Origin of the sequence: Embleya scabrispora DSM 41855 (assembly GCF_000372745.1) — a bacterium.
GTDB classification, from domain to species: domain Bacteria; phylum Actinomycetota; class Actinomycetes; order Streptomycetales; family Streptomycetaceae; genus Embleya; species Embleya scabrispora.
In genome coordinates, this window is record NZ_KB889719.1 from 170,450 (window position 1) to 270,246 (window position 99,797).

The 99,797-nt window shown below is 70.6% G+C and carries 83 protein-coding genes and 1 pseudogene (1 of these 84 cut by a window edge); 45 read left to right on the forward strand and 39 right to left on the reverse strand.

Annotated elements, in window-relative coordinates; translation table 11 throughout:
• From dapC to A3IC_RS0145015, 4 genes are all read left to right on the forward strand, one after another.
• On the forward strand, positions 1-866 hold the 3' portion of the coding sequence (dapC, locus tag A3IC_RS0145000) for a succinyldiaminopimelate transaminase (protein WP_026219469.1). The gene continues 217 nt to the left of window position 1, outside the view; the window shows 866 of its 1,083 coding nt (coding positions 218-1,083); its start codon lies beyond the left edge, outside the window; the stop codon is at positions 864-866.
• A gap of 84 nt (positions 867-950) precedes the next feature.
• Positions 951-2,012 (forward strand): succinyl-diaminopimelate desuccinylase, encoded by a 1,062-nt coding sequence (gene dapE, locus A3IC_RS0145005; protein ID WP_020556630.1) that lies wholly within the window; start codon positions 951-953, stop codon positions 2,010-2,012.
• A 74-nt stretch (positions 2,013-2,086) separates the two neighbouring features.
• Positions 2,087-2,869: an LOG family protein gene (locus A3IC_RS0145010; protein WP_020556631.1), complete on the forward strand. Its 783-nt coding sequence runs from the start codon at positions 2,087-2,089 to the stop codon at positions 2,867-2,869.
• Positions 2,870-2,967: 98 nt separating this feature from the next.
• Positions 2,968-4,377, forward strand: coding sequence for an alkaline phosphatase PhoX (locus A3IC_RS0145015; protein WP_020556632.1), 1,410 nt, complete (start codon positions 2,968-2,970; stop codon positions 4,375-4,377).
• Positions 4,378-4,495: 118 nt separating this feature from the next.
• Here A3IC_RS0145015 and folP read toward each other — a convergent pair whose 3' ends face one another.
• Positions 4,496-5,308, reverse strand: a complete 813-nt coding sequence (gene folP / locus A3IC_RS0145020; RefSeq protein WP_052174093.1) for a dihydropteroate synthase — start codon at positions 5,306-5,308, stop codon at positions 4,496-4,498.
• Between the two features lie 122 nt (positions 5,309-5,430).
• Here folP and A3IC_RS72005 point away from each other — a divergent pair, with 122 nt between their 5' ends.
• Positions 5,431-6,264 carry a DivIVA domain-containing protein gene (locus A3IC_RS72005; protein ID WP_052174077.1) on the forward strand — a complete coding sequence of 278 codons (834 nt, stop codon included), beginning with the start codon at positions 5,431-5,433 and terminating at the stop codon, positions 6,262-6,264.
• Positions 6,261-6,839: a DNA-3-methyladenine glycosylase I gene (locus tag A3IC_RS0145030; protein ID WP_020556635.1), complete on the forward strand. Its 579-nt coding sequence runs from the start codon at positions 6,261-6,263 to the stop codon at positions 6,837-6,839. The genes A3IC_RS72005 and A3IC_RS0145030 overlap by 4 nt, the downstream gene beginning before the upstream one ends.
• Positions 6,840-6,929: 90 nt before the next feature.
• Here A3IC_RS0145030 and A3IC_RS0145035 read toward each other — a convergent pair whose 3' ends face one another.
• Positions 6,930-7,727 carry an enoyl-CoA hydratase/isomerase family protein gene (locus A3IC_RS0145035; protein WP_020556636.1) on the reverse strand — a complete coding sequence of 266 codons (798 nt, stop codon included), beginning with the start codon at positions 7,725-7,727 and terminating at the stop codon, positions 6,930-6,932.
• A gap of 294 nt (positions 7,728-8,021) precedes the next feature.
• On the opposite strand from A3IC_RS0145035, the gene A3IC_RS66225 reads away from it, so the two are divergent.
• Positions 8,022-8,189 (forward strand): DUF3117 domain-containing protein, encoded by a 168-nt coding sequence (locus A3IC_RS66225; protein WP_078976897.1) that lies wholly within the window; start codon positions 8,022-8,024, stop codon positions 8,187-8,189.
• A gap of 139 nt (positions 8,190-8,328) precedes the next feature.
• Here the strand turns inward: A3IC_RS66225 and A3IC_RS0145050 are convergent, their stop codons facing one another.
• Positions 8,329-9,015, reverse strand: a complete 687-nt coding sequence (locus A3IC_RS0145050; protein ID WP_020556638.1) for an O-methyltransferase — start codon at positions 9,013-9,015, stop codon at positions 8,329-8,331.
• 325 nt (positions 9,016-9,340) lie between these two features.
• Here A3IC_RS0145050 and sigE point away from each other — a divergent pair, with 325 nt between their 5' ends.
• From sigE to A3IC_RS0145075, 5 genes are all read left to right on the forward strand, one after another.
• Positions 9,341-9,958 (forward strand): RNA polymerase sigma factor SigE, encoded by a 618-nt coding sequence (gene sigE / locus A3IC_RS60240; protein ID WP_052174094.1) that lies wholly within the window; start codon positions 9,341-9,343, stop codon positions 9,956-9,958.
• Between the two features lie 104 nt (positions 9,959-10,062).
• On the forward strand, positions 10,063-10,680 hold the full coding sequence (locus tag A3IC_RS60245) for an anti-sigma factor (protein WP_020556640.1): 618 nt from the start codon (positions 10,063-10,065) through the stop codon (positions 10,678-10,680).
• A 287-nt stretch (positions 10,681-10,967) separates the two neighbouring features.
• Positions 10,968-12,812, forward strand: coding sequence for a S1C family serine protease (locus tag A3IC_RS72010; protein WP_052174078.1), 1,845 nt, complete (start codon positions 10,968-10,970; stop codon positions 12,810-12,812).
• Between the two features lie 165 nt (positions 12,813-12,977).
• Positions 12,978-13,415: a sec-independent translocase gene (locus A3IC_RS0145070; protein ID WP_020556642.1), complete on the forward strand. Its 438-nt coding sequence runs from the start codon at positions 12,978-12,980 to the stop codon at positions 13,413-13,415.
• Positions 13,416-13,699: 284 nt separating this feature from the next.
• A complete protein-coding gene (locus A3IC_RS0145075; RefSeq protein WP_020556643.1) occupies positions 13,700-14,344 on the forward strand; it encodes a hypothetical protein in 645 nt (214 codons plus the stop codon).
• 124 nt (positions 14,345-14,468) lie between these two features.
• Here A3IC_RS0145075 and A3IC_RS0145080 read toward each other — a convergent pair whose 3' ends face one another.
• Positions 14,469-15,617: an Mrp/NBP35 family ATP-binding protein gene (locus tag A3IC_RS0145080; protein WP_020556644.1), complete on the reverse strand. Its 1,149-nt coding sequence runs from the start codon at positions 15,615-15,617 to the stop codon at positions 14,469-14,471.
• Positions 15,618-15,691: 74 nt separating this feature from the next.
• Here A3IC_RS0145080 and A3IC_RS0145085 point away from each other — a divergent pair, with 74 nt between their 5' ends.
• From A3IC_RS0145085 to A3IC_RS0145095, 3 genes are all read left to right on the forward strand, one after another.
• Positions 15,692-16,576 carry an amidohydrolase family protein gene (locus A3IC_RS0145085; protein WP_020556645.1) on the forward strand — a complete coding sequence of 295 codons (885 nt, stop codon included), beginning with the start codon at positions 15,692-15,694 and terminating at the stop codon, positions 16,574-16,576.
• Between the two features lie 62 nt (positions 16,577-16,638).
• Positions 16,639-17,115 carry a macro domain-containing protein gene (locus A3IC_RS0145090; protein WP_020556646.1) on the forward strand — a complete coding sequence of 159 codons (477 nt, stop codon included), beginning with the start codon at positions 16,639-16,641 and terminating at the stop codon, positions 17,113-17,115.
• Between the two features lie 19 nt (positions 17,116-17,134).
• Positions 17,135-18,373 carry a benzoate/H(+) symporter BenE family transporter gene (locus A3IC_RS0145095; protein ID WP_020556647.1) on the forward strand — a complete coding sequence of 413 codons (1,239 nt, stop codon included), beginning with the start codon at positions 17,135-17,137 and terminating at the stop codon, positions 18,371-18,373.
• On the opposite strand, the gene A3IC_RS0145100 is transcribed toward A3IC_RS0145095, so the two are convergent.
• From A3IC_RS0145100 to A3IC_RS0145110, 3 genes are all read right to left on the reverse strand, one after another.
• Positions 18,348-18,929 carry a TetR/AcrR family transcriptional regulator gene (locus A3IC_RS0145100; protein WP_040878341.1) on the reverse strand — a complete coding sequence of 194 codons (582 nt, stop codon included), beginning with the start codon at positions 18,927-18,929 and terminating at the stop codon, positions 18,348-18,350. The two genes, A3IC_RS0145095 and A3IC_RS0145100, sit on opposite strands and share 26 nt — an antisense overlap.
• 96 nt (positions 18,930-19,025) lie before the next feature.
• Entirely contained in the window at positions 19,026-19,610 is a 585-nt protein-coding gene (locus A3IC_RS0145105; protein ID WP_020556649.1) for a DUF1003 domain-containing protein, read from the reverse strand.
• On the reverse strand, positions 19,600-20,874 hold the full coding sequence (locus A3IC_RS0145110) for a magnesium transporter MgtE N-terminal domain-containing protein (protein WP_026219473.1): 1,275 nt from the start codon (positions 20,872-20,874) through the stop codon (positions 19,600-19,602). Before A3IC_RS0145110 ends, A3IC_RS0145105 begins: the two co-directional genes overlap by 11 nt.
• A gap of 142 nt (positions 20,875-21,016) precedes the next feature.
• Here A3IC_RS0145110 and A3IC_RS60255 point away from each other — a divergent pair, with 142 nt between their 5' ends.
• Complete coding sequence (locus A3IC_RS60255; protein WP_052174079.1) at positions 21,017-21,784, forward strand: hypothetical protein; 768 nt, start codon at positions 21,017-21,019, stop codon at positions 21,782-21,784.
• A gap of 109 nt (positions 21,785-21,893) precedes the next feature.
• On the forward strand, positions 21,894-22,841 hold the full coding sequence (locus A3IC_RS0145120) for a hypothetical protein (protein ID WP_020556652.1): 948 nt from the start codon (positions 21,894-21,896) through the stop codon (positions 22,839-22,841).
• Positions 22,842-22,887: 46 nt separating this feature from the next.
• Here the strand turns inward: A3IC_RS0145120 and A3IC_RS0145125 are convergent, their stop codons facing one another.
• A complete protein-coding gene (locus A3IC_RS0145125; RefSeq protein ID WP_020556653.1) occupies positions 22,888-23,493 on the reverse strand; it encodes a hypothetical protein in 606 nt (201 codons plus the stop codon).
• A 115-nt stretch (positions 23,494-23,608) separates the two neighbouring features.
• Between A3IC_RS0145125 and A3IC_RS0145130 the strand changes: the two genes are divergently transcribed.
• Positions 23,609-24,577 (forward strand): HpcH/HpaI aldolase/citrate lyase family protein, encoded by a 969-nt coding sequence (locus A3IC_RS0145130; protein ID WP_026219475.1) that lies wholly within the window; start codon positions 23,609-23,611, stop codon positions 24,575-24,577.
• A gap of 106 nt (positions 24,578-24,683) precedes the next feature.
• Here the strand turns inward: A3IC_RS0145130 and A3IC_RS0145135 are convergent, their stop codons facing one another.
• The gene (locus tag A3IC_RS0145135) at positions 24,684-25,586 is read right to left on the reverse strand and encodes an RNA polymerase sigma factor SigF (RefSeq protein WP_079027091.1); all 903 of its coding nucleotides are present in this window, start codon (positions 25,584-25,586) and stop codon (positions 24,684-24,686) included.
• A gap of 154 nt (positions 25,587-25,740) precedes the next feature.
• On the opposite strand from A3IC_RS0145135, the gene A3IC_RS0145140 reads away from it, so the two are divergent.
• From A3IC_RS0145140 to gltX, 3 genes are all read left to right on the forward strand, one after another.
• Positions 25,741-26,109, forward strand: a complete 369-nt coding sequence (locus tag A3IC_RS0145140) for an STAS domain-containing protein (protein WP_026219476.1) — start codon at positions 25,741-25,743, stop codon at positions 26,107-26,109.
• Positions 26,110-26,255: 146 nt separating this feature from the next.
• Positions 26,256-26,663: an ATP-binding protein gene (locus A3IC_RS0145145; RefSeq protein ID WP_245599834.1), complete on the forward strand. Its 408-nt coding sequence runs from the start codon at positions 26,256-26,258 to the stop codon at positions 26,661-26,663.
• 151 nt (positions 26,664-26,814) lie between these two features.
• A complete protein-coding gene (gltX, locus tag A3IC_RS0145150) occupies positions 26,815-28,185 on the forward strand; it encodes a glutamate--tRNA ligase (protein ID WP_020556658.1) in 1,371 nt (456 codons plus the stop codon).
• 105 nt (positions 28,186-28,290) lie between these two features.
• Here the strand turns inward: gltX and A3IC_RS0145155 are convergent, their stop codons facing one another.
• The 4 genes from A3IC_RS0145155 to A3IC_RS63505 form a co-directional block, all read right to left on the reverse strand.
• Entirely contained in the window at positions 28,291-29,613 is a 1,323-nt protein-coding gene (locus A3IC_RS0145155; RefSeq protein WP_020556659.1) for a hypothetical protein, read from the reverse strand.
• 290 nt (positions 29,614-29,903) lie between these two features.
• Positions 29,904-31,496 carry a WxL domain-containing protein gene (locus A3IC_RS63500; protein WP_158696352.1) on the reverse strand — a complete coding sequence of 531 codons (1,593 nt, stop codon included), beginning with the start codon at positions 31,494-31,496 and terminating at the stop codon, positions 29,904-29,906.
• Positions 31,497-31,679: 183 nt separating this feature from the next.
• Positions 31,680-33,389 (reverse strand): hypothetical protein, encoded by a 1,710-nt coding sequence (locus tag A3IC_RS0145170; RefSeq protein WP_026219478.1) that lies wholly within the window; start codon positions 33,387-33,389, stop codon positions 31,680-31,682.
• 301 nt (positions 33,390-33,690) lie between these two features.
• On the reverse strand, positions 33,691-35,295 hold the full coding sequence (locus tag A3IC_RS63505; protein WP_020556663.1) for a WxL domain-containing protein: 1,605 nt from the start codon (positions 35,293-35,295) through the stop codon (positions 33,691-33,693).
• A gap of 496 nt (positions 35,296-35,791) precedes the next feature.
• Here A3IC_RS63505 and A3IC_RS0145180 point away from each other — a divergent pair, with 496 nt between their 5' ends.
• The gene (locus A3IC_RS0145180) at positions 35,792-36,325 is read left to right on the forward strand and encodes a hypothetical protein (RefSeq protein WP_020556664.1); all 534 of its coding nucleotides are present in this window, start codon (positions 35,792-35,794) and stop codon (positions 36,323-36,325) included.
• 551 nt (positions 36,326-36,876) lie between these two features.
• On the opposite strand, the gene A3IC_RS0145185 is transcribed toward A3IC_RS0145180, so the two are convergent.
• The 4 genes from A3IC_RS0145185 to A3IC_RS0145205 form a co-directional block, all read right to left on the reverse strand.
• Positions 36,877-38,004, reverse strand: coding sequence for a hypothetical protein (locus A3IC_RS0145185; RefSeq protein ID WP_020556665.1), 1,128 nt, complete (start codon positions 38,002-38,004; stop codon positions 36,877-36,879).
• 341 nt (positions 38,005-38,345) lie between these two features.
• Complete coding sequence (locus tag A3IC_RS0145190; RefSeq protein ID WP_158696353.1) at positions 38,346-40,715, reverse strand: WxL domain-containing protein; 2,370 nt, start codon at positions 40,713-40,715, stop codon at positions 38,346-38,348.
• 397 nt (positions 40,716-41,112) lie between these two features.
• Complete coding sequence (locus A3IC_RS0145200) at positions 41,113-42,435, reverse strand: WxL domain-containing protein (RefSeq protein WP_020556668.1); 1,323 nt, start codon at positions 42,433-42,435, stop codon at positions 41,113-41,115.
• 310 nt (positions 42,436-42,745) lie between these two features.
• On the reverse strand, positions 42,746-44,008 hold the full coding sequence (locus A3IC_RS0145205) for a WxL domain-containing protein (RefSeq protein ID WP_158696354.1): 1,263 nt from the start codon (positions 44,006-44,008) through the stop codon (positions 42,746-42,748).
• Between the two features lie 846 nt (positions 44,009-44,854).
• On the opposite strand from A3IC_RS0145205, the gene A3IC_RS70420 reads away from it, so the two are divergent.
• From A3IC_RS70420 to A3IC_RS0145255, 9 genes are all read left to right on the forward strand, one after another.
• Positions 44,855-45,757 carry a hypothetical protein gene (locus A3IC_RS70420; protein ID WP_191864131.1) on the forward strand — a complete coding sequence of 301 codons (903 nt, stop codon included), beginning with the start codon at positions 44,855-44,857 and terminating at the stop codon, positions 45,755-45,757.
• Between the two features lie 341 nt (positions 45,758-46,098).
• Entirely contained in the window at positions 46,099-47,697 is a 1,599-nt protein-coding gene (locus A3IC_RS63515) for a hypothetical protein (RefSeq protein ID WP_020556672.1), read from the forward strand.
• Positions 47,698-47,980: 283 nt separating this feature from the next.
• Positions 47,981-49,828 (forward strand): WxL protein peptidoglycan domain-containing protein, encoded by a 1,848-nt coding sequence (locus tag A3IC_RS63520; protein ID WP_020556673.1) that lies wholly within the window; start codon positions 47,981-47,983, stop codon positions 49,826-49,828.
• On the forward strand, positions 49,825-51,036 hold the full coding sequence (locus A3IC_RS60290) for a hypothetical protein (RefSeq protein ID WP_020556674.1): 1,212 nt from the start codon (positions 49,825-49,827) through the stop codon (positions 51,034-51,036). Before A3IC_RS63520 ends, A3IC_RS60290 begins: the two co-directional genes overlap by 4 nt.
• Positions 51,033-51,809, forward strand: coding sequence for a hypothetical protein (locus A3IC_RS0145235; protein ID WP_020556675.1), 777 nt, complete (start codon positions 51,033-51,035; stop codon positions 51,807-51,809). The genes A3IC_RS60290 and A3IC_RS0145235 overlap by 4 nt, the downstream gene beginning before the upstream one ends.
• A gap of 47 nt (positions 51,810-51,856) precedes the next feature.
• Complete coding sequence (locus A3IC_RS0145240) at positions 51,857-53,155, forward strand: hypothetical protein (protein WP_020556676.1); 1,299 nt, start codon at positions 51,857-51,859, stop codon at positions 53,153-53,155.
• Positions 53,156-53,384: 229 nt separating this feature from the next.
• A complete protein-coding gene (locus tag A3IC_RS0145245; protein ID WP_158696355.1) occupies positions 53,385-54,245 on the forward strand; it encodes a hypothetical protein in 861 nt (286 codons plus the stop codon).
• Positions 54,246-54,411: 166 nt separating this feature from the next.
• Positions 54,412-55,083, forward strand: a complete 672-nt coding sequence (locus A3IC_RS0145250; protein WP_020556678.1) for a response regulator transcription factor — start codon at positions 54,412-54,414, stop codon at positions 55,081-55,083.
• Between the two features lie 83 nt (positions 55,084-55,166).
• Positions 55,167-56,432 (forward strand): ATP-binding protein, encoded by a 1,266-nt coding sequence (locus tag A3IC_RS0145255; protein WP_020556679.1) that lies wholly within the window; start codon positions 55,167-55,169, stop codon positions 56,430-56,432.
• Positions 56,433-56,462: 30 nt separating this feature from the next.
• On the opposite strand, the gene A3IC_RS60295 is transcribed toward A3IC_RS0145255, so the two are convergent.
• Together A3IC_RS60295 and A3IC_RS60300 are read right to left on the reverse strand one after the other, a co-directional pair.
• Positions 56,463-57,047, reverse strand: coding sequence for a GtrA family protein (locus A3IC_RS60295; RefSeq protein WP_020556680.1), 585 nt, complete (start codon positions 57,045-57,047; stop codon positions 56,463-56,465).
• Positions 57,044-57,541: a GtrA family protein gene (locus A3IC_RS60300; RefSeq protein ID WP_020556681.1), complete on the reverse strand. Its 498-nt coding sequence runs from the start codon at positions 57,539-57,541 to the stop codon at positions 57,044-57,046. The genes A3IC_RS60295 and A3IC_RS60300 overlap by 4 nt, the downstream gene beginning before the upstream one ends.
• A 229-nt stretch (positions 57,542-57,770) precedes the next feature.
• Between A3IC_RS60300 and A3IC_RS0145270 the strand changes: the two genes are divergently transcribed.
• Together A3IC_RS0145270 and purE are read left to right on the forward strand one after the other, a co-directional pair.
• Positions 57,771-58,910, forward strand: a complete 1,140-nt coding sequence (locus A3IC_RS0145270) for a 5-(carboxyamino)imidazole ribonucleotide synthase (RefSeq protein ID WP_079027095.1) — start codon at positions 57,771-57,773, stop codon at positions 58,908-58,910.
• Positions 58,907-59,410: a 5-(carboxyamino)imidazole ribonucleotide mutase gene (purE, locus tag A3IC_RS0145275; RefSeq protein WP_020556683.1), complete on the forward strand. Its 504-nt coding sequence runs from the start codon at positions 58,907-58,909 to the stop codon at positions 59,408-59,410. The genes A3IC_RS0145270 and purE overlap by 4 nt, the downstream gene beginning before the upstream one ends.
• Positions 59,411-59,464: 54 nt before the next feature.
• On the opposite strand, the gene A3IC_RS0145280 is transcribed toward purE, so the two are convergent.
• Positions 59,465-59,890: a CoA-binding protein gene (locus A3IC_RS0145280; RefSeq protein WP_020556684.1), complete on the reverse strand. Its 426-nt coding sequence runs from the start codon at positions 59,888-59,890 to the stop codon at positions 59,465-59,467.
• Between the two features lie 106 nt (positions 59,891-59,996).
• Complete coding sequence (locus tag A3IC_RS0145285; protein WP_026219479.1) at positions 59,997-61,316, reverse strand: UDP-glucose dehydrogenase family protein; 1,320 nt, start codon at positions 61,314-61,316, stop codon at positions 59,997-59,999.
• Positions 61,317-61,531: 215 nt separating this feature from the next.
• Here A3IC_RS0145285 and A3IC_RS0145290 point away from each other — a divergent pair, with 215 nt between their 5' ends.
• Positions 61,532-62,692: an acyl-CoA dehydrogenase gene (locus A3IC_RS0145290; protein WP_026219480.1), complete on the forward strand. Its 1,161-nt coding sequence runs from the start codon at positions 61,532-61,534 to the stop codon at positions 62,690-62,692.
• A 467-nt stretch (positions 62,693-63,159) separates the two neighbouring features.
• Here A3IC_RS0145290 and A3IC_RS60305 read toward each other — a convergent pair whose 3' ends face one another.
• Positions 63,160-64,209 (reverse strand): methyltransferase domain-containing protein, encoded by a 1,050-nt coding sequence (locus A3IC_RS60305; protein WP_020556688.1) that lies wholly within the window; start codon positions 64,207-64,209, stop codon positions 63,160-63,162.
• On the opposite strand from A3IC_RS60305, the gene A3IC_RS63525 reads away from it, so the two are divergent.
• Entirely contained in the window at positions 64,199-65,026 is an 828-nt protein-coding gene (locus tag A3IC_RS63525) for a helix-turn-helix domain-containing protein (protein WP_079027105.1), read from the forward strand. The two genes, A3IC_RS60305 and A3IC_RS63525, sit on opposite strands and share 11 nt — an antisense overlap.
• Positions 65,023-65,205 carry a DUF397 domain-containing protein gene (locus A3IC_RS66230; RefSeq protein WP_205354118.1) on the forward strand — a complete coding sequence of 61 codons (183 nt, stop codon included), beginning with the start codon at positions 65,023-65,025 and terminating at the stop codon, positions 65,203-65,205. The genes A3IC_RS63525 and A3IC_RS66230 overlap by 4 nt, the downstream gene beginning before the upstream one ends.
• 78 nt (positions 65,206-65,283) lie before the next feature.
• Here A3IC_RS66230 and A3IC_RS60315 read toward each other — a convergent pair whose 3' ends face one another.
• From A3IC_RS60315 to A3IC_RS0145320, 3 genes are all read right to left on the reverse strand, one after another.
• The gene (locus A3IC_RS60315; RefSeq protein ID WP_191864132.1) at positions 65,284-66,471 is read right to left on the reverse strand and encodes a hypothetical protein; all 1,188 of its coding nucleotides are present in this window, start codon (positions 66,469-66,471) and stop codon (positions 65,284-65,286) included.
• Positions 66,472-66,828: 357 nt separating this feature from the next.
• On the reverse strand, positions 66,829-67,539 hold the full coding sequence (locus A3IC_RS0145315) for a DUF4232 domain-containing protein (protein WP_020556691.1): 711 nt from the start codon (positions 67,537-67,539) through the stop codon (positions 66,829-66,831).
• Positions 67,540-68,184: 645 nt separating this feature from the next.
• Positions 68,185-69,225: an epoxide hydrolase family protein gene (locus A3IC_RS0145320; protein ID WP_020556692.1), complete on the reverse strand. Its 1,041-nt coding sequence runs from the start codon at positions 69,223-69,225 to the stop codon at positions 68,185-68,187.
• A 37-nt stretch (positions 69,226-69,262) separates the two neighbouring features.
• On the opposite strand from A3IC_RS0145320, the gene A3IC_RS0145325 reads away from it, so the two are divergent.
• Together A3IC_RS0145325 and A3IC_RS0145330 are read left to right on the forward strand one after the other, a co-directional pair.
• Positions 69,263-69,823, forward strand: coding sequence for a TetR/AcrR family transcriptional regulator (locus A3IC_RS0145325; protein WP_026219481.1), 561 nt, complete (start codon positions 69,263-69,265; stop codon positions 69,821-69,823).
• 259 nt (positions 69,824-70,082) lie between these two features.
• A complete protein-coding gene (locus tag A3IC_RS0145330; RefSeq protein WP_020556694.1) occupies positions 70,083-70,475 on the forward strand; it encodes a DUF6463 family protein in 393 nt (130 codons plus the stop codon).
• A gap of 18 nt (positions 70,476-70,493) precedes the next feature.
• On the opposite strand, the gene A3IC_RS0145335 is transcribed toward A3IC_RS0145330, so the two are convergent.
• A complete protein-coding gene (locus tag A3IC_RS0145335; RefSeq protein ID WP_020556695.1) occupies positions 70,494-71,075 on the reverse strand; it encodes a TetR/AcrR family transcriptional regulator in 582 nt (193 codons plus the stop codon).
• Between the two features lie 241 nt (positions 71,076-71,316).
• Between A3IC_RS0145335 and A3IC_RS0145340 the strand changes: the two genes are divergently transcribed.
• A complete protein-coding gene (locus A3IC_RS0145340) occupies positions 71,317-71,781 on the forward strand; it encodes a DUF6299 family protein (protein ID WP_020556696.1) in 465 nt (154 codons plus the stop codon).
• 92 nt (positions 71,782-71,873) lie between these two features.
• On the opposite strand, the gene A3IC_RS0145345 is transcribed toward A3IC_RS0145340, so the two are convergent.
• The 4 genes from A3IC_RS0145345 to A3IC_RS0145360 all read right to left on the reverse strand — a co-directional run bounded on the left by A3IC_RS0145345 (position 71,874) and on the right by A3IC_RS0145360 (position 79,725).
• On the reverse strand, positions 71,874-74,786 hold the full coding sequence (locus tag A3IC_RS0145345) for a hypothetical protein (RefSeq protein WP_020556697.1): 2,913 nt from the start codon (positions 74,784-74,786) through the stop codon (positions 71,874-71,876).
• Positions 74,787-74,794: 8 nt separating this feature from the next.
• Positions 74,795-76,630 (reverse strand): HSP90 family protein, encoded by a 1,836-nt coding sequence (locus tag A3IC_RS0145350; RefSeq protein WP_020556698.1) that lies wholly within the window; start codon positions 76,628-76,630, stop codon positions 74,795-74,797.
• Positions 76,631-76,752: 122 nt separating this feature from the next.
• Positions 76,753-78,120, reverse strand: coding sequence for an LCP family protein (locus A3IC_RS0145355; RefSeq protein ID WP_079027096.1), 1,368 nt, complete (start codon positions 78,118-78,120; stop codon positions 76,753-76,755).
• A gap of 78 nt (positions 78,121-78,198) precedes the next feature.
• A complete protein-coding gene (locus A3IC_RS0145360; protein ID WP_020556700.1) occupies positions 78,199-79,725 on the reverse strand; it encodes an LCP family protein in 1,527 nt (508 codons plus the stop codon).
• A gap of 271 nt (positions 79,726-79,996) precedes the next feature.
• Between A3IC_RS0145360 and A3IC_RS0145365 the strand changes: the two genes are divergently transcribed.
• From A3IC_RS0145365 to A3IC_RS0145375, 3 genes are all read left to right on the forward strand, one after another.
• On the forward strand, positions 79,997-81,070 hold the full coding sequence (locus A3IC_RS0145365) for a glycosyltransferase family 2 protein (RefSeq protein WP_020556701.1): 1,074 nt from the start codon (positions 79,997-79,999) through the stop codon (positions 81,068-81,070).
• A gap of 222 nt (positions 81,071-81,292) precedes the next feature.
• Positions 81,293-82,825: a glycosyltransferase gene (locus tag A3IC_RS60320; protein ID WP_158696356.1), complete on the forward strand. Its 1,533-nt coding sequence runs from the start codon at positions 81,293-81,295 to the stop codon at positions 82,823-82,825.
• Between the two features lie 22 nt (positions 82,826-82,847).
• Entirely contained in the window at positions 82,848-83,441 is a 594-nt protein-coding gene (locus A3IC_RS0145375) for an acyltransferase (protein ID WP_211232338.1), read from the forward strand.
• A 319-nt stretch (positions 83,442-83,760) separates the two neighbouring features.
• On the opposite strand, the gene A3IC_RS60325 is transcribed toward A3IC_RS0145375, so the two are convergent.
• From A3IC_RS60325 to A3IC_RS0145405, 6 genes are all read right to left on the reverse strand, one after another.
• A complete protein-coding gene (locus tag A3IC_RS60325) occupies positions 83,761-84,261 on the reverse strand; it encodes a GNAT family N-acetyltransferase (RefSeq protein WP_020556704.1) in 501 nt (166 codons plus the stop codon).
• Between the two features lie 180 nt (positions 84,262-84,441).
• Positions 84,442-86,229: an LCP family protein gene (locus tag A3IC_RS0145385; protein ID WP_020556705.1), complete on the reverse strand. Its 1,788-nt coding sequence runs from the start codon at positions 86,227-86,229 to the stop codon at positions 84,442-84,444.
• A 391-nt stretch (positions 86,230-86,620) separates the two neighbouring features.
• On the reverse strand, positions 86,621-88,129 hold the full coding sequence (locus tag A3IC_RS0145390) for an LCP family protein (RefSeq protein ID WP_020556706.1): 1,509 nt from the start codon (positions 88,127-88,129) through the stop codon (positions 86,621-86,623).
• A 153-nt stretch (positions 88,130-88,282) separates the two neighbouring features.
• Positions 88,283-89,929, reverse strand: a complete 1,647-nt coding sequence (locus tag A3IC_RS60330; RefSeq protein ID WP_020556707.1) for an LCP family glycopolymer transferase — start codon at positions 89,927-89,929, stop codon at positions 88,283-88,285.
• 260 nt (positions 89,930-90,189) lie between these two features.
• Positions 90,190-91,572, reverse strand: a complete 1,383-nt coding sequence (locus A3IC_RS60335; protein WP_020556708.1) for an LCP family protein — start codon at positions 91,570-91,572, stop codon at positions 90,190-90,192.
• A gap of 96 nt (positions 91,573-91,668) precedes the next feature.
• Positions 91,669-92,415: a TIGR03089 family protein gene (locus A3IC_RS0145405; protein ID WP_020556709.1), complete on the reverse strand. Its 747-nt coding sequence runs from the start codon at positions 92,413-92,415 to the stop codon at positions 91,669-91,671.
• A gap of 125 nt (positions 92,416-92,540) precedes the next feature.
• Here A3IC_RS0145405 and A3IC_RS0145410 point away from each other — a divergent pair, with 125 nt between their 5' ends.
• Positions 92,541-93,680, forward strand: a complete 1,140-nt coding sequence (locus A3IC_RS0145410) for a peptidoglycan recognition protein family protein (RefSeq protein WP_020556710.1) — start codon at positions 92,541-92,543, stop codon at positions 93,678-93,680.
• Positions 93,681-93,846: 166 nt separating this feature from the next.
• On the opposite strand, the gene A3IC_RS60340 is transcribed toward A3IC_RS0145410, so the two are convergent.
• Positions 93,847-95,073: a glycosyltransferase family 4 protein gene (locus A3IC_RS60340; RefSeq protein WP_020556711.1), complete on the reverse strand. Its 1,227-nt coding sequence runs from the start codon at positions 95,071-95,073 to the stop codon at positions 93,847-93,849.
• Between the two features lie 82 nt (positions 95,074-95,155).
• Between A3IC_RS60340 and A3IC_RS0145420 the strand changes: the two genes are divergently transcribed.
• Together A3IC_RS0145420 and A3IC_RS60345 are read left to right on the forward strand one after the other, a co-directional pair.
• A complete protein-coding gene (locus tag A3IC_RS0145420; protein ID WP_020556712.1) occupies positions 95,156-96,085 on the forward strand; it encodes a DNA-3-methyladenine glycosylase family protein in 930 nt (309 codons plus the stop codon).
• Positions 96,086-96,284: 199 nt separating this feature from the next.
• Positions 96,285-96,728: pseudogene (locus tag A3IC_RS60345) on the forward strand (SRPBCC family protein); the annotation flags it as partial.
• A 398-nt stretch (positions 96,729-97,126) separates the two neighbouring features.
• On the opposite strand, the gene A3IC_RS0145430 reads toward A3IC_RS60345, so the two are convergent.
• Positions 97,127-98,461, reverse strand: coding sequence for a coenzyme F420-0:L-glutamate ligase (locus A3IC_RS0145430; protein WP_020556714.1), 1,335 nt, complete (start codon positions 98,459-98,461; stop codon positions 97,127-97,129).
• Complete coding sequence (gene cofD, locus A3IC_RS0145435) at positions 98,461-99,423, reverse strand: 2-phospho-L-lactate transferase (RefSeq protein WP_020556715.1); 963 nt, start codon at positions 99,421-99,423, stop codon at positions 98,461-98,463. The genes A3IC_RS0145430 and cofD overlap by 1 nt, the downstream gene beginning before the upstream one ends.
• Positions 99,424-99,797 lie beyond the last annotated feature (374 nt).

A 99,797-nucleotide genomic window follows, 5' to 3' on the forward strand; every position in this document is an offset into this window, starting at 1 on the left:
GCCTCGGGATCACCGGCGCGAACCCGGACGCGGTGCTGCCGGTGATAGGGACCAAGGAACTGGTCGCGGCGCTGCCCCATCAGCTCGGGCTCGGTCCGGGCGACACGGTCGCACACCCGGCACTGGCCTACCCCACCTACGACGTGGGCGCGCGGCTGGCCGGGGCCACCCCGCTCCCGGTGGTGGACGGCACCCTGCCGGACCCCGCCGGCGTGCGGATGATCTGGCTGAACTCGCCGGGCAACCCGCACGGCGCGGTGCGCTCGGTCGAGGAACTGCGCGCGGTGGTCGAGTGGGCCCGCGCACACGACATCCTGGTGGTGTCCGACGAGTGCTACATCGAGCTGTGCTGGGACGCCCGGGCGGTCTCGGTGCTGCACCCGGACGTGTGCGGCGGCTCGCACGAGGGGCTGTTGGCCCTGCACTCGTTGTCCAAGCGCAGCAACCTGGCCGGCTACCGTGCGGGCTTGGTCACCGGCGACCTCGCGGTGATCCGCGAACTGCTCGCGGTGCGCAAGCACGCGGGGCACATCGTGCCGGGCCCGGTGCAGGCGGCGATGACCGTCGCCTTCGCCGACGACGAGCACGTCGCGGTGCAAAAGGCCCGATATGCGGCCCGGCGTGCGGCGCTGCGCGGCGCGCTGGAGTCGGCCGGCTTCCGGATCGAGCACTCCGAGGCGAGCCTGTACCTGTGGACCACGCGCGACGAGGACTGCTGGGACACTGCGGCGTGGTTCGCCGAGCGCGGCATCCTGGTCGCGCCGGGCGACTTCTACGGCCCGCTGGGCGACCGGCACGTACGGATCGCGTTCACCGCGACCGACGAGCGGGTGGCGGCCGGCGTGGAGCGCCTCAAGAACGGATGAGCAGTGGAACGGTCGAGTGACGAGGCCCGATTGACCTGACGAATCGTCAGATAACGCGTCCCGGGACCGGGATAGGCTGCCGGTATGACCGTGAGGCTTGATCTGTCCCAGGACGCGGCGTCGCTCACCGCGCAACTCGTCGACATTCCGTCCGTCAGTGGCGACGAGCGGGTGCTCGCCGACGCGGTGGAGCAGGCGCTGCGCGCCCATCCGCACCTGACCGTCTTCCGGGACGGCGATTCGGTGGTCGCGCGCACCGACCTCGGGCGGTCCGAACGCATCCTGATCGCGGGTCACCTGGACACCGTCCCGATCGCGGACAACCTGCCGTCCCGGATCGAGGGCCCGCTGATGTACGGCTGCGGCACGTCGGACATGAAGAGCGGCGTCGCGGTCCAACTGCGCCTCGCCGCACAATTGACCGAGCCCAATCGCGACGTCACCTACGTGTTCTACGACTGCGAGGAGATCGAGGCGTCCCGCAACGGGCTGCTGCGGTTGGCGAACACCCATCCGGAGTGGCTCGTCGCCGACTTCGCGGTGCTGATGGAGCCGACCGGCGGCGCGGTCGAGGGTGGTTGCCAGGGCACCCTGCGGGTGCGGATCACCACGCTCGGCACCCGCGCGCACTCGGCCCGCTCGTGGTTGGGCGACAACGCGATCCACGCCGCGGCGCCGATCCTGACCCGGCTGCGGGGCTACGAGGCGGCCAAGGTGGTGATCGACGGGCTCGAGTATCGCGAGGGCCTCAGCGCGGTCGGGATCGAGGGCGGCGTGGCGGGCAACGTGATCCCGGACGTGTGCACGGTGACGGTGAACTTCCGGTTCGCGCCCAACCGCAGCGTCGAGCAGGCGTTCGCGCATGTGCAGGAGGTGTTCGCCGGTTTCGACGTGGTGCTCACCGACGCGGCCGCGGGTGCGCTGCCCGGTCTGGAGCGCCCGGCCGCGGCGGCGTTCGTGGCGGCGATCGGGACCCCGCCGCGGGCCAAGTTCGGCTGGACCGACGTGGCGCGGTTCTCCACGCTGGGCATCCCTGCGGTCAACTACGGGCCCGGCGACCCCAACTTGGCGCACAAGCGGGACGAGCACGTGGAGATCGCACTGATCGGGGACAGCGAGGAGCGGCTCCTGCGCTGGCTTCGGTAGCGGGTGGGCGGACCGATCGCGGTGGTTCCCGATAAATCCGATCAACCGTCGCTCCGGCGTGACAGGGTGGCCGGATGGATGCGCGATTCGCTCCGGAGGAGCCACCCGAGTTCGCCTCGCCCAGTGAGGTCGAGGAGCAGCATCCCGGCATGGGGCACCTCGGCACCGAGGCGTGGCGCGTGCTGCGGATCCAGACCGAGTTCGTGGACGGGTTCGGCATGCTCGCCGACCTCGGCCGGGCGGTGAGCGTGTTCGGCTCCGCCCGGACCGAACCGGGGTCGGCCGAGTACCGGATCGGCGAGCGGGTCGGCCGGGCGCTGGCCGAGGCCGGCTACGCGGTGATCACCGGCGGCGGCCCGGGCGCGATGGAGGCGGCGAACAAGGGTGCCCGGGCCGCGGGCGGGCAGTCCGTGGGCGTGGGCATCAAGCTCCCGTTCGAGTCCGGGCTCAACCCGTACGTGGACCGGGGCATCACCTTCCGGTACTTCTTCGCGCGCAAGACGATGTTCGTCAAGTACGCGCAGGGCTTCATCGTGCTGCCCGGCGGGATCGGCACGCTGGACGAGTTGTTCGAGGCGCTGACCCTGGTCCAGACCGGCAAGGTCACCCACTTCCCCGTGGTGCTGATCGGCCGCCACTACTGGACCGGCCTGATCGACTGGGTCCGCGACGTGGTGATCGCCCAGGGCAAGGCATCACCGGCCGACCTGGACCTGATCCGGATCACCGACGACGTGGACGAGGCCGTGCGGATCATTCGCGATGCCGACCTGGAGTGCTCGAAGATCGAGGCCGAGTCGCGTGCGGACAAGGCCGCGGCGGAACGCCGCGCCGGTGGCGGAGCAATTGCCACCTGACGGGCATTCGGGCGCCCCGTCACGTTCACTTGGGGGACACCGGCGGGCGAAAGCGTAGGGGCGTCCCGATTTTTCCTGCCTTTCACTGGAGAAACCACATGTCGCTGTCCCGCAGGGGCTTCCTCGGTCGCACCGCCACCACCGGTGCCGGTGTCGCCCTCATCGGCAGCACCGGCATGCTGCTGGCCCCGAACGCCTCGGCCTCGTCCCGGCCCAACGGGCAGGGCCGGCCGCCGGCCCAGCCGGGCTACGGTGCGCTGATCAACGACCCCGCCGGGCGGCTGGCGCTGCCCAAGGGTTTCTCGTACCAGATAGTCACCGAGGCCGGTGTCACCAAGCTGGAGTCCGGCGAGGTGACCCCGAGCAACCACGACGGCACCGGTGCCTTCAAGCTGCGTGGCGGCGGCACCGTCCTGGTCAACAACCACGAGCTCGGCGGTTCGCTCAAGGACACCCCGCTCCCGGTCCCGCACCTGTCGGGTCTGGTCTACGACGAGGGTCTCGCCGGCGGCTGCACGGTGGTCGAGGTGAACCGTTACGGCAGGCGCATCCGCGAGTACGTCGGCGTGGCCGGCACCGCGACCAACTGCGCGGGCGGGGTGACCCCGTGGGACACCTGGCTGACCTGCGAGGAGACCGAGCAGCTCGCCGGTCAGGGCAGCGCGACCAAGGACCACGGCTACGTCTTCGAGGTCGACCCCTACGACCGCCGCGCCAACCGCGACCCCAAGCCGATCAAGGCGCTCGGCCGGTTCGCCCACGAGGCGGTCGCGGTCGACCCGCGTCGCGGTCACCTGTACCTGACCGAGGACGCGAGCAACCCGAACGGGCTGTTCTACCGCTGGGAGCCCCCGCGCCACTGGGACGGCGGTCGCGGCCGACTGCGCAAGCTGGCCGACGACGCGGGCACCCTCGCGGCGATGCGCTGCGTGGACGCGAGCGGCAAGCACGTGGACGACCTCTCCCGCGCCACCGAGATCGGCACCACCTACGCGGTGAACTGGGTGACGGTGCAGGAGCGCGACGCCCGCACGGCGTCCATCCGCAAGCAGTTCCAGAACACCGACATCACCCGCGGTCGCAAGATCGAGGGCATCTGGTGGGGCGACGGCGGCGCGTACGTCGTCACCAGCTTCGCCCGCAAGGAGAGCCCGGGCACGCCGCACGACGGCCAGATCTGGTTCTACGACCCGCGTCGCGCCCGGCTGACCCTGAAGCTGCGCTTCGGCGTCAACACCACGCCGGACGTGGACGGTCCCTACGACGGCCCGGACAACATCAGCGTCTCGCCGCACGGCGGCGTGATCATCGCCGAGGACGGCGAGGGCGTGCAGCACCTGCTCGGCGCGACCGAGGACGGCAAGACCTACCCGATCGCCCGCAACGACGTTCCCGGCGGCAGTGAGCTGACCGGCCCGGTCTTCTCCGAGGACGGCCGCACGCTGTTCGCGAACGTGCAGACCCCGGGCACGATGTACGCGATCCAGGGCCCCTGGAAGCGCTGCTGATCGGCTGACCCGCCGGCCGCGGTCGGAGCCCACTTTTCGGCGCCTGCGCCCACCTCCTCGGTGGGCGCAGGCGCCGAAAGACGTTCCCCGGGGACCGCACGGCGGCCCCGCGGGGCCGTCAGGCCAGGGCGCGCCGGGCCACCGCGGGCTGTCGGGTGCCGTGGATCGAGGACACCATGTCCAGCACCTGACGGGTCTCGCCGACCTGGTGCGCGCGGTACACCCGGGCACCCAGCCACGCGCTGACCGCGGTGGTGGCGAGCGTGCCGAGCAGGCGCTCGTTCACCGGCTTGTCCAGCGTCTCGCCGACGAAGTCCTTGTTGGACAGCGACACCAGCACCGGCCAGCCGGTGTCGACCATCTCGCCGAGTCGGCGGGTCGCCTCCAGCGAGTGTCGGGTGTTCTTGCCGAAGTCGTGCCCGGGGTCGATCAGGATCGCGTCCCGGCGCACGCCCAGCCGCGCGGCGCGCTCGGCCAGGCCGATCGTCACGTCCAGGATGTCGGCCATCACGTCCACGTAGCCGATCCGGTGCGGCCGTGTGCGCGGCTGCGCGCGACCGGCGTGCGTGCACACGATGCCCACGTCGTACTTGGCGGCCACCTCGGCGAGCTTGGGGTCCACCCCGCCCCACGCGTCGTTCATCAGGTCCGCGCCCGCCTCGCAGACCGCTTCGGCCACCTCGTGCCGCCAGGTGTCGACGCTGATCACCACGTCGGGGTGGCGACGGCGGACCTCGGCCACGAACGACGCCGTGCGGCGGATCTCCTCCGCGACGTCCACCTCGGCCCCCGGACCGGCCTTGACCCCCCCGATGTCCACGATCCCCGCGCCCTCGGCGACCGCGCGTTCGACCGCGTCCAGGGCGGGTCGATCGTCGAAGGTCGCACCCTTGTCGAAAAACGAGTCCGGTGTCCGGTTGATGATCGCCATGATCACCAACTCGTCGCCACCGAACTCTTGTCGCCCCAGCCTCAGCGTCGTCACCCCGTCGACCTCCGCCCACCACACCCAGCACGTGCCACCTGACCCCCTGATCGTGGCACGATCGTCCCGTGCGACGACCCGGGGGCTTCCCGAAGCGGCCCGGAGCGGACGCCCGTCCCAGCACCTGCACCACCGTCGAAGGGGAGCCGTCCGTGTTCTGGATCCAGCTTGTCGTGGTGACCGGGGTGATCCTCGTGATCGCCGCGGTCGTGCTCGGGGCGGGTGGCTCCCTTCCCGACGCCCACCGCGAACAGCCCGAGCTGCGGATGCCCGGCGACCGCCCGCTGACGAGCGCGGACGTCGACGACATCCGCTTCCCGGTGGTCTTTCGCGGCTACCGGATGAGCGAGGTCGACGTCGTCCTGGACCGGCTCACCGGCGAACTCGCGGCGCGCGACGCGCGCATCCTGGAACTCGAGTACAAGCTCAGCGGCACCACCCCGGCCGGCGTCACCGTGTCGGTCCCGGGCGCCGCCGCCGCGGGTGCGAGCGCGCTCGGCGCCGGCCGGCTCGCCCCGCCGCCGCGTGCCGTGGGCAACACGCTGTCCCTGGAGAAGCCGGACCGGGCCGTCTCGACCGGGTCCGACCCGGACGAGACCCGGCCCGCGAGCGTCGTCGCGGGTGCGGGTGCGGGTGCGGGTGCGGGTGCGGGTGCGAATGTGGATGCGGATGCGGACGAGACGCGCGAGTCGGTCGTGAGCGAGGCCGACACCCCGGCCACCGACACCCCGGCCACCGACACCCCGGCCACCGACACCCCGGCCACCGATACCCCGGCCACCGACGCGGCGTCCGCCGAGCCGACCGCCGAGCCGACCGCCGAGCCGACTGCCGAGCCGACTGCCGCCGCGGACGACGACGTCGCGCCCACCGCCGAGTCGAAGGGCGACCCCAAGCCGTGACCGTCATCGGCGGTCCGGTCGCGGGACCGGACGGACTGCTGCGCTGCCCGTGGGGCGCGACCGGACCGGAGGACTACCGGATCTACCACGACACCGAGTGGGGCGTCCCCGTGCACGGCGAGGACGCGCTGTACGAACGCCTGTGCCTGGAGGCGTTCCAGTCCGGCTTGTCCTGGCTGACCATCCTGCGCCGACGGGCCGGCTTCCGGGCGGCCTTCGCCGACTTCTCGATCGCCCGGGTGGCTCGGTTCGACGACGCGGACCGGGCCCGGCTGCTCACCGACGAGGGCATCATCCGCAATCGGGCCAAGATCGACGCCGCGATAGCCAACGCACACGCGGCGCAGGCCCTCCAGGGCGGTCTGGACGCGCTCGTATGGTCGTTCGTACCCTCCGGGCGCCGGAAGGCTCCCGCGGCCCTGTCGGACGTACCGGCGGTCACCGACGAGTCCACCGCGCTGGCCAAGGAGCTCAAGCGCAAGGGTTTCCGGTTCGTCGGCCCCACCACCGCCTACGCGCTGATGCAGGCATGCGGGTTGGTCAACGACCACCTCGCGGGCTGCGCGTCCCGCTGAGTCGCCCGACGACCGCCCGGCGGGCCGCGCGTCCCGAGCATCGGGCACCGCCGCGGGATCGACCTCGCGCGGCGGTGCGCCGAGCCCGGCTCAGCGGCCGACGAAGGTCGGCTTCTCCTTGGCGACGAACGCCGCGACCGCGATCCGGTGGTCCTCGGAGCCGCCCGCGCGCAGTTGCAGTTCCTCCTCCTTGACCAGGGTGTCGATCAGCGAGTGGGACGCGCCGTAGGCGACCGACTCCTTGAGCGCGGCCAGCGCCACGGTCGGCCCCTCGGCGAGCCGGCGGGCCAGTTCGCGGGCCGTGTCGAGCACCTGATCGGCCGGTACCACCTGGTTGGCCAGGCCCAGTTCGAGCGCCTCGGCCGCCTTGACCGTGCGCGGCAGCATCAACAGCTCGACCGCCCGGGCCTGACCGACCAGCCGCGGCAGCGTCCAGGACGCGCCGGAGTCGGCGGTCAGCGCGACCCCCGCGAACGCGGTGTTGAACCCGGCCGTGTCCGCCATGATCCGGAAGTCGCAGGCCCACGCGATCGCCGCGCCCGCCCCCGCCGCGACGCCGTTGACCGCGGCGATCACCGGCTTGGCCATCGTGGCGAGCGCGGTCACCAGCGGGTTGTAGTGCTCGCGCACGGTCGCGAAGGTGGCCTCGGGGCCGGTCTCCAGCTGCCGAATGTGCGCCTTGAGATCCTGACCGACACAAAACGCCCGACCGCTGCCGGTCAGCAGAACCGCTCGCACGTCGGCGTCCTCGGCCGCGCGGAGCACCGCGTCGCGCAATGCGATCTTGGTCGGCTCGTCCAGCGAGTTCATCGCGTCGGGACGGTTCAGCGTGACGGTCGCGACTCCGTCGGCGAGTTCGTAGAGCACATTGTCGGTCTTGTCGGCCATTTGCCTGCCTCCGCATCACGTACATCACCGCAGGTGGGATGTGCACAGCATGCCGGACCGCCGCGCCGTGCCCCAGCCCGGCCCTGACGGACCGTCAGCTCATTCCCGAGCCGAGGCCGAGCCGGGACGGACCATCTCATTCCGTCGCCGTACGGACGGGGTTCCGGAGGTCGACGGGACCCGATGTTGCTCACCCCACCGTTCGATGCGGGATAATGGTCCCTGATCAATGCTCTCGAAGACCGGTGGCCGGTTTGAGCACCGGTGCGTCGATATGCAGGAAGGGGAACGAGCATGGCGGCCATGAAGCCGCGGACGGGCGACGGCCCGCTCGAGGTGACCAAGGAAGGGCGGGGCATCGTCATGCGCGTTCCGCTTGAGGGCGGTGGACGGCTCGTAGTCGAGTTGTCGGCCGATGAGGCCGGTGCCCTGAGCGAGGCGCTGAAGAACGCCGTGGGCTGACCCCCAGGGGCGACGCCCTCGACGAAAGTCGTGATGCGACGGCCTCGATTCGGACATGGAGACTCATGTCCGGATCGGGGCCGTCGGCATGTCCGGGCGGCTCCCGGCGACCGCGCGTGACGGCGGTGCCCGGCGGTGATCAGCCCCGGCGGGCCGCGCAGAGCAGGCCGTCGCCGACCGGGAGCAGGGCGGGCACGAGCGACTCGTGCTCGCGGATCACCCGCAGCACGTCGCGCACGGCCGCGGTCTCCGCGTCCCGGTGCGCCGGATCGGCCACCCGGTCGCGCAGGAGCGCGTTGTCGAAGCACACCACGCCGCCGGGCCGCAGCAGGCGCAGCGCCTCGGCCAGGTAGTCCAGGTACTCCAGCCTGTCACCGTCGCAGAACACCAGGTCGTAGCCGCCGTCGGCGAGCCGCGGCAGCACCTCCAGGGCGCGGCCCGGGATGAAGCGGGCGCGGCCGCTGGGGAAGCCCGCCTCGGTGAAGGTCTCCTTCGCGAGGCGCTGGTTCTCCGGGTCGGAGTCGACCGTGGTGAGCACGCCGTCGGGGCGCATGCCGCGCAGCAGGTAGAGGCCGGAGACCCCGGTCCCGGTCCCGATCTCGGCGACCGCCTTGGCCTCCACCGCGGCCGCGAGGAAGCGCAGCGTGGCGCCGCCGCCCGGACCTATCGGGACCACGCCGACTTCCCGGGCGCGGGCGCGGGCGCCCGCGAGGACGGCGTCCTCGCCGACGTACTCTTCCGCGAACGCCCAGCTCGCCTGGCGATTGCCGGAAATGGCTTCCTCCTCTGTCCCGGCCGCCCGTACGCGTCTCGACGGGTCGGCCACCTGAGCGCAAGGGTATTACCGAGGGGTCATCCGCCCGGCCGGGGAGCGCCGCACGAGTGCGCCCGGGGCGCCGGAGCCGACCGCCCTCGGCGACCGGGCCGAATTCGGGGAACCCCGTCCGGACGCGGTTCGTTGACCCCCTCGGAAGACAGGTGAACACGAGGCTCGTGGTCTCGCGGCACCGCAGGTGGGTCGGATCCGGGCTCGGCGCCCTTATCCGGGCTTAACAGGCAGGGCGCTTATGGTGGTTGCGCTACTCGGAAGAGGAGGTGTGGCAGTGGTCGACCACCGCGGGGAACAATCCTGTACCCGCGACGCGTCGCCGATGCCGGATCACGTGGCCGAAGCCGCAAACGCAATCAGCAGCCCAGCCCAGGCCGAATGGGTCCCGCCGTCGTGGGAGGACATCGTCCGCACCCACTCCGCTCGGGTCTATCGGCTCGCCTACCGCCTCAGCGGCAACCCGCACGACGCGGACGACATCACCCAAGAGGTGTTCGTCCGAGTGTTCCGATCGTTGTCGAGCTACACGCCCGGCACGTTCGAGGGTTGGCTGCACCGCATCACCACGAACCTTTTCCTCGACATGGTTCGGCGCCGTCAGCGCATCCGCTTCGAGGGTCTGGGCGACGACGCGGGCGAACGCCTCGCCGGTCGTGAGCTCTCACCCGCGCAGGCATACGACGACGCCCACCTGGACGCGGACGTCCAGCAGGCGCTGGATGCCCTCGCCCCGGAGTTCCGCGCCGCGGTCGTGCTGTGTGACATCGAGGGCCTGTCGTACGAGGAGATCGCCACCACGCTCGGAGTGAAACTCGGGACCGTGCGCAGCCGCATTCACCGCGGCCGGTCCCAGCTCCGTGCGGCGCTGCGGCATCGTGCTCCCCGGAACAAGGCAGGCCAGGAGACGGCTGCGGAGGTCCGGACCACGGTGCGGAGATGAGGGACCGTGACCAGTGAGCCCGGCGACCGCTTGGGCAGGGGGGTAGTGAGTGCCACACGGGTGGGGCGCGCCGCGACCCGACGTGGGGCATGCGAGGTGGGGACATGAGCCACCTCGACGACAAGCTCGCCGCCTATGTGGACGGCGAGCTGGGCCATGAGGCCCGCGAGAAGGTGCTGGCGCACCTCGCCGAATGCGCGGACTGTCGCGTGGAGGCGGAGGAGCAGCGCCAAGTCAAACAACTGCTCGGCAAGGTGCGGCAGCCCGGTCCGTCGGACGAGTTGATGGCACGGTTGTTGGGCCTGGGCGAGTCCGCCCAGGAGCCGCCTCCGCCGCCCGCGTCGGGGGACCGCTTCACCTTTCCGGCCGCCGGGCGGCCGACGGCACGTGCGCGCTCGCGCTCGACCGGTCCGCGGGCCGGTCGGCCCGGCAACATGCCCGAGCGGGTGCGCCCGCCGGTGAGCCGGCGTCGGCTGACGTTCGCCGCCGCGGGCGCGTTTTCGATGATGGCCGTCGCGCTGAGCAGCGCGTTCGTGCCGGGCGGGACCAGCGGCGGCACCGAAGGACGTCCCGCGGCGCCGGCCGTGGAGCGCTACCTCGTGGAGCAGGCCGCCACCACGACCGCGCTGCCCGAGGGCTCGGCGCCCCGACGCCCCGCGTTGGTGCTGGCCGGGACGCCGCTGACGGTGCCGGTCCCGTCGGAGGGCGCCGCCCGGCAGTAGCGCCGCCGGTTCACCCTCGCGCCGGCCGATGGGTCGGCGCGGGGACCGGCCCGGCCGCCGCGGGAATGGGCGGAAACGGTTCGTCGTCGGTCGGCCCGAGTGTGCGGGGCCGCGAGTGGGCGCTTTCGGTCGGCCGCGAGTGGGGCACTTTCGGTCGGCCGCGCGTGCGGCGTGGCGAGGCGGGTATCCGCTGCCGCCGGGACGGCACCGATCGGCACGCGCAAGACTGTGGCCGTGCCGGGGAGCAGCAGGTGCTCGGCACACCGGGAGCGGTAGGAAGGCACACGATGAGCGACGCATACGGCCGCGGGGGAGCGGAGCCGCCGCGAGGCGACGACGCGCCGGCCGGGCCGGGACCCGATCACGACGCGGAGCGGGCGGCCTTCCCGCCCGGAGCGCCGCCCTCGACGGCAGGCGCCCGGCGGGAGGGCGAGCCCGATTCCCGATCCGCCGAACCGGCCGGGGCCGGGCCCCTCACGCCGGCCGAGACACCATTCGGAGCATCGACCGAGGCACCGTTCGAGCGGCCGGCCGAGCCCGGCCCCGACGACGAACCCGCCGCGTTCCCGGGCCGGCCGCCGTTCGCAAAGGCCGAAGGCCCGGCGCGGGACGCGGCGGGCGAGGACGCCGGTGCCCGGGACGCGGCGGCCGGCGAGCCCGGGCAGGGCGATCCCGCCATCGAGCCGGCCGCGTTCGGACCCCCGGTCCCGGATGTACGGGAAGCGGTCACCGCCGAGGTGCCGGTGGTGCACGGCACCGCCGAACTCCCGAGCGCGGACGATCCCGCGTACGACCCCTTCGCGCCACCCCCACAGCCGCCCCCGCCCGCCGGGCCGCCGCCGCAGCCGTGGCCGGGAGGGACCGGTGCCTACGGCACGCAGCCCGGCGCGGGGCAGACCGGCTACGGGCCGTACGGGCCGTACCCCTCGTATGCCCCGCAGGCGGCCTACGCGCCCTATCAGGCCGTGCCGTACGGGTATCCGGTACCGGGAGACATGACCGGCGCCGGCGGGCCCACCGAGGACCTCGGCAGGCGTTACGGCCGCCGGCTGGTGGTGTGGGCCGCGGCCATCGCGCTGGTGGCCGGTTTGATCGGCGGCGGCATCGGAGCCTGGGTCGCCGACCGGCAGGACACCAAGGTCCGGCTCGGCGATCCGCCGCCCGCCGGTCCGGTTCGGGGCAAGGACACCATCGCCGGGCTCGCGGGCAGCACGCTGCCCGGCGTGGTCTACATCCACGCCAAGACCGGCCGCGGCGAGGCCACCGGCACCGGCTTCGTGCTGGACACCGCCGGCGACATCCTGACCAACAACCACGTGGTCGAGTCGGCCTCGTCCGGCGGCACGATCACGGTGACCTTCAACGACGGCCAGCAGACCTCGGCGACCCTGGTCGGCCGGGACACCGGCTACGACCTCGCGGTGATCCGCGTGTCGGGCGTGCGGGGGCTGCACCCGCTGCCGTTGGGCAACTCCGACAGCGTCCAGGTCGGCGACCCGGTGATCGCCATCGGCGCGCCGTTCAACCTGGAGGGCACCGTCACCTCCGGGATCATCAGCGCCAAGGACCGCGCCGTGAGCGCGGGCGGTTCCGGCAGCGACGTGTCCTACATCAGCGCGTTGCAGACCGATGCGCCGATCAACCCCGGCAACTCCGGTGGTCCGCTGATCGACGCGGCGGGCTCGGTGATCGGGATCAACTCGGCGATCCGCTCGGCCGGCGGTGGCGGGCAGGGCAATCCGTTCGGAACGCAGCAGGAGGCGGGCAGCATCGGTCTCGGCTTCGCCATCCCGATCAACCAGGCGCGCCGCGTGGCGCAGCAGCTGATCGAGACCGGCAAGGCGTCGCACCCGGTGATCGGCGTCTCGTTGGACGTCGCGTACCAGGGCGACGGCGCGCGGATCGCGTCTTCGGACGTCAAGGGCACACCGCCGATCCGGGCCGGGGGACCGGCCGAGCGGGCCGGGCTCAAGCCCGGCGACGTGATCAAGGCGATCGACGGTCGCAAGGTGCACGACGCCAACGAGTTGATCGTGGCGATTCGCTCCAAGGCGCCCGGTGCGGTGATCAAGTTGACCATCGAGCGGGACGGGACCGAGCGCACGGTCGACATGACCCTCGAAGCCGGATGACCCGGACATGACGTACACATGTCCGGACGGTCACATCTTCCGACGATAGGCACCAAACGGAGCGTTCGATGCCGGCCGCGGCCTTCCGCTTCAGGTGCCGACGACTACTCTGAGGGGGTTCGGTCGCCCGATCGAACCCCCTCGGCGCAATCTCGTGGAGTCCAGGTGTTCGACGTCGGTGCACCCGAGATGGTCGCGCTCGTCATTCTCGCGATCGTGATCTTCGGCCCGGAGAAGCTGCCGAAGATGATCGGCGACGTGGCCCGCACCATTCGTAAGTTTCGCGAGTTCTCCTCCGGGGCCCGGGCCGATCTGAAGAAGGAACTCGGTCCGGAGTTCGAGAACATGCACTTGGAGGACCTCAACCCCAAGACGTTCGTCCGCAAGAACCTGATGGGTGACGGGGACGACGACCTGGGCATCCGCGAGCTGCGCGACTCGCTCGGCAAGGACTTCGAGGAGATCAAGGGCCTGGCCGGCGGCAGCCCGTACGACCCGGACGTGCCGGACACCTCGTACAGCCCGCCGTCGCTGCAGAAGAAGGCTGCCGGCCCCCGGGTCGAGCCCGGTGAGCGCCCGCCGTACGACGCCGACGCGACCTGAGCGTCGGCGGTCCCGCGTCGAGGGTCCTTTCCGACGCGGGTTCGAGGACCGCTCCCGGGCGCCGTCGACTCCCGGCCGCCGGCCGCCGATCACGTGCGAGGCCGCGTGCGCATTCGGGCACTATGGAGCCGAGATGCACGGGCGGTGTGTGGTCGGTGACGCGGCGGATACATGTATCGGACGGACGGTCCGCCCGGAAGTCGTCGGGGGAGACGGCTCCGGACATGGCAGACCGAGGCAGCCGACGGCGCCGTCGCGCCGCGCGAGAGGACCTGAGGCGGAGTATGGACACAATCAGCCACGCGGGCGAGGCGTTGCCCTCCGAAGAGGCCGGCAAGCCCGGCCTGCTGGCGGCATATCTGGGTGCGGAGTTCCCCTGGTACGGCCTGGACGAGGGCTGGAACGGGCGGCGTTGGTTGTCGTCGGTGTGCAGGGGCCGGGGCACGATCGAGTACGGCACGCTCGGCCACGGCGATCTGCCGAGCCGGCGACCCGGTGATCCGACACCGCGCCGGTTCGTGTCCGTGGTGACCGTCCCGCGGCGGCCCAAGCGGCCGGCCGGGGACGGTACGGGACAGATGGAGGCCACCTCCAAGGCGAGCGCGGCGTCACTCGCAGGGGTGGCATTGCTCGCGGAGAGTTGGCCCTGGCAGCTCGACCGGGCGACCCGGGCGGAGTGGCTGGATCAGCAGACCAACATCGCGTGGGACCTGTCCGACAACCTGACCGGACCCGGGTGGACGGACCTGGCCATCCCGGTGAACGGGGTGCCCGCGCGCTTCCGCTATCGGGAGTCGGCCTACGGCTGGGTGCTCGCGGGCGAGAGCGCGGGCGTTTACCTTGGGGTGTACGGGCGCGGTGCGAGCGCGTACGGCCTGGGCCTGTCCCGCGGGGTGGACCTGCGCATGTACGCGACGCCGGATTCGTGACCCCTGGTCGATGACCCCGGCGGCACGGACGCGACCGTCGAACGGGCGCGCGTGCCTCCGGGATCATCGTGATGGGGCCGGTGTCCGCGGTGGCGCGGTCCGGCCGGCCCGCACCGAGGCGACCTCAGAAGTTGCGCAGCGGGGTCAGCCCGAGCTGGAGGCCGGCGAGGCCGCGCTCGCGTCCGCCGAGCTTGGCCGCGATCTCGCCCAGGGCGATGGCGGCGAGCGATTCCGGGGCATCCAGCACGACCGGCTTGCCGGTGTCGCCGCCCTCGCGCAGCCGGGTGTCGATCGGGATCGAGCCGAGCAGCGGGACCTTGGTGCCGGTGGCCACGGACAGGCCGTCGGCGACTCGCTGCCCGCCGCCGGAGCCGAACACGTCGACCATCTCGCCGCAGTGCGGGCACGGCAGCCCGGCCATGTTCTCGATCACGCCGGCGATGGTCTGGCGCGTCTCCACCGCGATGGTGCCCGCCCGCTCGGCGACCTCGGCCGCCGCCTGCTGCGGCGTGGTCACCACCAGGATCTCCGCGTTGGGGACCAACTGGGCGACCGAGATGGCGATGTCGCCGGTGCCCGGCGGGAGGTCGAGCAGCAGCACGTCCAGGTCGCCCCAGTAGACGTCGGCGAGGAACTGCTGGAGCGCGCGGTGCAACATCGGGCCGCGCCACACCACCGGGGCGTTGCCCGGGGTGAACATGCCGATCGAGATCACCTTCACGCCCTGCGCCGACGGCGGCATGATCATGTTCTCGACCTGGGTGGGCTTGCCCTCCACGCCCAGCATGCGCGGCACCGAGTGGCCGTAGATGTCCGCGTCCACGATGCCGACCTTGAGCCCCTGGGCGGCCATCGAGGCGGCCAGGTTCACGGTCACCGACGACTTGCCGACGCCGCCCTTGCCGGAGGCCACGGCGTACACGCGGGTGAGCGAGCCGGGCTGGGCGAACGGCACCTCGCGCTCGGCCTGGCCGCCGCGCAGCCGGCTCGCGAGTTCCTTGCGTTGCGTGTCGCTCATCACGTCGAGGTCGACGCGGACCGAGGTCACGCCAGGCAGCGCGCCGACCGCCTTCTCGACCCGGCTGATGATCGTCTCGCGCATCGGACAGCCGCTGACGGTCAGGAAGACCCCGACCTCGACCCGCCCGTCGGCTTGGATCTCGACGGATTTGACCATGCCCAATTCGGTGATGGGCCGGTTGATCTCGGGGTCCTGGACGGTCGCCAGCGCATCCTGGATGTCGTCCGCCGAGGGCAGGGTTGCAGAAGCCATACCGTGAGCTTACGACGCTCACGGAAAAAGACTTCGAGAGCATCGATCTCCGAGCCGGATGGGGAGGTGGCCACGTGACCACAGTGGCCGAAGAGGCGCTGGTGGCCCGGTTCCGTCGGGAGCTGGGCCTGGTGTCGCTGATCGACGTGCACACCCACTTCATGCCCAAGCGGGTGCTGGACAAGGTGTGGGCCTACTTCGACGCGGCGGGTCCGCTGCTCGGCCGGCCCTGGCCGATCACCTACCGGCTCGACGAGGACGAAGGGGTCGCCGCGCTGCGCGCGTTCGGCGTCTCGGCGTTCACGTCGATGCTGTATCCGCACAAGCCCGAGATGGCCGCGTGGCTGAACGCGTGGGCGCGCGAGTTCGCCGCGCGTACCCCGGACTGCCTGCACACGGCGACCTTCTTCGCGGAACCGGGGGCGGGCAAGTACGTGCGCGAGGCGATCGAGTCGGGTGCGGTCGTGTTCAAGGCGCACGTCCAGGTCGGTGGGTACGACCCGACCGATCCGCTCCTGGAGGACGTGTGGGGCACACTCGCGGACGCGGGGGTGCCGGTGGTCGCGCACTGCGGTTCGGGGCCGGTGCCGGGGGCGCACACCGGGCCCGGCCCCATCGCCCGGGTGCTGGCCCGACACCCGCGGCTGCGACTGATCGTCGCGCACATGGGGATGCCGGAGTACGGCGAGTTCCTGGACCTCGCGGACCGCCACGAGGGCGTGCACCTGGACACCACGATGGCCTTCACCGACTTCGTCGAGGAGTTCACCCCCTTCCCGCCCGCCGACCGCGCCCGGCTGCGGGACGTCGCGGATCGCATCCTGTGGGGCAGCGACTTCCCGAACATCCCCTACGGCTACATACACGCGCTGGACGCGTTGACCCGGCTCGACCTGGGCGACGACTGGCTGCGGGCGGTCTGCCACGACAACGCGGCCCGCCTGTTCGGCCGGCCGTGAGGGTCGCCGACCCGGGGTAAACGAGTGTCGGTGCGAAACGGCGGCCGGTTACCGTGCCGCGCATGGCGACCGTCACGTATGTCAGGGGAGACGCCACCACGCCGCTGGGCAAGGGTGTCAAGGTGATCGCCCACGTGTGCAACGACCAGGGCGGCTGGGGCAAGGGCTTCGTGCTCGCGCTGTCTCGGCGATGGCCCGAGCCGGAGGCCGACTATCGGCGGTGGCATCGCGAGCGGGCGCACAACGATTTCGGGCTCGGCGCGGTGCGGCTGGTCCGCGTCGACACCTACCTGTGGGTGGCCAACATGATCGGCCAGCACGGCATGCGGACCGGCAGCAAGGGGCCGCCGGTGCGCTATGAGGCGATCGATCGGGCGCTGACCGAACTCGGGCACCGGGCGCTCGAACTCGATGCCTCGGTCCACATGCCGCGAATTGGCTGTGGTCTGGCGGGGGGCAACTGGGGCAGGGTGGAGCCGCTCGTCCTCGAACGGTTGAGCGCGTGCGGTGTCCAGGTCACCGTCTACGACCACGATTGACCACGAGGCGAGGCGCCGGGTGAGTACGGGGATCACGACGAACACCGAGCCGGCGCCGCCCGCGACCGCGCCGAACCTGTGGCGGGACGCGTCCTTGTCGGCCGTGCTCGCCGGCCTGATCGCGGTGCTGGTCTCCTACTCGGGGCCGCTGGTGATCGTGCTGACCGCGGCGTCCGCCGGCGGACTGACCCGGGAGCAGACCGGCTCGTGGGTCTGGGCGCTGTCCATCGGCAGCGGGCTGACCTGCCTGGGCCTGAGCCTGTACACCCGGATGCCGATCGTCACCGCGTGGTCCACGCCGGGCGCCGCGCTGCTGGTGACCAGCCTGGGCTCGTACTCGTATCCCGAGGCGATCGGCGCGTTCGTGGTCACCGGCGTGCTGATCACCGTGATCGGGGTGACCGGCGTGTTCGGCCGGCTGATTCGCCGGGTGCCCGCCGCGGTGGTGTCCGCGATGCTGGCCGGGATCCTGTTCTCGTTCGGTACCGGGGTGTTCACGTCGGTCAAGACCGCGCCCTGGATCGCCGGCGGCGTGCTGCTCGCCTATCTGGTCGGCAAGCGGTTCCTCCCGCGCTACGCGGTTCTGGCCGCGCTCGTGGTCGGGGTGGTCTGCGCGGCGGCGACCTCACGGCTGCACGTGCGCATCGACGCGTTCGAGATCGCCCGCCCGGAGTGGACCACGCCGCACCTGTCGGTGCCGGCCCTGATCGGGATCGCGGTGCCGCTCCTGGTGGCCACCCTCGCGTCGCAGAACGCCCCCGGAATGGGGGTGCTGGCCGCGTCCGGCTACGCGCCGAACGACCGGGTGCTGATCGGTTCGACCGGGGCGGTCTCCACGTTGCTGGCGCCGTTCGGGTCGCACGCGATCAACCTGGCCGCGATCACCGCCGCGATCTGCACCGGCCCCGAGGCGCACCGCGACCCCCGCAGGCGCTACGTCGCGGGGGTCTCGTGCGGGGCCTTCTACCTGGTCGTGGGCATGTTCGGGTCGACGCTGGTGGCCCTGTTCGCGGGCCTGCCCAAGGAGCTGGTCGCCGCGGTCGCGGGCGTGGCGCTGTTCGGCGCGCTGGCGAGCGGCCTCACCGGCGCGATGGCCGACGACGAACACCGCGAGGCGGCGCTGATCACCTTCCTGGCCACCGCGTCCGGGGTCACCATCGGCGGCATCGGGTCCGCGTTCTGGGGGCTGATCGCGGGCGTCCTGGCCCACCTGGTGCTGTCCGGCGGCCGGTTCAGCCGGTCGGGTGCGCGGTCATGAGCACGCGCATGCCCTCGGCGAGATCGCGGCCCGTGGGGGCGTTCTCCGGAGCGAACATCCACTGGCTGACCACGCCCACCAGGAGCGCCTGACACAGCGCTCCCACCGTGCCGGTGAGGTGCTCGTTGCCCTCCTCGGGCACACCCAGGAAGATCGAGGCCAGTCCGGAGCGGCCGTCGTTCTGCGCTGCGGCGAGCACCTTGTGGATCTCCGGCAGCTCGTCGAGATGGGCCAGGATCTCGAAGTTGGCCGCCCACATCATCCGGTGCGACTCCATCAGGTCGATCACCCGCGTCCAGATCGCCTCGAAGCGCTCCAGCGGCGCGGTCTCACTGCCGACCGCGTCGGCCAGCGCGTTGCTCAGTTCCGTGCCCCACCCCTCGATCGACTCCAGCAGCGCCTGCTGCATCAGTGCGTCCTTGGACCCGTAGTGATAGCCGATCGATCCGAGGTTGGTTCCCGACGCGGCGACGATGTCGCGCGCGGTGGTGCGCATGTAGCCCTTCTCGTACAGACAACGTTTGGCTCCGGCCAGCAGGTCTTCGCGGTGTCCCATGAGGCGATCGTAACCCCGCATTAGACAAATGTCTTATACGAACGACTCATACGTCTGTATAAAAAGGGTCCGTCGAACCCTCGCCCGGCTCCGACCTCAGGAGTGCTCCGGGTCCGGCGGGTGCTGCTGCCGGGTCAGGTGCGCGTCGGTCACGTTGCGGCCCATCAGCCACCCGTCGGTTTCCCGGCGTTCGTCCAACTCCTTGAGCATGGACTGGAGTTCCGAGCGCAGGAAGTCCCGGGTGGCGACCTCGCCCAAGGCGATCCGCAGCGCCGCGACCTCGCGGGTCAGATACTCGGTGTCCGCGATGTTGCGCTCGTTGCGGGCCCGGTCCTGTTCCAGGTTGACCCGATCCCGGTCGTCCTGCCGGTTTTGCGCGAGCAGGATCAGCGGTGCCGCGTAGGACGCCTGCAGGGACAGCACCAGGGTCAGGAAGATGAACGGATACTCGTCGAAGCGCAGCGCCGGCGGCACGAAGATGTTCCAGCCGATCCACACGATCACCGTGGCGGTCATGTAGACCAGGAACCGGCCGGTGCCCAGGAAACGGGCGATCCGCTCGGAGAACCGACCGAACGCCTCCGGGTCGTACGCGGGCAGCAGCGGACGACGCCCCGGGTCGCGCGGTTGATCCAGGCGCGGGCGGCGGCGCTTTTCGGTGCTCGTGCTCTCACGTGCCACGACGGACTCCCCCGTCTCCGTGTATGGCGCCCTCGCGCCAGTCCTCGGGCAGCAGGTGGTCGAGCACGTCGTCGACGGTGACCGCGCCGAGCAGGTGGTCGTCCTCGTCCACCACGGGCGCGGCGACCATGTTGTACGCGGCCAGGAAACTGGTCACCTCGGCCAGCGGGGTGTCCGGCCGCAGCGGCATCAGGTCGGTGTCCAGGACCGCGCCGACCAGGGTGAACGGCGGATCGCGCAGCAGCCGCTGGAAGTGCACCGTGCCCAGGTACTTGCCGGTCGGCGTCTCGGTCGGCGGCCGGCAGACGTAGACCTGACTGGCCAGGGCGGGCGACAGGTCGGAGTTGCGTACGTGCGCGAGCGCCTCGGCGATCGTGGCGCCCGGCTCCAGCACGATCGGCTCGGTGGTCATCATGCCGCCGGCGGTGTCCTCGACGTAGGTCAGCAGGCGGCGCACGTCCTCCGCCTCCTCGGGCTCCATCAGGCCGAGCAGGCGTTCCGCGGTCTCCTCGGGCAACTCGGAGATCAGGTCGGCCGCGTCGTCCGGGTCCATCGCCTCCAGCACGTCGGCCGCGCGCTCCTCCTGGAGCTGGCCCAGGATCTCGACCTGGTCGTCCTCGGGCAGTTCCTCCAGCACGTCCGCGAGCCGGTCGTCGTCCAGTGCCGCGGCCACCTCGGCGCGGCGCTTGGCGGACAGGTTGTGCAGCACGTTGGCCAGGTCGGCGGGCCGCAACTGCTCGAAGGTGGCGAGCAGGTTGGCCGCGCCCTGCTGGTCCTCCGGGCGTTCGAAGCCGATCACCGCGTTCCAGTCGACGGTGATCGTCTCGCCGCGCCGCCGGCGCAGCCCGGAGGTGCCGCCCTTTTGCACGAACAACTTGGAGATCAGCCAGTCGCGACCGCGCCCGAGCGCCATCGCGACGTCCAGGACGGTCACCGCCTCGTCGGTCTCGGCGAGGGTCACCCGGCGGTCCAGCATCTCGGCGAGCACCAGCGTCTCGCTCGGCCGCTGCTCGAAGCGGCGCATGTTGACCAGCCCCGTGGTGATCACCTCGCCGGTCTCCACGCTGGTCACCCGGGTCATCGGGACGAAGATCCGCCGGCGGGTGGCCACCTCGACGACCAGGCCGAGCACGCGCGGGGGGAGCTGGGCGGTGCGCAGCATCACCACCACGTCGCGCAGCCGGCCGACGTGGTCGCCGTTGGGGTCGAACACGGCCACGCCCGCGAGGTGCGAGATGAACACCCGCCCGGATGACGCACTCATGCCGTGGTCCCTCCGTCGCCGATGTGTACGTCCGCGTTGGCCGATCCGCGCGGTCTCGCCGCGGGTGCCCCGGACGGTCAGGCTACCGGTGAAGGTGGGCATGATCACGACACCCGGTGCCGGGCTCAGTACAGTGCCGCCCGTGCGCTTGCCTCAGACGAAGACCACGATCGCCCTCCTGGCCGCCTGCGTCCTCACCGGCACGGCGTGTTCGAAGGCGGAGACCGGGCTCGGTGCGGAGTCCGCGGACTCCATAGCCGGCAAGTCCAAGACCGCGGCCGCCGGAGCCGGCGCCGTACACGTGCAGGGCGTGTGGAAGATCCAGAGCCAGCAGTTCCGGATCGACCTGCGGCTCAAGCGCGAGGGCGGGGTGGGCACCGTGGTCACCGCGGACAGCACCATCGAACTGCTGCGGATCGGCGAGGACCTGTTCGTGCGCGGCGACGCCCGGCTCTACCAGGGTCGGGACGGGCGTGGCGGCGCCGATGTGGAACAGTCGGCCCAAGCGCTGCGGGACAAGTTCGTCAAGGTTCCGCCCGCCGATCCCAGTTATGCCCGACTGTCCGGGTTTACCCGGATGCAGGACATGATCACCGATCTGATCCGTCTCAACGGCAAGCTCAAGAAGGACGGCCGGGAGAACGTGCGCGGCGCCGAGTCGCTCAAGGTGGTGGCGGATCGAGGTCGCGGCGGCGAACTGCGGGTGGCCCTGCACGGGATCCCGTTCCCGCTCAAGTACATTCCGTCGCCGAACGGCGGAGCGCTCGAACTCTTCGAATACAACCAGGACTTCCCGCTGGTGCTGCCCAAGCCCGAGGACGTGGTCGACTACGGCACGCTGACCGACGGCAAGGAACCGTCGGGCAAGCCGTCGGACAAGCCCGGCGGGCCGGTACCCGGCACCGACTGAGGCGGGCGATTCCGGCTCCGGGATACCGTTTCCGGCAGGACGGCGACCGGGCGGGCGTCGATTCAGGTCAGCGAACCAACGAGACATCGAACGACGAGGGAACCCAACGGTGGATCACGTGCGGCGCGGCTTCGTGGTGGCTACGGCTGTATCGGTCACGGTGCTGGCCGCCGGGTGCAGTGCGGGACGACCCGCACACCGCTCGTGGCAGGCCCCGGTGGACGAACCGATGGCCGGTGCGCCGCTGGGCAACCAGGTGGACGGCCTGGACCCGGCGGCCATCCTGCAGCGTGCCCAGGCCGCGACGGCCGGGGCGAAATCGGTGCACGTCAAGGGCGAGTTGGCGGTCCCGGGCACGGCCGGCAAGCCGGCCAAGCCGTTCAGTGTGGACATGCGCTTCACCAGCACCGGCAGCGAGGGCCAGATCGTCGAGGACAGCACGACCGCCTACGTCACCCGGGTGCAGAACCAGGTCTGGTTCCGGGGCGACGCGAAGTTCTGGTCCAAGGTCGAGGGCACCAGCACCGAGGTGGCCAACCACGAGAAGTACGTACAGGTCCCCTCCGGTGACAAGAAGTACGACGGCATCGTGGAGAACACCTATGTCGAGCGGCTGACCAACAAGCTGATGGGCAAGCCGGGCAAGCTGGAGAAGGGCCCGGTCAAGCAGGTCAACGGGCACAAGGCGATCGCGCTGGAGAACCGGACACCGGGCGCGGGCGGCACCATCTGGGTGGCCACCGAGGGCGCTCCGTACCTGTTGCGGATGGAGTCGGCCCCGGACGCCAGGCAGGCCGGCGCGTTCGACTTCCTCGGCTACGGCGAGCGGGTCGACGTGCACGCGCCGGATCCCAGGGAGGTGGTGGACAAGGGACTGACCCCCCAGGGTCGTCCGACCGGCAGCAACGGTTCCTCGTCCGGCCCCGGCGGCGCCTCGACGCGGCCCACCAACGGCGGCACGCCCTCCACCTCCACCACGCGCCGTTCCGACATCGGCCGGATGAGCAAGCCGCCGGTGCCCGGCGGCCTCAGGAACGACCCGCTGTTGTTCTCCTGACGCACCCTGGTGCCCGCCGCGGACGGACCGAAGTGGCGACCCGGTCTCAGTCGCGTCGGCGCAGGCGGCCGATCGACAGGTTGAACGGCGACGCCCCGCGCGTCACCGCGGGTGAGCCGATCGGCACCGTGCGGCCCGCGTCCCGGGGTACCGACCGGGCCGAGCCGGTCGGGGTGAGCCGGATCAGGTCGCACTCGCGCGCCCAGCGGGCCGGCTGCTCCTCGCCGTCCGGCGCATTCAACCGGGCCGCGTGCAGGGCCAGGACGGCCGGCTCGTACGTTGGGTCGTCCGGCGTGACCACGGTGACCTCGGCGGTCCACCCGGGCAGCCGGCCGCCCTTGTCCTTGCTGCGCATGTCCACGAGCGCCCGCCCGGCCTCGGCCAGGCCGGGCACGAACTGCTCGACGGCACCGTCCTCGCGGGCGGTCATCAGCCACGACGAGCCGTCCAGCCACACGTGCCAGACCGGGCGGGGCGGCGCGGTGCCGACGGTGAGCCAGAGCAGGCCGGACTTCTTCGCGCCTTCTTCGAGCAGCGCGCTTTCCTCAAGCAGCGCGCCTTCTTCACGCAGCGTGCCTTCCCCGGGCTGTGCGCCTTCCGCGCCCCGCTCGCGCGGCGCGTCCGCTCCCGAGAGTGCGTCGGTGTCCGTCATGCGCCACAGCGTCCCACAACGGGCGGGCGCGGAACGTGCGCCACCTCATAGCCCGGGTGGGGTGACCCGTCGGTAACCTGACCGCACGATCCGCAGCACTGGGAGGACCAGACACATGGCCGCCACATCGCGTAGCTTGCGTTCCCGCCGTTCCTGTATGGCTGTGCCCGGCAGCAACCCGCGCTTCATCGAGAAGGCGCAGGGGCTTCCGGTCGACCAGGTGTTCCTCGACCTCGAGGACGCCTGCGCCCCGCTCGCGAAGGAGGGCGCGCGACACACGATCGTCGACGCGCTGAACACCGGCGACTGGGGGAATCGGATCCGCGTCGTGCGGGTCAACGACTGGACCACGCACTGGACCTACCGCGACGTGGTCACCGTCGTGGAGGGCGCGGGGGCCAACCTCGACGCCATCATGCTGCCGAAGGTCCAGGACGCCGGCCAGGTCAAGGCCCTGGATCTGCTGCTCACCCAGATCGAGAAGACGGTCGGCCTGGAGGTCGGCCGGATCGGCATCGAGGCGCAGATCGAGAACGCCCGCGGCCTGGTGAACGTGGACGAGATCGCCGCCGCGTCGCCGCGCGTGGAGACGATCATCTTCGGCCCGGCCGACTTCATGGCGTCGATCAACATGAAGTCGCTCGTGGTCGGCGAGCAGCCCCCGGGCTACGACACCGGCGACGCGTACCACTACATCCTGATGCGCATTTTGATGGCCGCGCGAGCCAACGACCTGCAGGCGATCGACGGCCCCTACCTGCAAATCAAGGACGTGGACGGGTTCCGTCGGGTGGCCGGCCGCTCGGCCGCGCTGGGCTTCGACGGCAAGTGGGTGCTGCACCCCGGCCAGATCGACGCCGCGAACGAGCTGTACTCGCCGACCCAGGCCGACTACGACCACGCCGAGATGATTCTCGACGCGTACGACTGGTGCACCTCGGCCGAGGGCGGGATGAAGGGCGCCGCGATGCTCGGCGACGAGATGATCGACGAGGCGTCGCGCAAGATGGCCCTGGTGATCTCGGCCAAGGGTCGCGCCGCGGGCATGCAGCGGACCCAGAAGTTCGAGGCCCCCAAGGGCTGAGGCGGCACCTCCCCGGTCCGGGCCCCGGACCGGGGAAACGCCGAGGGGCGGGAGGCGATCGCCTCCCGCCCCTCGGCGTTTCCCCGCGGCTGGGTGTGGGCCCGGCTCAGCTCTCGGTGAGCAGGCCCGCGCGCAGCGTGCCGAGCGTGCGCGAGAGCAGTCGGGAGACGTGCATCTGGGAGATGCCCAGTTGCTCGCCGATCTCGGCCTGCGTCTTGCCGCCGAAGAAACGCAGCAGCAGGATGTGCTTCTCGCGCGGCGGGAGCGCGGCGATCAGCGGCTTGAGCGACTCGCGATTCTCCACGAGTTCGATCGCGTCGTCGTCCGCGCCGAGCCGGTCCATCGGGGCCGCCGCGTCGTCGCCGCCGGCACCGCCGGCGGGCGCGTCCAGCGAGGACGCGCTGTAGCCGTTGGAGGCGATCATGCCCTCGACGACCTCTTCGCGGGAGACGTCCAGGAAGGCCGCGAGTTCGGCGACGGTGGGCGCCCGGTCCAGCCGCTGCCCCAGCTCCTCGCTCGCCTTGGCCAACCGCAGTCGCAGTTCCTGGAGCCGTCGCGGTACCCGGACCGACCATGTGGTGTCCCGGAAGAAGCGCTTGATCTCGCCCAGGATGGTCGGCATCGCAAAGGTCGGGAACTCGACCTCGCGCTCGGTGTCGAAACGATCGATCGCCTTGATCAGGCCGATCGTGCCGACCTGGACGATGTCCTCCAACGGTTCGCTGCGGGCGCGAAACCGCCCCGCGGCGAAACGCACCAGGGGCAGGTTGAGTTCTATGAGGGTATTGCGCACGTACTGGTACTCGTGCGTGCCCTCCTCCAGTCGGCTCAGGCGCCGAAACAGCGTCCTGGACAGGGCGCGGGCATCCGTGGCGCCCATCGACCCGATCTCGTCCTCGTCGAACTCGTGGTGGAGCCCGTACAGGTTCAGCTCTTCTGCCCCGGTGTCCATTACCGGTGGCCGCTGCGACCCCCGGACCTGCATCTCGGCTTCGAGCTGTACCGCCATGCCTCCCCCTCGTGACGCGTTGTGAGGTCTCCCCCCTGCGCCTAACCCGGATGGGGAAGGGCAAACACGATCCACTCGAAAAAGTTTGTGTGCGCCGGCCGATCCCCAACGTCGGGGGGCGGTCGTCTATCGTGTGCCCGGGCCGGATTACTCGGTGGGCAAAGGGCAGCAGGAGGCTGGCATGCAGGGCGGCTTGACGGTGTCGGTGAGCACCAATGGCACCTCTGCGATCGTTACGGTCGCCGGTGAGATCGACGTGGACAGCGCCGACGCGGTGCGGGATCGTCTGTTCGAGTGCGTCGAGCAGGGCAGTACGCGCCTGGTGATCGACTGCTCGGAGCTCGATTTTTGCGATTCGACCGGACTGAACGCGTTCCTCGGTGCCCGCCTGCGCGCGCAGGCCGCAGGAGGAGCGGTCCACCTCGTGGGCGTTCAACCTGCCGTTGCGCGGGTATTTGAGATCACCGGTGCGGTACAGGGGTTCACTTTCCACGAGACCCTGGCAGAGGCGGTCGGAGAGTAGCTCGTGACTTCTGGTGTCCTCCAGCGGGATGCGGGCAACTATCACCGCGTAGCAGCGTGAGCGAGGTGAGCCAGTAGATGTGCGCCATGCGATCGCAGGCGTCCGGCGACGGGGGTGCCTGTTTCTCCACCCCACCGCTTCGTCAGGTGCGGAGATTGCCGTTCGAGGGCGCGACGGGGGCGGTGGCGCGGTCCAGGACGTTCATCCGCAACACGCTCCACGCGTACGGATGGTCGGGGTCCGACGACGAACAGGTGATGCTGACGTCCGACGATGTCCTGCTTGTCGCGGTCGAATTGGTCACCAACGCGTGCCTGCACGCGGGCGGTCCGGTCGAGCTGCGCGTCGTGCGGACGAGCGATCTGATCCGGATCGAGGTGGACGACCGCAGCGAGGAGTCCCCGCAGGCGCGAGCGCCGCACTCGGGAACACGACCGGGCGGACACGGACTGCACATCATTCGGCGCTTGACGCTGGACTGGGGCGTGGTCGTGCACCAGGGCGACGGCAAGACGGTGTGGGTGGACATGCCCGTCCCGGAGGTCATGCGCTGAGCCGGGAGCCTCGGGGGGTGTAGGCAAAGGCGGGGTACAAGGGTCGTGCGTCGAGTCGGGTGCCGGCCCGAACCCGGCCCGCTCGGCGGATACCCTGGAGCACATGTCTGCCTCTTCGGTTCGTGTTCGCTTCGCTCCCTCTCCCACCGGCATGTTCCACGTCGGTGGCGCTCGTTCCGCGCTGTACAACTGGGCCGTCGCGCACAAGGCCGGCGGCACGTTCGTGCTGCGGGTCGAGGACACCGACGAGGCGCGGAACCGGCCGGAGTGGACCGAGGGCATCATCAGCGCGCTCGCGGCGATCGGCATCAACGCGTCCGCCCCGGCCTTCGAGGGCCCGTACTTCCAGTCGCAGAACACCACGCTGCACCGCGAGTCGGCGGTCAAGCTCTTCGACGCGGGCCGTGCGTACTACTGCGACTGCACCCGTGAGGACCTGGAGGCCCGCACCGGCTCCAAGCACCTGGGCTACGACGGCTTCTGCCGGGACCGCGGCCTGGCCGCGGGCGAGGGGCGCGCGCTGCGCTTTCGTACGCCGGACGAGGGCGTCACGGTCGTGGCCGACCTGGTGCGCGGCGACACCGAGTTCCCGAACGCCTCGCTGGAGGACTTCGTGGTGGCCCGGGGCAACGGCTCGGCGGTGTTCCTGCTGGCGAACGTGGTCGACGACGTCGACCAGAGGATCACCATCGTGATCCGCGGCGAGGAGCACCTGTCCAACGCGGCCAAGCAGCAGTTGTTGTGGGAGGCGCTCGGCGCGACCCCGCCGCAGTGGGCGCACCTGCCGGTGATCGTGAACGAGAAGCGGCAGAAGTTGTCCAAGCGCCGGGACAAGGTGGCCCTGGAGTCCTACCTGGACGAGGGCTACCTGCCCGAGGCGCTGGTGAACTACCTCTTCCTGCTCGGCTGGGGCCCGAAGGACGACATCGAGATCCGGCCGTACGCGGAGCTGGAGCAGCTCTTCGATCTGCGGGACGTGAACAAGTCGTCGGCGTTCTTCGACGTCAAGAAGCTCTCCTCGTTCAACGCGGACTACATTCGCGCCCTCGACGCGGAGGCGTTCGTGCGGGCCTGTGAACCGTGGGTGCTCGGATCGAAGGCGCCGTGGGCGAAGGAGGCGTACGACCCGGCCGTGTTCGCCGAGGTCGCGCCGCTGGTGCAGACCCGGATCACGGTGCTCGACGAGGTCCCGATGTACGTGGACTTCCTGTTCCTGGACACGCCCGCCGAGGACGAGGCGGCCTGGGCCAAGGCGATGAAGCCGGGCGCCGCGGACGTACTGGCCAGTGCCCGCACGGAGCTCGCGGGTGCAGAGTGGAACGTGGACGCGCTCAAGGCCGCGGTCGAGGCCGCGGGCGCCGCGCACGGCCTGAAGTTGTCCAAGTCGCAGGCCCCGGTGCGGGTCGCGGTGACCGGCCGCACGATCGGCCTGCCCCTGTTCGAGTCGCTCCAGGTGCTCGGCCGCGACCGGGTGCTGGCCCGCGTCGACGCGGCACTGGAGCGGCTGACGACGGCGCAGTAGCCGCCGGATTCGAACGCGAGGGCCCGAACAACGAGACGGACCCGAACGAGACGCGCCCGCACACCGCAATCGGTGTGCGGGCCCGCCGTGTTGCCGGGTGCCGCTTCAGCTGATCGAGAGGGTCAGCGTGGCGTTGTAGGTGCCGGGCTTTTGATAGGCGGGCAACGCCACCGCGATCGCGGCGCCGGCGGTGAAGGTGCCGCCCGTGTGTGGCGCGGGCGGGGCGGAGGCGAGCGTCGAGCCGCCGGCTATGGAGCCGGGAGCGCCCGGAACGGCGGTGCTCGGGGAAGCCGGATCGGCCTGGACCGAGGGCTTCCAGGTGAATCGGTCGGCCGGAATCCGGCCGCCCTCGGGCGAGGTGAAGTCGGAGATGTCCGCGGTCAGCGCCCAACCGAGCGAGCCGCCGCGCACGTCGGTGACGGTGACGGGGTTGAGGGCGCCGGTCATGGACTGCGGGGTGCCGTCGAGGGTGACGTCGGAAAGCTTTATCGCGCTTGCTTGTTGATGGAGGGTCAGGCTGCCGGGGGTCACCGAGCCGGTGATGTCCGTGCTGCTCGTTCCCGGCGAACCCTTGCGCACCAGGGTGAGTTCGCGACTCGCGCCGGACGAGCCCACGGAGACGAGCAGGAACACGGTGTCGCCCGGCGGCGGCAGGGGGAGGGAACGGGGGTTCTCGGAGAGCGTCACGGAGCCTGTCAGATGTCCCGCTCGGGCACTGCCGGTGGCTGAGCTCGCCCACTCGGGAGGGCAGCCGCCGGTAGGTGATCCGCACACCTGGACCCTCGCGTCGCCCTCCGGCCAGCCCTCGCCGGTGAATTCGATGCGATCACCCGGGACCACGCGGGTCGGGGTGGCGCTCAGGGTCGGTCCGGGTCCGATCTCCAGGGTGCGAGAGACGGCCGGCGGTGTGGTGGGGGCGCACTGGACCACGGGCACGGGAGAGAGGCCCTCGGTCAGCGAGTAGGCGCCGGGAGTCAGGGTGATCGGTCCGCTCGCGGGGAGCCGGAGCGTGCCCTGGAGGTCCCACAGATCGACGGTCGCTTCCGGTCCGGCGGGCTGAGAACGCGGTTGGCCGTACGCGGTGAACGTGTTCGACTGGGTTCCCCCGACCCGGATATCGGCGATGGCGCGCAACGTGGCGGCACGCGGTGGGACGGGGATCGACGGGCGAGTCCGCCAATGCCACGTCACGGTGACCTGTTCGCCGGCACTGTAGACGGCTTTCTCCGGGAAGACGGTCAGGTCGACCTTGATTTCGTCGGCTGCCCATATCGGAGAGGGCGCACCGACGAGGCGACAACTCTCCGGGAACGCCACTTCCGCCGCCGTCGCCGGGGCGGACGCGGCCACGAGGCCGGTGGTCGCGGCGATGATCGTCGTTGCGCAACCCGCCGTGACGCGACGGGTGATGTGCTTGATTCGGCGCACGAATCTCCTTGCCGGGGTTCGGAGTTGATAGCCACCTATAGCTCGCGACGGGTGTCGGGCGAGCAACCCGAGTGGATGGACACCGTCGCGATGCTTGGCAGGATCAATGATTCCGGACCGCAGCCTTGAACGCACGCGGATTCGGACGCCGATTCGTGGTTGGAGCAGCGCTGTCGGCGGTGCGCCGACCTGGTTTCGGATCTTCGTGCGCAAAGAGGGCGGCCCCCGCGACTGTCGTCGCGGGGGCCGCCCCGGGAGCTCGTACCGTCCGTGCCGTGCGTGCCGCTACGTCAGCTGATCGAGAGGGTCAGCGTGGCGTTGTAGGTGCCGACCGTCTGGTACGCCGGAACGGCGAGCGAGAGGTCCGCGCCGGCGGCGAAGGTGCCGCCGGTGGTGGCGGCGTTCGGAGCGGATGCCAGGGTGGCGCCGGTGCCGATCGGGCCGGCGCTACCGGGCACCGCGACGCTGGGCGAACCCGGGCCCGCGGTGACCTTCGGCGTCCAGGTGAACTTGTCGGCGTCGATCCTGCCGCCGGTGCCGTTGGTGAAGTCGGACACCGAGCCGGTGAGGGTCCACCCGGTGTCGCCGCTGCGGAAGTCCTTCACGGTGACGGTGTTCAGCGCGCCGGTCATGTTCTGCGCCTGGCCGTTGATCGTGATGTCCGACAGCTTGATGGCGCCGGCTTCCTGCGAGATGGTCAGCCCGCCGGCCACCACGTTGCCGGTCGCCGTCTGGTCCAGGCCGCTGCCCGGGACGGTGATGCGGAACGGGGCGATGGTCGCGGTCGTTTCGTCCGTGCCCTCGGTCACGCGGATCGCCGCGATGGACGGGTCGCTCGCGACGAAGTCGGGGATGACCACCGTGCCGTCGGGTCCGGAGTCGGCGTACGCCATGGTCTCATCCAACACGTAGCCCGTCGCGGTTTGGCCGCGCGCGATGACCGTGAGGTTCGGGGTGAAGTTCTTCCCGGTGACCTTGACCGTGGTGCCCACGGGACCACTGGTCGGATCGAGGGTGAGCAGGCGCGCCGTGGCGTTGATCCTGATCGGGGCGAGCGCCTCCGCGGCGCCGACCTTGACCTTGATCCTGTAGTTGCCCGCAGGCACGGTGGCGACCGTGGCGACGTTGCCGGTGAGCGCGCCGTCGGCCACCGCGAGGGTGTTGCCGGGAGCGATCCTGGCCGCGTCGCACGCTGCGCCGGAGGCGTCGCACAGTTCGACAGTGGGGCTGCCGGCCGGCCAGTGCGCACCGGTCAGCGCGATCGGCGCGCCGGCGTCGGCCTCGGCCGGCGCGGTCAGCGTGGCGGGTTCCTGCGAGGTGCCTTCAACCTTGATGGTGCGCGAGACGGGAACCGGGGTCACGGGCGTGCACTTGGTCTCGACGTCGAAGCCCAGTGCGTGGGTCCACGTCGAGTAGTCGCCCGGCGTCAGCTTTACGTCGCCGGCGGTGCTCAGGGTGAACCTGCCCTCGCCGTTGCCGAGGATCAGCGGTTGGCTCGGCAGGGTCTCCGGGTTGTCGGCGGCACCCTGGACCGGGACGGTGCCGGTCTGGGCGCCGCTCAGGTTGATCGCGCCCTTCAGGTAGGTCGAATTCGCGGGCACCTTCCCGACGACCGGGATCTCGGCCGGAGCCAGCGGGTGGACGACCCACTTCCAGGTGACCGAGACTTCTTCGCCCACGGCGTACGTGGCCTTCTCGGGAGTGACCACCGTATCCACCTGGATGTGGCCGTCCGGCGGATTCGAGAACGGGTTGGTGCAGTGGGTCGAGTAATCCACCGGTGCCGCCTGTGCGGACGGGGTGAGGACCACGAGACCGCCGGTCGCCGCGACGGCGGCCACGGCTGTCGAGGCGATCAGCCTGCGGGACGAGATTCTTCGCATTCGGGACACTGTTCTCCTCGCTGGGATGGAGTCGACAATGCGTTCGTTCGGCGCCTTATTCGGCCGGTAATCGCCGATACCGTCGATGCGTCGGGAAAAGAAAAGTGGGGCCGCATATCCGAGGGGATATGCGGCCCCGCCTTGTCGGTTCGTCAGCGGTGGTTCGGATTGCCCCGGATCAGGTCAGGGGGTGACGGTCCACGCGGTCGACGCCTTGCGGTCGGGGTGGAAGGTCTCCGACGCGACGATGCCGGTGTTGTCGCCGCGCGTCATCCAGATCCAGATGCAGAAGTCACCGTTCGGCAGCGCCCACGCGCCGGCCCAGTCGCTCGTCTTGCCGCCCGAGGCGTTGAGGCCGTTCACGTTGATCCAGACCGAGGAGCCGAAGCCGTGGCCCGAGACCTTGACCCACGAGCCCGCCGAGCCCGAGGTCTTGTCCAGCTCGATCCAGCGGCGCTGGACCGAGAGCGGGGTGGACGCGGTGCCGGTGCCGTCGGTCAGCTTGAGGACGTACTGGCCGTCCGCGATGCCCGAGGAGGCCAGCTTGACGGTGCCGTTGAGGTTCCCGTTCGCGTCGGCCGCACCCGGGCCCTGGGCGATCTGCGCCGAGGAGCAGGTGGCGCCGTTCGGGGTGCACAGCTGGGCGGTGACGGTCGCGTTCGGCGTCCAGTTCGCGCCGGTCACCGTGACGCTGCCACCGGGGTGGCTGGTGGTCGGCGAGGCGGACACCGTCGGCGGGTCGGTGGCGACGGTGAACGGCGCCGAGGCGAAGGGGGTGCTGCCGGACCAGGAGCCCGTCCAGGCAAGCACAGCGGAAGCCGTGTCGAAGTAGATCGGGATGGTGCCGGTGAAGGTGCCGTCCGGGGTGCTGGTGGCGTAGTACGACTCGTCCGGAACGCCGCCGGTGTCGGTGAGCGCGTAGGAAACGGTCGCGTTGGCGGGGAAGTTCTTGCCCGACACGGTGACCTCGGTGCCGACCGGGCCACGGTTCGGGGTGATCGAGATCTGCAACGGGCCGCTGGGGACGTACTTCTTGACGGTGATCGGGGCGGTCGCCTCCTTCGTACCGTCCAACACCTTGATTCGGTAGCTGCCGTCGGCGGTCGTGCCCGCGAGGGTCGCGGTGCCGCTCAGGTTGCCGGCCGCGTCGATGACCAGGGACTTGGCCGTGAAGCCGCCGGGGTTGCAACCGCCACCGGAGGAGTCGCACAACTGTACGTTGGCCGTCGCGTTGGGCGTCCAGACGGCGCCCGACAGCGGTACGGCGGTGCCCGGGCGCACGTCGGTGGTCGGCGCGTCCAGCGTGGCCGGCGTACCGGGGCCACCGGTCACGGTGATGCTGCCGACGGCGCCGCCGCCGGAGGTGATGTCACAGGGTGTCTCGTAGTTGGAACCGAGCACCTTCGTGTACGTCAGCGTGCGGATCGGGCTGAAGGTGACCGGGCCGGCCGCGTTCGTGGGCACCACGAACGTGCCCGAGTACGGCGGAGTCTGGATCGGCGTGTTCGCCTGCACCGGGATTTGCAGCAGCGGCCCGACGATCGTCACCGTGCCGGTGGCGCCACCCGACATCGCCAGGTCGATGGTGGGCGTGGTCGGCACCGTCAGGGAGAGCGGGCTGGTCGCCGGGCTCGGTCCCAGGGTCACCTTCGCGGTCACGGTGGCGCCGGGAGCGGCGACGGCCGGGGTGAAGGCGACGTCCATTGCCTGCACACCGGTGGCTGTGCCCTGACCGGCGGGCAGACTGCACTTCACCGTGGGATTGATCTGTGTGGCCGAGGCGGAGGGAGCGAGTGCCGCCAGGCCGGTGATTGCCAATGCCGTCCCGGCGAATGCGGCGGTCAGCCGGCGTCCGGTTCTCGTCGCGGTGGTGGATCTGCGCGCTACGCGCATGTGGTTCCTCCATGGTCGGGGGTGCGATCGCCCGGGGAAGGTCGGTCGCGGCGCGGAAGAAAACCGCCATAAAGGACCGTGGCGGCATGGGTCACGCAAGTCGAGAGTTCAGGAGAGAATTCATCTCCTAATGGATGAGAAGTCAATAGTGAACAATGGGTTTCTTGTTTGACACGTGTCACCAAGATCATTTCTTTAGGCGGCGGAATCCGAGATTTGAATACGCCTCGATAAAGCGGTCCGGCCCCGGAACGAATTTCTTCGTTCCGGGGCCGGACCGGGTGGGCGGGTTGGTGCGGCGTCAGCTGATGGAGAGCGTCAGCGTGGCGCTGTAGGTGCCGATCTTCTGGTACGCCGGAACGGCGAGCGAGAGGTCGGCGTCGGCGGTGAAGGTGCCGCCGGTGACCGCCGCGTTGGGCGCGGAGGCCAGGGTGGCGCCGGAGCCGATCGGACCGGCGGCGCCGGCCACGGCGACGCTCGGGGAGCCCGGCCCGGCCGCGACCTTCGGAGTCCAGGAGAACTTGTCGGCGGCGATGGTGCCACCGTCACCGTTGGTGAACGGGGTGACCGCACCGGTGAGCGTCCAGCCGGTCGCGCCGCCGCGGAAGTCCTTGACGGTGACCGGGTTCAGCGCGCCGGTCATGTTCTGCGCCTGGCCGTTGAGGGTGATGTCGGACAGCTTGATGGCCGAGGCCTGCTGCGTGATGGTCAGGGCGCCGGGGGTCACGGCGCCGGTGATCGTCTGCTCGAGGCCGCCGGTGGGCGGCTCGGTGACCCGGAACGGGAGGTGCTTGATGGGGTTCGAGCCCCACGCGCCCGTCTCGGTCACCATGAGCTGCGTGAAGCCCTCGAAGTACATCTCCGTGGTGGCGGTGAACGAACCCGAGGCGTCCGCGGTGACGTATGAGGTCTCGTCCGGTACGTCGGAGGCGTCGGACCAGGCGAACTGGACTCCGCCGTTGGGTGCGAAGCCCGTACCGGTGATCGTGACCGAGGTGCCGACCGGACCGTGGTCGGGGCTGATCGTGACCGTCCGCACGGCGGCGGGGGTGACCTTGATCGGCGTGCTCGCCGAGGCGCCGCCGTTGCTGACCTTGATCACGTAGTCGCCGGGTGCGACCGCGTCCGCGATGCTCACGTTGCCGGTGAGCGCACCGTGCGACACGGCGAGCGAGTTGGCCTTGATCCCGGCCGGGTCGCATGCGGTGCCGTCGGCTTTGCACAGCGACGGTGTCACCTGGCCGGAGGACCAGTTGGCGCCGGAGAGCGCGGTGGCGGCGCCGGCGGCGACGGTGGCGGGGTTGGCCGCCAGGGTCGGGGTCTGCGTGGCGCCTTCCACGGTGAGCGTCTGTGCGGCGGCCACCGAGTTGAGCGGGGTGCAGTCGGTGAACGACTCCACCGTGCCGAACGCGATGGTGCTGGTGTTGTACGCGGCCGGGGTGAGCGTGACCTGGCCGGCCGTGGTCAGGGTGAACTGGCCCACGGGGTTGGTCAGGATCAGGTCCTCGCCGGCGAGCGCGGCGGGGTTGATCCGCTGGCCCTTCAGCTCGACCTTGTTGGTCATCGCCCCGCCGAGCTGGACGTTGGTGGTCGGCAGGGTGGAGTCCTTGTCGACGCCCGGGGTGTACGGGTTCTTCGGAACCTTGGCGTGGGTCTTCCACTGCCACTCGACGTTGACGACGTCGCCCACCTGGTAGGTCGCCTTGGCGGGCGTGACGACCAGGTCCAGCTTCAGGTTCGTGTCCGGAATTTCCAGCGAGGGGAGCGTCCGGTTCACGCATCGTGCGTTGTAGTCGACCTCGGCGGCCAGCGCCGACGGCGCGAGCACCACCAGGCCGGTGGTGCCGAGGACGATCGCGGCGCCGAGAGCGACGGTGATCTTTCCTGGAGCGAATCTGGAGGGCACCGGACTCCTTTCGAAGTTGCGTGGGTCGCGTTCCCGTTCGGGAGGGCGCGCTCCGGGGTTCGACGAGGCCCCTGGCGGGTCCCGCGCGGCCGAAGCCGCGGGCCGGGCATCCGGGTCGGATCCTCTTATGTCTTCGCGCGTTATTTAGCTATGGCTATTCAAAGAAGTCAATGGAAATCCGGGCCCCGGAAAGGTCGACACGTGTCACCAAGATCATGTCGGAACAGGGATCTTTCGAAGGGTTTGGATTTCATGATCGACTGCGCTTCCGATGCGTCACGTGTCAGTCTGTCGACAAGAAGAAAAGTCCCTAGATGGGCATTGACTGTTACCGGAAGGCTTGATTCACTCTGGCTGCGGCGAGGGCGTTACGCCCCGACTGCTTCTTTATCGGCGACTTGTCGCCTGTTCGGTTCGAACACCCCTTATGGGCTTGCCCTCGGGGGTGCAGCGAGAGACGTGTCAGTCCCCAACCGATCGAAGGAGCACAACCGAAATGTCGAAGTCCAAGATTCTTACCCTCGGTTCGGTCTGCGTTGCCGGCGCTGTCGCCGCCACTCTGGGCCTCGGTGGCACAGCGTTCGCCGGTGGCCCGGTCTCGACGACCTACAACTGCCAGGACCTGACGCTCGGGACCACCTACACGGGCGTGACCGGCACCCTGTCCACCACCGCGACGCACAAGCTGCGGTTCGTCACGGCGCTCAACATGCCCACCGCGGTCGCCGCGAACCAGCTGATCACCACCGCCAAGCTCGACTCGACCAGCGGTGCGACCCAGTTCGCGGGCCAGTTCAACGACCCGATCGCCGCGGGCAGCCCCTCGACCGTCGGCCTGGGCGCGCTGCCCAAGACCAGCGGCACGATCACCTCGGGCACGCTCACCACCCCGCTCGGCACCGGTGCCACGCCGACCGTCCCGAGCGCGACCAACTGGAGCGTGCAGATCAACGTCACCGCCGTGTCCGGCATCCCGAACCACAACATCGCGTGTGTGCTCGCCGGTTCGCAGGTGTCGCTCGCCTACTGACCCGCCGGGCAGTAGCGATCCGTTCGACAAGCCCGCCCCACCGTGCCGGTGGGGCGGGCTTTGCCGTGCTCCGGGTCGGCTGTGACGAATACGGCCGGGTCGAGCCCGGTCGTGTGACATGCGGTCGAGTCGGATCCAGGGCAACCACGAGTTGTCGAACGATCGCTCCAGGTGATCGACGGAAACGGTTGAGGAATGTGGGGCGTTCGTTGCCGACGCGTGTGTCGGGATTGCTTTCCGGGACCCATGGGAAACCGGCCGCAGCAATTCGTGCGGTGGATATCGATACCCCGGCCCGATTGTCACGAGTCACCAAGATCACGACGCGTGTCGAGTGGTCCCGACGATTATCGGACGGTCGGTTTTATTTCTCGCCGCTGTCTCTGTCGTGCCGTCGGCGCGAGGAACGGAAGTCGTCAATCGACCAAAGGTCGAAATCCGGGAGGGCTGAGGGACGCCGGATTCCCCGGCCGGAGCACGCGAAGGGGCGGGAACCATCGATCGATGGTTCCCGCCCCTTCCGGTGCCCCAGGCGCCCTTGTGGGCGCCGTCTACTTCACCGTGATGCCGGCCATGCCGAGCTTGTCGAACTTGAAGCTCGTGTCGATCTCGACCGCCGTGATGCCGGTGGTCTTCTTGCTCGTCACCAGGATCCACGAGCTGAACTTGCCGTTGCGGTCGGTCCAGGCGAGGCCGAAGTTGAAGGTCGGGTTCGCGCCCTCCACGCCCGCGAGGGCGATCAGCGTGTTCGGGGTGAAGTTCTCGCCGGACACCTTCACGAACGTCCACGGGCGGACCGTGCTCTTGCTCAGCGTCACCTTGCGCTGCACGACCGGGACGTCGGCCTTCTTGACCGTCAGCGGCGTGGACGCGGTGCGGCTGCCGTCGGTGACCTTGACGCTGTACGCGCCGTCGGCGGTGCCGGGGGCGACCGTCACGCCGCCGGAGAGCACGCCGTCGGCGCCGATCCGCAGGCTGTTGGCGGAGATGCCGGCCGGGTTGCACGCGCTGCCGTCCGCGGCGCACAGGGACGGCGTGGCGGTGCCGCCCTTGGTCCAGTTGGTACCGGAGAGCGCGGTCTCCTTGCCGGCCTCCACGGTGCCCGGGGACGCGCTCAGGGTGGCCGTCTCCGGCGTGCTCTGCACGGTGATGCTCTGCACGACGCCCGAGCCGCCGGTGACCGCGCACGGCGTGGTGAAGTTGCCGTACGGCGTCACCGTGGCGGTGGTGGTCTTGGTCGGCGTCAGGTCGACCGTGCCGGTCGCGGTGGCCGGGACCTGCAGCTTGACCGTGAACGGCGGGCTCTGGATCGGCGTGTTCGCCGGGATGTCGATCGTGGTCTCGGCTCCGGCGAGGGTGACCGAGCCGGTGGCTCCGCCGGACAGGGCGAAGTCGATCGACGGCGTCATCTTGATGCCGTTGAGTGCGGCGGGGCTGGTCGCCGGGCTCGCGCCGAGGGTGATCTTGAGGTCGATCGTCTCGCCGGGCTTGGCGGTGGTCGGGCCGTCCACGGTCACCGACATCGGCCCGGTCTTCTCACCCTGACCCAGCGGCAGCGAACAGGTGACGGTGGGCGTCGCGGTGCCGGCGACGGCGGCCGGCGCGGCGGCGAGGAATCCGGTGATCGCCAGTGTGCCGACGCCGAGTCCGGCGGCCAGGCGCATGGTGCGTTGCTTCATGAGGTGCTGCTCCCTGTCCTGCGTTCCTTGCCGGCGACGGGCGTTGGCGTCGCGTCGGCGGCATGGGGCGGATACGCGCGTGCTAAGTGGAACGTGTTACAGAAGTGGGGCGGGTCACATTGATGCGCTTTCATCCGGTGAAGTCAAGAGGCGCCAAGGGCACATGTGACCGGCGGGTATGCCTTCGCCGGGCTGCTGACCTGCAGTGACACGTGTCGTTCCGAAATGGTGGAACAAGTTCCACTTCTTGGTGCACGCGGGTGCCGTGGCAATGCGAACGGGGCGCCCACCGACACCTTGGGAAGGTGTCGGTGGGCGCCCCGGACAGGGCTGATGCGCCGTCAGGAGACGGTGAGCGTCAGGGTTCCCGTGTAGGTGCCGGCCGCCTGGTACGCCGGGATCGCGAGGGACAGGCCCGCGTTCGCGGTGAATACGCCACCGGTCTTGTGCGCCGGGTCCGTCGACGCCGCCGAGCTGCACAGCAGCCCGCCGTTGACGGTACCCGCCGAGCCGGTCACGACCTGGCTCGCCGAGTTCGGCTCGGCCACGCACCGGGGCGTCCAGGACAACGCGGAGGCGGGCAGCGAGTTGCCGCCCTCCGCCTTGAAGTCCGAGACGGAACCGGTGAGTTGCCAACCGAGGGTGCCCTTGCGGGCATCGGTGACGGTGACCGCGTTCAGCGCGCCCGTCATCGACTGCTCACGGTTCGCGAACGGGACGTCCGCGAGCACGACGCCGTTGCCGGCCTGGGTCATCGACAGCGTCCCCGGCTCCTCACCGGGACCGCCGCCACCTTCGAAGGTGAACGCGGCGAGTGCCATCTTGTTGCGGTCGCTCTTCTCGGATGCCCGGATCTGCGTCGTGCCGGGCTTGGTCACCGTCAGATCGACGGCGAACGTACCGTCCGCGGTCGCGGTGGCCTCCACCGTGTCGCCGGTGGCACCGAGGGCCGCGTCCAGGGTCTCCAGCACGACGGCCGCGCCGGGGGTGAAGTTCTTCCCCGTCACATGTGCCTTCGTACCCGAGGGGCCCCGGTTCGGCGTGGCGGCGATCTCGCGCGGCAGTACGACCGCCGAGGTGATCGTGACCGGCGCCGTCAACGAGGTGACTCCGACGGTGACCTTGACCAGGTACTTGCCCGGCGTCACCTGCGCGCCGAGCGTGGCCTGCGCGGTGAGCGCGCCGCCCTGTGCCACCGAGCCGGACCCGGCGACGAACGCCGAGCCGGAGCAGTCCGAACCGTCCTCCGCACACAGCTGGACCTGCGGATTGCCCTGGCCGGTCGGCCAGTTCGCCCCGGACAGCTTCACGACGTCACCCGGCTCGAGCAGGCTCTGATCCACGATCAGATTTGCCTGGTCGGGTCGGCCGACCGCGATCGAGTGCGAGACCTCCGGAGTTCCGGTGGGTACGCCGCTCGACGAGATGGTGATGACCTTCAAGCCGTATCCGGCGGGAGCCAGATCGATGCGGCCCGCCTTGGTGATCTTGAAGGTGCCCTTCATGTCGCCGACCTTGAGCACCTCGCCGCCCGGAGTGGCCGGGTTGCCCTTGGGCCCGCTGACCGACACGTCGCCGGTCTGCGCGCCGGAGAGCTTCACGGTGCCGCTGGGCGTCACCGTGTCCTTGAGCGCGACCACCCAGCTGGAGGGGTTGCGCGGGTAGCCGATCCACTTCCAGTCGACGGTGACCTCGTCGCCGATCTCGTACCACGGCTTCGCCGGGGACACCGAGAGCGCGACCTGGGGTTCCCAGGCGAAGACGGGGCCGTTGCCCCACGCCGGGGTGTAGCGCACGCCGTACGTGACCGGCTCGGAGTGTCGCAGCGCGTCCTTGGTGACCGAGATCGGCACCAGGACCGACGCGGTACCCGAGGTGATCCGGAGCTGGCGTACCGCGTCCGACAACCCGGCGGCCACTCGGACCTGGCCCGACAACTTTCCGGAGGCGTCGACGGTGAGGGTGGAGCCCGACGCCCCTTCCGCCGCACAGGCTTTGCCGTTCAGGTCGCACAATTCGACGTTGACACCGCTCGCGCCGACCGGCCAGTTCTCCCCGGTCGCGTCGACGGCCGCGCCCGGCCGGACCACGTTCCAGCCCAATGCCACGGTCGCCGGCTTGACCGTGCCGTCCACCGCGAGTGTCGCGCCCACACCCGGGGTGCCGTTGGGCGTGCACGGCGTGTCCCAACTGCCGAACATGTTCGCGGTGCTCGTGTAGCCGCCGGGGGAGAGCTTCAGTTCGCCCGGCTTGGCGATCTTCAACTTGCCCGTCATGGTCGACAGCCACAACTTCTCGCCGCCGGGGGTCTGCGCGTTCTTCTGCGGACCCTCCATGGCGATCTCGCCACCCTGCGCGCCGGAGACCAGGACCTTGCCCCGCGGCTTGACCGCGTCGGCGTTGACGGTCACGGAGGAAGGGTTCTTCGCCGCGTCCTTCCAGGTCCAGGTGACGGTGACCTCGTCGCCCACGTTGTACTTGGGCTTGACCGGATCGACCGTGAGGTCGACCTGGGCGTCGAAGTCGAACGGACCGCCACCGACGCTCGGCGGTATGCAGTGCACGTTGTACGTCACAGGAGCCGCGCTCGCGGACTGTGCCCCCGCGCCCACGCCCAGGGCACCGGCCACGAGGGCGGTACCGAGCACGCCGGCCACACGCTTGTTGCGGAGTCTGGACCCAGTGCTTTCCCTGGTTCTTGGTCTGAGCATGTGGTGCTGTCCCTCCTCGGGATGCCTGCCTGGCCCGCCGGGGGAGCGGGCAGTCGAACACCACACCGGGACCGGTCCGCCGCCGTCGGTGACCCGCGCGGCGCGGGGCGGTCGATTCGGTGCCGTGCGCCGATTCGACGTCGGCGGGGTGACACCCGACCCCACCGTTGTCACCCGGTCGTTCTGCTGATGCCCTCTCCTGAAACCTGTTCCAGAAAACAGCGCCTCCCATTGAGCCCGGGGGCGTTTGCGAAGTCAACAGCGGAACGCGATCCGACGACAACGATTTGTGTGCGCACTCGCCGGGCGTTCGACGGGTGGGAATGGGCGACGGGACGCCCACCGCGCAGTGAGGGAATGCGGCGGACGCCCCGTGCCGATGAACCGATGCCTACTGTCAGGAAACCGACAGGGTCAGCGTCGCGCTGTAGTCGCCGGCGCCCTGGTAGGCCGGAACCTTCAGGTCGATGTCGGCGTCGGCGGAGAAGGTGCCACCGGTGTTGGTCGTGCCCTGGGCGACCGAGGCCAGGGTCGCGCCCGAGCCGATGGTGCCCGCGCTGCCCGCGACCGGGGTGCCCTTGGACTTCTCGTCGGCCTTTGCCGCCTTGGGCTTCCAGGAGAAGTTGTCGGCGGGGATGGTCTCGCCGGCCTGGGTGGCGAACTCGGTGATCGAACCGGTCAGCGTCCAGCCGGCGTTGCCGCCGCGCAGGTCGGTCACGGTGACCGTGTTGAGCTTGCCGGTCATGGTCTGGTCCTGCGCGCTCACGCCGACCTCGGACAGCCGGATGCCGCCGGACTGCTGGCTGATGGACAGCGCGCCCGCGGTGATCGTGCCGTCCAGCTTCTGGGTCAGGTCGCCGGGCTCGGTCGGGTCGACCTTCTTGCGCACGAGCAACTGCGCCTGGCCGCTGTTGCCTTCGGCGTCGGCCACGGCGAGGGTGTGGATGCCGTTGGCGACGTTGTCGGCCAGCTTGACGTTGCCGGTCAGGTTGCCGGACGCGTCCACGGCGAGCGTGGAGGCGGCGATTTTGGCGGCGTCGCCGTCCAGCGTCGCGGTGACCGCACCGGGCGCGAACTTGCTCCCGGTCAGGGCCACTTCACTGCCGGGCTCGACCGCGGTGGAGGGCGCGTTCAGCACCGGCTTGTCGGCCGCGCCGACCTTGAGCGTGGCCGAGGGGGCGACCGCGGTGACCGGGTTGCACTTGGTCTCGGCGTCCAGGCCGAACGCCTTGGTGAAGGTCGAGTACAGGCCCGGGGTCAGCGTCACGTCGCCGGCCTGGGTCAGCTTGACCTTGCCGGTCATGTTGGTGAGCACGAGCTCCTGGCCCGGCAGGGTTTCCGGGTTGATCCGCTGGCCCTCGACCGCGACCGCGCCGGTGGCCGCGCCGCCCAGGGTGACGCTGCCCTTGGGCAGGGTGGAGTCCTTGTCCACCTTGCCGACCACGGGGATCTCCGGCGGCGCCTTCGGGTACGACTTCCAGGTCCAGGTGACGGTGACCTCTTCGCCGATGTCGTAGCGCGCCTTGGCGGGCGCCACCGACAGGTCGATCTTGAGGTCGCCATCCGGGATGACCAGGTTCGGGACGATCTGGTTGACGCAGTGCGAGGTGTAGTTCACATCGGCCGCGTTCGCGGTGGGCGCGAGGGCCACCATGCCGACGGTGCCGGCGATCGTCACGACGCCGAGCGACGCGGCGAGTTGCCTGTTTGCCTTGAACATATGGTGCGTTCCTTTTCTCGGATACCGCTCTGCCGGCGCCGGGGAGGGCGGGGCAGCCGAAACATCACTTCGAGCGACCGGGCGCGCCGCCGGGCATGGACATGCCGTGCGGGGCCTCGGTGCCTCGTGCATGGCCGGGCGGGTGCCGCCGTGAGGTGCGGCCCTGCCGAGCGGGTGGAACGTGTTACAGAAATCGTGCGTGATCATTCCGCTTCACGTAGATCGCAAAGTCAAGGGCTTCACCCGTGGAAACGAAAAGGACGCCCTCCTCGCACGATGCGAGGAGGGCGTCCCGGTCTCTGACGGTGACTCAGCTCAGACTGAGCGTCAGGTTCCCGGTGTAGGCGTCGGAGCGCGAGCCGCCGGGGAGCGACAGGTTCAGCAGGGCGTTCGCCTCGAACGCCCCACCGGTGACCGCGCCGGTGCTCGGGTTCTGCCGACACAGCACTTCGGCGCTGCCGCCGACCGTGCCGGGCACTCCGGTGCCGACGGTGGCGGGCGGGCCCTCGACGGTGGTGCAGGCGGGGATCCAGGTGAGCCGCTGGGCCGGGACGATCTCGCCGCCCTGGCCGACGAAGTCACTGGCCTGCGCGGTCAGCGTCCAGCCGAGTGTGCTGCCGCGCCGGTCCAGGATGGACACCGGATTGAGCCGCCCCTCCAACTGCTGCGCGTCGCCGCTGGGTTGGAACTGCGGCATGGTCACGCCGGCCGAGTTCTGGCGCATGAACAGCGGTCCGGCCACGGTGTCCACGGGGGTCTGCGGCACCTGGCCTGCGGGCGGCGGCGGAAGCGGCGGTGTGCTCGGGGGAGGCGCGGTCGCCCCGGTGGATGGGCCGGGAGTGGCGCCGGTTCCGCCGAGGGTGGGATCGCCGGTGGCGCCCACGGTGCCGGCGGTCGGGTCGATCGTGGCGCCGCCGGAGGGTGGGGCGGTGGGCGTGCCCGGGGTGGTGCCGTTGCCGGAGGAGCCGCCGTTGGCGGAGCCACCGCCCGCGCTCTGGCCCGGGGTCTGGGTCATGCCGACCTGGATGCTCGCCGACACCGGCAGCCGGTCCGGATGGACCGGGGTGCATGGGGAGTCCCGGACCGCGAGCTGCTTGAGCACGTACGCGCCGGGGGCGAGGTCGATGCGACCCTCGGCGGCGATGGTGAACCGGCCGGTCATGTCCGCGACCGGGAGCGGTTGTGAGCCGCCGACGCTCGGGTGCTTCGCGGGGCCGGTGAGCACGATGTCGCCGACCTGGGCGTTGGAGAGCTTGACCATGGCATCCGGCGTCTCGGCGTTGGCGGGTACGTCGATCCACGCCCAGGGGTTGCGTGGCGGCGTGGCCCAGTGCCAGGTGACGGTCACCTCCTCGCCGACCTTGTACGTGCCCTGCTTGGGTGCCGACACGGACAACTCGATCCTGGGCTTCCAGGTGAAGTCGGGACCGGCCGCGATCGGCGGTCGGCAACTCACCTCGTGCTCCACGGGCGCCGCCTGGGCCCCGGGTGCGACCGCCGTGAGACCTGCCGCGCCGGCGGCGAGCACGCCCGCCCCCAGCATCGCGAACAGCCTCCTGCGGGGTGGAACCATGCGCGGGACGCTCCCTTCCCTGTTCTTTGTTCTCGGGGTCCGGCCGGACCCCGGATCGTTCAGCCTCGGGGATGGCCTGAAACGTGTTCCATAAATGGACCAAATGCCCATTGATTCCGCTTGCCTGACGTGGTGTCAAGGGATCTCGGCCGGCTGTGACGGGTTCGAGAAGCGCCGGCACGGAGCGTCGCCGTCGACGCGGCCGAGTGTCACGCTCGGGGCCCTTGGTCACCCGCGTTCCGTATTCCAGGCGGGGCGGCTCGAGTTCCGTCGGCCGTCACGGCCGCGGTGGTCATCCCCTGGGCGACGCCGAACCGTACGCGCGGTGGAGCTCCGGGCGATTTTTGCCCGGAGCTTCGTGGTTTGGGGGCCTTTCGCGCCGTACTTGTACGCGACACGTGTCGAGTTTGTGGGGGCCCGTCAACCGTCTTGTCGACACAGTGATTTCGCTGGTCCGCGCGATATGGAACCGTGTCCGACGGATGCAGGTTTTCTGCTTTTCGCTGTTGTCCGCTCATGCCACTTGTCGTACCGTCACCCGAAGATCTGACGTGACATCAAGTACTGGAACAGTCTCGATGTCTCCCGGATGCGCCAAGGGAAGCCCCCTCCAGGGAACGCGAGGCGTGTCCCACCGGTGCTTGCGTGGTCCGGTTTCCCGCCCGGTCCGCGCCTCGAAAGGGGGAAGTCGGGTGTGGCGACCGCGTGTACCCGATGCGTCGGGGCGCGTGCCGGGTCGGTGCAGGCCGACACGCCGGAACGGCCCTGCTGAGCGCGCGTCGCTCCGGCCGTTTCGATCAGGACTTCTCGACGAGCAAGAAATCCCCCCGAAGGGAGAACCACCGTATGGTCAGGCCCTATAAGCGAACCGCGGGCGGCTTGGCGGCGTTCGCCGTCATGGCGGGCGGCATGCTGGCGTTCGCGCCGCAGGCCGGCGCCGCGCCGGTCACCACGCAGGTGAAGTGTGACTTCACCGACGATCTGGTCATCAAGGCGATGGACAACAAGACGTCGGTCTCCGGCGCGCAGCCCTTCACGATCACCGGCCCCGCCGACGCGACGGCCGGCAAGTCGATTCAACTCGCCATCGACCCGGGTGTCAGCCCCGCGTCCTCCCCGCTCAAGGCCCCCATCAAGATCACCCCCACGGTCGTCTTCGACGCGAAGTCCGACGGTGGGACCGCGACGCTGACGGCGGTGGGCGCGACCAGCACCATCACGGTGGAGGCGAAGGTCGGGATCGACGTTCCGAAGTTCAACGCCAACGTGCAGTTGCCGAGCAATGCCAAGGGCAAGGTCGAGCTGAGCCCCAAGAAGTTCTCGCTGAAGATCGAGGTCATCGACCCGCCGCTGGAGTTCACGGTGCCGTGCAACATGACCTCGACGGCGGTTGCCTACTCGGTCACCACCCCGGGCGCCTCGACGAGCAGCGGCTCCACCTCGGGCACCACGAGCGGCTCCACCTCGGGCACCACGAGCGGCACGACCTCGGGCACCACGAGCGGCACGACCTCGGGCACGACGAGCGGCACGACCTCGGGTACCACGAGTGGTACCACCACAGGGACCACGAGTGGCACGAGCTCGGGCACGACGGCCGGCACCACCACCGGCTCGGGCACGCTGCCCAAGACCGGACCGCTGGACGACGCGCTGTCGATGGGTCTGCTCGGTGGGACCGTCGGGCTGCTCGGCGTCGGCGGGGTGTTGCTCGCGACCCGACGGGTGCGGTCCTCGCGCAACGCCTGACCAAAGCTCGCGGACGGTCGGCCTTCCGGCTTCGGGAGGCCGACCGCGGCGCTTGCCGGCGGCTATTGACTATGCGGCGGGATCGCGCGTGAATGGCACGCCAGAATCTGTAACAGGTTTCAATTCGCAGCACACGATCCGTGTCCCGCAGGGGATCGACGGACAGTGAGACGGCCGCCTCGGTCGCGTGCAACGAATCTCGAGTGAGGCGTCCGCCCCAGGTACGGCACCGGAGCGCCGGGCCCACGGCAGCGCCACGCTCCTCGGCACCCGCTCCGGTGTGGTGTTCGACCACTCCGCCCCCGGCGGCCGGTGGTAACCCCTGAAGGGAGCAGCACCACATGTTCAAACCCAGCAAGAAGGTCGTTGCGACGTTCGGCGTCGCGATGATCGCAGGTACCGCCGGCTTGGTCGCGGGAGCGCCGGCGGCGTTCGCCGGGTCGGTCAACCCGGACCTGCGCTGCACCGAGCCGATCTTGCATTGGAACAAGACCGGCAAGCAGACGTTCGACGCGACCCTGACGCCGGCCACCGGCAACGCGCCGGGCACGGTGAAGATCAAGATCGACGCGGGGGAGAACCCGCTGCGTCCCGACAGTGACTTCGAGAACATCGGATTCGTCGGCAAGTACACCTTCACCTTGAGTACCGGCGGCGAAGTAACCGTGGTCGCCCCGGAGTTCAAGGCGAAGATCGGCCCCAACACCGGCATCAACCCGCCGGAGTTCACGGCCGACCTGGCGATCCCGCAGGCCGCGCCCGGGACGCAGATCGATCTCACGCTCAAGACGTTCGCACTGGACGTCAACGTGCCCGGTCTGCCGGCCCCCACCACCACGGCCACGTGTGAGGTCACCGGCAGCAACGGCGTTATCGCCTCCTACAAGGTCGCCGAGGCCCCGCCGCAGGACCCGACCCTGACCACCACGCCCGGACAGGTCAAGCCCGGCGGTGCCCTCACCGTCGCCGGGACGAACTGGCCGGCCGGTACGCCCACGGTCGAACTGTGCGACGCGAGCGGCAACGCCTGCGACGCGACCAAGGTCACCGGCGCGCTCACGGTCACGGATGGCGCGCTCGCCGGTACCGCGACGATCGGCGCGACCGTCGCGGACGGCTCGTACCAGCTCAAGGTCACCGTCGGCGACAAGTCCAAGACGTCGAACGTCTCGGTCAAGGCCGATGTGCCGAGCAACCCGCGCAAGCTCGTGCTGAACCCGACCCACGGGCCGGTCGGTACCGAGGTCACCGTCGCCGGCGAGGGCTACACGCCCGGCGCGGATGTGTACGTGATCCCGACCAACGCCGCTCAGCAGCCGGACGTTCCCGGTCTGGTGATGGCGAAGGCGGGCACCGACGGCAAGTTCACCGCCAAGGTGAAGGTCAACAAGGCCGACACCACGCTGATCGCGGCGTCCGAGGACACCACCGGCACGCTGTCCGCCGGTGCGCCGTTCACGGTCGACGGCAACCCCCCGGCCGGCTCGCTCAAGCAGGACCTCACCGGCACGATCGCCGGCGGCGCCCTGACGATCTCTCAGGAGAACGGCGGGATCAAGCTCTCCGACGTGACCCTGAACGGCACCGAGCAGAACATGACCGGCGCGCTCAACACGGTGACGGTCAAGGACTACCGCGGTGGCGCCACCGGTTGGACGCTGACCGGTGCGGTGACCGACTTCAGCAACGGCGCGGGCGGCACCATCCCGGCGGAGAAGTTCTCCTGGGTCCCGAAGATCACTCCGGGCGAGGGTTCGCCGAGCCAGGCCGTCGCCGGTAGCGCGGGCCCGATCGGCAAGACCGGCGCCACCCTGGCCTCCGCGCCCAACGCGGACGTCACCGGCGGCACGTTCAAGGCCGACGCGGGTCTGGCCCTGGCGGTCCCGGCCTACCAGGCGCCCGGCAACTACAGCGGGACGCTCACTCTCTCCATCTCCTGATCGAAATCTCCCGACCGGACCCGTCCGGCGCGGAGACCTCGAACGGCCTCGACACCAGGGGCCCGTGCGCCACGGAAAACCATCCGTGGCGCACGGTCCGCCGGAGCGGGCCGCTGCGGATCGACGCAGAGCGGAGGGTGGGGCGGGCAGCCGGCCCGTCCCGCCCACACCGCACTCGCGCGATCCGCGCACGCACCACCCAGGCACACAGCGCGGGCCCTTCGGATCCGCTCCCGAAGCCGGCCCTTTCGATCCGCAGCACACAGACCAGCTGGAGACACCGATGACGGGCACCCCGGCCCCCCCGAGCCGCCGGCAAGGCGGACGAATCCGATCCCTGGCCACTCTGTTCGCGGTGCTGGCCACGCTGTTCGCGTCCCTGACGCTGGTCGCGCCGACCCCCGCGTCCGCCGCGGGCAACGGCGAATGGTCGGTCGACCCGTACGTGCCCGACGGCACGAGCCAGAACGCCCGTCGCTACTTCTTCCTCGAAGGCGCCGCCGGCACCACCGTCCCCGACGTGGTGACCCTGCACAACACGAGCCAGGCGCCGCTCACCATGAAGCTGTTCGGCGCGGACGCGTACAACACGCCGCGCGACGGCGGCTTCGCGCTGCGCACGGTCACCGACAAGCAGAAGGACGTCGGTACCTGGATCCAGGTGGCGCCGGAGAACCAGACGCTGACCCTGCAGCCGGGGGAGAAGCGTCAGGTCCCGTTCAACATCGTCATCCCGCCCAACGCGACGCCCGGTGACCACCCCGGCGCCATCGTCGCGCTCAACACCGCGATCGAGGGCACCCAGCAGCAGGGCCAGATAAAGGTCAACATCCAGCGCCAGATCGGCGCCCGGGTGTACCTGCGGGTGCAGGGCGACGCGCTGCCGGCGATGGACATCCAAAAGGTCGAGGTCAAGCGGGACGCGGGCTTCCACGAGTTCTTCGGTTCGAGCAAGGCGAAGATCACCTACCGGATCATCAACCGGGGCAACGTGATCCTGCGCCCCAAGTTCCGGCTCAAGGCCGAGGGCCTGTTCGGCCGCGAGCTGATGAGCAAGGCCGACGAAGGCGCCGAGATCCTCCCCGGGTCGACCGTGGAGAAGGTCGTCGAGTGGAAGGACGCGCCGCGGCTGGACCACGTCACCGTCAAGGTCGACGGCGTCGTCGCGGACCAGAACCTCAAGGACGACGCGAGCGCTTCGTACACGGCCGTGCCGTGGCCCAGCCTGCTCACCCTGGCCGCCATCCTGCTGGTGGCGGGCGTCGGGTGGGGCCTGTGGCGCAACGGACGCAAGGGCAAGGGCAACGGCGGAGACCCGGCCGAGCCCGGCGGCCCGGTGGGGCCGACCGACGACACGACCGTGCTGCCGCCGATCCCGGCCGCGTCCGCACCGACCGGCGAGGCCGTTGCCGAGCACGCACAGCCCGCGTCCGCGCCGGCGGCGGAGCAGGTGCCGGCCGAACCCGCGAAGGCGGCGGCGTCGGCGGAGACTTCCGGTGAGGCCGCGGACGCCGAAGTGGCGGGCGAGAAGTCCGCGGCGGAGGCCGACGAGGCGCCGGTCGACAGCGGGCCGGTCGTGATCGCGAAGGATGCGAAGGCGGAGCAGGCCGAGGAGAAGCCGGCCGACGTCGTGGTGGGTGAAAACGAGTCGGCTGTGGCCGAACAAGCCGACGACAAGCAGGTCGATGCCGAGGCGAACGCGGCGCCGGCGACCGAGGACGCCGCAGCCGACGGCAAGGCCGACGAGGCCGAGTCGGCCGATGGTGCGGCTGTGGTGAGCACCGATGCCGAGGTAACTCCCGCTGTGGACAAGCCCGCCGGGGAGGCTTCCACCGATGCGGAGGCGGCCCCGGATACGGCTGCCGAGGCCGAGGCCGACGCTGCATCCGCCGCACCGGTTGCCGAGCAGTCGGCCGTCACCGAGCCGGTGGCCGAGGCCGAGTCCGCTCCCACTGAGCCTGCCCCCACTGAGTCGCCGGCCGAGGCCGAGGCCGAGCCGGCCGTCGAGCCCGCCGCCGCGCCCGCGAAGAAGGCCGCCAAGCGCCCGAAGGGCAAGCAGCCCCCGGCCCGCCCGCGCGCGGACGCCCCGGCAGCCGAGGACTCCGCCGATTCCGCGGGGGTCGGCCGTTGATCGTGGTCGACCGGGTTCGTCACGCGGCTCGGGCCGGCCGCGCCCGCGGTGCCGCCCTCGCGCTGATCGCCGTGCTGCTCTCGGGGCTGGTCGCCCTGGGCGGCACGGCGCCCGCGCGTGCGGCGGACCCGGCACCGGCCGCGGGCCCGAGCGCGTCGATCGACCCGGGCAAGGTCGCGGCCGGGGACAAGGTCTCGGTCGTCGGTGGTGACTGGACCCCCGGCTCCCTCGTCCAGGCGAGCATCTGCGGGGAGAACGGTCTGCGCGGCACGGTCAACTGTGCCGCGGCCAGTGCCGCGAGTGGGACCGTGGACGCCGGCGGCAACGTCTCGATCACCCTGACCGCCGCCGTCCCGCCGTCCCCGTGCCCGTGCGTGGTGCGGATCGCGGTGATCATGAACGGGCCGCCGAAGGACGCGAGCGTGCCGCTGGAGATCGACGGCGCGCCGTACGCTCCGCTGCCGGCGACGGTCAAGACGCCCGGTCGGCTCGTCTTCATCGACAGTGCCATGGCCGGCGAGGACTCGATCTTCACCTGGTTCGGCTCGCCCGTGCAGCGCCGGTTCCGGATCGAGGTGGGCAACATGGGGCAATCGCCCATCGTCAACCCCACCTTCCGGATCGGCTTCTACGAAGGGGTCTACGCCCCGACCTGGGAAGACTACGAGTCGCACGTCACCATCCCGCCGGGCAAGCGCACCACCATCTCGCTCCCGGTGGAACTGAAACCCCGTCAGCACGGCACCTTCAGTTGGCGGGTGACCTACGACAACCAGGTCGTGGACGAACAGGCCCTGGAGGTCGGCCGTCCGTGGGGCGTCTACATCTTCGGCGCGCTCCTGGTGATCGTGGTCCCGGTGGCGGCCTGGCGGCTGTTCCTGCGGGTCGTCGAACTGATCGGCGAGCAGCGGGCCCGCCGTACGAGCGAGCGCGAGCGCGAAGTCGGGCTGGCCGAGGCGCCGTCCCGGCTGACCCGGGACGACAAGAACCGAAGGTCCGCCGAGGACAGGGCGGATGACGGTGAGTCGGATTCCAGGACCGCGAACAGACGCCCGACCGATTCCTCGGCCGCACCGGTGGACCTGAGCAAGCGCCCGGTCCGCTCGATGGTCGAGACGATGGTGATCGGCGGTCCGCTGTACGCGGGTTCCGAGCCCGGCGAGGACGACCACCCCCGCGCCGGCGAGTCAGGGGGGCCCGAACGATGAGCGCGCGACCCGGCAGGGGGCTCGGCGCCCTGATCGCGACGACCGCCGTCGTCGGCACCGTGCTCGTGTTCTATTACGGGCCGGGCGGCGGCGAGTTCGGCCCGTCGCACACCAACGTCACCGATCAGGCGGGCCCCAGCGGCGGCGGCACCTTCCGGCCGACTCCGACCACCGCCGGTGACGACACGAACTCCGCTCCGCCGAACGACGCTTCAGCCGGCCCGAACACGTCCGGGTCCGGCGGGAGCGACGGCGGCGGATCGGCCCCCGGCGCGGGAGACCTCGACTGGGACACGAAGATCGAGCAACCCAGCTCTCCGGCCCGGGTGGACGGCAACGTCAACCCGGGTGTTCTGGCGGTCAGTACACCGAACGCCGGACACAGCCGGCTCACCGTGGACCGGGCCGGCGGCACCGCCAAGGGTGTGCTGAATCCGATGCTGGTCCAGGACTTTCGCGGGTCGCGCAACGGGTGGACCCTCACCGGCGCGATGTCCGACTTCCGGGCGGAGGACGGAACCCGGATCGAGGCGCACAACCTCGTCTGGGATCCGTACTGCACACCGCACCCGGGACGCGGCCCCTATCCCAGCTCGGCGAAGCCCGGGAACCGGGCGCAGTCGAGCCGTACGGCGACCCTGTGCTCGACATCGTCATCACCGAGCGTCACGGGGGGTGAATTCGACGTCGGCGCGGAGCTGACCCTGCGGCTGCCCGACCGGAACACAACCGCCGAGAGCTACTCGGCGACGTTGACGCTCACGCTCAGCTGACCAACACGACGGGGTGAGTCCCGCCCCGACGAAGGGAGCACAACCTGATGAAGCGCCATATCACGCGTACCGCGATGGCGGGGGCTGCGGCCCTGGCCATTGCGTCCGGCGGCCTGCTCGGCCTGTCCGGAACGGCGGTCGCCGCCGAGGTGGTCGTGCCCGACACCTGCAAGCTGCCGCCCCTCGCCGGCGGCCAGGACGTCACGAACGACCAGAAGATCGAACTTGTGATGCCGACGGGTGCGGTCAAGCCCGGCAACGTCGCGACGGTCGGGGTCAAGATGGGCCCGACCGGGCAGAAGGCGCCGGCCAAGCTCAACAACGACTTCACCTTCTCCATGACCTTCGAGGTCGGCGGGGGCGGCGGCACCACCAAGGAGGTGAAGCTCGAAGGCGGTGGGAAGCTCGTCGCCGAGAGCGGGGGGGATGTCGCGCTCCCGCAGTTCGACGGCAAGATCACGATCCCCGCCGACCTCAAGAGCGACATCACGCTCAAGCCGAAGGAATGGACGACGGTCGTCAAGATCCTCGGCGATCAGGTGACGGTGTGCAAGCCGACCGGGACGGCACCTGACCTCGGCACGCTCAAGATCAGCGAGGACGGCGGCGGCGACCCGCCCGCCGGCGCCCCGAACGGCAAGGACGTCACGGTCGACTACACCTGTGACATCTACCTGGGCAGCGACAAGTTCGGCGATCCGCTGCCGCTGAAGTCGACCATCAAGGTGATCGTGCCCAGTGCCGCCAAGCCGAACGAAAAGGTGGCGGTCCAGGCGAAGTTCAAGGACGACATCCTGGGGACCGCCCCCTCGATCACGCCGGCGAACGGGGTCGAGGCGACCGTTACCCCGACCCTCACCATCGACACCACGGGCGGCGACAAGAAGCCGTTCAACGTCGCGCTGCCGGCCAAGAAGGTCAGCATCAAGCCGGGTGACCAGATCAAGGCGGCCGGACCGCTCACAGGTGAGTTCACGGTCGGCGCGGCGGGCGACTACACGTTCAGCCCGGGCGCGTTCAACCTGGGTCTGGAGATCCCGGGCGAGCAGGTGATCAAGGTCGATCTCAAGTGCAAGGCCACCAAGACCGATGTCTCGGCCACCCTCAAGGCGAAGGGCGATGGTGGCACCTCGTCCGGGAACGTCACCCAGACCCCCACGGGCAACGTCGGCAGTGACGGCGGCAGCACCACCACCAACGGCGGCGCCACCGGCGACCTCGCGCACACCGGCGCCTCCGGCGGCGGCATGACCGCGTTCGCGATGGCGGCCGGCACCGCCGTGCTCGGTGCGATCGCGCTGATGTTGTTCGTGCCCTACCGGCGGCGGATCCGCAACCAGGTCTGACATCCGGCCCGCGCGCGGCGCCAACTCGGCGTCGTAGCGGCTGTGATGGCTGAACCCAGTTGATCCGAATGCGAAGGGTCCCCTTGCCGGTCCTCACCCGGCCGGGGGACCCTTCGGCTATGTTCCGCCGCGGGACACAACCGAAGCCGCCGCACCCCACTTCCTCACCCGACCTCACCTCGTCCCTCCCTCACCGATTCCGCCACCCACGAGAAGGAACGCGACTCCGATGGCTCTCTGGGCTCCACGCATGGCGAGCGCCGTCCTCGCCCTGGGCTGCACGGTCGGCTCGGCGCTCGTGCTCGCTCCGCCCGCCGGTGCGGCGGAACCGCTGATCGTGCAGGTGCACTGCGTCATCCCGCTGGACCAGCCCGCCGTGGACGGTCCGCAGCAGATCTCGCTGGACGCGCCGACCGATCCGGTCCGGCCCGGCGACAAGGTGAAGATCAAGGTCACCCTCGGCGGCAGCCCCGCGACCAGCCCGCTGCCCTTCCCGGGGACCCCGTTGACTCCGTCGATCCAGCTCATCCTGTCCGGTGGCGCGAGCGGTGAACTCACGCTCCAGGGGCCGAAGATGCGTGTCGACATCCCGGGTACGCCCACGCAGATCGTGGTGCCGCCCTACGAGGGCGAGATCACCGTGCCGCTCGATGCCAGGGGCGACATCAGGATCGCGCCGGGCAAGATGGTCACCAGTACCGCGATCTTCGGCGACCAGATCACCACGTGCTTCCCGACCGCTCCCGCGCCGCCCGCGACGACCCTCAAGGTCGACGTGGCGGGAAGGGCCCCGGAGGGGCCGCAGGGCACTTCGACGGGTCCGGGTGCCGGGCAACCTCCGGCATCGGGCGAGGCGTCCGTACAGACCGCGCCACAGCGTGCGGAGAGCCCGGCCGCGAGCCCGGGCGGTGCCGCCGGGGAGGGGGCCAAGGCGAGCGGGGTCGACATCGGGACGGCGAGCCGCGGCGAGGACGACGGAGACGTCTCCGGCGGGACGATCGTGCTGATCGTGGTCGGCGTACTGATCCTGGTGATGGCGGCGGCCACGATGTTGTACTCGTGGCGTCGACACGAGGACGACGAATGGTGATCGCGCGTCGATACCTCGACCGGGCCACGATCCCCCGATCGCTCCGCGTGTCCCGGTCGCTCGGAGTCCCTCGACGAAGGAAAAATTCCCCTCGATTCCCGGCCCTCGCAGGTCTGTCGGGTAGAGCTCGTCAACCTCGCGCCCACGGCTCAGTAACATCAAGGTCATGACCCGCGTACTGCTCGCCGAGGACGACGCATCCATCTCCGAACCGCTCGCGCGTGCGTTGCGCCGAGAGGGCTACGAGGTCGAGGTGCGCGAGGACGGTCCAAGCGCTCTCGAATGCGCCGCGCAGAGCGGGGTGGACCTGCTCGTCCTGGACCTCGGTCTGCCCGGGATGGACGGCCTGGAGGTGTGCCGGCGGCTGCGTGCCGAAGGGCACGGCTTCCCGGTTCTGGTCCTGACCGCGCGCGCCGACGAAGTGGACACAGTGGTCGGCCTCGACGCCGGCGCCGACGACTACGTCACCAAACCCTTCCGGCTCGCCGAGCTGCTCGCCCGGGTGCGCGCGCTGCTCCGGCGCGGCGCGGCCGACGTCGGTCAGGGGGTGCACGGCGTGCGGATCGACGTCGACTCGCATCGCGCCTGGATCGGCGAGGAGGAGCTTCAGCTCACCGCCAAGGAGTTCGACCTGCTCCGGGTGCTGGTGCGCGACGCCGGCCGGGTGGTCACCCGCGACCAACTGATGCGCGAGGTGTGGGACACCACGTGGTGGAGTTCCACCAAGACGCTGGACATGCACATCTCGTGGCTGCGCAAGAAGCTCGGTGACGACGCGGGCAACCCCCGTTACATCACCACCGTGCGCGGCGTGGGCTTTCGCTTCGAGAAGAGCTGACCTCGGGCGGCCGGGCCGACTTCGCGGGTGCCGATCTCGGAGCCGACCTCAGAGCCGACCTCGGAAAGCTGACGGGACCAACCTTGCGTCGCAGGCTCATCAACACCACGCTCGGCGTGGTTCTGGTCGTGGTGGCCGTGCTCGGCGTGCCGTTGGCGTTCGTGGAGACCCACGCGATCGAGAACAGCGCGGGTGACAGCCTCAAGGCCGAGGCCGCGCGCATCCTGGAGGTCGTCGAGCTGCGCATGGCCTCCGGCGAACGTTCGGACGCGGAACTGCTGCATCGGCAGATCGAACCGCATCGCTACGCGATCGTGCGACTGTCGGGGGAGCCCCCGCTGGTGATCGGCGACAAGCCGAGCGGCCGGGTATTCGAGAAGGACATGCACGGCGAGATGGGCGACTCGGTCACCGTCGGCGAACCGCGCGGTCGGGTCACCGGCAAGATCCGCGAATCCCTCCTGCTCATCCTGGGGGTGGCGCTGCTCGCCGTCGCCGCGGCCGCCGCCCTCGCGGTGTGGCAGGCCCGCCGGCTCGCCCGCCCGCTGACCGACCTGGCCGAGACCGCCGAACGGCTCGGCTCCGGTGACCCCCGGCCCCGACACCGCCGGTACGGCGTGCCCGAGCTGGATCGCGTCGCCGAGGTGCTGGACCAGAGCGCCGAGCGGGTCGCGAGGATGCTCACCGCCGAGCGCCGGCTCGCCGCGGACGCCTCCCACCAACTGCGCACGCCGCTCACGGCGCTGTCCATGCGGCTGGAGGAGATCATCGCGACCGAGGACCCGGAGATCGTCAAGGAGGAGGCCGCGATTGCGTTGTCCCAGGTCGAGCGGCTGACCGACGTGGTGCAGCGGCTGCTGACCAGCAGTCGGCGCGGCAGCGGCGGGCGCGACCCGCGCAACATGTCCGCGGTCACCGTCCGGGTGGACGATGTGATCCAACAGCAGATCGACGAGTGGCGACCCAACTTCCGCGAGGCCGGACGCAGCATCCGGGTCGAGGGGGAGCGCGGGCTGACCGCCGTGGCCACCCCCGGGGCGCTGTCCCAGGTGCTGGCGACGCTGGTCGAGAACACGCTCATGCACGGTGCGGGCGGGGTGAACATCCGCACGCGTACCACCGGCACCTCGGTGGTGGTCGAGGTCGAGGACGAGGGCACGGGAGTGCCGGACGAGCTGGGTGCGCGGGTGTTCGAACGGGCGGTCAGCGGCCACAACTCGACCGGCCTGGGACTCGCGGTCGCCCGGGACCTGGCCGAGGCGGACGGCGGCCGGCTGGAGCTGCTCCAACAGCGCCCACCGGTGTTCGCGGTGTTCCTGGCGGCGCACCCGGAGGAGCCGCCCGGGTGAGGGGCGCGGGGCCGGGGCCCCGCGGGTGGATCAGGCCCGGGAGGTCTCGCTCTCGTCCTCGACCAGGCGGGCGGCCTCGGTGTCCAGGCGGGCCCTGCCGGAGGGCGCCGGTCGGTCGGGCTCGGTGTTGTCTTCGGTGCTCGGCGGCGCGACGACCCGCACCGACTTGCGGTCGACGTGGTGTGTACCGGTGAAGACCCACGTGCGGTAGGACCAGAAGCGGAACAGGGTGCCCAGCGGCAGGCCGACGGCGTACTTCGCGACGTTGTCGGCGAGCAGCGAGGGGTAGCCGAGCCAGTAGTGCGAGATGGCCACGGTGCCGGCCTCGATCGCCATGCCGACCCCGCTGAACGCCATGAACAGCACGAACTCGCGTCGACTGTCCTCGGACGTACGGTGCCGGAAGGCCCAGTAGCGGTTGCCGAGGTAGTTCACCATGATCGCGAGCGCGGTCGAGATCACCGACGAGCGCACCGAGGCCAGGCCCAGGTGGTTACGGCAGATGTTGAACACGATCACGTTGACGATCACGCCGAATCCGCCGACGGCGCCGAACTTCAGCGTCTCGTGCAGCAGGTGTCCGACTCGGTCGTGCCAATTTCGGAGCGCCTTCACGACATGCCACCTTCGACGACCGGCGCGCCCGCGGGTCGTTTGTGCTTGAACACCCACGTGCGGAACGCCCAGAAGCGGAACAGCGTGCCGAGAGCCATACCGACGATGTTCGCCGAGATGTTGTCGGCGAGCTTGCTCTCGTAACCCATCAGGGTGTGCGAGACGAACACGCTCGACGCCTGGATGCCCGCGGCGATCGCGCTGAAGACGAAGAAGAGCGTGTACTCACGCCCGACGCCGGTGCGGTCCCGATGCCGATAGGTCCAGTATCGGTTACCGACGTAGGCCACGATGGTCGCGGGGATCGAGGAGACGATCTTCGCCGCGACTCCGCCCATGCCGAGTGAGAGGCCGAGGTTGAAGACCAGGACGTCCACCGCGTAGGCGAGCCCGCCCGCGACCAGGAATTGGGTGACCTCGGAGCGGAAGCGGGCGACCCGGCCGGTCGGCGATCCGACGGTGGGGTCGGTGGGGGCGCCGACAGGCGAAGACACGGACGCTCCTCTGGCACCACTGGGGCTACGGGCAAGACGACTCACTCGACGAGGGTAGCCGCCGCGGCCGCTCGGCATCGGCGCGCGGTCTCCCTCCTGTTGCAGACTCTTTACCGGAACATCTCCCATCACGTGTGGCACATGTCGTTCCGGCGGTCCCGGCTCGCCCGGGAGCCGCCCGCGATGCCCACCGCCACAGCCGCGCGCGTCGGGTCGGTACCCTTCCCCCGTGACGTTCCCAGTCGTCGGCATGGTCGGCGGCGGCCAGCTCGCCCGCATGACGCACCAGGCCGCAATCCCGCTCGGCGCCCGCTTTCGCGTACTCGCCGCATCCCCGTCCGAATCCGCGGCCCAGGTCGTGGGCGACGTCGTGCTCGGCAGTGAGGACGACCTCGCCGACCTGCGCCGCTTCGCGCAGGGCTGTGACGTGGTCACCTTCGACCACGAGCAGGTCCCCACCGCGCTCCTGGAGGCTCTGGAGGCCGACGGCGTCGCCGTTCGGCCGAGCCCGCAGGCCCTCGTGCACGCCCAGGACAAGGGCGTGATGCGGGCCAGGCTGGCCGAGATCGGTGTCCCGTGCCCGCGCAACCGGATCGTGGCCGATCCGGCGGACGTGGCGGCGTTCGCGGCCGAGGTGGGCGGCTGGCCGGTGGTGCTCAAGACCACGCGCGGCGGCTACGACGGCAAGGGCGTGTGGATCGTGCGCGGCGAGCAGGAGGCCGCGGTGCCGTTCGCGGCGGGCGTGCCGGTGCTCGCCGAGGAGAAGGTGGACTTCACCCGCGAGCTGGCGGCGTGCGTGGTGCGCTCGCCGCACGGGCAGGCGGTGGCCTATCCCGTGGTCGAGTCGATCCAGGTGGACGGCGTGTGCCGCGAGGTGATCGCGCCCGCGCCGAACCTGGCCGAGGAGCTCGCGGTCCGGGCGCAGCGGATCGCGCTGTCGATCGCGGGCGAGCTGGGCGTGACCGGACACCTCGCGGTCGAACTGTTCGAGACCGTCGACGGGCGGATCCTGGTCAACGAGCTGGCCATGCGCCCGCACAACAGCGGGCACTGGAGCATCGACGGCGCGATCACCTCGCAGTTCGAGAACCACCTGCGCGCGGTGCTCGACCTGCCGCTGGGCGACCCGCGCGCCCGGGCGCCGTGGACCGTGATGGTCAACGTGCTCGGCGGCGACTATCCGGACATGTACCGTCCGTACCTGCACGTGATGGCCCGCGATCCCGGGGTCAAGGTGCACATGTACGGCAAGGATGTGAAGCCCGGCCGCAAGGTCGGCCACGTCACCGTGTGCGGCGACGATCTGGACGAGGTGCGCGAGCGCGCCCGGCACGCCGCCGACTACCTCCGAGGGGACATCACCGAATGAGTACGCAGCCCGTCGTCGGCATCGTCATGGGGTCCGACTCGGACTGGCCGGTGATGGAGCTCGCCGCGCAGGTCATGGACGAATTCGGGATCGGGTACGAGGCCGACGTGGTCTCCGCGCACCGGATGCCGCAGGAGATGATCGAGTACGGCACGACCGCTGCCGAACGTGGTCTCAAGGTGATCATCGCGGGCGCGGGCGGCGCCGCGCACCTGCCCGGGATGCTCGCGTCGGTCACCCCGCTGCCGGTGATCGGGGTACCGGTGCCGCTGAAGTACCTGGACGGCATGGACTCGCTGCTGTCGATCGTGCAGATGCCAGCCGGGGTGCCGGTCGCCACCGTCTCGATCGGCGGCGCGCGCAACGCCGGGCTGCTCGCGGTGCGGATGCTGGCGGCGCACGATCCGGCGCTGCTCGCGCGGATGACCGCGTTCCAGGCCGAGCTGAAGGCGCAGGCGACCGAGAAGGGGCGCAAGCTGCGCGAGCGGATCGGGTCCTAGGACCCGAGGTCATGGGCGGGGCCCGACGGATTGCTCGGGCCCCGGCTCCCGGGGTCAGGCTTGGCCCGCGCCCGTCATGGTGATCCGCTGGAGTTCCACCGCGGAGCACCGGTCCATCACCATGTCCAGGCCCGCGTCGCGGACTCGTTGGTAGGCGCTCTCGTCGATCACGTCCAACTGGAACCAGACCGCCTTCGCGCCGATCTTCACGGCCTGGTCGGCGATGTCGCCGGCTTGTTCCGAGTTGACGAACACGTCTACCACGTCCACCGGGAACGGGATCTCGGCGAGCGTGGCATACCCGTGTTCGCCGTGCACGGTCTCCGCCTTCGGATGCACGGGCACGACGCGCTTTCCCCACTGGCGGAGGAACGCGGCTACTCCATATGCGGCGCGGTGGGAGTTGGTGCTGAGCCCCACAACGGCCCACGTGTGCGTGTCGAGGATCCGTCGGATCGTGGCCTCGTTGCCGTACGGCATGCTGATGACCTCGCAGTCCTTGTCTCGCTGCTCGCGGTGCCCCCCGACAGACGGACGGCGCGGCGCCGTCAGCCGGGTGAGTGTGCCCCCGAGGCGGGCCGGCTACTCAGGGACGACCGAGTGCCCGGTACGTCCATCCTGCGCCGCGCCAGCGCACCGGGTCGAGGGCGTTGCGCCCGTCGAGTACCCGCCGCTCGGCAACGATCTCGCCCAGCACGGCCGGATCCATCTCGCGAAACTCCGACCACTCGGTCAGGTGCAGCACCACGTGCGCGCCGCGGGCGGCGTCGAAGGCGGTGTCGGCGTAGGTCAGGCCCGGGTACATCTTCCGGGCGTTGTCCATCGCCTTGGGGTCGTACACGGTCACCTCGCCGCCCTGGAGCTGCACCTGGGCGGCGACGTTGAGCGCGGGCGAGTCGCGGATGTCGTCCGAGTTTGGCTTGAAGGCGGCGCCGAAGACGGCGACCCGGCGGCCCAGGAAGCTGCCGTCGCACTGTTCGCGGGCGAGATCGACCATCCGGAACCGGCGGCGCATGTTGATCGCGTCCACCTCGCGCAGGAAGGTGAGCGCCTGGTCGGCGCCCAGTTCACCCGCTCGGGCCATGAACGCGCGGATGTCCTTGGGCAGGCAGCCGCCGCCGAAGCCGAGCCCGGCCTTGAGGAAGCGGCCGTTGATCCGCGGGTCGAAGGCGAGCGCCTGGGACAACTGCTCGACATCGGCGCCGGCCGCCTCGCAGACCTCGGCCATCGCGTTGATGAACGAGATCTTGGTGGCCAGGAACGAGTTGGCGGCGGTCTTGACCAGCTCGGAGGTGGCGAAGTCGGTCACCACGAGCGGGACACCCTCGTCGAGCAGGCCGGCATACACCTCGCGCAGTGTGTCCTCGGCCCGCTGCGAGCGCACGCCGATCACCAGCCGGTCCGGGTGCAGGGTGTCCTGGACGGCGTAGCCCTCGCGCAGGAACTCGGGGTTCCAGGCCAGCTCGGCCTCGGCGCCCACCGGCGCCAGCTCGGCGATCCGGGTGGTCAGCCGCTCGGCGGTGCCGACCGGGACGGTGGACTTGCCCACGACCAGGCACGGGCGGTGCAGCAGCGGGGCGAGCGCGTCCACGGCGGCGTCGACGTAGGACACGTCGGCGGCGAACTCGCCCTTGCGCTGCGGCGTGTTCACGCACACGAAGTGCACGTCGCCGAACTCGGCGATCTCGGCGATGTCGGTGGTGAAGCGCAGCCGCCCCGATGCCACGTGCGGGGCCATCAGCTCTTCGAGCTCGGGCTCCCAGAACGGCGTCCGACCGCTCGCGAGGGTGGCCACCTTGTCGGGATCCACGTCCATCCCGAGGACCTCGAAGCCCAGCTCGGCCATGCACGCCGCGTGCGTGGCGCCCAGGTAGCCGGTACCGATGACCGTGATGCGGGGTGCCACGTACGTCACCTGACTTCTTCGTCGTGGGAATGGGGCGTGACCTGGATCGTATCGGCCGGGGTCGGGGCGCCGTCGCCGAACCGTGGCCGAGCCGGTGCGAGCCCGAACGGGGTGCGGCTGAATAATTGTGGACGCCAGTGTTGTTTACTGAGCGGTAATAAAACACTGCATACTCAGCTGCTGCACACTCTTCTTCTGTTGAGAGGTAGGCACCCGTGGCCGGACGAAAAGACTTCGACTTCTTCCGCGTTTCCGAGGAGCACGACATGCTCCGCGAGTCGGTCCGCGCCCTCGCGGAGGCGAAGATCGCCCCGTTCGCCGCCGAGGTCGACGAGCAGTCCCGATTCCCGCAGGAGGCGCTGGACGCGCTCAGCGCCAACGACCTCCATGCGGTGCACATACCGGAGGAGTACGGCGGCGCCGGCGCCGACGCGCTGGCCACCGTGATCGTGATCGAGGAGGTCGCCCGTGTGTGCGCGTCCTCGTCGCTGATCCCGGCGGTCAACAAGCTCGGCACCATGCCGCTGATGCTGTCCGGCTCCGAGGACCTCAAGCGGCGCTACCTGGGCGCCGTCGCCCGCGGTGACGGGATGTTCTCGTACTGCCTGTCCGAGCCCGAGGCGGGCTCGGACGCCGCCGCGATGAAGACCCGCGCGGTGCGCGACGGCGACTCGTGGGTGCTCAACGGCGTCAAGCGCTGGATCACCAACGCGGGCGTGTCCGAGTTCTACACGGTGATGGCGGTGACCGACCCGGACAAGCGCAGCAAGGGCATATCGGCCTTCGTGGTGGAGAAGTCGGACGAGGGCGTCTCGTTCGGCGCGCCGGAGAAGAAGCTCGGCATCAAGGGTTCGCCGACGCGCGAGGTCTACCTCGACAACGTTCGGATCCCGGCCGACCGGATCGTCGGCGCCGAGGGCACCGGCTTCGCCACCGCGATGAAGACCCTCGACCACACGCGCGTGACGATCGCGGCGCAGGCGCTGGGCATCGCGCAGGGGGCGCTCGACTACGCGAAGGGCTACGTGCGGGAGCGCAAGCAGTTCGGCAAGCCGATCGCGGACTTCCAGGGCATCCAGTTCATGCTCGCGGACATGGCGATGAAGCTGGAGGCGGCCCGGCAGTTGACCTACGCGGCGGCGGCCAAGTCCGAGCGCGGCGACGCGGACCTGACCTTCCACGGCGCGGCGGCCAAGTGCTTCGCGTCCGACGCGGCGATGGAGATCACGGTCGACGCGGTCCAGCTGTTGGGCGGCTACGGCTACACCCGTGACTATCCGCTGGAGCGGATGATGCGGGACGCGAAGATCACCCAGATCTACGAGGGCACGAACCAGGTCCAGCGCATCGTGATGGCAAGGAACCTGCCGAAGTAGAGCGGGCCCGCTCAAGCGCCGACGGTGGCCGGCTCTGATGTCACCGACAGTCCCTCCGGCCGGATGCTTCGGTCGGAGGGACTGCGCGGTTTGCGGTCGTGGCCCGTGGGCGTACGGCGGTCAGTCGTGGGCCAAGCCGGATTCCACTCGGTCGGCCGGGTTCGGCAGGCGGGATCGCCAGTCGAACGAGGGGCCCTGCGGTGCGGATGGCCGCGTGGAGGGGTCGTCGTGCGGGAAGTCGACCCAGGGTCCTGCGGATTCCGCCGGCCGTGGGATCGATGCGGTCAACCGCCGGGCTGCCGAGCCGAGTTTGAGCAGTGCGGCGGACAGCGGGTTGCGGGGGCGTGCTCGGTATCGCATTGCCGCCCTTCGGGATCGGTGGTCTCGCGGGTGGGTGGGCATCGCCTGGAATCGAGCGCCCGCCCACCCGTCGAGTGGTGAAGACTTCGTACGTCGCCGGCTCGGGGCTACCCGGACATCGGTCCGCAGGCCATTCGGCCGTGCGGGCCGTCGTGCCAGGCCCACTGGCCGTCCGGCGTCACGGTGATTCCGTGCTGTTCGCGAGGAGGTTCGCCGCGGCCCCGCCACGCCGTGTAGGCGCTTTCGATCTCGTCCCACAGGTCGCGTGGGCCGCCTTCGGTCACCCGGAACGAATCGGCGCCGGGTACGTGGTCGACGGATGCCCACGACCGGCCGTCGACGTACCAGGTGGTGGACTCGCCGGCCGATGGGCCGGATCCGAAGAACACCCGCTGCTCGATGTCGGGCACGGCCAAGCCGATGGCGAAGTCAGGGTGTTCCTCGCGGAGTCGGCGCGGGTCCGTGGTGGTGTGGCGGAGTCGACCCTTGTCCGGGTCGGTGATCACGTCACCGACGAACCGGCGTCCGTCGAACGCCCGGCGTTGCGAACGGGCGTACATGAAGGCGGCGTTGCCGACGAATCGGCCCGAGGCCGTGCCGTCGTGGTCGACGACCAGGCGCAGTAGGCCGGAGTTGTTGTAGGCCGTTCCCCAGGGCGTGAGGATGACTGCGCCGGGAACCGACTGTTCGACCCACGCGTAGGGGACGTGCCGCACCGCCATGGTGGACAGGACGAGATCGTACGGCGCGCCGGGTTCGTATCCTTCGAGCCCGTCGCCGATGACCGTGGTCGGGACGGGGTAGCTGCGACCGGTCAGCGCCTTGCGAGCGGCGATTGCCACCGAGGTGTCCACCTCGACCGAGGTCACGATGCCCCCGGTCAGGGCGGTGGCCAGCAGTGCGGTGGTCCACCCGGTGCCGGTGCCGAGTTCGAGGACGTCGTGATCCCGGCGCGCGTCGAGTTGTTCGAGCATGTACCGGACCAGGGAGGGCATCGACGCCGACGAGGTGGGAATCAGGTCGCCGCCCTCGTCGCCATCGTCCATCTGCGTGACGAGTGGGATGTCGGCACGGACGGCCCGTGTCCAGCCTTCGGGGTCGGTGCGGCGGTCGATCCGCTCGCCCCCGACCCACACGATGTCGGGGATGTTGCGCAATCCCGCGCATGTAGGCGCTGAGCTGCGACGACTCCGCCGGGAGGCGGGTCTGCCCATGGCGCGGGTGGCAGAGCGAGCGGGATGGGCCGAGGGCACACAGTCCCGACTTGAGACCGGGGTGACGCCGATCAAGCCGGGCCAAGTGGCTGTACTGGCCGACATTTTGCGGCTGAGTCCCGTTACCCGGATGCGCCTGGATCGGGCCCTGGGCGTGGAACGCCCGGCGGATCCATGGTGGGTGAAGTACGGGGAAGTACTGAGCCGGAACTACGAAGAATTGATCCTCATCGAGGCGCAGGCAACTTCGATGGATGTTGCGTCGACCATCATCCCTGGTCCGATGCAAGCTCAGGGCTATGCGCGGGCAACGCTCTTGCAGTCGCCGTTCGTGCCCGATCCTGACGACGCGGAAATGCTCCTGGAGGTTCGACTGCAACGGGCGGAGATCATCACCGAGCGCGGTGTTCCAGTTTCTGCCACTCTGCCTGAGGCCGTACTCTCCGCCGGCTTCTGCGGACGGATAGCCTTGCAAGAGCAGTTGCAATACCTGCTCGACTTGAGTCGCCTAGAGAACGTGTGTCTCAGAATCCTGCCATCCGACGCCGAGGTTCATCCGTTTCTCGGTGCGGTGACAGTGCTCGACCTGCCGGCTCTCGATGCGCCCGTTGCGTATGCCGAGTGGGAGAGCGGATCGGCGATGATCAGGGACGTGCGGACTGTTCGTCGGCACCGGAGGAACCTGGACTACCAGCGCGCGGCGGCGCTTTCGGAAGATCAGTCGCAGCGCTTGATGCAGAGCAGATTGGAAGCGCTTTGACCACCATTGACACGTACGCATGGCGTAAGGCCAGTCATTCATCGGGTAGCGAGTCGTGCGTTGAGGTAGCCCCCCTCCCGGCGTCCACAGGCATACGTGACACCAAGGACCGGGAGCGCGGTCACCTGGAGATCGGCCCAGCCGCATGGGATGAACTGCTGCGCGCCATCCGGGACTAGGACCTGTACGAAGTGCCGGCGGCCACCGCGTCGGGTCGGGTGCGCGGTCGGCCCACCGGGCCACGCACCCGATCGGGACTACCGGCCACTTTGCGGGCGGCGCCAGGGCACGGTCGGGAACACCCGGTCGACGTCGGAGCGATCGGCTCCCTCGACCGCGATGTCGCCGGCCACCGACAGGTCGAGATGAGCGAAGTATGGAGCCAGTTCCGCCAGTGCGGCCAGCGGCTCGCCGTCGACCTCGTAGCGTGAGATGTCCAGTCCCCTGATCCGCAGGGATTCGAGCTGGGGCAGGATTGACGACTTCTTCAGCGCGGCCAGCACGCCATGGTCCCCTGCGTCGAACCGCGCCCGGCCCAGGTCCAGATTCCTCAGGCGCGGATAACCGGCGGCCTCCAACCCGTCGAGCTGCTCGATCGGGCATTCGGCGCCGTGGACGTCCGGCAGGATTTCCAGCTCCAAACTCACCAGACCCGGCAGCGTGACGAAATCCGGCTCCGAGCCGGGCAACACCGAGCCGTCGGATATGACGGCGCCCCGAAGCCGCAGATCGGTGAGCGCATCCACGCCCACCCAGTGGAACAGCAGCGCGCCCTCGATGGTCAATGACCGCAGCGACGGGAGCGACTGCCACACGGCAGCGGTCGCTGCGCCGACGAATCCCTCGTCGTAGTGGTCCATCGGGTCGATCCAGCCGCCGGTCGAGGTCGGGCCCGACTCGTACAGGTGCTGGAAGTCGTAGCCGAAGTACATGCTGATGAGCCGGTCACGCCGCCGGCCGGCCAGTGATACGGCCGCGCTCCGCGCGGAGTGGTGGTAGTCCGTGAGGTGCAGCCGCAGTCCCCGCAGTCGACCGGCGGCCGGATGCGACAACAGGGCGTCGATCAGCACACCTTCCCACTGCTCGGGGGTGACGCCGTCGACGTCCGCGGCGGGCAGGCGTTCCGCCAGGACGCGCTCGACCAGGGCCCGCCGCTGCGGCCGGGTGAGCGGAGCCGCCCGGAAGCGGGCTTTGTCGAGGAAGCCCCGTGACCACGTGAACTGCCACGAGCCGTCCGCACGCAGACCGTCCAGCCCCCACCAGCGCTCCACCGTCCGGTAGGCATCGGCCAGTTCCGCAACGTCCGCCTGCTCCTTCCGATGGCGGTACTCCAAAAGGATCGCCGCGCCGCGGGGGTCACCCTTCTCGACCAGGCTTTGGGCATAGCCACACCAGGCGTCCCAGTCCTCGGAGGTCGGTTCGGCCGTCGTATCAGGGGGAGTCACGCCGCTGTCCTCTTCTGTCGCCGACACGAGCAGCCATGATCGGCTGCTCCACCGACAAGCCGTGGCGGGTCCGAACGGGCGGGCGAACAGTACGTCATCAGCGCGCCGCGGGGCACGTGGGGCAAACAGCGCTCACTGCTGCGTTCCTCAAGGGGTGTACATGAACCGGCGCCCCTTGGAGGGGACTTCCGCCGGAGTATGGGCCAGGGCAGACGGGCCCATGAGGCTCTTTCGGCGCCGGCGGCGTCACCGCGTGTGGGTGTCTGTATCGACCGACCCCTGCACGCCCGAGGGCCCCACCGCATGCGCGGCGGGGCCCGAACCCGAGCTTGTCGTCGGTTTTTCGATGTGTGTGGGTCAGCCGCCCTGGCCGGCGCTGCCGATCGGGCCGACGTTGATCGGGGAGCCGGAGCCGTCCGTGACGGCCAGCGTGGCGGCGCCGGGCCAGCGCAGGGTGACCGACTTGGTCTCTCCGGGCGGGGTCACCTTCAGGCCGGTGATGCGGACGCCGGAGCCGCCGCTGTCGTTGGTCGGGTAGTTGATGCCGAAGGACACCGACTTGTCGCTCTTGAGGGTGAACGCGTCCGCCGGCTGGCCGGTGCGCTTCGCGGACAGCGGTCCCTGGCTGGTCTCCAGGTCGACGCCGGCGAATCCGGACATCGTGCAGTTGTGGCCGATGTTCTTGAACGTGACCGCGACGGTGCCGTTGGCGTCGCCGCCGATGGTGCTGTCCATGGCCGTGATCTTCAGGTCGTCGGTGCGGCACTTGCCGATCGAGCCGTTGTCGCCGGCGCCGGTCCCGGCGGTCGTGGTCTGTCCGCTGCTGCTCTTGCCGGCGGAGTCCTTCCCGGTGGAGTTCCCCCCGCCGCTCTGATTGCCGCCCGTACTCGTGCCCGTGCCCGCGCCGTTGCTCGCCGAGCCGGGCGGGGTGGCCGCGCCGGCGGCCGGGGGAGCGGGTGAAGAGCCCTTCGCGGCGTTGCCCGAGTCCGTGTCCTGGCACGCCGTCATCAGCATGGCGCCGACGAGGGCTGCGGAGACGAGAAGGGCCTTGCGACGGTTGCCGGACATGAAAGATCCCCTGGTAGCCGGTGGTTGAGGCCGAGGCGGTTCGGCTCCTCGGTGCTTGCCTGATCACTATGGAACGGCTGTGCGCCGAGAAGATACGGGCATCGCCGTTCCACGACACCGCTGTCGCAGACCGGTGACATGGTCACGCGAAGGAACGCGGGTCGGCCCGGTGCGCACTGTTCGGCGCCCTGGCAACGACACGTTTGCCCTGGTCACACCCATCGCGGCGGAGCTCGATGGACAGTGTTACAGGAGTCCCGCCGACCCGCGGTGCCCTCGCCGCTCCCATGGTCGGCGCAGCGATACCCAGTCCCCATCACACGTGTCTCCTCCGGACCGCCGCACCCGGACCGACACGCGGGACCGACACCTTGGCGGTTCCCGGCGGTCACGCCCGGTATCGACACGTCACCCCTGCCTTGGCCGTCCATGCCCACGCCCACCTGACAGTGCTCCGCAAGTAACAATTCCCAAAAGGGGTTTCACCGGCGATGACGGACGACTGGCCCGGCCGGGCCTGCCCGAGATCCGCCGACCGATCGCCCGCCTCGTCCATCGGCGACCCTCGCCGTTCACGCACGTCCCGTACCGGTCCCACCGGCGACGCCGATCCCGACATCGTGCCCACTTCGGCCACTACATGGTTCAGTCGCCCAGCTCGATCGCGCGGTGTACGTCCTCGGCATAGGCCTCGGGCTGTTCCCAGGCCGCGAAATGACCGCCGGCACCGTGCTCCACGTAGGCGCAAACGTTCAGGAACGCCTCGGCGTAGCTTCGAGGCTCCGGCTTGATGTCGCGCGGGAACACGGAGAGCACGGTCGGCGTGTCGATCCGGCCGGGGAGGGCGACCGGTTCGACATAGGTGGTGAAAGAGGTGCCGATCGTGCCGGTGACCCAGTAGGCGGTGACCCAGGTGAGGAGCTCGTCCGGGGTGAAGGCCGACTCGTCGGACCAGGACTCCAGTTTCTCGACGATCCATGCCGCGAGGCCGGCGGGTGAGTCGCCGAGGGCGACGGCGAGCGTGTTCGGCCGCGTCGACTGCTCCGCGATGTACCCGCCCTCGGCCCGGAACCACTGCGCCGCCCGGCCGAGGTAGGCCGCCGCGTCGGGCGCGAGCTTCGCCGGGTCCGCCGTGAGCGCACGCTGCGGGGCGACGTTCGTGAGGTGCAGGGCGGCCACCCGGCCCGGGTGTTCGGCCGCGAGGAGTTCCGCGACGGTGCCACCCACGTCGCCCCCGGACACCGTGTACCGCGAGTAGCCGAGCTCCTCCAGAGCAGCCGCCACGATGCCGGCGATCCGGTTGGCCGACATACCGGAAACGGTGAGCGGGGCCGCGAACGGGAAGCCCGGCAGCGCGGGTACCACCACGTGCGTGTCCGCGAGCAAAGGCAGGACGCGCTCGAACCGCAACACCGAGTCCGGCCAGCCGTGCAGCAGTACGACAACCGGGGCGCCGGGATCCGCGGACCGCTGGTGGATCACCCGCAGGTCGGTGTCGCCTGCCCGTACGGTCACCCAGGGGTACTCGCCGATGCGGCGCTCGTGCACGTCCCAGTCGTACCCGTTCGTCCAGCGTTCGAGCAGTTCGTCGAGGCGCGTGCCGCCGATGCCGCGCGTCCCGTCGGCACTCCACGGGGTCGTGACACGCCGTGTCCGCCGGAGTCGGTCCCGCATCTCGTCGTTCATGTGTATCAGCGTACACATGATGTGTATGCTCGTACACATGACTTTGCGCAATGCGGCCGCGACCAGGCAGCGGATCCTGGAGCACGCACAACGCCAGTTCGCCCAGCGTGGGTACGCGGCGATCACGGTCAAAGGCGTGGCCGACGCGGCCGGTGTGTCTCCGAACCTCATCACGCGTTACTTCGGCGGCAAGGACGGCCTTTTCCTGGCGGCAACCCAGGTGGAGATCCCCGTCTCCGACTCCTTCGACGGCGACCGTTCCACACTGGGTTCGCGGCTGGCGGCAAGCATTGTCCAGCGCTGGTTCGGTACGCCCGGGGAGGATCCGCTGCTCGTGCTGCAACGCGCGTCCGGCGAACGCCGGGAGGCGGCGGAGGCGCTGGCCGCCTTCCTCGATACGAACTCGCTGGAACCGCTGCACCGTTACCTGCGCGCCGGCGGCCTGGACGACGCGGACGCCCGCAGTCGAGCCGAAGCGATCGACGCCTTCGTGCTCGGCGTCTCGACCCGCCGCCGGGTCCTGCGTTCCGAACTCGGCGACCCCGCCGATCTCCAGGCCTGGCTGGGCGCCACCATCCAACGCCTCGCCGACGGGTGACGGCAGGAAGTCCCAAAACTCGGCTTCCAGTCGGCACCTGCGGTCCGGTCATCACATCCGCCCGAACCATGGCGATCGCGCCACTGTCGTGGTGACCGAGAAGACGAGCGCCACCCGGCCCCCGCGCGTCGACTCGGTCGGCCGCGCCCGGTCGGTGCGTGTCTTCGACCCTCTGGCTTGCGAGTTCGATCCAGACAGTAGTGTATGGACGAATCCATGCAGCACTGTATGGACGACGATTCGAGCGAGGTGATGCGGCATGTTGCCGGACACGGGCATCAACCCACGGACAATGGCGGCCGCGCGCTGGTGCGGTCGGCTGCTCATCGGCATCGGCCTGCTGCATCTGGCGTATGGGCTCGTGACCTACTGGTCGGACGCCACCGCCATTGCCGGCGGCGGTTTCGGTGGGGCGAGTGGCGACGTCGAGCACGAGCGCTTCTTCTGGTTCATGCTCGGTGGCCCGGCGATGCTCCTGGCCGGTGCCTGGGCCCGCCATGAATTCCTCCGCGCCGGACGGCTTCCGCGCATCCTCGCGTGGTACATCGCGCTGCTGGCGGCCACGGTCGTCTTCCTGCCGGACAGCGGCTTCTGGTTGTTCTGGCCGGTGGCCGCGATGGCCTTCGTAGCCTCGCCCGGGTCGCGGACATGAGGCCGCGACGGGCCCGGGTCAGTCCGCCGCGTCGATACCCAGAACCGTGGCGAGATGGGTCAGCGTGACAGCCGCCTCGGCGTCGTCGTCGGCCAGTTCGGTGACCACGCCGGCTGCGGTGCGGCGCAGCTGGAGCCAGCCGGTGTACGCGGCGTAGGCGACAACCGCCTGCCGTCGCGCGGCGGTTGGGTCGTACCCCTTGGCCCGATAGACCTCGGAGACGAACTCCACGCGCCGCGCGGTCACCCGGTGCAGCACCGGGCCGACCAGCGGGTGGTCGGTGTCCGCGGCCAGCGCGGGCTCCAGGCGCGAATAGCTGTCCGGACTCAGCGCCCGGGTGAAGAGCAGGCGCAATCGTTCACCGGGATCCGGGACTTCGCGCAGCTCGGCGATGACCATGGTGGTGGCGCTCTCCTCCCAGCTTTCCAATGCCGCGGTCAGCAACGCGTCACGGTCCTTGAAGTACCAGTAGAAGCTGCCGCGCGAGATGCCCAACCGCTTGGCCAGCACGTCCACGCGCACCGCCGCCACGCCCCCGTCGACGAGCGCCCCGACGGCAGCGTCGACCCACTCCGCCCGCGTCACCTGCGTCTTCGCCACATACGTACACTACTGTATGGAAAGGTACGTTTACCGCCGTCAGGCCGCGCGCCCCCGAAGCGGCGGCGCTCGGACGGTCGCGCGGAGGGTCGACGCGCCGCCTCGCGTGCGGCCGCCACCGCCGCCCACCGTCTCGACCCGCGTCGTTCGGTTGCTCCGGTGCCGATGGGCGACAGTGCCGGCGATCCCTCGTTCGTATGTGTGGGCGAAACCTTTCGGGTTCGGGATCGTTGGCGACGGCATGATGATCACTGTCGGCCGTACGGCCATGGCCCTGTCCGCCGGATTCGCCGGTCTCGTGCTCGCGTTCGCGCCCGTTGCCGCGCAGGCGCATACGCCGCCGCGCGGGGATGTGCGCGCCGGGGGTGACCAGGTCTCGCTCGATTGGACCGTGTGGGTGGCGGCCGACGGTGCGTTCACCCTCTCGGGTACGTACCGGTGCTCCGCCGTCCACGCCGGAGCCGTGTTGGTCGGTGGCAGCGTCAGCCAGGCCGGCCATCACGCCGTGATCGGTGGCAGCGTGGCCACCTGCGACGGCCGGACGCACACCTGGCGCAACACCGCGCCGCCGCACATCGGCTTCGTCCCCGGGGCCGCGAGCGGCGATGCCACCCTGCTCGAACTCCGGCACGACGACAACCTGATCCCCGCGCTGCCGCACCTCCTGGCCCACGACGCGCACGACGTGGTGATCCGGCGGCCCTGACCCCGCACTCGGCGCGTCCCGCCGCCCGGAGCCGCGTCACTCCGGGCGGCGGGACCGGTCGATGCTCGGCCCCGCCAGGCGAGCGCGGTCGCTCAGTTCTTCGCCAATTCGTTCCGCAGTTCCCTGAGGTCATCGACGGACTGGAAACCGGCCGTCCGACACACCGTGAGCGCCTCGCTCAACCGGTTCACCGCCGCCTGCCGCTGATCCAGGCCGAACGCCTCTATTCGGGCCGCCAGTTGCACCGCGTCCAGATACCCGTCGCCATCCTTTGGCAACAGCGGCACATACGCCGCCGCGGCCCGGTCGGCCGCGGTCAGCGCGGGATGCAGCCGGTCGGCGCGCGCCAGGAGGTGAGCGAGCTGGTGATGCGTACCGGCCGTCTCGACCGCGATCATCGCGGCCACATCGTCGTCGGCGCCCGAACCCGAACCCGAACCCGAGCCCGAACCCGCCGCGCCGTTACCCGAGTCCACCGCCGAGCCCGATCCGGCCCCGGCCCCCGCCCCGGGATCGGCCTGCGTCAACTCCCGCAGCGCCTCCCCGAACAGCGCCAGTGCCCGATCCACCCCGGACGGGTCGTCCCGGTCCGTGTTGCCGGCGATGTTCCACGCCTTCGCGCGCAGTGCGCGGACCGTCTCGCGTACGTCGCCTTCGGCGCGCAGGAGTTCGATCGCGCGGCCGAATGCGGCCTGCGCCTGGGGGGCCATGCCCGCGTCGTCCAGCGCGTGTGCCGCCGCAACCGCGATCTCCGCCTGGGTCGCCCGGTCGGCGACCTTCGTCGCGGCCTCGGCGGCCATCGACAGGTGCCTGGCCGCGTCCCGGGCATCGCCCAGCCGGCGCAGGCACATGCCCAGCGCCCAACGTTCGTGCATCGCGTGCTCGGGGCCGTGGTGCGCCTCGATCTCCGGCAGCAACTCCTCCAGGATCGCCGCGGCCTCCGCGTCCCGGCCCAGGCCGAACAGCATGCCCACGGCACCCCTGCGGCAGGCCGCCGCCATCTCCGCGTCGCCCTCGTCGTCGAAGACGTGCGCGGCCTCCAGCGCGAACGGCAGCGCGTCCTCGGGCCGGTCCTGCGCGCCGAGGGTGTTGGCCAGCATGGTCAGCGCGTGGCCGACCGGGAACTGCGGCTCGGCGAAGAACGCCGCCGTCTCCAGCGCACCGCGCATGTCCGCCTCGGCCGCCGCCGGGTCGCCCGCCTGCATCCGTACCTGGCTGCGCAGGAACAGCGGTCGGCAGGCGAGCCAGGGCCGTTCCGCCTCCCGGCAGAGCGTGATGGCGGCGCTGAGATCCGCCTCGGCATCCGTCGTACGGTCCTCCTGCAGCGCCTGCTCGGCGCGCAGGTGCAGCGCCGCCGCCTGACGGTGTCCCAGCCCGTGGTCCCGGCCCAGGTCGTGCAGTTCGGTGAGGATGTCGTCCATGTCGTCCGCCCCGGTCGTCAGGGCCACGATCGCGCGGTGGTGCAACACCAGCGCCAGCGGCGCGGCGTCGTCCGGCAGGAACTCCTCGGCCTTGGCCCGAGTCGCGTCGAACAGTCCGACCGGGTCGGCCTCCTCGGCCCGGAACCGGGCCATCGCGGTGCGCACCTCGGCGCCCACCGCCCGCCCCGGCGCGTCCGCCGCCAGATAGCCGGCCGCGGCCCGGATCAGCGCCGCGATGCCGGCCGCGAACTCGCCCTCGTCGACCAGGTCGACGCCCTCCGCCTCGGTGATCGCGGCGAGCGCGAAGGCGTCCACGTCCTGTCCCGAATCGCGCACCGCCGCTGCGTAGTCGCGCCACGCGTCATCCGACCGAGGATGTCCCCGCTCGTCCAACGCACGTGCGTAGGACAGCAGTTCCGAAACGTCGCGAGCGGCCGAAGCCGTCGCGGTCGGCGGCGGCACCGGCTCCGGCGCGGCCACCCGTGCCGATCGCAGGCCCAGCGGCAGCGACTTCGCCACCGGAGCCGCCGCCAACCGACGTCGCACCCGGGCGCTCACCGCGTCGTTCTCGTTGCGCACATCGAAGCGCGCGGCGATCTCGAACAGTTCGCGCTCGACAGTGTCGCGCAGCGCGCCGGCCGAGGTGTCCTCGAAGACCACCAACTCGGGCCCGCCGATCTCGACCAGCCGGCGCAGCAGCACCCCCACGCCGGCGAGGAAGTCGCAGTGGTCGGACGGGTCGCTCTGCGGGCGTTCCAGCCAGGCGCGGTGCTCGGCGAGGATTTCGATCCCGCGGCCCTCGTTGCCGGTCAGCGCACAGAACTCGACGTGCTCGGCGACCGCCGCGTAGGTGCTCACCTTGCCGCGCACGGACCGGTAGCCGCGCAGGTGGTGCGCCCGCGCCCGATCCGGGTCGCCCTCGCGCACGAGCGGCAACATCGACGCGGCCAGCGAGACCTGCGGCTCCTCGGCGCAGGTCAACGCGCCGTCCAGGGTGGGCGCGAGCAGTTCCAGCGCGTCCGCGTCCCGGCCCTGGGCGATCAACCAGCGGGCCTGCTCGCGCCGTTCGCACGCGTCGCAGTCGGCGAGCCGATCGCGATCGGCCGCCAGCCACGCGTCGAACGCCTCGGCGCTCTCCGCGTCGGCGCCGATGTGTCGGGCCAGATAGAACCGACTCTGATGAACCGGTCGCAGGCTGTGTCCGGCGGTGCGATAGCGGCGTTCCATGTCGGCGAGGTAGCCGCGGATCGCGGGCAGCGCCACCTCGGGCACCGCGAGCAGCGAACTGGTGATCCACTTGAGATCCCAGAACAGGTGGTGGGTCAACTGCTCGTCGAAGCCCTCCGGGTGCTCGTCCCACAGCTTGAGCAGACGGGACAGCGGAACCGGCGTACGCGGCGACTCGCCGCCGTAGTTGTAGGCGGTGATCAGCCGCAGCAGTGCCCACGCGAGGTTCTCGTCGCTGCCCATCCGCTCAGCGACCACCACCAGCTCCTCGGCGCGGGCGGTGCGCGCCTTTCCGTACGGCAGTTCCTCGTTCGCGTCCAGGGCAGCGAAGAACCCGGCGTCGTCACGGATGTCCATCAAGGTTCCTATTCGGCGGGGTTCGGCTGGTGGACGGCCCGCTCCAGGAGGCCGAGGAAGGATCGGCCGAGCAGGCCGGTCTCGGCCGACGTGAGCGGGCGATGGCTGAGCAACAGAGCCTGGCCGTACAGTCCTTCGACCGCGGCCCGGGCCAGTTCGAGATCGTCGAGGCCGGCGATCCGGCGGACCAGCGGGTTGAGGTGGTTGAGCACGAGCTGCGCGCGCGGGCCCTGGCCACGCAGCGAGCCCAGGATTCCCGACCACAGGTCGTCGCCGCGGCCGGCCGCGTCCTGCTCGGCCTCGGCCCGACCACGCTCGCCGCGCGCGTCCCGCCCGTCGAGCAGCAGCACGGGCACGGTGACCGGCTGGAAGGTGCGCAGCGACACGTCGCAGGAGAGCGGCTCCAGCGCGGCCCGCGCGTGCGCGAGGAAGCTTGCCGCGGCCAGTTCGGCGCTCGGGTCGACCGAGTCCAGGTGCGCGGTGACGGTGTCCGGGTCGAGTTCGGTGACGGTGGTGCCCGGGCGGATCTCGGCCAGCCGGTGTACCAGGTCCAAGTCGTACGTGTAGCCGCCGTTGACCACGCCCAGCCCGGCCGCCGCCGCGATCGGCGCGACCTGCCGGTACTCCTCCACGGTCGGCGTCACATGTACGACCGGATGCCGGCGGGCGAACTCGTCGAGCGCGATCCGTCCGTCGGTGGTCTCGAACGGCAGCCACGGCAACACCAGTCGCAACAACTCGTCGTCATGCCGGGCGAGTGCCTTCACACCCAGGTGATGCACACTCAGGAAGCGGGCCAGCCGCTGCTGGTCGTGCGCGGCCAATTCGGCCAGCCAGTCCCGGATGTGCCCGCCGAGCGCGTCCCGCACCCCGGCGAGCGATTCGTCGTCGTACAGGCTCTCTCGCGACGCGGTGGGTCGCAGTGTGTCGGTGTCCACGACGCAGCGCACGAAGAACGCCCAGTCGGGCAGCAGTCCATCGGCGTTCTCGGTGAGCAACATGCCCTTGAGGTGCACCCGGTGCTTGCCGCGCATCGCCGGGCTGACCGCCTCCGGCAGCACGAACGCCGCGCCGCGCACCCCCGCGAGCGGCACGTCCAGGTCGATCACGTCCAGCGGGGTGAAGCCCAGTCGGCTCTCGCAGTACGCGGCGAGCGCGGCCCGGCGGCGCTCCGGTGTCGGGTACGGGCGATCCCAGGCCGCGGGCGTGTCGGTGATCGGTGTGTGCTCGCCGCCGGCCACGACGGTGACCGGGTACGGCAGCAACGCGCCGAAGTCACGGGCGAGTTCGATCACCCGGTCGGCGGCGAACCACGACTCGCTGCCCCGACGCGGCGTCAGGAACACCGTGGTACCCGGCTCTTCGCGCTCCTCGCGGGCCAGGGCGCGCACCGTGTAGCGACCGTCCGCGCCGGCCTTCCACTCCACCGGCGGCGCGTCCGCCGCCTGGGCCGAGCGGGTGACCACGGTGATCTCGTCGGCGACCACGAAGCACGCGAGCAGGCCGATGCCGAACTGGCCGATGTAGTCGCGTCGGGCGCTCTCCAGCTCGTCCCGCTTGGAACTGCGCCCGATGGTGGCCAGGAAGCGGTGCACGTCGGCCTCGGTCAGTCCGATGCCGGTGTCGGTGACCCGAAGGCCGCCGTCCTCCACCGTGATGGTGATCGCCGCGGGGGCCTGTGCGTCCGGGGCCCGCCGCGCGGTGACCGCGTCGACGCCGTTCTGCAGCAGCTCGCGCAGGTATACCCGGGGGCTGGAGTAGAGGTGGTGCGACAACAGGTCGACCAGACCGCGCAGATCGACCTGGAAGGTGTGGTCTGCGGCGGTTATCGCGGAGTCGTTCATGCGGACTTCGTCACCTCGGGGCAGGATCGCCGGCCGACATCCCGGCCGAGTGCCGATGGTACGAAACGACGGGGACAGGCGGCGAATCACGTGTGCGGCCGCCGGTCCCCGCCGATCCGGGCTCAGCGCTTGGGCGCGTCCACGGTCCGCCCGTCGCGCAGCGCCTGGAACAGCGCCTTCGCGCCCTTGTCGTCCCACAGCACGGTGGAGCCGACGTCCTTGACTTCGTATCCGGCGTTCTTGATCGGCACCGTGGTGGTGACACCGTCACCGCCGGACAGGCTGCCCATGTCCTTGAACAGGCCGTACAGGTCGAACAGCCCGGTGTCGTCGTCCACGGTCACCGCGCCGAGCGAGGCGTCGGCCACCGGGAACGCACTGAACGGATTGAGCAGTACGCCGGCCGACTTGGCCTTCTTCGCCAACGCGCTGAGGAACTGCTGCTGATTCTCCATCCGGGCCAGGTCCGAGCGCTGGTCGTAGTAGCGGGACCGCACGAAGGCGAGCGCCTGCGCCCCGTCCAGCGTCTGGCAGCCGGCTTCCAGGTCCGCGCCGGACTTCTTGTCCTTGATCGGACCCTTGAGGCAGATGTCCACGCCGTCCATCGCGTTGACGATGTTGTTGAACCCGCCGAACCCGATCTCCGCGTAGTGGTCGAGCCGAATGCCCGTGGCCATCTCCACGGTTCGGGCGAGCAGCGGCGCGCCGCCCTTCTCGAAGGCCGCGTTCAGCTTGTTCTTCTGCGCCTTGACCGTCTTGCCGTTCTTGCTGAACGCCGGGATGTCCACGTACGAGTCGCGCGGCAGGCTGATCAGCGTGGTGCCGCCCTTGCCCTTGTGCAGCAGCATCATCGAGTCGGTGCGCTTGCCCGGGGCCTTGCCGGTGTGCAGCTTCTCGCGATCGGTGGCGTCCAGGCCCTCGCGGCTGTCCGAGCCGACGATCAGCCACGTGGTGCCCTCGGACGCGGCCGGTCGGCCCTTGTAGTTGTCCAGGACGTCCTCGTGTTGGATCTTCGAGTCGGCCCAGAAGTAGGTCACGGTGCAAAAGACCACCACGAGCGCGACGAAGACGCCGAGCCCGATCAGGATGCGCTTCTTCCAGTTGACCGGGCCGCGCGGACGCCGCGGCGGGCCGCCGGGGCCACCCGGGCCGTCGGGAGCACCGGGCCCCTCGGGCGCGCTGGGCCCGCCCTGCTGCGTGCCCGCCGGGGCGGGCGGCGCGCCGTGCGCGTCGGCGATCGGCGGCTGCGGCGGATAGGCGTCCGAACCGGGCGCCCGCTGTACGGGCGGCACGCCGGCCTGCGGTGAGTGCACCGCGGGCGCGGGCGGATACCCACCCGGCTGCTGCGGTGGGTACGCGTTCGGCGCCTGTGGCGGATGCCCGCCGGGTGCCTGCTGCGGGTAGCCGCCGGGGCGGCTCGGAATCGTTCCCGGAGGGGGCTGCTGCGGCTGTTGGTCGCCATCCGCCCACCCCGGCGGCCAATTGTTCATGACATCGAAGCTTTCACTCGATCAGCCCCGAGGCAACCGAATGCCACCTTCATCGACCATCTGTTCCACAGTTGATGCTCACTTCTTACACGAGACCTCGTCACCGGATTTGGCAGAGTATGCCGGATTCGGTGTCACGGCGACGGACGGCTGCTCGGCGGGCGCGCCACCGACTCGCACGGGGGACACCCCCGCGTACGACGAACCCGCGGTCACCTCGATCGTGCGACCCAGCCCGGTGACCGGCTCCGAGGTCGCGCCCGGCAGCGCGGCCTGCACCGTCTTGACCGAGCGGTCCCACCTGGGGTCGTACCGGATGATCGTGCGCACGCCGTCGGTCGAGGCCGAGGTACGCGGCGGGCCGGCCATCTCGAAGCCGAGGCCCTTGAGGTCCTCGTGCGCGCGCGTGCCCGAGGCTGTGGCGGACGCGCCGTTGTACACCTGCACCGAGATCTCGCTGGGCGCCACCTCCACCGACACCGGGGAGGGCGCGGGGGCGCCGGTCGGGCCCGGGGTGTCGGCCTTCTTCTCCGGCGACGGCGCGATCAGGTCCTTGTCCTCGCGGATCGCCTGGAACAGGGCCGCCGCCTTGGTGTTGTCCCACAACACCGTCGAGCCCCACTCCGGGACCTGGTGGTCGATGCTCTTGAGCGGTACCTGAGCGTAGGTGACGCCGGAGTTGGAGAGGTTCCTGAGCTTGCCGCCCAACTCCAGGAAGGACTGCGGGCTCATGCCCTGGTCCACCTTTATCGAGCCGAGTACCGCGTCCAGCACGTTCTTGAGCTTGAGCGGATCGGTCAGCGTGCCGGTCGACGTCGCCTTCGCGAGCACCTGCGTCATGAACTTCTGCTGGCGCTGGGTGCGGCCGATGTCACCGCTCGGGTCGCTGGCGATGTACCGGGCGCGGACGAACTGCAGGGCCTTGACCCCGTCCAGCCTGCTGGTGCCGGCGGGCAGGTCGAGGCCGGACTTGGGGTCGCGCAGTGGCTTGGGCGTACACATCTCGATGCCGCCGAGGGTGTCCACGACACTGACGAACGAGACGAAGTTGACCTCGATGTAGTGGTCGATCCGGATCCCGGTCGCCTTCTCCACGGTGGCCACCGTCAGCGGTGGGCCACCGAGTGTGTACGCCGCGTTTATCTTGCCCTTGGACGGGCCGCGCTGCTCGCCGGTGGTCTTGTCCTTGTGCGCGGGGAAGTCCACGTAGCTGTCTCGCGGCAGGCTGGTGATGGTCGCGCGATCCCGCTTGCCGTTGAGGTGCACGATCATCACCGTGTCGGTGCAGTCGCAGGACTCGCCGCCGGCGTGCAGTCTCTCGAGCGTGTCCTTGGAGATGCCGGCACGGTTGTCCGAGCCGACTATGAGGAAGTTGAGGTCTTTGTCGGATCCGGTGTCCGGGCGGTTGTCCAAGCCCTTGAACGCGTCTATCCGCTGGATCTTGCCGTCGAAGTGCTTGACCCAGGCCCAGCCTATGCCGCTGGTCGCCAGGATGGCCGCCGCGAGTACACCGGTGATCAACAGGAGCCAATTGCGGCCGGCGGCGCGCTCGTTCCGGTTGCCGTTCGCGGTTCTCGCCGAGGGCCGTCCGCCAGTCGTCGCCATGGGTGCGGTGTCCCTCCTCGCGGACCGATGTCGTGCCGCCGTTCGCCGCGCACCCTCCCGGCGCGCCGTGCGGATGTCCATCCGTACCCGCGTACACCCGAAGGACGCCCGTGTGGCCGATCACGGTTGCAGTGCTGCGCGTCGAACCACCGTAAAGCGGGAGCGGGGGGGAACGGCCGCGGCACGCCGACGACTCCACGCGCGCGCCCGCTCGGGCAGGCTGTTCGGTCGATGTCGGCCGACGGGCCCGTTCGCAGTACGCTCCAAGGCGATGAATCCCACTGCCGACGAGCCCGCCACCCTCGAACCTCCGGTTCGCCGAGCGGAGCCGCTTCCCGAAAAACCACCCGTCTCCGTGATCATGCCGGTGCTCAACGAGTCCCGACACCTCGAAGAGGCCGTCGGTCGTGTGCTCGCGCAGGACTACCCCGGCGAGATCGAAGTGGTGATCGCGCTCGGACCGTCCACGGACGACACCGACGAGATCGCCGCCCGGCTGGTCGCGAACGATCCCCGGGTACGCACCGTTCCCAATCCCACCGGCCGCACCCCCAGCGCGCTCAACGCGGCGATCCGCGCATCGCGGCACCCCGTGATCGTGCGCGTGGACGGCCACGGCATCCTGCCCGCCCGATACATCTCCACCGCCGTCCGGCTGCTCGCGGAGACCGGTGCGGCCAACGTCGGCGGGCTGATGCACGCCGAGGGCACCACCCCCTACGAGGAGGCCGTCGCCCGCGCGATGACCTCCAAGCTGGGCGTCGGCAACGCGCGCTTCCACACCGGCGGCGGCGCGGGGCCCTCCGACACCGTCTACCTCGGCGTGTTCCGGCGCGAGGTGTTGGAGGAGCTGGGCGGCTACAACGAGGAGTTCGAGCGAGCCCAGGACTGGGAGCTGAACTACCGGATCCGTGAGGCCGGTTACCTGATCTGGTTCTCGCCCGAGCTGGAGGTCTCCTACCGCCCGCGGCCGACCACGAAGGCGCTGGCCAAGCAGTACTTCAACTACGGCCGGTGGCGCCGGGTCGTCTCCCGACACCACCAGGGCTCGGTGAACCTGCGCTACCTGGCCCCGCCGGCCGCGCTCGCGGCGGTGGCCGCCGGCACGGTGGTGGGCCTGTCCGGGCGCAAGGTGGGCTGGCTGGTGCCCGGCGGGTACGCGGCGGGCATCCTGGCCGGCGCCGCGTGGGAGGGGCGCGACCTGAGCCCGGGCGCGCTGGTCCGGCTCCCGGGTGTGCTCGCCACGATGCACGGATCCTGGGGCGCGGGCTTTTTGACCAGCCCCAAGAGCCTGGCCGATCGGGTCGAGGCGGGGACCGCGCAGGCCGAGGAAGAGCCCGGGTAGTCCGCTCCGGGAAGTGTCGTGTCGGCCCGAGTCGCCAGTGTGTGCGACTCGGGCCGACGCGCGTCCGAAGGCGGTATTCGCCGCCCGCTCGGCCCGACGCGCCGTCTTCCCGGTCGGAAACCGGGTCCTTTCGGTAAAGCCAAGTAACGTGGCCGCCCTGGTCACCGCTCGTCCCCGGTGACAGTCTGTGAACAGTCGGCACGGCCTTGGGAGACGACGGCGATGAGCGACAGGGACTCGGCTGTGGCCGCGGAAGTGGCGATTCCGGACGCCCGGCAGGCCGCGGAGGATCGCGGCTTCACCCCGCCCGAGCGGCTGCGGCGGCTCGTCGTCACCCACACGGAGGTGGGCGGGGACTACCCGAACGATCCGGTCGAGGGTGCCTACGTGCTTCGGGTCGCGCCCGCCGAGACGGTCGCGGTGACCACCTCGGTCGAGGTGACCGAGACCGGCGTGGTGCGCTCCCTGCGGGTGCCGGTCGACCCGGTGCGCACCGCCCGATTGGCCGCCGCGCGGGCCGCGGTCGAGGCACTCGACGGTAGCGGGGTGCTCAAGGGGCTGCGGCGGATCATGGCCCAGCGCGATCTGGAGGCGGTCCGGCGCACCCATCGCGCGGAGGCCGAGCGGGACGCCGAGGCGTGGGCGCGGCGCTGCGAGCAGGCCTACGAGCCGTATGTGCGCGCGTTCGCGGCCGACGCGGAGCCGGTGCCCGCGTCCGCGCCGGTGCTGGGGATCGGGCCGACCAATACCGGCGGACAGGGGCACGCGTGGGCCCGCGCCGTCGAGCGCCATCTGCCGGGGGTGCGCGCCGAGGCGTCCGCGCTCAGCTCGGCGAACACCCTCGGTCACCCCAGCGACCAGGCGATCGCCACCGACGACTGGCTGTCCACCCGCTGGCAGTTGGGTCGGCTGGCCCAGGTGCTGGACCGCTACACCCACGTGCTGGCGGAGGGCGGGATGCCCGCGTTCGGCCGACTGGGCGGTTCGTGGGTGGACACCGACGTGGCCGAACTGCGGGCGGCCGGGATCGCGCTCGGGCTGGTGCTGTACGGCTCGGAGGCACGCGATCCGGCGGCGCACCGGGCCCGGGTGGAGTTCTCGCCGTTCGACCCGCGCTACGAGCTGACCCACGCGTTGCAGGGCAAGGTGGACCGGCTGCTGCCGATCCTGCGGGGCCTGGACGTGCCGACCTTCGTGGCCACGCCCGACCTGCTCGCGGACGTGCCGGACGCGGTGTGGTTGCCGGCCGCGCTCGACCCTTCGGTATGGCGGACCCAAAAGCCGGTACTGGCCCGCGAACGCCCGGTCGTGGTGCACGTGATGACCAGTCCGTTCCTGCGCGGCACCGCGCGGATCGAACCGACCCTGCGCCGGTTGCACGAGATCGGCCTGATCGAGTACCGCCGCATCCTGAGCCGACCGGTTGCCGAACTCCCGGCGCTGTTCGCCGATGCCGACATCGTGCTCGACCAGTTCGCGTGTGGCACCTACGGCATGACGTCGTGTCAGGCGCTGGCGGCGGGTCGGCTGACGATCTGTTACCTGCACGAGTCGGCGACCGAGCACCTGCCGGCCGACCTGCCGATCCGCGGCGCCGATCCGAACTCGCTGGCCGAGGTCCTGGAGGAGGTGATCGCCGAACCGGAGGCGGCCCGGGAGATGGCCGCGCGCGGCCCGGCGTACGTCGCCGAGCACCACGACGGTCGCCGCTCGGCCCGCGTCCTGGCCGATTTCCTGGGCGTGGCGGCCGAGTGAGCACTAGCGTTCGGGGGTGGCTATCGACCCGAGCGCGGATGTGGACGAGTCGGCGATCATCGGCGAGGGCACCCGGGTGTGGCACCTCGCCCAGATCCGGGAGGATGCGGTCCTCGGCGCGAACTGCGTGATCGGCCGCGGCGCCTACATCGGTCCCGCGGTCCGGATCGGCGCCAACGTCAAGGTGCAAAACCACGCCCTGGTCTATGAACCGGCCGTCCTGGAGGACGGCGTCTTCATCGGCCCGGCCGTCGTGCTGACCAACGACATGTATCCGCGCGCGGTCACTCCCGACGGCCTGCTCAAGGGCGAACAGGACTGGCGCGCCCAGGGCGTGACGGTCCGTCAGGGAGCGGCGGTGGGCGCCCGCAGCGTGATCGTCGCGGGCGTCACGATCGGCCGCTGGGCGCTGATCGCAGCCGGCGCCGTGGTCCACCGCGACGTTCCCGACCACGCCCTGATGGCCGGCGTCCCGGCCCGCCGCATCAAGTGGGTCGGCCGCGCGGGCGTCCCCCTGACCCCGGCAGGCGACACCCGATGGCACTGCCCGGAAACCGGCGAGCTCTACACGGAACACGACGGCCGACTGACCCTGACGCCCCCGTCGCACGAGTAGCCGTCGCGAGATCTCGCCCACGCCGGCCGGCCGCTCTCCTCGACCACCGCGCCGAAGACCGCCGGAGACGGCTCGCCGAATGGACTCGCTCACCCCGCGTGGTCCGGTCACGGGTGTGCCGGGCGGCTGGTGGTGTCGGGCCGGTGGGGTCGGCGGGGCGGGTGCCGTGCCGATCGCGATGCGCGGGCCGCGGTCGGACCTCGTACATCCGCTTGACCTTCGCGCATCCGTATGACCTTCGCATCCGCATGACCTTCGCGGTGCGTGAGCGCGGGTGCCGGGTAATCGGAGCATGTTCGCGTTCGTCGCCATCGCCGGGTCAGTCGACGGGGAGGGTGGCCTCGATGGTGTCGCCGTTGGGGTCGGGGGCGGGGCGGTGGTGGAGCTCGGCGCCGGCGGTGGTGAGGAGGCGTTGGGCGGCGGTGTTCGCGTCGGTGGTGCTTGCCACGATGCGGCTTGCGCCCTGGGCTTTGGCCTCGGCGCGCAGGAGGGCGACGACGGCGCGGCCGACGCCTTGGCCGCGGTGGGAGCGGCCGATCCACAGACCGGCTTCCAGGGCGTCGTCGGGGCCTTCCGGGACGGGCTGGAGCCGGGCCGCGCCGACCACGCGGTCGGCGACCAGGATCGCGTAGGTGGTGGGGGTGGCGGCCCATTCGTGATGGAAGGCCAGGAAGGCGGCTCGACGGTCGGCGGTCCAGCCGGGTGGGCCGGGTACGGCCGGCATCACCTCCGCCGGGTCGGCGTCGGCCACCGCGGCGTCCAGGAGGGCGGCCTGCGAGTCTTCGTCCAAGCGGCGCAGTCGCACCCGTGCGTTGTCCACCCCCGGAGCCTGTCCGCCCCGGCGACCGCCGTCAAACCCATTGCGGCGCGGCGCGGCGCCCGGCCGGCGGCCACGCCCCCGACGGCCGGCGCCGCCGACCGCGCCCCCCACCGCCGACGGCCGCCCGTTCCCTCCCCGTTCGGGAGGTGGCGGGCGGCCGTCGGCGGTTGTGGGGCGCGGTTACTTGTTCTTCTTCGGGGCGCAGACGTTCTTGTCCGCCGTCTCCAGGTCGATGTTCTTCGGTGGTTCGCTCGGTGGAGCCCCCGCGGCCGGTGGTGGCGTGGCGGGGAAGTCCTTGCCGATCAGGACCTCGAAGCGGGTGAGCGTGGTGGAGGTGCTCTCGACCAGTGCGCCGTCCCCGAGGCCGGTCGCGGCGGCCAGTGCCTTCGCGGCGTCCAGACGGCCCTTGGGATAGGTGATCGTGCTCGTCGGGTGGATCTTGCCGTCCCTGGCGTTGCCCGACGCGACCGCGACGAACTTGCGCCCGACCAGGTCCGCCGCGACCTCGTTGGCGCGCTTGTTGACGCCGCCGCCGTTGCGTACGTCGACCTTGACCGTGGCCGGATCGACCTTCGGCGCCTCGGGGGTCGGCGAGGCCGCCGGCTGCTCGGTCGCGGGCTTGTCGTCCTTGGTGAGAGGCGTGTCGCTGCGCAGCATCGCCATCAGGTTGTTCGCCTCGGGCTGCTTCGGCTGCACCTTGGACTTGGCCATCGGCGGGTATTCCTCGATCGGCAGCGTCGTGAACGCCATCCGCTTCTCGGGGACCTTCTTCAACTGGTTGCCCAGCGAGATCAGCTTGTCCACGCCGCCGAGGCCGTTGTCCACCGTCAGCGACTCGACCGCGATGTTGGCGATCTTGAACATGCCTTCGACGTTGGTCAGCGACGCGCTGTTCTTCAACTTGCGGGTCAGCGCCATCAGGAACGCCTTCTGCGCCTTGATCCGGGCCAGGTCGCTGCCGTCGCCGAAGGCGTGCCGCGCGCGCAGGAACTTCAGCGCGGTCTCGCCGCTGAGGTTCTGGTCGCCGGCGTCGAGCTTGAGGTCGGTGCCGCCCTGCTGGTTGGGCAGTACCGGGTCGTTGATCGGCTCCGAGATGCACATGTCCACGCCGTCGACGGCGTCGGTCATCTTCTTCACGCCGGTGAAGTCGATCATGATGTAGTGGTCCACCTGGACCCCGAGCATCTTGTCGACCGTGGACACCGTGCACGGCGGACCGCCGTTGGCCAGGCTCTCGTTGAACGACTGGGGCCCGTTGGACGCCGGGTAGGTCTTGCCCTCCACGACGCACTTGGGTATCTGCACCATGGTGTCGCGGGGGATGCTGACCAGGGTCGCGTTGCTGCGGTCCGCCGAGACGTGCATCAGGATCGTGACGTCGGCGAGGCCCTCGGTGTGCTCGGACGCGCCGTACTTCTTGCCGAGGCCCTTACGGCTGTCGTTGCCGATCAGGACGATGTTCAGCGGCTTGCGCCCGAACGCGTCCTCCTCGGCCTTGGGAACACCTTCGCTGCCCGCGTTCTTCGCGGTGGTGGTTATTTTGCTGTCGAGGTACTTGAGGTACCCGTACGCGCTGCCGGCCAGCACCACCAGCAGGCCGACCACGGAGATGGCGATCCACTTGAGCCGCTTCTTGACCTTGCTCTTCGGCGGCCCCTCGCTCCGCGCGCCGTTGCGGGCCGCCGCGCGTCCCGCGGGAGCGCTGCCCGCGCGCTCTCGGCGCCGGGGTGGATCGTCGTCGGCTTCCCGGCCGGAGGCCGCGGCCACCGCGGACGGACGCCGGCCCTCGGGGTTCGCGGCACGCGAGCGCGGCCGGGGCACCCCGGAGCGTTCCGTGCCGGGACCGGCACCGGAACCACCGCCGGACCCGCCGGCGGGCCCGGCACCGGGGGCGCCCGGCGCCCGCAGCTCGAAGCTGCCGGTGTCCGGGTTCATCACCCACATGTCCGCGACGTCCGCGTCGTCCATACCGCCCAGGGGATCGTTGTCCCCGGGGGCACCACGGTGCGGCCCGTTCCCTCTGTTCACGCCGAGATTCCCTCCGGCTGTATCCGCCGCACGGTCCCCCCGGGCTGTGCTCGGTCCTCATGGGCGACGCCGGGGTTCCGGAGGCATCCGCACGGAACCCGACGGTGATACGTGATGGTCGGTTTGGAAGCAGCCACCATAACCGGCGAGATCTCGCCATGGTCACCGAGACTGCGAAGTCCCGACACTCGGATCGGTGGAAAAGGTACGAAACCCTTCACCGAAGGTTCCGGATCCGCTGTCGGTCGATCCTTAATCGATCGATGGGGGTCACGGACGGGCGCTTTCGCGCGTATCCCACCGCGACCCCCCTCGAGCCTGTCCGCGAGCACTACTGCTTCTTGCGCGGCGAGGCGCACTTGGTGTTGTCGGCCGTCTCCAGGTTCAGGTCGGCGGCCTTGGGCGGTTCCGGAGCCCGGCCGGGGTCGGCGGAGGTCGAGCCGGTCGGGGTGCCGTCGCCGGCGCCCGCGTCCGGGAGATCCGCCCCGATCAGCAGTTTGATCGTGGTGTCGCCGGGGCGGGCCACCTCCAGGGCGGTCTCCGGCACGCCCAGCGCGATCGCGATCGCCTTCGCCTGATCCCGACTGCCGTCGGGGTGGGTGATCCGGCTGTTGGCGTGTTCTCGCCCGTCCGGCATGGTCGTACCGGGAGTGGCCTTGAAGCCCTGCCGCTTGAGGGTTTCCACCACCGGGGTGATCCGCCTCTTCTCGGTGCCGGTGTCCACCGTCACCTTGATCCGGGCCGCCTCGCCCGGCGCGATCGTCGCCGGCGGTGGGGACGGTGTCGTGGTCACCGGCGCGGGCGGCGGATCGATCGTCGCGTCAGCCTTGGTCAACGGCCGGTCGGCCCGGATCGCGGCCCACAGGTTGTCCGCGGCCGGTCGCCTGGGCTGGACCTGGTCCGGGGCCGGACGATAGGTCTCGGTCGGCAGGGTGGTGAACGCCATCCGCTTCTCCGGCACCTTCTTGATCTCGTCGGCCAGGTCGATCAGCTTGTCCACGCCCGCCAGGTCGTTGTCGACGGTGAGCGCACCGACCGCACTGTTCGCGATCCTGAACATGCCGTCGACGTTGGACAGCTTCGCGTTGCTCTTGAGCTCGCGCGCCAGCGACATCAGGAAGACCTTCTGCGCCTCGATCCGAGCCAGGTCGCTCCCGTCCCCGAACGCGTGCCGGGCGCGCAGGAATTGCAGCGCGTCATTGCCGCTCAGGGTGTTCGGGCCGGCCGGGAGCTCCAGTCCGGTACCGCCGCGCTGGTTGGACAGGACCGGGTCGTGGATCGGCGCGTCGAGGCAGATCGGCACGCCGCCGACCGCGTCGGTCAGGTCACGGACACCCTTGAAATCGACCTCGATGTAGTGGTCGATCCGGACCTGGAGCATGCGGTCCACGGTGGCGACCGTGCAGGACGCGCCGATGCTGCGGAAGCTGTCGTTGAACTGGCCGAACCGGGCTTCGGTGACCTTCTTGTCCTTGCCCTTGCCGATCTCGCAGCGCGGGATGTCGACCATGGTGTCGCGCGGGATGTTGACGAGCGTGGCGTTCGAGCGGTCGGCGGACAGGTGCATCAGGATCGCCACGTCGGCGAGCCCCTCGTGTCCCTCGGCGCCGTAGCGCCGCCCCTCGCCGATCCGGCTGTCGTTGCCGATCAGGAGGATGTTCATCGGACTTCGGCCCTGCTCGTCCTTCGCCGCGGCCGGTGGTCGGTTGCTCTTGTCGGCGGTGATCTGGGTGTGGTGCAGCTTCCCGTTCAGGTACCGGATGTACCCGTACGCGCTGCCGGCCAGGATCACCAGGATGCCGACCACGGAGATCGCGATCCATTTGAGGCGCTTCTTCATGGTGCTCTTTCTGCGTATGCCCCGCCGGTCGGGTGCCGCAGGCTCCCCGACCTCCGTATCCGCGTCCGTGCCCATGTGTCGAATCTCCTCCGGCAACGTGCCGGGTCACCGCCGATCCGCGGCGACCCGGCCCTCCCTGTGCGATCGATGCAATCAGCCCGCGCACACGTCCTGTTCCGCCGTTCGTCCCGAAACGGTGACGATCGGGCCCGTGTCCGCGGCCGAGGTCGGCTTGGCCGACGGGGTACCGCCGCTGGTTGATGTGGGGTCGGTCGTGGAAGCCGACGAGCCCGGCGCCTTGGTGTCCGCGGGCGACCGGGTGCCGGCCCCCTTGCCGGTGCCGCTCGAACCCGGTGCGGTCGGCGTGACCGTCACCCGGTTGCCGTCCTCGTCGATCGTGGTGCGCGTGGACGGCGTCGGCGTCGCCGCCTGCTCGATCCGCACCTCGCCGTTGTTCTCGAAGCCGTTCTCGTCCTTGCCGGTCACCGCCGCGCCGACCGCGACCCGGTCCTGGCGGATCGCCTCGAACAGCCGATCGGCCTGGGGCTGGATCAGTTCGTCCCGGTTGATGTCGAGTCGGTACGGCTGCCGCGGCACGGTCAGGAACGCGACCTTGTCATTGGGGATCCCCTTGATGCTGTCGGACAGGTCCATCAGTTCCCTAAGCGAGCTCAGGCCCGGGTCGGCGGTGATCGACCGGGTGCCGGCGTCGAGGAGGTTGTACAACTTCCACGGCTGGGTCAGCATGTCGCCGACCTTGACCTTCTTAACGAGCGCGGCCAGAAAACGCTGCTGGCGAGTCATTCGCTGGGTGTCGCTGCCGTCGTCGACGTTCTTGCGGGCGCGGACGTAGCCGAGCGCCTGCTCACCGTCGAGCCGATGCTTGCCGGCGGGCAGATCGAGCTTGGCGGCGGTGTCCCGCATCGGCTGACTCAGGCACACGTCGACGCCGTCCACGGCGTTGACCATCTCCTTGAAGCCGGAGAAGTCGATCACGATGTGGTGATCGACGCGGATCTTGGTCATCTGCTCGATGGTCTTGATCGTGCAGGCCGCACCGCCGATCTCGAACGCGTGGTTGAACTGGTCGCGATACGCCCGCGACTTGCTGCCGTCCTGACGCACGCACGAGGGGATGTCGACCATCAGGTCGCGCGGGATGCTGATCGCCACCGAGCTCTTCCGGTCGGCGGCCAGGTGCAACAGGATCGTGGTGTCCGAGCGCTTGGTGCCCTCGCCGATGTCGCCGTACTGCTTGTTGTCGCCGCTGCGGTCGTCCGATCCCATCAGCAGGATGTTCGCCGCGTCGTGCGCGACGATCGGCGGACGTTCCTGCTCGGGACCCAGCTTCGCGGTCAGGTCCTCGGTGGTGATGTTGCCGTCCAGCTTGCGGTAGATCGCGTAGACCGCGATGCTGCCCGCCACCAGGCACAGCGCCACGGTGACCGTGACGCCGATCAGGACCCGCTTGTACACCCGCCGGCGTCGGTCCCGCCGGGAGAGCCGATCCGGAGCCGCGGCCTCGCCGCCGGCGGCCATCGCGGCCACGGCGGCGGCGAGCGGCTCCTCGGGGCCCGCCGCGACGGGCGGGGGCGGTACGGCCGGCGCCGACTCGGGTGCCTGGACATCCTGTTCGGGCTCGGCCTGCGGATCCGGTTCGGCGGCCACCGGCGCATCCGTCTCGGCCGCCGCGGTTCGCGGAGCCGATATCTCGGGTTCGGTCGGAGCCTCGGGCGCCGTTTCCGGGCTCGCGTCCCGACCGGGCTCGGCCTGCTTGCCGGCCCGTTCGCTGTCACTCACGTCGTGTCTGCTTCTTTCCCCAGGGCGCCCAACGCCGATCAAGAGCGACGAACCGCGCGTAGAGCGGCCGTTATCAGTGATAGACGTGCTGCCACTTCCCCGAGTTGCGTGCGCCCTTCCGCCTGTGACGCAGGTCACCGCATGAAGGCGCGACACGTCAACGCCGGAGCGGCCCGCGTATCGGCGAGCACGCTACCGTGCGCCCCCGTATCCGTCGTCGCGAAGGTGGGACGTCTGCGGACGAATGGGGTGATGGGGCGTCAGTTCGCCTTGCAGATGTCCTGATCCGCGTCCCGGATGTCCGCCTGGACCGGCGCCTTCGCCGATTCGGACGGTGCGGCGGCGGCAGTGGTGCCGGTGGCGACCACGACACCCGCCTTTCCGGCGGGCCGGCCGGGAAGGCGGGTGGGCGCGGCTTTCGCGCCGGGTGTGACGTCGACCAGGGGTGCCGCGCTCGGCGCAGCCGTCGTCGCGTCCGGTTCGAGCCGACCGTCCAGGGGCTCGTCGTGGTTGATCGCGTGGAACAGGCGCCGGGCGTCGGGCTGGATCAGCGCGACCCGGTTGTTGTCCTCCGGTGGGTTGTACACCGGCACATGCGCGAAGGTGATGTCCTTGGTCTCCAGATCCTGCATCCCGCGCGCGAGGTCGACCAGCGCCGAGACCGAGGCCAGTCCCTCGTCGGCCCGGATCGACTTGGTCAGCGCGTCGGCCAGGGCGAAGAGCCGGGACGGGCTGGAGAGCGTGTCGCTGCTGCGAATCTGCTTGGCGAGCGAGGCCACGAACGCCTGTTGCCGCTTGATCCGACCCAGATCGCTGCCGTCGCCGCCGAGCCCGATGTCGTGCCGCAGCCGCACGTAGTCCAGGGCCTCCCTGCCGTGCACCTTGCGTCGGCCCGCCGACAGCGAGATGTTGCCCTTGCGGTCCTGCACGGTCCTGGGCAGGCAGATCTCCACGCCGCCCACCGCGTCGACCATGCCCTTGAAGCCGGAGAAGTCCACGATGATGTGATGGTCCACGCGCATGTCGGTGACCTTTTCGACGGTGTTGCGCGTGCACGCGGCGCCGCCGAGTTCGAACGCCGAATTGAACATCACCCCGCGCTGCTCGGCGGAGTGCGCGCCGTCCCTGGTCACACACGAGGGCATGGTGACCAGCAGGTCGCGCGGCATGCTCATGACCACCGCGTGCTCGCGGTCCGAGGACAGGTGGACGAACAGCGTGGTGTCCGAGCGTTCGCCGTTGTCCCCGCCGCCGCCCAGCGCGCGGTTCTCGCCGGCCCGCGAGTCCGAGCCGATGATGAGCAGATTCATCGGCTTGCCCTTGCCGTTGCCGCCCACTTGGGGGCGATCGGCGTTGAGCTTGCCGTTCACCGCGTCGGTCTCGAGGTTGCCGTTGAGCCGCTGGTAGGCGACGTAGGCGGCCGAGACGCCGGTGAGCAGGATCAGCGAGATGCCGACCCCGATCGGCAGGAACACCTTGCGTCGCCGATTGCGCTTCTTGCGCGCCCGACGCGCGGCGGCCCGGCCGGGACCGAATTCGATCGGCGCGGCCGACTTGCCTTCGTGGGCCGCGGGCGGCTCGGCGGGCGCGGCGGCGGGCCGGCCCGCGTCCTTGGTCCGGTACAGGTGATCCCACGTATCCATGAACCCCACGCCTCCCCGCCTGCTGAGGGACCGCCGGGCACGGCACTACGGGCGGTCGGGGCCACGAAAGCGCAGCCCGACCCGTCTTGTCATGGCCTAGTCGGCGGAACGGGTGACGGCACGCGTGACCCGCTCCGCCTCGATTCGCCGCTCCAGCAGGGATTCATCCAGGTGACGGCATACGACGACGGGTACGGACGCGGCAAGCGGTGCGAGCACACCCGCCCGCAGTCCACCCGTTCGGGCGAAGCTCAAAGAGGTGAGCAGGCGATCGCCGGGGCCCAGCTCCCACTCGCGCGCGGTGGTCTCGCCCGCTTCGGCCAGCTCGCCGGCCGTCCACTCGCGCCCGGACTCGGAAAGCGCCGCGGCGTCCGCGCGTACCGGAGCCTCGGGCACGAACCGGTCGCCGTGCCCGGCCACTTCCGCCGCGTAGTCCAGGAAACCGGTCGGAGGCGCGGGAAACCGCCCGCCCATCGGCCGCAGCGCCAGGGCGACCCGCTCGCCCGGGCAGGTCGCCGCGCGTTCGAGGGTGTCCGGGCCGGACACCACCACATCGGCGTCGGCGGGGTCCCCGTCGAAGCTCACCACCAGGCCCAGCGACCAGGCCGCGAGCAGCCAGACCTGGCTCTGCCAGTGCGCGGGCAACAGCAGCGAGACGCGTGCGCCGGGCTCCACCGCGAGATCGTCGCGCAGCAGGTTCGCGGTCTTGGCGACCCAGTTGTCGAACGTCGCGACGGAGAGCTCGACGCGCTCGCCGGTGGCGTCGTCGTAGAAGGTGGTGAAGGGCCGCGCGGAGTCGGCGGCGAGCGCGATGCGCAACTGATCGACCGGGGTGCTGGGCATGCGACTCAGCCTATCGAGCCCGCGAATCCGTGGCGCAAATGGGTGTAATTGTCATATTTTGCACGGGATTCACCGAGGTGCGGGAACCGGAAGAGCTCGACCGCCCACGATGGAGGGGCCTGCCCGTGTACACCAGAATCGCGTTGTCGATCGCCGCCCTCGCCGTACCCGTCGTGCTCGCCGGACCGCCCGCGCAGGCCGAGGACCGGCCGAGCACCCCCGGTTCGACGGTGACCCTCCCGTTGACCGGCGCGGAACAGCAGTCGGACGCCGCCGCGCCGCGCGCGGGCCGGACCGAGGTGCTGACGGCGGAACGCGGCACTCCCGCCTACTCGTTGGTCGGGGTCACCTGGGTCGACGCGGGCGCGGGCGCGCGGGTGGTGGTACACGTGCGCACCCGCACCGGCGGAGTGTGGAGTCCGTGGCACGAACTGCACGCCGGCGGCGAGGGAACCGGCGGAGTGGACGGCGGCCTCCGGGGTGGTACCGAGCCGTTCTGGGCGGGTCGGTCCGACGGCATCCAGGTCCGCGTGGGCGTTCCGGACGGTGTGCTGCCGCAGGACCTGCGCGCCGAACTGGTCGATCCCGGCGAGTCGATCCTGGACCGCACGCCGCCTCGTCCGAGCCGGCCCACCCACGCCGGCGGCCGCGCGATCAAGGGCCACGCCGACAGGCCGCCGATCGTGGCCCGCAAGGACTGGGGCGCCGACGAATCGCTGCGGAACGCCAAGTTCAAGTACACGAACACCGTGCGGGCCGCGTTCGTGCACCACACCGCCGACGGCAACGACTTCCCGTGCAGCGACTCGGCCAAGGTGCTCCGGTCGATCTACCGCTACCACGTCAAGACCAACGGCTGGGCCGACGTGGGCTACAACTTCCTGGTGGACAAGTGCGGCACGATCTTCGAGGGCCGGGCCGGCGGCACCGACAAGCCGGTCCTGGGCGCACACACCCTCGGCTTCAACACCGACACCATGGGCGTCGCCGCGATGGGCACCTACACCACCGCCGCGCCGCTCGGACCGATGCTGATCGCCATGTCCCGCGTGATCGCGTGGAAACTCGGCCTCGACGACCGCGACCCCAAGGGCAAGGCCACACTGACCTCGTCGGACAGCGGCAGCCGCTACGCCAAGGGCACGACCCATGCGTTCGACGTGATCTCCGGCCACCGGGACGCGTTCAACACCGAGTGTCCCGGCCAAGCGCTCTACGGCCAACTGCCCGCGATCCGCAACGACGTGGCCCTGCGGGTGGGCTGAACGCGTGCTCGCGCGCGGCCGGTCGGGCGGCTCTACGGTCGCAGGCGCGCTTGTCGGTTCGGGTCCGCCTGGTTCTCCGAGGCGCGCTTGTCGGTTCGGTCCGCTTGGTTGTCCGGGCCCGCTTGTCGGTTCGGGTTCGCTCGACCACTCGGGCCCGCTTGTCGGTTCAGGCTCGCTTGTCGACGATCTCCCGAAGCCGTTCCACCAGCGGCGCCACCACCGCCTCGGGCACGAAACGCTCGCGCGCGAGCGTGACCGCCGCGGCGCGCAACCGGTCCACCTCGGCCGGGTGCTGGGCCAACCGACGCAGCGCGTCGGCCAGCGCGTCCGAATCGCCCGCCGGCACGAACAACCCGGCCGGTCCGAACAGTCGGCGCTGCGGCGCGGTGTCCGAGGTGAGCACCGCGCACCCCGCCGCGGCCCCCTGGAAGACCTTGTTCGGCACCAGCCGCAACGCCTTGGCCCCGGTGCCGAACACACCCAGGCACACGTCGTGCGCCGCGACCAGACGCGGCAGTTCGGCCTCCGGAACCCAGGTCCGCCAAGTCACCCGCGGTGCCTCCGGGCCGACCAGATCCCGGGTCCGCTGCGCCTGTAACCCCCGACCGATCATCGTCACCGCGATCGGATAGCCGTCCAACCGACTCAGCGCGGCACCGATCACCGGCGCGCCCTGCACCGGCGAGTACAACCCGAACGAGATCACCCGCAGGTCCTCACCCGGCCGAAAGTCCGGCGCGAAATCCGCCGGGAGGCCCGCCCCGGTATCGCCCGGTGGAGCAGCGTGGGCCGGGTCCGCGCCGGAGCCGGGCGCGTCGGCACCGCCCGTCGCCGGATCCGGATCGGCGCTCGCGCGGCCCGCGTCGAACCACACCGGCGCCGCCCCGATCGGCACGACCACCGCCCGGTCGCGCTGCCCGGGCGTGAGGACCCGGCGATGCTCTTCGGTGTCCACGAGCACCAGCCGGGCCGCCGCGATCGCGGCCTGCTCGATCCGGTCCACCTTGCGCAACTCGGCCTGCGCCGCCTGGCCGAGCCGATCGGCCACGTCGTCCACGCTCTCCAAGTGGTCGAGTACCAGCGGGATGCCCGGAAACAGCCGGCGGGCGATCTGGATGTCGAGTCGGCCCTGATAGCCGACGATCACCACGTCCGGACGCGGCACGCGGCGGGCCTTGGCGACCAGCTCCGCGATGCACCGCGCGTGCCGTATCCGCTGGCGGGGGATCCCCGGATGGGCCGAGGGCGGTGGGACCATCGGCCCGGCGTCCATGTGCCCGAGGGGAACGTTGCAGGTCACCACCTCGATACCGTGGCGCCGCAAGCCCTCGATGAGGATTCCCACCCGGGGGTGGACGGTCGTGTCATAGGTGCCGAACGCCATCACCCGCATAGGTGAAGTCTGCTCTGCGCACATCGGGGCAAAACCGGGAAGGTACCGTGGCGGTCCGAACCCGGATCGCGAGGAGAGCCCGTTGTACCCGAGTGCCCGCCACCGCGTGTGGCGTCCGGGCTTCGCGCTCGACCTGCGGCTGACCATGGGCCAACTGCGTCGCGGTCACAGCGACCCCACCTACCACGCGGGCACCGACGGCTCGGTGTGGCGGACCTCGCGCACGCCGGAGGGGCCGTGCACGCTGCGGTTGATCGACCGGCCCGCGACCGGCGAGGTCGAGGCGAGCGCGTGGGGACCGGGCGCCGGCTGGCAACTCGATGCCCTGCCGGCCCTGCTCGGCGCCGAGGACGACCCGGACGCCTTCGTCGCGCTGCATACGATCGTCCGGGACGCCGAACGCCGGTTCGCGGGCCTGCGGATACCGCGCACGACGCTGGTCCTGGCCGCGCTGGTGCCCTCGATCCTGGAGCAGAAGGTCACCACGATCGAGGCGCGCCGGGCCTTTCGGCTGCTGCTGGGCAAGTACGGCGAGGCGCCGCCGGGGCCTGCGCCGACGGGCCTGCGGGTGGTGCCCGACGCGCGTACCTGGGCGTTGATCCCGTCCTGGGACTGGGTCCGCGCCGGCGTCGACGGGCGCCGCTCGCGCACCGTGATGGAGGCGGTCCGGGTGGCCGCCCGGCTGGAGGCGACCACGGCCGTGGCGCACCCCGAGGCGGCCCGGCTGCTGCAACTGGTGCCCGGGATCGGGATATGGACCGCCGCCGAGACCATGCAGCGCTCGCACGGCGACGCGGACGCGCTGTCGGTGGGCGACCTGCATCTGCCCAAGACGATCGGCTTCGCGTTGGCCGGACACGCGGTCGACGACGCCGGGATGCTCGAACTGCTCGCCGGCTACCCGGGACACCGACACCGGGCCGCGTTGTTGATCCGCATGTCGGGCGTGAAGGTCCCGCGCCGCGCGCCGCGGTACGGGCCGCGTCGGCATTTTGTGGGCGGGGCGTTGTGAGTGTGGGGCGGGGATCGGGGATCGGGGATTGTCGCGGGTGAGGCGGGTGCCGGCGGGGTGAGGGCGAGGGTGGCTGTCGAGCCGAGAGCACACTCGGGGACGTTTGTCGTCCGGGGGCTCGGGCAGCCGTTCGGGTGAAGGACCCGGCTGTGCAGCATCGCAGCACGGAACCGACACCGAGAACGAGGAGGAAGTGCTCGTGACGACCGTCCAGCACTCGATCGACGTGGACGTGCCGGTCCGCACCGCGTACAACCAGTGGACCCAGTTCCGGGAGTTCCCGCAGTTCATGAGCGGGGTCGAGCGGATCGATCAACTCGATTCGACGCGGACCCACTGGGTCACCCGAATCGCCGGAGTGACCCGGGAGTTCGACGCCGAGATCACCGAACAGCGCCCCGACGAGCGGGTCGCGTGGAAGACCGTGGACGGCCCGCACCAGGCGGGCGTGGTCACTTTCCACCGGCTCGACGACGTGCACACCAGGGTGATGCTCCAGATGGAGTTCGACCCGGACGGCCTGGTCGAGACGGTCGGGGACAAGCTCGGCTTCGTGCGTGGCCGCACCAAGGGCGACCTCGAACACTTCAAGGTGTTCGTGGAGGAGCGAGGCCACGAGACCGGCGCCTGGCGCGGCGAGGTCGAGCCGCCCGGCAGCCTCGGCTCGGCCGACCTGCCGCAGACGCCGCCTCCGCCCTACGACAGCCCCGGCATGTCGCCGACCCCCGGGCGTACCGGAGCCCCCGGCGGCGGGCACGTTCCGCCGCCGCGCCCGCAGGCACCGCCGAGCGTCGGCGGGTCCTCGGTGGGTGGCCACTGACGCGGCGTGACGCCCCCGGACATCGGCCGGACATCGCTTTCGACCCGACGTCGGCAGCGATGTGGGCCCGCCGAATCCGGGCCGGCAGCGCCAGGCGGCAGAGACCCTGCACAAAGGGGTGGGCGCGCCATCGTGATCACGATGGCGCGCCCACCCCTTGTCGTACGCCCTGGGTCCTGCCCGGCGGACCCGCCAAACCCCGCCGGACAGGGCCCGGAAAGCTAGCGCACCACGATCACGTCGTCCGCCGAGCGGGCCGGGCGCTCCCGAGGCGGCTCGGCCGGTCGGCCCACCGCGACGGCACCCATCGGGTCCCAGCCGGCGGGCAGCGCGAGCGTGGCGCGCACCACGTCGGGACAGAACATCGTCGACGACACCCACGCGGACCCCAGACCCTCCGCGGTCAGCGCGATCAGCAGGTTCTGTACGGCGGCGCCCGCCGCAACGGTGAACATCTCCCGTTCGGCCCGCGCGCGCACCGGATCCGGGTAGGTGTGCGCGCCCTCGGTGACCAGACACGGCACCACCAGATACGGCGCACCGCGCAACACGTCGCCGCGCTTGACCCGGCGCGTGATCCGCTCCTCGCCCAGCCCGTCCGCCCGCAGGTCCGCCACCCAGGCGTCGCGCATCGCATCCAGCAGCGCGGTCCGGGCCGGCGCGCTCTCCAGGAGCACGAACCGCCACGGCACGGTGTGGTGCGGGGCCGGCGCGGTGATCGCGGCGGCCACCGCGCGGCGCACCGCGTCCGGATCCACCGGCTCGTCGGTGAACGCGCGCACCGTCCGACGCGCGCCGATCGCGTTTCGGGCGCCCTCGCCGACCGCCTCCTGGGTGCCGAGCCGGAACATGTCGTCCTCGGCGCCGCGCACCAGCGGACGCACCCCGGCCCCGTCCGCGTCGGTGACCAGGTGCCCCAGTCCGCGCACGATCGCCACCGGGACCGCGCCCGCCTTGCCCTTGACCAGCTCGGCCGCGCTCGCGAGTTCGTCCACCACCGCGGTGATGGTGACCGCGAGTTCGTTGCCGTGCGTGTCGGTCCGACCCCGGTGGTCGTCCACCGCGTCCAACCCCGCCACGCCGATCGCCACGTCGGTGACCCCGGTACGCCAGGGCCGGCCGAAGGTGTCCGACACCACGACGCCCACCCGGACGCCGGCCCGCTCGGCCAGCGCCGCGCGCAACCGGCGGGCGGAGGCGTCCGAGTCCTCCGGGAGCAGCAGCAGGGTCCCGGGTTGGGTATTGGACGCGTCCACGCCCGCCGCCGCCATCACGAATCCGTGCCGGGTCTCGACGATCCGGGTGCGGCCCTTGCGCGCGACCAGGCGTACCGCCTCGGCGTCGATCACCTTCTCCCGATCGACTCCGCGCAACAACCGCCCCTCGGCCTTGCTGAGGATCTTCGAGGTCACCACGAGCACGTCGCCGTCGAGCAGGCCGGGCCCGTCCGGCCCCGCCGCCGCGTCCGCGATCAGTCGGCCCAGATCGGCCCCCTCGCCGATCTCGGGCAGCCCGTTCACCCCGAACACCGAGTAGCCGCGCGGTGGGGCGCCCATCAGCGCACCTCGTCCGCGAGTGCGAGCGCGGCGCGGGCCATCTCGGCGGTGGCCTCGACGTCGGTCATCAGCAACGGAATCGCCCGGCACGGGATGCCGGACGCCTCGACGGCGAGCACCGTGTCCGCGTCCGCGGTGTCCACCAGCCAGCCGTCCAGCAGCCCCGGCCCGTAGTGCTGGGCGACGGCCGCGGCGCTCGTCTCGACGCCGACGGCCTCCAGGACCCGGTCGGCCATCCCGCGTACGGGCGCACCGCCGACGATCGGCGACAACCCGATCACCGGCGCCTCCGCGGCCACCAGGGCCTCGCGGATCCCGGGCACGCCGAGGATCGTGCCGATGCTGACCACAGGGTTGGACGGCGGGAACAGGATCAGGTCGGCCTCGGCGATCGCCTCCAGGACGCCGGGCGCGGGCTTGGCCGTCTCGATGCCCACCGGCACGATCGCGTGCGCGGTCGGCGCGGCGCGAAGTCGCACCCAGTACTCCTGGAAATGGATCGCCTTGCGTGTCCCGGGCTTGTCGGGGTCGTCGATCACCACGTGCGTCTCGACCCGGTCGTCGCTCATCGGGACGAGTCGAACGCCGGGCCGCCACCGCGCGCACAGCGCCTCGGTGACCGCCGACAACGGGTAACCGGCGCCGAGCATCTGGGTTCGCACGATGTGCGTCGCGTAGTCCCGGTCGCCCAGCCCGAACCAGGTCGGTTCGACACCGTACGCGGCCATTTCCTCGCGAATGCTCCAGGACTCCTCGCGGCGGCCCCAGCCCTGCTCCTCGTTGATGCCGTCGCCGAGCGTGTACATGACGGTGTCGAGGTCCGGGCACACCTTGAGCCCGAACAGGTGGATGTCGTCCCCGGTGTTGCCGACGACGGTGATCTCCGCTTCCGGAACGGCCGCCTTGAGACCCCGCAAGAACCGGGCCCCACCGATGCCGCCGGCAAGTACAACGATGCGCATGGGGATCAGTCTCGCAGGCTGGTTGTTGGGCGACTTCGTCGCCGGCTCGCGAGGCGCCGCTTTTTTGCGGAGGAGCGAAGCGGAGGAGCAAAAAAGCGGCGCCTCGCTCGGGACGGTGTGTCCCTCCGCTTCGCTCCGGGGCACACCGTCCACGTTTTGCGGCTCCGCCGCTCTCCGCGCTTCGCGCGTCGATCACTGGGGGCGGGGTGGGTCGGGGGCGCTGACGCGCCGGGGGTGGGGCGGGGCGGGACGGCCGGGGTTGTGAGCGGGGGAGTGTGGTTGGTCGGGGTCGGGGGTGTGGCGAGTGTGGGCGGCCGGAGTCGTGGGCGTGGCGGTGCTTCTTGTTGGGCGACTTCGTCGCCGGCTCGCGAGGC

Excerpts from the sequence above, each read along its gene's own strand:
- dapE (WP_020556630.1), top strand. The coding sequence starts at position 951 with ATGACCGTGAGGCTTGATCTGTCCCAGGACGCGGCGTCGCTCACCGCG.
- A3IC_RS0145010 (WP_020556631.1), top strand. The coding sequence starts at position 2,087 with ATGGATGCGCGATTCGCTCCGGAGGAGCCACCCGAGTTCGCCTCGCCC.
- A3IC_RS0145015 (WP_020556632.1), top strand. The coding sequence starts at position 2,968 with ATGTCGCTGTCCCGCAGGGGCTTCCTCGGTCGCACCGCCACCACCGGT.
- folP (WP_052174093.1), bottom strand. The coding sequence starts at position 5,308 with ATGGCGATCATCAACCGGACACCGGACTCGTTTTTCGACAAGGGTGCG.
- A3IC_RS0145035 (WP_020556636.1), bottom strand. The coding sequence starts at position 7,727 with ATGGCCGACAAGACCGACAATGTGCTCTACGAACTCGCCGACGGAGTC.
- A3IC_RS66225 (WP_078976897.1), top strand. The coding sequence starts at position 8,022 with ATGGCGGCCATGAAGCCGCGGACGGGCGACGGCCCGCTCGAGGTGACC.
- sigE (WP_052174094.1), top strand. The coding sequence starts at position 9,341 with ATGCCGGATCACGTGGCCGAAGCCGCAAACGCAATCAGCAGCCCAGCC.
- A3IC_RS60245 (WP_020556640.1), top strand. The coding sequence starts at position 10,063 with ATGAGCCACCTCGACGACAAGCTCGCCGCCTATGTGGACGGCGAGCTG.
- A3IC_RS72010 (WP_052174078.1), top strand. The coding sequence starts at position 10,968 with ATGAGCGACGCATACGGCCGCGGGGGAGCGGAGCCGCCGCGAGGCGAC.
- A3IC_RS0145075 (WP_020556643.1), top strand. The coding sequence starts at position 13,700 with ATGGACACAATCAGCCACGCGGGCGAGGCGTTGCCCTCCGAAGAGGCC.
- A3IC_RS0145080 (WP_020556644.1), bottom strand. The coding sequence starts at position 15,617 with ATGGCTTCTGCAACCCTGCCCTCGGCGGACGACATCCAGGATGCGCTG.
- A3IC_RS0145090 (WP_020556646.1), top strand. The coding sequence starts at position 16,639 with ATGGCGACCGTCACGTATGTCAGGGGAGACGCCACCACGCCGCTGGGC.
- A3IC_RS0145100 (WP_040878341.1), bottom strand. The coding sequence starts at position 18,929 with ATGGGACACCGCGAAGACCTGCTGGCCGGAGCCAAACGTTGTCTGTAC.
- A3IC_RS0145110 (WP_026219473.1), bottom strand. The coding sequence starts at position 20,874 with ATGAGTGCGTCATCCGGGCGGGTGTTCATCTCGCACCTCGCGGGCGTG.
- A3IC_RS0145125 (WP_020556653.1), bottom strand. The coding sequence starts at position 23,493 with ATGACGGACACCGACGCACTCTCGGGAGCGGACGCGCCGCGCGAGCGG.
- A3IC_RS0145130 (WP_026219475.1), top strand. The coding sequence starts at position 23,609 with ATGGCCGCCACATCGCGTAGCTTGCGTTCCCGCCGTTCCTGTATGGCT.
- A3IC_RS0145135 (WP_079027091.1), bottom strand. The coding sequence starts at position 25,586 with ATGGCGGTACAGCTCGAAGCCGAGATGCAGGTCCGGGGGTCGCAGCGG.
- gltX (WP_020556658.1), top strand. The coding sequence starts at position 26,815 with ATGTTCCACGTCGGTGGCGCTCGTTCCGCGCTGTACAACTGGGCCGTC.
- A3IC_RS63500 (WP_158696352.1), bottom strand. The coding sequence starts at position 31,496 with ATGCGAAGAATCTCGTCCCGCAGGCTGATCGCCTCGACAGCCGTGGCC.
- A3IC_RS0145170 (WP_026219478.1), bottom strand. The coding sequence starts at position 33,389 with ATGCGCGTAGCGCGCAGATCCACCACCGCGACGAGAACCGGACGCCGG.
- A3IC_RS0145180 (WP_020556664.1), top strand. The coding sequence starts at position 35,792 with ATGTCGAAGTCCAAGATTCTTACCCTCGGTTCGGTCTGCGTTGCCGGC.
- A3IC_RS0145185 (WP_020556665.1), bottom strand. The coding sequence starts at position 38,004 with ATGAAGCAACGCACCATGCGCCTGGCCGCCGGACTCGGCGTCGGCACA.
- A3IC_RS0145190 (WP_158696353.1), bottom strand. The coding sequence starts at position 40,715 with ATGCTCAGACCAAGAACCAGGGAAAGCACTGGGTCCAGACTCCGCAAC.
- A3IC_RS0145200 (WP_020556668.1), bottom strand. The coding sequence starts at position 42,435 with ATGTTCAAGGCAAACAGGCAACTCGCCGCGTCGCTCGGCGTCGTGACG.
- A3IC_RS0145205 (WP_158696354.1), bottom strand. The coding sequence starts at position 44,008 with ATGGTTCCACCCCGCAGGAGGCTGTTCGCGATGCTGGGGGCGGGCGTG.
- A3IC_RS70420 (WP_191864131.1), top strand. The coding sequence starts at position 44,855 with ATGGTCAGGCCCTATAAGCGAACCGCGGGCGGCTTGGCGGCGTTCGCC.
- A3IC_RS63515 (WP_020556672.1), top strand. The coding sequence starts at position 46,099 with ATGTTCAAACCCAGCAAGAAGGTCGTTGCGACGTTCGGCGTCGCGATG.
- A3IC_RS63520 (WP_020556673.1), top strand. The coding sequence starts at position 47,981 with ATGACGGGCACCCCGGCCCCCCCGAGCCGCCGGCAAGGCGGACGAATC.
- A3IC_RS0145235 (WP_020556675.1), top strand. The coding sequence starts at position 51,033 with ATGAGCGCGCGACCCGGCAGGGGGCTCGGCGCCCTGATCGCGACGACC.
- A3IC_RS0145240 (WP_020556676.1), top strand. The coding sequence starts at position 51,857 with ATGAAGCGCCATATCACGCGTACCGCGATGGCGGGGGCTGCGGCCCTG.
- A3IC_RS0145245 (WP_158696355.1), top strand. The coding sequence starts at position 53,385 with ATGGCTCTCTGGGCTCCACGCATGGCGAGCGCCGTCCTCGCCCTGGGC.
- A3IC_RS0145250 (WP_020556678.1), top strand. The coding sequence starts at position 54,412 with ATGACCCGCGTACTGCTCGCCGAGGACGACGCATCCATCTCCGAACCG.
- purE (WP_020556683.1), top strand. The coding sequence starts at position 58,907 with ATGAGTACGCAGCCCGTCGTCGGCATCGTCATGGGGTCCGACTCGGAC.
- A3IC_RS0145280 (WP_020556684.1), bottom strand. The coding sequence starts at position 59,890 with ATGCCGTACGGCAACGAGGCCACGATCCGACGGATCCTCGACACGCAC.
- A3IC_RS63525 (WP_079027105.1), top strand. The coding sequence starts at position 64,199 with ATGTTGCGCAATCCCGCGCATGTAGGCGCTGAGCTGCGACGACTCCGC.
- A3IC_RS0145315 (WP_020556691.1), bottom strand. The coding sequence starts at position 67,539 with ATGTCCGGCAACCGTCGCAAGGCCCTTCTCGTCTCCGCAGCCCTCGTC.
- A3IC_RS0145320 (WP_020556692.1), bottom strand. The coding sequence starts at position 69,225 with ATGAACGACGAGATGCGGGACCGACTCCGGCGGACACGGCGTGTCACG.
- A3IC_RS0145325 (WP_026219481.1), top strand. The coding sequence starts at position 69,263 with ATGACTTTGCGCAATGCGGCCGCGACCAGGCAGCGGATCCTGGAGCAC.
- A3IC_RS0145330 (WP_020556694.1), top strand. The coding sequence starts at position 70,083 with ATGTTGCCGGACACGGGCATCAACCCACGGACAATGGCGGCCGCGCGC.
- A3IC_RS0145340 (WP_020556696.1), top strand. The coding sequence starts at position 71,317 with ATGATGATCACTGTCGGCCGTACGGCCATGGCCCTGTCCGCCGGATTC.
- A3IC_RS0145345 (WP_020556697.1), bottom strand. The coding sequence starts at position 74,786 with ATGGACATCCGTGACGACGCCGGGTTCTTCGCTGCCCTGGACGCGAAC.
- A3IC_RS0145350 (WP_020556698.1), bottom strand. The coding sequence starts at position 76,630 with ATGAACGACTCCGCGATAACCGCCGCAGACCACACCTTCCAGGTCGAT.
- A3IC_RS0145355 (WP_079027096.1), bottom strand. The coding sequence starts at position 78,120 with ATGAACAATTGGCCGCCGGGGTGGGCGGATGGCGACCAACAGCCGCAG.
- A3IC_RS0145360 (WP_020556700.1), bottom strand. The coding sequence starts at position 79,725 with ATGGCGACGACTGGCGGACGGCCCTCGGCGAGAACCGCGAACGGCAAC.
- A3IC_RS0145365 (WP_020556701.1), top strand. The coding sequence starts at position 79,997 with ATGAATCCCACTGCCGACGAGCCCGCCACCCTCGAACCTCCGGTTCGC.
- A3IC_RS60320 (WP_158696356.1), top strand. The coding sequence starts at position 81,293 with ATGAGCGACAGGGACTCGGCTGTGGCCGCGGAAGTGGCGATTCCGGAC.
- A3IC_RS0145385 (WP_020556705.1), bottom strand. The coding sequence starts at position 86,229 with ATGGACGACGCGGACGTCGCGGACATGTGGGTGATGAACCCGGACACC.
- A3IC_RS0145390 (WP_020556706.1), bottom strand. The coding sequence starts at position 88,129 with ATGAAGAAGCGCCTCAAATGGATCGCGATCTCCGTGGTCGGCATCCTG.
- A3IC_RS60335 (WP_020556708.1), bottom strand. The coding sequence starts at position 91,572 with ATGGATACGTGGGATCACCTGTACCGGACCAAGGACGCGGGCCGGCCC.
- A3IC_RS0145405 (WP_020556709.1), bottom strand. The coding sequence starts at position 92,415 with ATGCCCAGCACCCCGGTCGATCAGTTGCGCATCGCGCTCGCCGCCGAC.
- A3IC_RS60340 (WP_020556711.1), bottom strand. The coding sequence starts at position 95,073 with ATGCGGGTGATGGCGTTCGGCACCTATGACACGACCGTCCACCCCCGG.
- A3IC_RS0145430 (WP_020556714.1), bottom strand. The coding sequence starts at position 98,461 with ATGGGCGCCCCACCGCGCGGCTACTCGGTGTTCGGGGTGAACGGGCTG.
- cofD (WP_020556715.1), bottom strand. The coding sequence starts at position 99,423 with ATGCGCATCGTTGTACTTGCCGGCGGCATCGGTGGGGCCCGGTTCTTG.